This window comes from Thioclava atlantica, assembly GCF_000737065.1.
Lineage (GTDB): Bacteria > Pseudomonadota > Alphaproteobacteria > Rhodobacterales > Rhodobacteraceae > Thioclava > Thioclava atlantica.
Window position 1 is genome coordinate 1 of the sequence record NZ_AQRC01000005.1, and the last position, 112486, is coordinate 112486.

The window sequence follows — 112486 nt, forward strand, 5'->3', positions numbered from 1 at the left end:
GGAGTACAGGTGGCCGAAAAGAGCTTAGCGTAGGATTTAGCACCGTCCGGCAGCAGACCCCTTCAACTGGACCTATACGCTGGGCACCGGCCTGATGGATCCCTGGACGCTGGGCGCGACCGCGCTGATCCCCGCCGAAGGGGTCGAGCCGCGCGCCCTGCCGCTTCTGATGCGCCGCTTCGACGCGACGATCTTCGCCGCCGCGCCCGGCATCTATCGCCAGATCCTTCGCGATCACGCGAAGCTCGACCTGCCGAAGCTGCGCCACGGGCTGAGCGCGGGCGAGGCATTGCCCGAGCCCACCCGCGCGGCCTGGACCGCGGCCACGGGGACGAATGTTTACGAGGCGCTCGGCATGTCGGAATGCTCGACCTTCATCTCGGGCTGCCCCGACCACCCTGCCCCGCCCGGCACGACCGGCTATCCGCAGCCCGGCCGCCGGGTCGCGGTGCTGGGCGAGGACGGCGCGCCGGTTCCGCGCGGCACCCCCGGCACGCTTGCGGTGCATGCGAGCGATCCGGGGCTCTATCTCGGCTACTGGAACGCGCCCGAGGAAAGCGCCGCGCGGCGGCAGGGCGAATGGTTCGTGACAGGCGACACGGTGGCGATGGCGGAAGACGGCGCGATCACCTATCTCGGGCGCGGCCATGACATGCTCAATGCTGGCGGCTTCCGGATCTCGCCGATCGAGATCGAGGAGGCGATGCATGGCTGCCCCGGCGCGGGCGAGGTCGCCGCGGTCGAGATCGCGGTCAAGGCCGATGCGACCGTGATCGGGCTCGCCTATACCGGCGGGGCCAGCCCCGAGACGCTGAAAGCCCATGCGCAGGACGTGCTCGCGCGCTACAAGCAGCCGCGGGCCTATCGCCATGTCGCGGCCCTTCCGCGTAACCGAAACGGAAAGATCCTGCGCGCCAGCCTGCGGGCGCAGTGGCAAGAGGAGATCGCCCATGATCACGCTTGATATCTTCGCCGATCCGGTCTGCCCCTGGTGTTTCATCGGCAAGGCGCGGCTCGACCGGGCCTTCGCCGAACGCCCCGGACATCCGTTCGTGCGCGCCTGGCAGCCATTCGAGCTCAACCCCACGCTGCCGCCCGAAGGGATGCCGCGCGCCGAATACCTGCAGGCCAAATTCGGTCAGGACGGCGCGGCACAGATGCATGTGCAGCTGCTCGAGATCGCCGAGGCCGAGGGCTATGATTTCCATCCCGAACGCGTCACCCATCAGCCCAATACGCGCGACGCGCACCGCCTGCTGCACTGGGCCGGGATCGAGGGCGTTCAGGAAGCGGTGATGGCGGCGCTGCTCGATGCGCATTGGCGCGAGGGGCTCGATATCGGCGATCACGCAGTCCTGGGCGAGATTGCCGGGGCGAAGGGGATGGAGCGCGGGGTCGTCGAACGGCTGCTCGCCTCCGATGCCGATCGCGACACGATCGCCGCCAAGGAGGAACATGCGCGCGAGCGCGGGATCACCGCGGTGCCGAGCGCCATCGTCGCGGGCCGTCATCTGGTGACCGGGGCGCAGCCCACCGAGCTCTGGCTCAAGGTGATCGACGAGCTCTCGGGCGCGCCACCCGCAGCGACCCGGCACTGAGTTCCTTCCTCCGCGCCCGCGCACAGGACGCTGCGCGCGCCGCGCACTGGCCAATGCCGCCCAGATGCCTATTGTGGACGGCATTCCCTTCATGACGAAAGTCCGGTCCGACATGGCCTACAGCCCCGATGCGCCCCGCGCGCGCAGCCCCCTTTCCCTGCCCGAGCTGACGGTGATGCTCGCCTCGCTCGTCGCGACGGTCGCCTTCTCGATCGACGCGATGCTGCCCGCGCTGCCGCAGATCGCGGCTGAGCTGAGCCCCGACGCGGTCAACCGCGCGCAGCTCGTGCTGAGCGCCTTCGTGCTCGGGATGGGGATCGGCACCTTCGTCGCGGGCCCGATCTCGGATGCGATCGGGCGCAAACGCACGATCAATGGCGGGATCGCGATCTATCTCGTCGCGGCCTTCACCGCCGCCCATGCGCAAAGCCTCGAGGCGCTGCTCGCGGCGCGCGTGCTTCAGGGGATCGGCGCGGCAGGTCCGCGGATCACCGTGATGGCGCTGGTGCGCGACCTCTTCAAGGGGCGCGAAATGGCGAAGGTCACCTCCTTCATCATGATGATCTTCATCCTCGTCCCCGCCGTCGCCCCCTCGATCGGATCGCTGGTGATCGCGGCGGCCGGGTGGCGCGGCGTGTTCTGGGCCTTCATGGCCTTCGGCCTGATCGGGGTGAGCTGGCTCAACCTGCGCCAACCCGAAACGCTCCCCCCCGAACACCGCCGCCCGCTGAGCCTTTCCAAGCTCGGCGAAGCCGCGCGCGAGGTGCTCGCCCATTCCGACGTGCGCCTCTACATCGTCACCCTGACGCTGGGCTTCGGGCAGATGTTCGCACTGCTCTCCACCGCGCCGCAGCTCTATGCCGCGCATGGCGTGCGCGAGACCTTCCCGCTCTGGTTCGCGATCGGCGCGCTGATGGCCGGCACGGGCGCGGTCTTCAATGCGCGTTTCGTGATGCATCTCGGGATGCGGCGGATCGTGAAAGGGTCCTATCTCATGCAGATCGGCGTCTCGAGCGTGATGATGGGGCTCGTTCTGGCGGGCTTCACCGATGGCAGCGCCGGCTTTCCGTTCATCTTCCTCTATACGGTGAGCGTGTTCTGGATGGCGGGCGTCACCTTCGGCAATCTCAACGCGCTCGCCCTCGAACGGATGGGGCATATCGCGGGAATGGCGGCCTCGCTGGTGACCGCGATCTCCACGGTCGGCGCGGTTGCGATCGCGGTCCCGGTGGGCCTCGCCTTCAACGGCACGGCCCTGCCGATGGTCAGCGCGACGCTGATCTGTTCGAGCCTCGCCTGGTGGCTGATCCGCAAGACGCAGGAATGAGGGAAAGGGGCGCTGCCCCTCTTCGCTGACGCGAATTCACCCCGGGATATTTGGATCAAGAGGAAGCGGACAGTCTCTTCCAAATGCCCGGAAATATCCCGGGGGAGGCTGCCGGCAGGCAGCCGGGGGCAGAGCCCCTTCAGGCTTTCTTCTTTTCCATCGCGACGACCTTTTCGGCGAGATCGCGCGCGATCGCGAAGGCGCCGCGGATCTTGTCCTTGTCGTTCTTCCAGTCGCGGCGGATGACGAGCTTGTTGTCCTTCACCCTGGCCAGATCGCGCTGCGCGGTGAGGAATTCCACGAGCCCCGCGGGATTGGGAAACTTGTCGTTGTGGAACTGCACCGTCGCGCCTTTCGGGCCCGCATCGAGACGTCCGATCATCGCGCGCTTGCACATCGCCTTGATCCGCACCACCAGAAGAAGCGTGTTCACCTCTCTGGGCAGCTCCCCGAACCGGTCGATGAGTTCCGCCGCGAAGCCCTCGAGCTCGACCTTGGTGGTCAGAGAGGAGAGCCGGCGATAGAGCCCGAGCCGCACGTCGAGATCGGGGACGTAGCTCTCGGGGATCATCACCGGCACGCCGAGGTTGATCTGCGGCGACCAGTCGCCATCCGCGGTCTCGGTCAGCTCGCCCGATTTCAGCTTCGAGATCGTCTCTTCGAGCATGGACTGGTAGAGCTCGTAGCCCACCTCGCGGATATGGCCCGACTGTTCCTCGCCCAGCAGATTGCCCGCGCCGCGCAGGTCGAGATCCTGGCTCGCGAGGTTGAAGCCCGCGCCCAGGCTGTCGAGCGAGCCCAGCAGGCGCAGGCGTTTCTGTGCCTGGGGCGTGAGCGGCATGCGCGGCTTCGTCGTCAGGTAGCAATAGGCGCGGGTCTTGGCGCGCCCGACCCGGCCGCGGATCTGGTAGAGCTGCGACAGGCCGAACATGTCGGCGCGGTGCACCACCATCGTGTTGGCGGTGGGGATGTCGAGCCCGCTCTCGACGATGGTCGTCGCGAGCAGCACGTCGTATTTGCCGTCATAGAAGGCGTTCATCCGCTCATCGAGCTCGCCCGCCGCCATCTGGCCGTGAGCTACGAGATATTTCACCTCCGGGACATGCGTCTTCAAGAACTCTTCGATCTCCGGCAGATCGGAAATCCGCGGCACGACATAGAAGCTCTGCCCGCCGCGGTAATGTTCGCGCAGCAACGCCTCGCGGATCGTCACCGTGTCGAACTCGCTGACATAGGTGCGGATCGCGAGCCGGTCGACGGGGGGCGTGCCGATCACCGAGAGGTCGCGCACCCCGGTCAGCGAAAGCTGCAGCGTGCGCGGGATCGGGGTCGCGGTCAGGGTGAGGACGTGGATCTCGGAACGCATGTCCTTCAGGCGTTCCTTGTGCTGCACGCCGAAATGCTGCTCCTCGTCGATCACCAGCAGGCCGAGATTGGCGAATTTCACCGTCTTGGCGAGGACCGCATGGGTGCCCACGACGATATCCACCGTGCCCTCGGCGAGACCCTGCCGGGTCTGCGCCGCCTGCTTGGCCGAGACGAAGCGCGACAGCGGACGTACGGTGATCGCGGTGCCGCGGAAACGCTCGGAAAAGGTCTGGAAGTGCTGGCGCGCAAGCAGCGTCGTGGGCGCGATCACCGCGACCTGCATCCCCGATTGGGCGGCGATGAAGGCTGCGCGCATCGCCACCTCGGTCTTGCCGAAGCCGACATCGCCGACCACGAGGCGGTCCATCGGCGTGCCCGATTTCAGATCCGCGGCGACATCCTCGATCGCGGCCATCTGGTCGTCGGTCTCGGTATAGGGGAAGCGCGCGGCGAAGGCTTCCCATTCGTGATGCGGCGCCTCGAGGATCGGGCCGGCGCGCAGGTAGCGTTCGGCCGCGATCCGCATCAGCTTGTCGGCGATCTGGCGGATGCGCTCCTTGAGCTTGGCCTTCTTCGCCTGCCAGGCGCCGCCGCCGAGCTTGTCGAGAAGGCCTTCCTCATGGCCGTAGCGGCTGAGCAGCTCGATATTCTCGACCGGCAGGTAAAGCCGGTCGCCGCCCGCATATTCGAGCAGCACGCAATCATGCGGCGCGCCGAGCGCCTCGACCGTCTCGAGCCCCTTGTAGCGCCCGACGCCGTGATCGACATGCACGACGAGATCGCCCGGCGAGAGCGTCGTGTGCTCGGTCAGGAAGTTCTCGGCCTTGCGCTTGCGCCGCGGCTTCGAGACGAGGCGCTCGCCCAGCACATCCTGCTCGGAGATCACGGTGAGCTGTTTGCCGTCGCGCGGGGCCTCGAACCCCTCGTCGAGCGGCCAGACCGTGAGATTGAGGCCGGCATCGATCTCGCGCGCATCCCCGATCAGCTTGGCGCCGATCAGCCCCTCATCCTCCATCAGTCCTTTCAGGCGTTCGCGTGCGCCCTCGGACCAGCTCGCGATCACCACCGGACCGTCGCTGAGACGTGCCTGAACTTGATCCTTCAAGGCGCTGAAAAGGCTGACCGTTTCGACCTTGCGCTCGGGCGCGAAATTGCGACCGATCCGCCCGCCCGCATTGAGGATGCCCGGTCCGGGCGGCGCGGCGTTGACCTGAAGGCTGAGCACGCGCAGGGGTGCGAGCGTCGTCTTCCAGCCCTCCGGGTCGAGATAGAGCAGTCCCGGCGGCGCGGGTTTGTAGACCGAATCCAGCCGGTCGCGCCGCGTCATCGCCTCGCGCCGGGTGTCGTATTGATCCTCGATCCCTTCCCAGCGGCTTCCCTGCTGCGGACCGATCTGATCGTCGAGCATCACGCTCGCCTCGGGAAGATAGTCGAAGATCGTCTCGAGCCGGTCGTGGAAGAAGCCCAGCCAATGCTCCATCCCCGCCTGCTTGCGCCCCGCCGACACCGCCTCGTAAAGCGGGTCTTCCGCACCGCCCGAGCCGAACTCGATGCGGTAATTCTGCCGGAACCGGGTGATCGCGGCCTCGTCGAGGATCACCTCGGAGACCGGGGCCAGCTCGACGCCCGAGAGCTTCTCGGTGGTGCGCTGGCTGACCGGATCGAAGCGGCGCGCCTCGTCGAGCACGTCGCCGAAGAGATCGAGCCGCACCGGGCCGCCCTCGCCCGGCGGGAAGATGTCGATGATGCCGCCGCGGATCGCGTAATCGCCGGGCTCCGACACGGTCGAGGCCTGCGAGAAACCCATCCGGACGAGGAAATCGCGCAAGGCCCCCTCGTCGATGCGCTTGCCGACCTGCGCCGAGAAACTCGCCCCCGCGAGCACCTCGCGCGCAGGGACACGCTGCATCGCCGCCGACAGCGTCGTCAAAAGCACGAAGGGCCCGGGCATCCCCGCGGCCAGCGCCGCGAGCGTCGCCATCCGGGTGGCCGAGATATCGGCATTGGGCGAGACCCGGTCATAGGGCAGACAGTCCCAGGCCGGGAAGTCCAGCACCACCGCCTCGGGCGCGAAGAAGGCCAGCGCGCCGCGCATCGCCGCAAGGCGCCTGTCGTCGCGCGCGACGTGGATCACCGATTTGCCCTTGCCGAGTTCCTTCGCGAGCAGAGCCGCGTCAAAACCCTCCGGGGCGCCCGAGAGAATAAAATGCTCCATGAGAAAGCGACCTATCGGGCTTGCGCGCGGTGTCAAGTCCGCTCAGATCATCTGGTGGTAGCTCAGGTTCTGGAACATGCCCCAGAGCGAAGCGATCACGATGGCGAGCACGCCCACCGCCTGCACGCTGATCCGGTGGCGCGCGAGGGCCGAGATCACGACATCCGCCCCCGCGCCGGCCTCGATCGCAGCCTCGAGACGTTGCGCCAGGCGCAGGCTGATCCCGAAGACGATCATCAGCGGCGCGAGCAGAAGCGTGATCGCCTGCGCGGTCTCCGAGCCGTAGAAAAAGCCGGTGATCGCGAGGAAGGAGAGCAGGAACGGGATGCTCATCGCCATCGAGAACCCCGCATCGCGCCGGATCCGGTTGAGCCTGCGCGCGTTGAGCCGCGCCATCGCCACGAGATCCTCGGCGCTCTCGCCTCCCTTGCGGCGCGCGCGCCCCACCATGTCCCAGGGAACCCCGAGAACCCAATGCGAGGCCGAGGACCAGACGACGGCCAGCGCGATCCAGTACCACAGATTGGCGAAACTCCGCAGATCGATCAGTCGGGCGATCAATTCAATGACTTGCACGCGTCGGGCCTCTCGGAATTTCTTGGTTCAGAAGAGATAGACCAGCGCGGGGCGAAGCGAAAGTCCGTTGCGCGGCACACACTCTCCCGTGACCGACCCGCCGTGCTGCCCCGCCCGCTTGCCTGCCCGCGCGATCCGTGGCACCCCTTTGCCCAAGCCAGAGGAGCCACTGCGATGAACCCGATCCTTCCGCCCTTCCCCCAGACCCGCCTGCGCCGGATGCGCCGCAGTCAGGCCCTGCGCGATCTCGCCCAGGAACACCGGTTGAGCGTGAAGGACATGATCTGGCCGATCTTCATCACCGATGTCCCGGGCGCCGATGTGGAGGTGCCCTCGATGCCCGGCGTGTTCCGCCGCACGCTCGAGGGCGCGGTGAAGGCAGCCGAAGAGGCCGCGACGCTCGGCATCCCCGCGATCTGCCTCTTTCCCTATACCGATCCGGCGGTGAAGACCGAGGCCTGCGAAGAGGCGTGGAACCCCGACAACATCACCAACCGTGTGATCCGGGCGATCAAGGCAGCGGTGCCCGAGATCGCGATCATGACCGATATCGCGCTCGATCCCTATAACGCGAACGGCCATGACGGGCTGGTGCGCGACGGCGTGATCCTGAACGACGAGACCGTCGAATGCCTGGTGAAGATGGCGCTGGCGCAGGCCGAGGCGGGCGCGGATATCCTCGGTCCCTCGGACATGATGGACGGGCGGATCGCCGCGATGCGCGCGGCGCTCGAGGATGCGGGCCATTCGGAGGTGACGATCCTCTCCTATGCCGCGAAATACGCCTCCGGCTTCTACGGGCCGTTCCGCGATGCGGTGGGCGCATCGGGCGCGCTCAAGGGCGACAAGAAGACCTACCAGATGAATCCGGGCAATTCCGACGAGGCGATCCGGCTGGTGGCGCGCGATCTCGCCGAAGGCGCGGACATGGTGATGGTCAAGCCGGGCATGCCCTATCTCGACATCTGCCGCCGGGTGAAGGACCAATTCGGCGTGCCGACCTATGCCTACCAGGTGTCGGGCGAATACGCGATGATGATGGCGGCGGTGAACAATGGCTGGCTCGATCATGACAAGGTGATGCTGGAAAGCCTGATGAGCTTCCGGCGCGCGGGTTGCGACGGGGTCCTGACCTATTTCGCCCCCGCCGCGGCACGGCTTCTCGCACAAGGCTGAGCGGCGTCTCGCCACAAAACCGTGACGTTTCTCAAGGAGAAGTGACAGTCGGGGCCTGTTACGCTATAAGTTGTGGGGACAGGTCAGGATAAGACCATGCATGGCCCGGCCGGAACCGGGCACAATCGAGCGGAGCTATGGACAGGATGAGCATGATTTCGAGACGAAGCCTTCTGGCGATGGGCGGCGCGGGGCTGACGCTTGCGGCCTGCGGCAACGGGATCGGCAGCGCGGGAGCGAGCCGGCTCGACGCGCGCGTCGACGCGACGCGAAACTACCTTCTGACGAAATATCCCGGCACCCAGGACCTCGAGACCAAGTCGGTCGGCGTGTTGTGGATGCCCTTGATGACCGAGGCGAGCTTCGGCTTCGGCGGGGCTTTCGGGCAAGGTGCGCTGCGGATCAACAATGTCACGGTCGACTACTACGCGGCGGCGGCCGCGAGCTTCGGGCTGCAGATCGGCGCGCAGCAATATGCGCATGCGCTGTTCTTCATGACCCCCGAGGCGCTTGCCGATTTCCGGCGCTCGGACGGCTGGCAGCTCGGCGCGGATGCGCGCTATGCGCTGCCCGATCGCGGCGGTGCGATCGCGGCCTCCACCCTGACCTCGACCGCGCCGGTGATCGCGCTGGTCTTCGGCCAGGCCGGCCTGATCGCGGGCGCCTCGCTCGCCGGAACGAAATACACGCGGATCATTCCGTAATATCAATGCCTTGCGCGCCGATCTTGGCGCATGACATCAAGAAAGCCCCGCAACCTCTCGGTTGGCGGGGCTTTTTTCGCTTTTCTTCGGATCAACCGCCCAGGATCACCCGGACATAATTGCGCGTCTCGCGATAGGGCGGCACGCCGTTATGCTTGTCCACCGCCTCCGGCCCCGCATTATAGGCGGCCAGCGCCAGCCGCCAGCTTCCAAACCGGTCATACATCATCCGCAGGTAGCGCGCGCCGCCATCGAGATTCTGCGCGGGATCGGAGAAGTCCACGCCCAGCTTCGCCGCGGTCGCCGGCATGAGCTGCGCAAGCCCCCGCGCCCCTTTGTGCGAGCGCGCATTCGGGTTCCAGCCGCTCTCCTGCTGGATCAGGCGCAGGAAGAGATCTCCGGGAATGCGGTAACGATCGGCCGCGGCCTTCGCCACGCTCAGATAGCGCCCGCGATAGTTGCCCTGATAGCGCGGCACGACATCGGACCCGCTCGCGCCCGCCAGTTTCTTCGCGTCGGGCTTGAACCGCGTCGAATGTTCGTATTGCTGCGACGCGCGCGTATCGAGAACGCGAAGCTGGTTTTGAAACAGCATCGTGCGCGATTTCGACGATTTCCCGCTCAGTTTCAGACCATCGGCCTGCGCGATCCCTGCGGCGAAGAGGATAACGACCCCCGCACCGGCAACCCCCACCAGTTTACGCATGGCACCTGCACTTCACTATCCACTGTTCCGGGCGTGAGGTTACCCCAAATCGGCTTGAAAGTTAACCGAAACGGCAAACGGATCGGCGAAGCCTCGCCGATCCCTGGTCGGAATGCGGTTAAACTCCGGGCTGTTGCGGTTTTGCACCGCGCCCGATCGGCCCCTCGAAGAGTTCCTCGACGAAGACCGAGACGAGTTGCGCCCGTCCCGACACGCCCGCCTTGCGGTAGACCGCGTTGAGATGGGATTTCACCGTCGCCTCGGAAGAGCCGCGCAGCTCCGCCGTCTCGGCGATCGAGAAGCCCTTGATCGTGAAACTCGCCACATCCGCCTCCGAGGTGGTGAGCCCCCAGGAGCGGAACTGGCTCTCCATCAGCTCGGCCATCGCGCCTTGCGCGGCCGAAAGCGCCCGGTCCGACATCGCCTGACGCCGTAACATCGCCCAGAGCACCCGCGCCTCGACGACGATCGCCCCCATCAGGCCGAGATTGGCGAAAAGCTCCACATTGAGAAGAACGGAAAAATGGCCGGTGTCGCGGATATCCTCGAGCACGTCGACCAGAAAGAAAGACGCGCAGATCGCCTGGAACAGGATGAGCGCGGCGAGCGCGCCCTCCCGGGTCCAGAGCGAGACACGCTCACTCGCCATTGCCATTTGCGCGTCATCTCCTGCCGCCGGTGAATACCTTCTTTCCGGTAATCATCGCGCGGGCGAGGTTGACGCGCAACCGGCGGCTCTCGAAGACCACCGCCGCGACATGCGCCGCGACCGAGATCTCCGCCCAGTTCACCGCCGCCTCGTGAACCTCCTTCGGCCAGGCGACCCCCCAATAGGCGTCGGTCGTCATCAGCCAGCCCGACCCGGCGATCACCAGAAGCGTCGCGAGCAGGTTGTAGATCATCAGCGCCCCGAGCGGCGAATGCCCGATATGGGCGTGACGGCGGCCATTGGCCATGTCGCTCAGCTGGGTGAGCGCGCCCGAGGGCGAGGGCGGAAAGTCGGAAAACCGGGCATGTCTCGTCCCGATGACACCCCAGAGCACGCGCGCGGCGACAAGGCCCGCGACCGTGTAGCCGATATAGTGATGCAGATCGTGCTTGGGCGAGGTGAAGAGCGCATTCGCGCCGAACAGCCCGACGATCGACCAGTGGAAGATCCGCACGAACGGATCCCAGACGCGATGCGCGCCCTGCGCCTGCTCGGCTTTCGGTTCCGGGAAATCGGTATGGAGCGTGTCCTGATGTGCCATGACGGCTCTCCTTCTTGGCGGGAAGATGAGGGCCGGGATCGCCCCCGGCCCTTCTGCGCGATGCCTCGTGACGGATCAGTCGGAATCCTGGCCCTTCACCTGCTTGAGGCTCTTGTCGAAGAAGAGCTCCATGCGCTTGCCGTTCTTGAGCGCGTAGACCTCGATCAGGCCCTTGTCCATTTCCATGCGGCGCACCTCGTAGCCCTGCTTGGTGAGCTGGGTCTTGAGGGTCTTCGCCGTGCCCGCAGCGACCGCGCTTTCCGCCAGCGCGGGCAGCGCCGCGGTGGCGGCGATTGCGGTCGATACGGCGATCAGGGTCAGTTTCTTCATGGGCTCGTTCCTCATTCTCATGACGATGCCGGCGCGGGACCATCCCGGCGCCGGTGTCCCTGTTGTGGGCCCCCATCCCGCGCCGGCCATCGCATCGAGGTTGGAGAGCGGCGCGGGGCACGCGCCTGCAACCAAAGGTGCACGCGGAAATCCGCCGCGATCCCGCCACGGCAGGCAAAGAACCGCCCCTATTCTCCCGCGGATGGCTGCTCTATACCCGTTGGAACGGATTGAGAATCGCGGCCCCCTCGAGCGGGGCTGCACAGCTTTCGGAGGAACGCATGGCAGGCAGCGTCAACAAGGTCATTCTGGTGGGAAATCTCGGGCGCGACCCGGAAGTGCGGACCTTCTCCAATGGCGGCCGGGTGTGCAACCTGCGCATCGCGACGTCGGAAAACTGGCGCGACCGCACTACCGGCGAGCGCAAGGAACGCACCGAATGGCATTCGGTCGCGATCTTCTCCGAGCCGCTCGCCAAGATCGCCGAGCAATATCTGCGCAAGGGGTCGAAGGTCTATATCGAGGGCCAGCTCGAGACCCGCAAATGGCAGGACCAGTCGGGCCAGGACCGTTACTCGACCGAGATCGTGCTGCGCCCCTATCGCGGCGAACTGACCCTGCTCGACGGCCGTGACGGCGGCGGCTCGGGCGGTGGCGGCGGCTCCTATGGCGGTCCGTCCTCGGGCGGCCCCGGCGGCTATGACGAGGGCGGCGGTTATGGCGGCCCCTCCTCGGGTGGCCCCGGCGGCGGCGGCGGCGGCGGCCGGCCCGATTTCGACGACGAGATCCCGTTCTAAGACAAAGGGCCCCATTCGGGGCCCTTTTCGTTTGCCGAAAGATGGGGCGCTGCCCCCGCCCGCTTCGCGGTCCCCCCGGGGTATTTCACTCTAGGTGAAGCGGCTGTGCTTCCTCTTGACCCAAATATCCCGGGGGTGAGGCGCAGTCGCGCCGAGGGGGCAGCGCCCCTTGCCTGCTCCTATTCCAGCGCCTGCGCGCGTTTGTCGAGCATAGATTGCGTGATCAGCACGATCCCGCCCTCGGATCGCCGGAACCATTTCTCGTCCTCGTCGGGATCCTCGCCCACCACCAGCCCTTCGGGGATATGCACGCCGCGATCGATCACGCAGCGCGACAGCCGCGCATGCCGCGCGATATCGACATAGGGCAGCACCACCGCTTCCTCGAGCGTGGCATAGCTATGCGCCCGCACCCCGGTGAAGAGCAGCGAGTTGCGCACCTCTGCCCCCGAGACGATGCAATCGCCCGCGACGAGCGACGAGATCGCCGTTCCGCGTCGCCCTTCCTCGTCATGGATGAACTTGGCCGGCGGCACGATCTCGCCATAGGTCCAGATCGGCCATTCGTTGTCGTAGAGGTCGAGCTTGGGGGTGAAATCGGTGAGGTCGATATTCGCGCGCCAGAAGGCATCCACCGTGCCCACATCGCGCCAATAGGGTTCGGTCTCGAGCCCGGAGGTGACGCAGCTATCCGAGAATTTATGCGCCATCGCCTTGCCGTTCTTCACGATCTCGGGGATCAGGTCATTCCCGAAATCATGGCTCGAATCCGGGTCCTCCATATCCTCGAGCAGCAGCTCGCGCAGGAAGACCCAGTCGAAGACGTAGATCCCCATCGAGGCGAGGCTCTGATCGGGATCGCCCGGCATCGCGGGCGGATCGGCGGGCTTTTCGAGGAAATCGGTGATCTGGCCGGTCTCGTCGACCGCCATCACGCCGAAGGCGGTCGCCTCCTCGCGCGGGACGGTCAGGCAGCCGATGGTGACATCCGCCGCCGTCTCGACATGCTCGCGCAGCATCACCTCGTAATCCATCTTGTAGATGTGGTCGCCCGCCAGAATGATCACGTATTTGACGTCGTAGCTCTCGATGATGTCGATATTCTGCGCCACCGCATCGGCGGTGCCGCGATACCAGCGGCTTTCGAGCACGCGCTGCGAGGCGGGCAGGATGTCGAGATATTCGTTGCGTTCGGCGCGGAAGAAATCCCAACCGCGCTGGATATGCCGGATCAGCGAATGGGCCTTGTACTGCGTCGCGATCGCCATTTTCCGGATGCCCGAATTGAGCGCGTTCGACAGCGCGAAATCGATGATCCGGGTCTTGCCGCCGAAATAGACCGCCGGTTTCGCGCGCCGGTCGGTGAGTTCCTTGAGGCGGCTCCCGCGGCCTCCCGCCAGCACGAAGGCCATCGCCTGGGCGCTCAGGCGCGTATTGGGTTGTGGCTTCATCCTTTCCTCTCCCCTCCCTTTCGTCGCAATCAGACCGGCGTGAACATCACGACCGACAGCGGCGGCAAGTAGACCTCCGCACTGCAAGCGCACCGTGACTGCGCCTCGGCCTCTGCCCGCACCGCCCCCAGATTTCCGCGATTGCCGCCGCCGTAATGGGCGGAATCGGTGTTCAGGATCTCGACCCACTCGCCTTCATGGGGCAATCCGAGACGATAGATGCGCTCGATCGGGGTCAGATTGGCCGCGACGACGACAGGGGCCGCCCCCGGCGCGCGCCGCTCGAAGACGAAGACGGAGGCCTCGGCATCGTCGGCCTCGATCCAGGCGAACCCCTCCGGATCGCAATCGCCCCAATGCAGCGCAGGCAGATCACGGTAGAGCCCGTTGAGATCGCGCAGGAGATCGCGCAGCCCCGCATGGCGCCCGTCGCGCAGCAGATACCAGTCGAGTTCGCGCTCGTGGCTCCATTCCGACCACTGGCCGAATTCCTGCCCCATGAAGAGGAGCTTCTTGCCCGGATGCGCCCACTGGAAGGCGTAGAAGGCACGCAGGTTCGCGTATTTCTCCTCCTCACTGCCCGGCATCTTGCCCAGCATCGAGCCCTTGCCGTGCACGACCTCGTCATGGCTGATCGGCAGGATGAAATTCTCGGAATAGATGTAGGAGCTCGCGAAGGTCAGCTCGTCGTGGTGGTGCTTGCGATAGACGGGATCGCGCGCGAAATAGCGCAGCGTGTCGTTCATCCAGCCCATGTTCCACTTGTAGCCGAAACCGAGCCCCCCATCGTGGACCGGGCGTGTGACGCCGGGATAGGCGGTGCTCTCCTCGGCCACCGTCATGATCCCTTCGGCGCCACCATAGGAAGCCGCGTTCATCGCCTGCAGGAACGCGATCGCCTCAAGGTTCTCGCGACCGCCATATTTGTTGGGGATCCACTCGCCCTCGGCGCGCGAATAGTCGCGATAGAGCATCGAGGCCACCGCATCCACGCGCAGGCCATCGAGGTGATATTCCTCGAGCCAGTAGAGCGCGTTGGCGAGCAGGTAATTCGACACTTCGCGCCGCCCGTAATTGTAGATCAGCGTATTCCAGTCCTGGTGGAAGCCCTCTTTCGGATCTGCATGTTCGTAGAGCGCGGTCCCGTCAAAGCGGCGCAGGCCGTGATCGTCGGTCGGGAAATGGCCCGGCACCCAGTCGAGGATCACGCCGATCCCGCGCCGATGCGCTGCATCGACGAATTCCGCGAATTCCTCGGGTCGTCCGTGACGGATCGTCGGCGCGTAAAGCCCGATCGGCTGGTAGCCCCAGGAGCCGTCGAACGGATGCTCGGTGATCGGCAGGAGTTCGATATGGGTGAAGCCCATGTCGCAGACATAGTCGACCAGCTTCTCGGCCAGTTCGTGATAGCTCAGCGGCCGCCCGCCCTCGTCCCAGATCCGGACCCAGCTGCCCAGATGGACCTCGTAGATCGAGATCGGCGCGTGGCGTTCGTGTTTCGCGGCGCGCTCGTCGCACCAGCGCGCATCGCCGAAATGATGCAGGCCGAGATTGCGCACGACCGAGGCCTGCGCGGGCGGATGCTCGGCCCCGAACCCCACCGGGTCGGCCTTGAGCGGCAAAGGCTTTCCCGCGGCATCGAGGAGTTCGTATTTGTAGAGCGCGCCCTGATGGATGCCGGGCACGAAGATCTCCCAGACCCCGGTCGCGCCGATGCGCCGCATCTGGTGGCGCCGTCCGTCCCAGTAATTGAACTCGCCCACCACCGAGACGCGCCGCGCATTCGGGGCCCAGACCGCGAAATGGACGCCCTCGACACCCTGATGGGTGATCGCATGTGCCCCGAGCTTTTCCCAAAGCCGCTTGTGAGTGCCCTCCCCGATCAGGAATTCGTCGATCGGGCCGAGCACCGGGTCGAAGCCGTAAGGGTCATCGAAATCCCAGGTCGATTGCGCGTTCTGCGCCCGCAGACGATAGCCTTTCTCGCGCCATGGCCCCGCGAAGATCCCCGCGATCACCGGTTCGAGCTCCACCTCTTCGTCCCCGAGCGCCCAGACCCGGTCCGCCCCCGGCACCATCGCGACGATCTGCCCTTCATGCAGGCCCAGAACCGAGAACGGGTCCGGATGGGTCGCCTCGATCAGCTCTCGCGCCTGCGCAGGGTCCAGTGCCATGATGCTCCTTGCTCTAGAGGGCCGATTGCGTGTCCCAGATCTCTTTCATGTAACCCGCGATCGCCCGGTCGGAAGAAAAATACCCCATCCGCGCGGTGTTGAGCGCAGCCTTCCTCGCCCAGCTTGCGCGATCGGCGAAGGCCGCGTCCACCTCTTTCTGCGCGGCGCGGTAGGCCTCGAAATCGGAAGCCACGAGGAAATAATCGCTGTGCCAGCAATTATGGACGAGGTCGTGATAGCGTTCGGGCTCGTCGGGGGAAAACCGGCCTTCCGCCACCATCTGCAACACGTCCTGAAGCGTCTGGCTCGCCATGATCGCGTGGCGTGCATGTTCGGGGTCGCGGCGGCGCTCGATGACCTCGTCGGCGGTCATCCCGAACAGGAAGAAGTTCTCCGCTCCCACCTGCTCGCGGATCTCGACATTCGCGCCATCGAGCGTGCCGATGGTAAGCGCGCCGTTGAGCGCGAATTTCATGTTGCCGGTGCCGGAGGCTTCCTTGCCCGCGGTCGAGATCTGCTCCGACAGATCCGCTGCCGGGATCAGCCGTTCGGCCATGCTCACGTTGTAATTCGGCGGGTAGACGATCTTCAGGCGCCCGTCGACGTAAGGGTCGTTATTCACCACCTCCGCCACATCGTTGATCAGGCGGATGATCTGCTTGGCGGTGTAGTAGCCGGGCGCCGCCTTGCCGCCGAAGATCTTCACCCGCGGCTGGAAATCGGCCTGCGGGTTCTCGCGGATCTCGTGCCATTCGGCGATCGTCTGCAGGATGTTGAGTAGCTGGCGCTTGTATTCGTGGATCCGCTTGACCTGAATGTCGAAGATCGCGTCGGGATCGACGGTGATACCCTGCGTTCGCGCGATCCATTCGGCGAGATGCTCCTTGTTGCGCCGCTTCGCCGCCATGAAGGCCTCGAGAAACCCCGCATCCTCGACATGCGGCTCAAGCGCGAGCAGCCGGTCGAGATCGGCCTCCCAGCCTTCCCCGATCGTGTCGATGATGAGATGCGAGAGCGCCGGGTTCGCCATGCGCAGCCAGCGCCGCGGGGTGATCCCGTTGGTCTGGTTGATGATCCGGCCGGGATGGAGCTTGTCGAGCTCGGGAAAGAGATTTCGCTTGATCAGCTCGGTATGGAGCGCCGAGACCCCGTTGACCTTGTGCGAGGTGATGAAGGCCAGCTCGCCCATCCGCACTTCCTGATGCTTCACGATGCCGACGTAGTGCGGGCGCTTCGGGTTCATCTTCAGGTGCCAGGCGTCGATCTGCTCGATGATCTGCATGTGGCGCGGCAGCACCGTGCCGATCAGATAGGTCGCCCAGCGTTCGAGCGCCTCGGGCAGCAGCGTGTGGTTGGTGTAGCCCAGGCATTGCAGCGCGATGTCGATGGCCTGTTCGAACTCCATCCCGTGCAGATCGGTGAGGATCCGGATCAGCTCCGGCCCCGCGATCGCGGGATGGGTGTCGTTCATCTGGATCGCGACGTGATCGGGCAGATCGACGAGCGCGAGCCCGGCCGCGAGATGGCGCCGGATGATGTCCTGAAGCGCCGCGGCGGTGAGGAAATACTCCTGCTTGAGCCGCAGCTCCTTGCCCGCGAATGTGGTGTCGTCGGGGTAGAGCACGCGGCTCAGGGTCCGCGCCAGCGCCTCGGGTTCGGCCGCGGCGGCGTAGTCGCCGTGATTGAACCGCTCGAGATCGAAAAGCTCGGTGGGCTTGGCGGCCCAGAGCCGCAGCGTATTGGCCCATTTCCCTTCCCAGCCGATCACCGGCATGTCGAAGGCCTCGGCGAGGACGGTCTCGGCAGGGACCCAGTGCGGTTTGCCGTCGCGCGTCTCGACATGGCCCTTGAAGCCGATCTCGTAGGCCGCTTCGGGGCGCTCGAACTCCCAGGGGTGGCTCTGCTTGAGCCAGTCCTCTGGCGTCTCGACCTGCCGCCCGCCCTCGAAGCGCTGCTTGAAAAGCCCGTGCTCGTAGCGGATGCCGTAGCCGTAGCCCGGACAGCCCAGGGTCGCCATGCTCTCCATGTAGCACGCCGCGAGCCGGCCCAGCCCGCCATTGCCGAGCGCGGCGTCGGGTTCGTTCTCGACGACCTTCTCCCAGTCGAGCCCCAGCCCCTCGATCGCTTCGCGGCATATCGCCCGGATCCCAAGATTGATCGCTGCATCCTCGAGCATCCGTCCGATCAGGAATTCCATCGACAGGTAATAGACCCGCTTGCGTCCCTCTTCCCAGGTGCGGCGCGTCGCGGCGAACCAGGGCGCCACGACACGGTCACGGATCGCGAGGCTGAGCGCCATGCGCCAGTCATAGACCGAGGCATGCTCCGGATCCTTGCCCATCGAATAGGTGATATGGTGCAGGATCTCGTCGCGCAGGCTCTCGGCGGTGGGGCGTTGGGTGTCTTTCACGCGGAAGGTCTCCGGACTCGCCTCATAACGATTGATTGATGGGGCGCGCCCCGGGCAAGGTCAAGCGAAGGGCGAAAAAGCGCCGCTCCCCCGTTGCTGATTGCGCTAACAAACCTATGCTTGCCGCGAGAACAGGCAATATGAAAATTCGTGAGGACTTCGCAATGAGCAAGGATTGGTGGCGCGGAGCGGTGATCTACCAGATCTACCCGCGCAGCTTTCAGGACGACTCGGGCGACGGGATCGGCGATCTCGAGGGGATCACCCGGCGGCTCGATCATGTCGCCTCGCTGGGGGTGGATGCGATCTGGCTGAGCCCGATCTTCACTTCGCCGATGGCGGATATGGGCTACGACGTCTCGGATTACCGCGACATCGACCCGCAATTCGGCACGCTCGCGGATTTCGACGCTCTCGTCGCGAAGGCCCATTCGCTGGGGCTGAAGGTGATCATCGACCAGGTGATCTCGCATAGTTCCGACCAGCACCCGTGGTTCAAGGAGGCGAAGAAAGGCGGCGCGAAGAAGGACTGGTATGTCTGGGCCGACCCGAAACCCGACGGCTCGCCCCCCAATAACTGGCAAGCCGTCTTCGGCGGTTCGGCCTGGGAGTGGGCGCCCGAGCGCGGCCAGTATTACCTGCACAATTTCCTGATCGAGCAGCCCGACCTGAACCTGCACAATCCGGAGGTGCAGGACGAATTGCTCGACGTGCTCCGGTTCTGGCTCGATCGCGGCGTGGACGGGTTCCGGCTCGACACGGTGAACTACTATTTCCACGACCGCGCGTTGCGCGACAATCCGGCGATGACGCCCGATCCCGACCGCTGGCCGCCGATCTCGACCTATGACATGCAAGATCACGAGTTCGACAAGAACCGCCCCGAGAACCTCGACTTCCTGAAACGGATGCGGGGGCTGCTCGACCGGTACGAGGACCGCACGCTGATCGGCGAAGTGGGCGAGGCGCCGCATCGCGCGCTCGGGATCATGGCCGCCTATACCGCGGGGCAGGACCGGCTCCACATGGCCTACAGCTTCGACATGCTCGGGCCGAAATTCACGCCCGCGCATTTCCGCTCGCGCATCGAGGGCTTCTTCGAAGGCGCGCCCGACGGCTGGCCCTCCTGGTCCTTCTCGAACCACGACGTGCAGCGCCATGTCACCCGCTGGGCGAAATACGGCGCGCCCGACGCGATCGCGAAACTGGTGATCTCGATGCTGGCCTCGTTCCAGGGCACGATCGGGATCTATCAGGGCGAGGAACTCGGCCAGACCGAGACCGGACTCGAATATCACGAACTCACCGACCCGCCCGGTCTGCGCTTCTGGCCCGAGAACAAGGGGCGCGACGGCTGCCGCACGCCGATGGTCTGGGATGACGGCGCCAATGCCGGCTTCTCGAGCGTCAAACCCTGGCTGCCGGTGAAGCCCGAGCAGGCGGCCCGTGCGGTCGCCCTGCAGGAGCCGGACGAGACCTCCGTCCTCGCCCATTACCGCCGCGTCCTGGCCTTCCGCAAGGACACCCCGCTCCTGCGCAGCGGCCGTTCGGAATTCCTCGATCTGCCCGAGCCGATCCTCGGCTTCGACCGGATCGAGGGCGAGACCCGCCTCACCTGCCTGTTCAATCTCGGCCCCGCCCCGGTGACGATCGACGCGCCCGGGGGCACGCTGACCGGCCCCTGCCTCGCCGCATCGCTCGACGACGGCAGGCTCACGCTTGGTCCCAACGGCGCGGCCTGGCTCGAACGCTGAGAAAGGTGGGGGCTCTGCCCCCGCCCGCTTCGCGGTCTCCCCCGGGGTATTTCACTCCAGGTGAAGCGGATGTGCTTCCTCTTGATCCAAATATCCCGGGGATGAATGGCGAAGCCAGAGGGGGCAGCGCCCCCTTCAGGCCGATCTCACAGGTTGCGAAAGCGGCTGCGCTGCGCGCCCGTCCACTCGACATCGAAGCGCCAGCCCTCTTCGGTCTGGTGCTCGGCGCGCACCACGTTCTGCTCGTGGAGCCAGGCGCGCTTGCGGCCCTCGGCGAAGGGCAGCGCGATCTCTTCGTGGAAGCGCTCTTCCGCGAGTTTCTCGTCGACGGCCGCGAGAAGCGCCGCGACCCCTTCGCCGGTGAGCGCCGAGATCGCCTGCAGATCGGGCTCGCGCGCCTCTTGCACCGAGAGCGCGCGGCGCGGCTCGGGCGGGACCAGGTCCATCTTGTTCCAGACCTCGATCAGCGGCACGTCCTTCGCGACCCCGAGCTTGCCGAGGATGTCGTTCACATCCTGCGCCTGCTCCTCGGTCTCGGGATGCGAGATGTCGCGCACATGCAAGATCAGATCGGCCTCGAGCACCTCTTCGAGGGTCGCGCGGAAGGCCGCGACGAGCTGGGTGGGCAGGTCGGAGATGAACCCCACCGTATCGGACAGGATCACCTTGCGGCCCGAGGGCAGCTCCAGCCCCCGCATCGTCGGATCGAGCGTCGCGAACAGCATGTCCTTGGCCAGGACCTCGGCCCCGGTCACCCGGTTGAAGAGCGTCGATTTGCCCGCATTGGTATAGCCCACCAGCGCCACGATCGGGAACGGCACCTTGCGGCGCGCGGCGCGGTGCAGCTCGCGCGTCTTCACCACCTTGGCGAGCTGGCGGCGCAGGCGCACGATCTGCTCGTCGATGGCGCGGCGGTCGGCTTCGATCTGGGTCTCGCCGGGCCCGCCCACGAAACCGAGCCCGCCGCGCTGGCGTTCGAGGTGGGTCCAGGCGCGCACGAGCCGGGTCCGCTGATAGCTCAGCGCCGCCAGTTCGACCTGCAGCACGCCTTCGCGGGTGCGGGCGCGATCGGCGAAGATCTCGAGGATCAGCCCGGTCCGGTCGAGGAGTTTCACCCCCCATGCCTTCTCGAGATTGCGCTGCTGCACGGGCGTCACCGGCCCGTCCACCAGAACCAGATCGACCTCGGCCGCCTCGAGCCGGTCCTTGATTTCCGCGAGCTTGCCCGAGCCGAAGAGATGACCGGGCTCGGGTTTCCTGAGCTTCGCGATCTCGGACCCCACGACCTGCAGATGCGGCAAGGCCCCGGCGAGCGAGACCGCCTCGGCCAGCGCAAATTCGGGCAAGTGCCTCTGGCCCTCGCGCGACGGGATGTCGGGATGGATCACATAGGCCCGCGTTTCGGGCGTTTCAGTGGATGTCGTTTCGCTCAAGGCGGGGACGCTCAGTCGTCGCCTTCATAGAGCGAAATCGGCTGCCCCGGCATGATCGTCGAGATCGCGTGCTTGTAGACCAGCTGCGACTGGCCGTCGCGGCGGAGCAACACACAGAAGTTGTCGAACCAGGTGATCACGCCTTGCAGCTTCACCCCGTTGATCAGGAAAATCGTGACGGGAACCTTTGTCTTGCGCACATGATTGAGAAATGCGTCCTGCAGGTTCTGTTTATCGCCAGCCATTATATTCTTGCCCTTAACTTTATGTCCTTCGGGCAGCCCCGTTGATCTGCCCCTTGTGTCAAGTATGCAGCGCAGCGCGGGAGATTCCAGCCCAAAAAACAGTTTGTTACGCCACGGGCCGGTTTTTGCTCACCCAGGGGCAGGTTCAGGACCGCCAGAATTCGGGGTTGAAGAGCGCGATGATGGCCAAGGTCTCGAGCCGGCCAAGCACCATCGCGAAGGCGAAGATCGCCTTGATCGGCTCGCTCAGATGGGCCCAGCTGAGCGGAACGTCGGCCGCGATTCCCGCCAGCGGCCCGGTATTGGAGAGCGCCGCGATGGTCAGGATGGTCGCCGGCTCGAAGCTCAGCCCGAACAGCGACACCGCCATCATCACCCCGGCGATCGAGATCGCGAAGAGCATGAAGAATATCCAGCTGATATAGGCCCCCTCGCGGCGCAGCCGGCGCGCCATCGACCCGCCCCCCGCGATCGAACTGGGATAGATCAGCTTGTCGAGTTCGCGCTCGCCGTGACGCAGCAGCGCATAGACCCGCAAGAGCCGCACGCCGCCTGCCGTCGTCGCGACGCCCCCGCCGATGATCGCGAGCCCCGCGAGGATCAGCCCCGGCGTGCCCAGCCCCGACCAGTCGCGCGCATCGTGCCAGGCGGTCGATTCGAAGCCGGTCGTGGTGAGGAAGGACAGCGAGGTGAAGAGCGAGCCCCAGATCGATTTCACGATCGCGTCGAGATGGGCGGGCATGCGCACCTCGAGCGCCGCGATCCAGTGGCGCAGGAACAGGAAGACCGGAACGATGACCACCAGCGCCGCGGCCAGCCGCAATTCGGGATCGTTGCCGATCCGGTCGGAGGCACGCAGCTCGCCGCCGCCCGGCCAGAGCCTGCGCGAGAGCGCGGGCAGGAAGAAAACGAAGATCAGCACCTCGCCCGCAAGCCCCGAGCGCGCGCCGATCATCCCGCCCACCGGCGAGATGCCGGAGGTCGAGAGCGTCGACATCGCGTGGATCAGTGCGGTCAGTGGGCGGTCGCCCGCCATCAGGAGCGCCACCCACAAGAGCAGCGTGAGCCCGGCATAGATCGGCGCGATCGTCACCGCGTAATGGGCGATGCGCTCGGAGGTCTCGGCCCCGCCATCGGCGGCGGGGGCGGCCGAGCTCGGCGCGCCCGAGGGGCCGCCCGAGAAGAACACCTCGAAGCCGCCCAGGCGCATCGGCGCGAGTACCGCGATCGCCATCACCAGGATGAAGAACCCGCCCAGCCAGGCCACCAGCCCGCGCCACAGATGCAGCGAGCCGATCAGCCGCCCCGGGTCGTAGAGCGTGCCCCCCGTCGTGGTGAAGGAGGAGACCATCTCCCACCAGCTGTTGAAGAAACTCGTATCGGGCACCGCGATATCGAAGGGCACCGCGAACATCACCGGCAGCAGCGTGAAGGCCGCGAGCATCGTCAACAGGCTCGCGCGCCCTGCCCGCCGCGCGCGCGGGTTCGCGGCATTGGCCAGCGCGATCAGCGCGGTGCCGAAGAGAAACAGCGTGCCGGAATAGAAGAACGCCCGCGCCACATGGTGATGATGCGTCACGAGCGCATGGATCGCCGGCACATACATCGCGAGCGACGAGGCGCCCATCAGCAGGATTGGCAGCGGCAGGGCCTTGATGACGCGTTCCATCGCTCCCGCGCCTCAGAAGAAGTCGATCGAGACCTGCAGGAGCCGCTCGACCTCCGGCACATCGCTGGTGAGGGCGAAGAGCACGACGATATCGCCCTCCTCGATCCGGGTATTGCCGGTGGGCTTGACGATCTGGTCGCCCTTGCGGATCGCCCCGATCAGCACGCCCTCGGGGAACTCGACCTCGCGCACCGCCTTGCCCGACATCGGCGAGGTGCCCATCACCTGCGCCTCGATCACCTCGGCCTCGGCATCGCCGATCGAATAGATCGCGCGCACCCGCCCGTGCCGGATATGGCGCAGGATCGAGGACACCGTGGTCGCGCGCGGATTGATATAGGCGTCGATATCGAGCGCGCTCAGGAGCGGCGCGAGCGTCGGGTCGTTGATCAGGCAGATCGCCATCCGGCAGCCCGCCTGCTTGGCGCGCACCGAGACGAGGATGTTGGTCTTGTCGTCGTCGGTGACGGCCAGAACCGCATCGGCGCCCTCGATATTGGCCTCCGCGAGCAGCTCGGCGCTCATTCCGTCGCCATTGAGCACGATCGTGCGGTCGAGCGCATCGGCCGCGCGTTCGGCCTGCGAGCGGTTGCGCTCGATGATCTTGGCGCGGATCCGGTCGGTGCGGGCCTCGAGCGCGCGCGCCACCCCGAGCCCGACATTGCCGCCGCCGATGATGACGATGCGCTCCTGCTTGCGGGTGGATTTGCCGAAGATGTCGAGAGTGCGATCCACGTCGCCGGTGACCGCGAAGACATAGATCTGGTCGCCCGCGAAAAGCTGATCGCCCGGCTCGGGGGCGAAAAGCCGCCCCTCGCGCCGGATCCCCACCACCAGCGCGCGCAGGGTCGAGAAAAGATCGGTGAGCTGGCGCAGCGGCGTCTCGAGCACCGGGCATTCCGCGTCGAGTTCGATCCCGAGAAGCTGCAGCTTGCCGTCGAGAAAGCTCTCCGTGTCGAAGGTCGAGGGGGCGGCAAGCCGCTGCAGCGCGGCTTCCGCGACCTCGCGTTCGGGGCTGATCACCACGTCGATCGGCAGGTGATCGCGGCGATAGAGATCGGAATATTCCGGCAGCAGGTAGCTCTGCGCCCGGATCCGCGCGATCTTGCGGGTGATCCCGAAGACCGACATGGCGACCTGGCAGGTCACCATGTTCACCTCGTCCGAATGGGTTGCCGCGATCATCAGGTCGCAATCGCGCGCGCCCGCCTGCTCGAGCACGTCGGGATGCGAGGCGAATCCCACCACGCCCTGAACGTCGAGCGTATCGGCGGCGCGCCGCACCAGATCGGGGTTCGAATCGACCACCGTCACATCGTTGCGCTCGCCCGCGAGATGCCGCGCGATCTGCCACCCGACCTGACCGCCGCCGCAGATGATGACCTTCATGGCAAAAACTCCGCGCCCTGTCTTGGCCCCTATCTAGGCCGCCTTTCCGGGAGGGGTCAAATGGGAAGCGTGCGCACCCGGCCGGCCCGTGTCTTTTGCGTCATGCGCAAGGCGCCCCCGGCAGCGATATCTGGGATTGAATGGAAATACCGCTTCCTCCTGACGAAAATATCCCGGGGGTGAATGGCGAAGCCAGAGGGGGCAGCGCCCCCTGCCCCCGGGGTCAGCGGAACAGGACCAGCGCGCCGGGCGACCAGGCGACGCGGGTGCGGGTGCCGACATCGAGAACGGGGCGGCCGAAGACGTTGCGCATCGAGATCCGCACCGGGCGCTCCATCCCGTCGAGCCGCACGTCGTAATAGGTCATGTCGCCGTAATAGACGACCTCGTCGATCACGCCCTGTGCCTCGCGGTCGCCCGCCTGCTGGCCTTCGTAGAGAAGGGTGAGCGTTTCGGGACGGAACCCCACCGCGGCCTGGTCGCCCGCGGGGGCGAGCGAGACCTGGGACCGGGCGACCTCGAGCGCGCCGAGCCCGGCCACCTCGGCGGTGATCGTGTCGCCCCGCTCGCCGGTCACCGTCGCGGGCAGGAAGTTCATCACGCCGATGAAATCGGCCACGCGGCGCGAATTGGGGCGGCGGTAGAGCGTCTCGGGATCGGCGAGCTGGGCGATCTCGCCCTCGAACATCACCGCGATCCGGTCCGACATCACCAGCGCCTCTTCCTGGTCATGGGTGACGAGGACGAAGGTGATTCCCACCTCGCGCTGCAGCTTGATCAGTTCGACCTGCATCTGCTCGCGGATCTTGCGATCGAGCGCGGAGAGCGGCTCGTCGAGGAGCAGCACCTTGGGCTTGAGGATGAGCGCGCGGGCAAGCGCGACGCGCTGGCGCTGACCGCCCGAGAGCGCATGGGCGGCGCGCGCGCCATAGCCCTTGAGCCCGACCATCTCGAGCGCTTCCTCGACGAGCTTGGCCTTCTCGCCTTTCGAGCGGGTGTCGCGGCGCAGCCCGAAGCCCACGTTCTGCGCGACGCTCAGATGCGGGAAGATCGCGTAGGACTGGAAGACCATGTTGGTCGGGCGCTTGTTCGCGGGCACGCCCGCCATGTCGCGCCCGTCGATCAGCACCGCGCCCGAGGAGATGTCCTCGAAGCCCGCGATGGTGCGCAACAGCGTGGTCTTGCCGCAGCCCGACGGTCCGAGCAGCGAGAAGAACTCGCCCGGGCGGATCTCGGCCGTGATACCGCGCAGCGCATGGTAATCGCCGTAATATTTGTGCACTTCGCGGAAGGCGATCATCGGCTGGGTCGTCACAGGAAACCTCCGGTATCCTTGGCGCCGGTCCGCTTCAAACCGCGGCGGCGGAAGAATTCGGCCACGCTCAGGAGCACGATCGAGGCCGCGACGAGGCAGGTACCGAGCGCCATGATGACCGGGATCGAGCTGGGAAAGCGCAGCTGCGAAAAGATGTAGGTGGGCAGCGTGGGCTGGTTGCCCGCGAGGAAGAAGGCCACGATGAACTCGTCGAGCGAGATCGTGAAGGAGATCAGGAAGGCCGAGATGATGCCGGGCATCACCAGCGGCAGCACGATCAGCCGGAAGGTCCCGATCCGGGTCTCGCCAAGATCGACCGCGGCCTCCTCGAGCGATTGGTCGAGCGTCGCGAAGGCGGTCTGCAGCACCGCAATCGCATAGGGAAGCGAGATGATGACATGGCCGAGGATCACCGTGCCGATCGAGAGGTTCACGCGCAGCACCTCGAGCATGACCAGCAGGAGCGACATCCCCATCAGGATATCGGGCAGCACCATCGGCAGCATGATCAGCCCCATGATCGAGCCCTTCGCCCGGAACCTGTAGCGGGTCGAGGCGCGCGCTGCGAAGACGGCGAGGATGGTGGCGCCGGCCGAGGAGGTCAGCGCGATGATCAGCGAGTTCGAGAGCGCATGGCGCAGCGTGTCGTTCTCGGCCATCTTCGCGAACCAGCCGGTGGTGAAACCCTTGAGCGGGAAGGCGATGATCGTGCCGTCATTGAAGGCAAAGAGCGGCAGCAGCAGGATCGGCGCATACAGGAACAGCAGATAGGCCAGCGCATAGATCTTGAGTGGCGGGAATTTCATGCGCGCCTCACTTTCCGGCCTTGAGGAAGCGGCGGTTGAGCCAGAGGAAGAGCAGCGCGAGCGCGCCGACGACGAGGAGCGAACTGACCGCGATGGCCGAACCGAGCGGTCGGTTGTCGAGCGGCAGCATCTGCGCCTGGATCAGGTTCGCCACCATCGGGATCTTGCCGCCGCCGATCAGCTCGGGCGTGACATAGTCGCCCACCGTCGGGATGAAGACGATCAGGGTCGCGGCGACCACCCCGGGCATCGCGAGCGGCAGCGTCACGCGCAGGAAGGTGCGCCAGCGGCTCTCGCCGAGGTCCTGACCCGCTTCCAGCAGCGAGCGGTCGATCTTCTCGAGGCTGACGAAGATCGGCAGGATCGCGAAAGGCGCATAGGCATGGGCGAGCGTGAGTGTGATCGCCCCGACCGAATTGAGCATCTGCAGCGGATCGGCGATCAGCCCGTTCGGGCCGATGATGCCCAGACTCTCGAGAGCCGAATTGACCACGCCGTTATAGCCGAGGATCACCTTCCACAGGAACACGCGGATCAGATAGGAGGTCCAGAACGGGATCGTGATCAGCAAGATCCAGCGCGCTTTCTTCGAGGGCTCCAGCCCGAAGCTCAGGAAATAGGCGATCGGGAAGGCCAGCGCGACGGTGGCGAGCGTCACCAGCCCCGCCACGAAGAGCGAACGGACCAGAATCACCCGGAAGATCGGATCGGACCAGGTCGCGATGTAATTCTGCACGGTGAATTCGTGAATCACCGTCAGGTAGCCGTCCTTGAAGAAGGAATAGGCCAGGATCGTCGCGAGCGGCGCGGCCAGCAAAAGCACGGCATAGATCGCGGGCGGAGCGATCAGCGCATATCCCTGCGCGGCCTCGCTGCGCGTCCAGCTCTCACCTTTTGCCGCCATGCGGATCTCCCTCAAAGCGCCTCTTGGCGGGCGCCGTCGCGCCACGAAAGCACATGCCCGCAGTCGAGAAAAGAGGGGACGCGATGTTGCGCGCGCGGGTTTCGGGCAAATGCCGCGAATTTGTGCAGTCAGACCGGGAGGTCGTCGGGCATCCGCTCGAGAAGGCGCTTGAGACGCTCGATCGCCTGCCGGAAGCGCTCTTCGGGCACGCCGCCCGCAAGCGCGATGCGCACCGCGTTCGGGGCCTGCCCGTCTTGCAGCGCGTATTCATCGCTCGCGCGCAGGAGCACCCCTTCGGCCTCGGCCATGCCCTTGAAGGTGGAGCCGCGCCAGCCCAGCGGCAGGGTGAGCCAGACGAAGCTCAGCCCCGGCTGCCAGCCAAGCTTCTGATCGCCGAGGCTTTGCAGCAGCATCTGCAACCTCCGCCCCATCACCGCCTGCGCGCGATGTTTGAGATCGAGCGCCTCGCCGCTCTCGAAGAGCCGGAACATGATATCGGTGACCGGCCGAGAGACGCCGAAATAGCTGTGCTGCGCGGTCAGCCGGCCAGCCTCGCCCATGCCCTCGGGCGCGACCACGATCCCGAACCGCATCCCCGCCGAGATCGATTTCGACAGCGAGGTGATATGCCAGCAGCGTTCCGGGGCGAGCGCGCGCAGGCTCGGCAGGCCCGAGACCGGCGCGGTGTAGCAGTCATCCTCGATGATCTGCAGATCGTGCCGACGCGCCACCGCGACGATCGCCTCGCGCCGCGCACGCGACATCCGGCCCGCGGTGGGGTTCTGGGCATCGGGCGTGATGCACACGACCTGCCCGCCATGACGCCGGCAGGCCGCCTCGAGCGCCTCGGGCACCATCCCCTCCTCGTCGATCGTCACGCCGCGGATCTCGGCCCGGTTGAGCCGCGCGGCATGGCGAAAGCCCGGATAGGCCAGTTCCTCGGCATAGACCACGGGGCGCTCGCCGCGCAGGCAGCATTGCAGCACCACGTTGATGCCGTTCTGCCCGCCATGGGTGAGCACGAGATCATCCGCGGTGATCCCGTCGAAATCGGTATATTCCGAGAACCAGACCAGCGCGGCCTTGCGGCAATATTCGTCACGCTTGAGCCCCGGATATTCGAGGTAATGCATGTCGATATCCTTCGCGGCCTCGGCCATCGCCCGCGCCAGCGCCGCAGTCTGCCCGATATCGGGAAGTTGCGGCGAACGCAGATCGACCACCCCGTCATCAAGCTCTGGATCGCGCATCGGCAAGGGGTAAAGCGTCTCGGTCGGCCCCATCCGCCGCGTTTGTGTCGATACAAAGGTGCCCCGCCCCACCTGCGCCTCGAGAAGCCCCTCCTGGGTGGCGATTTGGTAGCCCCGCGCGACCGTGCCGGGCGTCACCCCCAATTTCCACGCCAAGTCCCTGACAGTGGGGAGTTTTGTGCCCGGAACAAGGTCCCCGCGACGGATGCCTTCGCGCAGCGCGCGCACCAGTGCGAGATATTTCGGGCCGCTTTGCGGGGCGAGGTCCGGGGTCCAGCTTGTGTCAGTCACAATATTTCTCTGGTTGGGTGATTGTGGGCATTGTATCCCTTGCCTACCAGAGATCGCACATTTGTATCAATACAGAAAGGCACAGCCATGTTCACCCTGTCGCGGACCCGCCCCGCCACCGCCCGTCTCGCCGCGCCCGGCTTGATCGCGCGCGTCGCGCGCGTCCTCGCGACCCGCCGGTCGCGTGCCGCGCTGGCGAAGCTGGACCCAAGGCTGCTCGACGATATCGGAATTTCCGAGGCGATGGCCCGGAGCGAAATGCGCCGCTTCCTGTGACGCGGGCGATCCGCACATTCCCCTGAGCGGATCGTCACTTCGGCCGGGCCTCGCGCCCGGTCTTTTTTGTCGCGGCTCGGCGTTTCGAAGTCCCGACATTGTTACGGGGCCAGCAACTTGATTGCCAGCCCCGCACCCGCCCCGTGAGCTCCCGGGGCGCGCCCCCCTCGTGTCAGCCGCGCAGCAGAACCACCGCTTCGTGCTTCTTCAGCGTCTTGCGTGCGGCGTGATAGCCCGCGCGGCCGGTCGCGGTCCCGAGCTCCGGGAAGAGCTCCAAGATCTCCTGACGCTGCGCATTGCCCATGCCGCCGAGACTCTGATCGCCGGGCTGGAAGCTCTCGGTCCAGGCGCCGTTCGCGAGCACGACCTCATGGCGGTCGAACATGAAATGCAGGTAGCTCGTGCCCAGCGTCTCGGCCCTGCGCACCCCGGCAGCGCCGACGAGATGCTTGGCCGCGACGAGCACCTCGTGCTCCTCGAAATAGAGCGCAGTCTTGTCGTTCGTGACCAGCATCCGGTGGTTGGGCGAGACCAGCATGTCGCGCTCGGGCAGCCCGTTGCCGAGGCTCCCTGCCCGGATCAGCACCGGCTTGAGATGCGGTGCCGCCTCGAGCTCGTCGCGCGTCATGTCGGCCCGGCCCGCCCAGCGGATCTCCTGGATGCCGTTGTCGCGGGTGAGGACCTTGTCGCCCTCGCGCAGATCCTCGACCGCCACCTCGCCGCGCGGCGTCGCGATCCGCGTGCCGGGCGTGAAACAGGGAATGACCTGCTCCATGTTCGAGAATTCGAGCGAACCGGTGACATGGCCCTCGCCGTCGAGGAAATTCACCGTGCCCGCATAGGTCGAGACCCCGGTCACCGGATCGTAATCGGTGACCGTCGAATTGACCTGGAGCGGACCCGCGCCGCGCAGATCGAGCGTGTCGAAATCATCGCCGCCCTCGCCACCATCGAGCGTGTCGCCCATGCCGTTCTCGGGCGCATCCACGAGGAAGAGGTCGCGGTCATCGCCGCCGAAGACGCTGTCGCTCCCCTCCCCGCCCATCAGCGTGTCGGCCCCGGCCCCGCCGTCGATCCGGTCGGCGCCGTCTTCGCCGAAGATCACGTCATTGCCCGCGCCGCCCATGACGATATCCGCGCCCGTGCCCGCATGGATGAGATCGTTGCCGTCGTTGCCTTCGAGCGAGTCGTTGCCCGCGCCGCCCTCGATCGTATCCGCGGCATTGCCGCCCAGGATCGTGTCATTGCCGGCCCCGCCATCGAGCGTGTCCTCGCGCGGGCCGCCGAGCAGCAGATCGTCGCCCGCGTCGCCATAGAGCGCGTCGCTGTCCTGGCCGGCATCGAGCGTATCGTTGCCGTCGCCCCCGTGCAGCGTGTCGTTGCCATTGCCGCCCGAGAGCGAGTCGTCGCCCGCACCGCCGAAGAGCGAGTCGTTGCCATCGCCCCCATGCAGCGTGTCATTGCCTTCCTGGCCGTAGAGAACGTCGTCGCCCGCGCCGCCCTGCAGGTCGTCATTGCCCGGCTCGCCGGTGCCGTCCTCGACCGGAACGGTCTCGCAATGCATGTCGGTGATCGAGATCTTCTGATCGGTCGAGCCGCCGTTGGAATATCCGATCGTCAGCTGCGCGGTCGGGTCGACGATCTCGACGAGGACCGAGCCCACGGCGTCATCCTCGCCCAGCGACCCGGTATCCTGATCGCCTCCGGTGATCGTGTAGGTGCCGTCGCCATTGTCGACCACCGTCTGGTGGCCCGAAGGCGTGAGCTTGATCGCGACCGGATTGCCCTCGGCATCGACGGCCGAGAGCGTCACGACATCGACGTGATCGTCGCAGCTGTCGGAACGGTCGAGATCGTTGATCCGGAACGAGAGGTTCTGCACCTCGCCGGTATAGTCCGGATTGTCCGAGGAGAAGTTCAGCGTGGTGGTCGAGGTCGGATCGATCCCGCCCTCGCCGCCGCAGCCGTAAAGCTCGAGCGCGGAATGGCTGTCATAGCTCTCACCCGGCGCGACATATTGCGTCGAGCTGACGAATTTCGCCGACGCCCCGTGATCTTGCGCATTGAAGTCGAAGCTGACCTTGGTGTCGCCCATGTCGACGGTCTGATCGCCCACCCGGCCGCAATCCTGGCTGAAATTGCCCCAATCCACGGTCTGCGACACCGGATCGGAGGCCGGTCCGCTGCCGGTATCGCCATCACCGTAGATCGTGTCTGCCCCGGCGCCGCCGATCAGCGTATCCGAGCCGCCATTGCCATAGATCAGGTCGTCGCCGTTTCCGCCCTCGACAGAGTCATTGCCCGCGCCCGCCATCACCGTGTCGTTGCCGTCCCCGGCCAGGATGATGTCGTCATTGCCGACCTGCCCCGGCAGGATGGCATCGTGGTGATCGACCATGTCGCCCTGCGGGTCGCCCGTGTAATGGACGTCGATCAGGTCGTCGCCCGAGGTGCCCTGCACGATGCCGTCGCCTTGCGGCTCCTCGACCGTGACATGCACCGTCGCGGTATCGTAGCCGCCATGACCGTCGGAGATCTTGTAGGTGAAGCTGTCGGAGCCCGAATATCCCGGATCGGGCGTGTAGGTCACCGTGCCGTCGGAATTGACCGTCACCGAGCCATGCGCGGGATCGGAGGCGTGGATCACCGACAGCGTGTCGTATTTGTCGTAATCCGTATCGTTCGCCAGCACATTGATGACGAGCGACGAATTGTAGGTCGCGGTTGCGGTATCGTCCTTGGCATCCGGGTTGTGATTGCAGCGGTAGTAAAACGACATCCCCAAATCTCCCTGGTACCGGAAGGGCAATCCCGTGCCACTTCGGCAAAAACCCACGACGACGGCCTGATCTCACCGCCCCTGACGCGCGAGACGGCCCATGCCGGCAAGCGCGGTATCGAAAACGGACGGAGAGGACGGCGCACATGGAAGGCCGGCAAAGCGGCAGCGAGCTCGTAAGGGCCCGCTGTGCAATATCAAGCGGATGGGCCAAGGCCCGTCACGCAATCCGGCAGCTTCCGGTGAGGCGTCTTGCCCAACCTTTTCGCTGGCCACCCCCATGGCCAGGATGCCCCCACCAGGGCATGCCTCAATCTGCCCACGCCCCCGGCGGAAAGGAAGCGTTTTCTGCCATCTTCTCGCCCCATTCCGTCCAATTGCCCGAGAAACGAGCAGCAATAAGCTCCGCCGGGAAGTGGCTGAAATCGCGCACTGTTTCGAATTTACACGCGCAAGTTCAGGGCGCATCCCCCCCGCATCAATCCCAGGTTGCGCAATACCCGCAAAAACCGCACCAGATTTCCAGAATGCAACCAATTCGTGAAATGTCTGTTCGCGTTTTCGCAACAATGAACACCGACGGCCGTTTCCCCTGTCGAACCAATTCGACGCCCAATTTTCGCCCTATTGCCGCCATGATTGTTCGGAGCCCCTCACCAAAGATCCGGCATTTCCGGTTTTGTTCAGCGGGAAAAGACACCACCGAGTCGAATCATTTCCACCCGACGGATCGCCACCACGAAGGACGCGGGTCCCGCTCACTTGCGGCGAAGAATTTCGATCGAAGGGAAAGCTGGTGCCCGAGGTCGGACTCGAACCGACACGCCTTGCGGCGGCGGATTTTGAATCCGCTGCGTCTACCATTCCGCCACTCGGGCCCAGTGAGCGACCTCTAGCGCGAGCCTGCACCGCTGGCAAGCGCCCTCAGAGGTTGCGGATCGAAAACGTATCGCATTGTTTTAGATCGCCGCTCAGATAGCCGCGCTCGAACCAGCGCTGGCGCTGCTCGGAGCTGCCATGGGTGAAGCTGTCGGGCATCGGAACCCGCCCGGCACTGCGCTGGAGCGTGTCATCGCCGATCCGTGCCGCGGCAGTCATCGCCTCAGTGATATCGCCCGGCTCGATCGCCCCGATCTGATCCTCGGCATGGCGCGCCCAGATCCCCGAGAAGCAATCGGCCTGCAACTCGACCCGCACCGAGAGCGCGTTCGACTGCGCCTGCGAGCTTTGCGCGCGGATCTCGTTCACCTTGCCCAGGATCCCGAGCTCGTCCTGCACGTGATGGGCCACCTCATGGGCCACGACATAGGCGGCGGCGAAATCGCCCTTCGCGCCAAGCTGCTGAGAAAGCGTGTCGAAGAAATGCGTGTCGAGATAGACGCGCCGGTCGCCCGGGCAGTAGAACGGCCCCGTCGCCCCGCTCGCATTGCCGCAGCTCGACCGCGTGACGCCACTATAGAGGACCAGCGTGACCGGCCGGTAGGCCTCGCCGAGCTGGGTGCGGAAGATGCCGTCCCAGACCTCCTCGGTATCGGCGAGCGTCACCGAGACGAAATCCCCCATTGCCTTCTCGCGCGCGCTCAGCTCCTGCGATTGGGAGACCACGGGTCCGGAGCCGGTCGACCCGTCGAGCAGCGGCGTGAGATCGACGCCCAGGAAATAGCCCACGACGACGACGGCGAGAATGCCGAGACCGCCTCCCCCGAGGCGGACCGCGCCGCCGCCCCTGCGGGCACCGCGCCGGTCCTCGATATTGCGGCTGCCACGCCGTCCGCGCCATTGCATCGTCACGCTCTCCGTTGGACTGCCGCCAGAATAGCCACCTCACGGCGCGGTGAACAGAGGCCGCGAACAGCGCTTGCACGCTTGACCTCGGCGCATCGGAGGGGCACGAAGCTTGCGAGCAGAAAAACGAGGCCCCCTGCATGATCCGCCGTATCTACGACTGGACGATGACCCGCGCGAGCCATCCGAACGCGATGTGGATCCTCGGGCTCTTGGCCTTCATCGAGGCCTCCGTCTTCCCGATCCCGCCCGATGTGCTGATGATCCCGATGATCCTCGCCCGCCCCTGGGCAGCCTGGCGCATCGCGCTGGTGGCGACCGCAGGCTCGGTTGCCGGGGGCTGCCTGGGTTATCTGATCGGCTACGGGTTCATGGATCTGATCGGTCAGCCGATCCTGGAATTCTACGGCAAGGCGCAGGCCTTCGACCAGCTCGCCGCGCGGTTCAACGAGATGGGCGGCTGGGCGGTGCTGGTCGCGGGCGTCACCCCCTTCCCCTACAAGGTGATCACGATCTTCTCGGGCGCCACCCATCTCAACCCGGCGCTGTTTCTCGGCGTCTCGATCGTGGCGCGTTCGCTGCGCTTCTTCGTGCTGGCGGGGCTGCTGTGGAAATTCGGCGCCCCGATCAAGACCTTCATCGAGCGCTGGCTCGGCCTTCTCTCCATCCTGTTCGTCGTTCTGCTGATCGGCGGCTTCTACCTGCTGAAGTATCTCTGATGACCCAAACGCATGACCGCTTCTCGTTCCGCATGCTTGTCGGCTACGCCGCCGCCGGCTCGGCCTTCGTTCTCGCCGCGGCACTCGGCTTCCAGGCGATGGGCTATGCGCCCTGCCATCTGTGCCTGCTGCAGCGCTGGCCGCATCTCGCCGCCGCCCTGATCGGGCTCGCGACCCTCGCCTTCCGCCTGCCGGGCTGGAGCGCGCTTCTCGGGATGATCGCCGCGCTCACCACCGCGGGCCTCGGGATCTACCATTCGGGGGTCGAGCGGAAGATCTTCGCCGGCCCCGCCGATTGCACCTCGAGCGCGGTGGATGCGACGATGTCCGCGGCCGACCTGCTCAAGCAGATCAACGAGGCGCCGCTGGTGCGCTGCGACGAGATCCCGTGGGAGATGTTCGGCCTCACCATGGCGAACCTCAACGCGCTGGCCTCGCTCGCGCTCGCGGGCCTGTGGCTCTGGGCTTATCTCAAATCGCGCGAAACCGCCTGAGGCACCCGCGCGCCGCCTCCGGCGGGGGTATTTCGGTCCAGGTGAAGAGACATCCGCGCGTCCTTTGCCCCGGCGCATTCGCCCCTGCGGCGGGATCTGACGCGACGCTCGGGCCCTTCGGCGATTGCGCCCGCCGCTTGCGGGCTCTATAACCGTCGACAACAATATCTAGAGCATTGAGGCGCGCGTGACCGACACTCCTGAAACGCCGGAAACCGAAGAAGAAGGCCCGGGGAAACCCGCCTATCTTGGCCCGACCGTCTCCATCGCCGAGGAGATGAAGACCGCCTATCTCGATTACGCGATGAGCGTGATCGTGAGCCGCGCGATCCCCGATCTGCGCGACGGTCTCAAGCCGGTGCACCGGCGCATCCTCTTCGCGATGCACGAGACCGGCAACACGCATGACAAGCCCTATCGCAAATCGGCGCGCCCGGTCGGCGACGTGATGGGTCAGTATCACCCGCATGGCGACGCGGCGATCTACGACGCCTTGGTGCGGATGGCGCAGCCCTTCTCGATGTCGCTGCCGCTTCTCGACGGCCAGGGCAATTTCGGTTCGATGGACGGCGACAATGCCGCGGCGATGCGCTACACCGAGGTGCGCATGCAGAAGGCCGCGCAGTCGCTTCTCGCCGATATCGAGAAGGACACGGTCGATTTCCAGGACAACTATGACGGCAAGCAGAAGGAGCCGACGGTTCTTCCGGCGCGCTTCCCCAACATGCTCGTCAACGGCGCCGGCGGCATCGCGGTCGGCATGGCCACCAACATCCCGCCCCACAATCTGGGCGAGGTCTGCGACGCCACGCTCGCGCTGATCGACAATCCCGACATGTCGGACGAGGCGCTGATGGAGATCGTGCCCGCGCCCGATTTCCCGACCGGCGCCCAGATCATGGGCCGGGGCGGCGCGCGCAAGGCCTATCTCGAGGGCCGCGGCTCGGTCATCATCCGCGCCAAGACCCGGGTCGAGGAGATCCGCAAGGACCGCTACGCGATCATCCTCGACGAGATCCCCTATCAGGTGAACAAGGCCGCGATGATCGAGAAGATCGCCGATCTCGTGCGCGAAAAGAAGCTCGAGGGCATCTCGAACATTGCCGACGAATCCGACCGCGTCGGCGTGCGCGTGGTGATCGAGCTCAAGCGCGACGCGACGCCGGACGTGGTGCTCAACCAGCTTTACCGGTTCACGCCGATGCAGACCTCCTTCGGCTGCAACATGCTCGCGCTGAACGGGGGCAAGCCCGAGCAGCTGACCCTGCGCCAGTTCCTGAGCTACTTCATCACCTTCCGCGAGGAAGTCGTGGCGCGGCGCACGGCCTTCGATCTGCGCAAGGCGCGCGAGCGCAGCCATATCCTGTGCGGTCTCGCGGTGGCGGTGTCGAATGTGGACGAGGTCGTCGCGACGATCCGCTCCTCGGCCGATGCGGCCGAGGCGCGCGAGCGGCTGATGACCCGGCGCTGGCCCGCCCATGACATCGTCGAATATCTCAAGCTGATCGACGACCCGCTGCACCCGGTCAACGACGACGGCACCTACAATCTCTCGGAGGCGCAGGCCCGCGCGATCCTCGATCTGCGGCTGCAGCGCCTGACCCAGATCGGCGTGAAGGAAGTCACCGACGAGCTGGCGCAGCTGGCCGAGAAGATCCGTGAATATCTGGCCATCCTCGCCTCGCGCGAACGGATCATGGCGATCATCGCGGAGGAGCTTCGCGAAGTGAAGGAGCAGTTCGCCGTGCCGCGCCGGACCGAGATCGTCGACTGGGCCGGCGATATGGACGACGAGGACCTGATCGAGCGCGAGGACATGGTCGTGACGATCACCCAGGGCGGCTATATCAAGCGCACGCCGCTGGCCGATTTCCGCGCCCAGAAGCGCGGTGGCAAGGGGCTCTCGGGCGGCGCGCTCAAGGATGACGACACGGTCACCACGCTGTTCGTCGCCAACACCCATACCCAGCTTCTGTTCTTCACCACCGACGGGATGGTCTACAGCCTCAAGTGCTGGCGCCTGCCGCTCGGCTCGCGCCAGTCCAAGGGCAAGGCGATCGTGAATATCCTGCCGATCCCGACGGGCATCTCGATCGCGGCGATCATGCCGGTCGACGCACCCGAGGAGGAATGGGAGAACACGCAGGTCTTCTTCGCGACCTCGGATGGATCGGTGCGCCGCAACGCGCTGTCCGATTTCACCAATATCAAGCGCAACGGCAAGATCGCGATGAAGCTGCCCGAGGATGTGAGCCTCGTGAATGTGCGGCCCTGCACCGAGGATGACGACGTGATGCTGGTGACCGCGAATGGCCGCGCGATCCGCTTCCCCGTCCCCGAGGTGCGGATCTTCAAGGGCCGCGATTCCACCGGCGTGCGCGGGATCCGGCTGGCTGCGGACGATATCGTCGTCTCGATGTCGGTGATCCGCCATTTCGAGGCGAGCGCCGAGGAACGCGTCGCCTATCTCAAGCAGCGCCGCCTGATGGCGGGCGTGACCGAGGACGAGGTGGACGAGGACGAGGAGCAGGTCGCCGAGGGGCAGCTGAGCCCCGAGCGCTATGCCGAGATGTCGGCGGCCGAGGACCTGATCCTGACGATCACCGCGAAAGGCTCGGGCAAGATCTCGTCGAGCCACGACTACCCGGTGCGCGGACGCGGCGGCCAGGGCGTCACCGCGATCGACAAGGCGATGCGCGGCGGGCCGCTCGTGGCCTCCTTCCCGGTCGAGATGAGCGACCAGATCATGCTCGCCACCTCGACGGGTCAGTCGATCCGCTGCCCGGTGGAGGATATCTCCTTCCGCTCGCGCTCGGCCGGCGGCGTGCGGGTGTTCAACACCTCCAAGGGCGAAGAGGTCGTCTCGGTCGCGCGGATCGCCGATCAGGGCGACGAGGACGGCAATGGCGAGGCCGAAGAGGCCCCGGCGTCCGAGGGCGGCACCGAATAAGCCCGATGGCGCGACGCGCAGCACAAGGCAGGCAGGAAGGGACGCACGCGTCCCTTCCTGTCGTTTCACCGGGTTTCCAATTCGCAGGACAGGGGCTAAATGAGCGCCATGACAGAAGAACTCCATATCGTCGGCGGTGGCATGGCGGGCTCGGAAGCGGCCTGGCAGGCCGCCAATGCCGGGATCCGCGTGGTGCTGCACGAGATGCGGCCCAAGGTCGAAACCTTCGCCCACCAGACCGGCAATTTCGCCGAGATGGTCTGCTCGAACTCGTTCCGCTCGGACGATCACGAACGCAATGCGGTCGGCCAGCTTCACTGGGAAATGGGCGCGGCGAACGGGTTGATCATGGAAACGGCCCGCAAGCACCGGCTGCCGGCGGGCGGTGCGCTCGCCGTGGACCGGGAGGCGTTTTCGCAGGCCGTGACCGACACCCTGCGCAGCCATGAAAACATTTCCTTTGTCGAAGAAGAAGTTACAGATCTTCCTTCATCCGGAAACTGGATCTTCGCGACCGGCCCGCTGACCTCGGAGGGGCTGGGCCGCGCGATCCTCGAGGCGACCGGCGAGGACCGTCTGGCCTTCTTCGACGCGATCGCCCCCATCGTCTATGCCGAGACGATCGACATGGACCTTGCCTGGCGGCAGTCGCGCTACGACAAGGGCGAGACCGAAGAGGAACGCACCGCCTATATCAACTGCCCGATGACGCGCGACGAATACGAGGCCTTCATCGACGCGCTTCTGGCCGCCGACAAGACCGAGTTCCACGAGGGGGAAACCGCAGGCTATTTCGACGGCTGCCTGCCGATCGAGGTGATGGCCGAACGCGGTCGCGAAACCCTGCGCCACGGGCCGATGAAGCCGGTGGGCCTGACCAATGCGCATAAGCCCGAAGAGAAAGCCTATGCCGTGGTGCAGCTGCGCCGCGACAATGCGCTCGGCACACTCTACAATATCGTCGGCTTTCAGACCAAGATGAAGTACGGCGCGCAAGCGGATGTTTTCCGGATGATTCCGGGGCTGAAACAGGCAAAATTCGCGCGCCTGGGCGGGATCCACCGCAACACCTTCATCAATTCGCCGACGCTGCTCGATGCGCAGATGCGGTTGAAATCGCATCCGAACCTGCGGTTCGCCGGGCAGATCACCGGGGTCGAGGGCTATGTGGAAAGCGCCGCGATGGGGCTTTTGGCGGGGCGCATGGCCGCGGCGGAGCTGCAAGGGCGCGAATTGCCGCCTCCGGGCCCAGATACCGCGATGGGCGCGCTGATCACCCACATCACCGGCGGCGCCGAGGCCAAGACCTTCCAGCCGATGAACGTGAATTTCGGGCTGTTCCCGCCGATCGACGCCAAGGGTGGACGTCGCGGGCGCAAGGACCGCTACAAGGCATATACCGATCGCGCAAAAGACTCGTTCACCCAATGGCTTGAGGGGCAGTCCTGAGGTGATCACCCGGTTCGCGCCATCGCCCACCGGCCCGCTCCATCTGGGCCATGCCTATAGCGCGATCCTCGCCCATGACATGGCCCGCAAGGCCGGCGGGCAATTCCTGCTCAGGATCGAGGATATCGACCAGAGCCGCGCCAGGACGCATTGGGAAGAGCAGATTTACGACGACCTGCGCTGGCTCGGACTGACTTGGGACGGGCCGGCTCTACGACAATCCGAGCGGTTGAACATCTACCGGCAAGCTCTTGAAACGCTTTGGGAAGGGGGTTTTCTTTTCCCCTGTTCCTGCACGAGACGCGATATCGAGGCGGCCGCATCCGCCCCCCAGGAAGGGGCGCATTACGGACCGGACGGGTTGATCTATCCGGGTACCTGCCGCGAGGCAGGCGCGCGCGCTCCGGGCCAGCCCCTGCCCGACGCGGTCCTGCGCCTGAACATGGATCGCGCCGCAAGGGATTGTGAATTCGAGGAAATCTGCGATCTCCATCTTGGGCATCACGCGCTCGCCCGTACCGCATTGATCGACACGGTCGGTGATGTGGTGCTGGCGCGGCGCGAGATGGGCACCTCCTACCATCTTTCCGTGGTCGTCGATGACGCCGCCCAAGGCGTCACCCATGTCACCCGCGGGGCGGATCTGTTCGAGGCGACCCAGATTCATGTCCTGCTTCAGAAATTACTTGAGCTTCCGACCCCAACATATTGTCATCACGATTTAATTCGTGACAGCGACGGCAAACGTCTCGCCAAGCGCGAGGACGCACGGGCGATCTCGAAATACCGCGCGGAAGGTGCCACGCCGGGCGACATCCGCCGCATGGTCGGGCTTCCTCCTTCCTCTTGAGATAAATATCCTCCCCGAAGGGCCGCTCTCAGCCCTCCATCGGCTTGAGGATCTCGACCTCCTCGCCCTGGCGCAGAGCGGTGTAGAAGCACGAACGCCGGTTGGTGTGGCAGGCGGGGCCCTCCTGATCCACCAGCAGAAGCAGGCAATCGCGGTCGCAATCGATCCGCATCTCGCGCAGGGTCTGCACATGCCCAGACGTCTCGCCCTTCGCCCAGAAGGATTGCCGCGAGCGCGACCAATAGGTGACGCGCCCGGTCTCGAGCGTGCGCGCGATGCTCTGGGCATTCATCCAGGCCATCATCAGCACGTCGCCCGAAAGCGCATCCTGCGCGATCGCGGGGATCAGGCCGTTCGCGTCATAGTTCAGGCTTTGGGGATCGAATGGCATCGGCTCTTTCCTTCCTTGGGATCCCATCCTATCTAGGCCGGACGAGCCACGGGGAAAAGACATGAGCGACGCCGATCTCATCAAGCTCTACTCGCAGCGCATCCTGGCGCTGGCGGCCGACATGCCCGCGACCGACCCGCTGCCCGCCCCCGACGCGGTGGCCCGCAAGCGTGCGCCGCTCTGCGGATCGACCGTCGAGGTGGCGATCACCTGCAAGGACGGGCGGATCACCGGCTACAGCCAGAAGGTCCATGCCTGTGCGCTCGGGCAGGCCTCGGCCGCGATCTTCGGCGCGCAGGTGATCGGACTCAGCCGCGACGAGGTGCAGCGCCTGCGCGATCAACTGGCCGAGATGCTCAAGGGCGGCCCAGCACCGCAAGCCCCCTTCGGCGAGTACGAAGTGCTGAGCGCGGCGCGGGACTATCCGAACCGGCACGGCTCGATCCTGCTTGCCCCCGAAGCCACGCTCGAAGCGCTCGAGAACTGCTGATCCCCCTTGCCGCGCCGGATTGAAAAAGGGCCGCCACTCATCAGAGCGGCGGCCGAGGAAGCGCTTCCGGACAGGCAGACCTGGGGAACAGGCAGGCCGCGATTTGGGACAGGTGCGGCAGCGGAAAGCGCGAGGCAGTGAAAAAGCGGGTGCGGGATCAGAACATCCCGGGCAGCCAGAGCGCCATCAGGAAACTGGAACACAGTGCGACGCCACCGATCGCGTCCGCCAGAAGCGTGCGTTGATTGCGTGCGAGAAACTCTTTGATGTCCTGGGCCATCTGATGCCTCCTTCTACCCTGTTGCTATTTTGTTCTCACGATTCCCGCGTCAAGTAAAGAACTTTTTAGGAACATCGGGGAACGGGAAGGGAGAACGTTCAGCTGACGCCGATCAAACGGATCGCGCGATCCTGTTCCATCAGCCACAACAGAACCCGCGCCGCCTGCCCGCGCGGGCCGGTCAGGTCGGGGTCATCGGCAAGCAGTTTGCGGGCATCCGACTGCGCCACGGCCATCAACCCCGCCTGCCGTTCGAGATCGGCGATGCGAAAGCGCGGCAGCCCCGATTGCGCGGTCCCGATCACGTCGCCCGCCCCGCGCATCGCGAGATCTTCCTCGGCGATCCGGAACCCGTCTTCGCTCTCGCGCAGGATCGCGAGGCGCCGCTCGGCGGTTTCGCTCAGGGGTTGCTGGTAGATCATCAGGCAGGTGGAGGACGCCGCGCCGCGCCCGACCCGGCCGCGCAGCTGGTGCAGCTGCGCGAGCCCGAAGCTCTCGGCGCGCTCGATCACCATGATCGAGGCATTGGGCACGTTCACGCCCACTTCGATCACCGTGGTCGCGACCAGCACGCGGGTCTCGCCGCGCACGAAAGCGGCCATCGCCGCATCCTTCTCGGCGGGCGGCATCTGGCCGTGGACAAGCCCCACGACGCTGTCGCCCAGACTCGCGCGCAGGGCTTCGAACCGGTCGGTGGCCGAGCTCAGATCGACGCGCTCGCTCTCCTCGACCAGCGGACAGACCCAATAGGCCTGCCGCCCTTCGGCCACGGCCTTGCGCAGATGCTCGACCACCTCGCCCATCCGCTCCATCGCGACGAGCGCGGTCTTGACCGGCGTGCGCCCGGGCGGCTTCTCGTCGAGAAGGCTCACATCCATGTCGCCATATTGCGCGAGCGCCAGCGAACGCGGGATCGGCGTCGCGGTCATCACGAGGATGTCCACCGCCGCACCCTTCGCGCCCAATTCCATCCGCTGCGAGACGCCGAAGCGGTGCTGCTCGTCGATCACGGCCAACCGCAGATCCTGAAATTCCACATCTTTCTGAAAAACCGCATGGGTGCCGACGAGAATGCCGATCGCGCCCGTGGCTAGGTCGGCGAGTTTCGTCGCCCGATCCGCCCCCTTGTCGCGGCCGGTCAGGATCTCGAGCCGCACGCCCGCCGCGGCGGCGAGCGGCGCGAGCCCTTCGAGATGCTGGCGCGCCAGGATCTCGGTCGGCGCCATCATCACGCCCTGCCCGCCCGCCTCGACCGCGGTCAGAAGCGCCATGAAGGCCACGAGCGTCTTGCCCGCCCCCACATCGCCCTGCAGCAGCCGGTTCATCCGGCGGTCGGTGCCCATATCCTCGGCGATCTCCGCGATCGCGCGGGTCTGCGCGCCGGTCGGGCGGTAGGGAAGGCTCGCAAGCACCTGTTGCGACAGCGCCCCCGTTCCCCGCGTCACGCGCCCCTTCTTGCGCCGCGCCTGCCGACGGGCCAGCGCGAGGGTCATCTGATGGGCGAAAAGCTCGTCATAGGCCAGTCGGGCGCGGGCGGGCGCGGTCGCGGCGATATCCGCGAGCCCCTCGGGATGGTGCGCCTTGCGCACCGCCTCGGCCCAATCGGGCCAGCCTTCGCGGCGCTTGAGCTCCGGGTCGATCCATTCGGCCAGATCCGGCAATCGCGCGAGCGCACCTTCGGCCGCCTTCGCCATCAGCTTCTGCGTCAGCCCGGCGGTCAGCGGATAGACCGGCTCGAAGCGCGGCAGGCTGTCGATCTCCTCGGGCGGCACGATGTAATCGGGATGCACGATCTGCGCCATGCCGTCCCAGATCTCGAGCTTGCCCGAAATGAGGCGCCGCGCGCCATTGGGCAGCTGCCGCGCCAGCCAGTCGCCGCGCGCATGGAAGAAGACCAGCGTCAGATCGGTCTGCGCGTCATGGCACAGGACACGATCAGGCGCGCCGCGTTTGCGCGCGGGGCTATGGGCGCCGATCGTCACCTCGACGGTGACGGTCGTGCCCGAAGGCACGCCCTGCACGGTCACGACGGGGCGGCGGTCGATCACCGAATGGGGCAGCGTGAAGAGCATGTCGCGCGGGCGCGTGATCGCGAGCCCCTCGAAGGTCTTCGCCGTCTTCGGCCCGATGCCCCCGAGGCTGTCGAGCGCGGCGAAGAGGCCGAAAAGCTCCTGCGGCCGCGTGCTCATGCGCCCCCCGCGAGCGCGAGCCATTCATCCTCGTCGATGACGCGGATGTTCAGCTCGGCTGCCTTCTTCGCCTTCGAGCCCGCGCCGGGTCCGGCCACGACCAGATCGGTCTTGGCGCTGACCGAACCCGAGACCTTCGCGCCAAGCGCCTCGGCCCGCGCCTTCGCCTCGGCCCGAGTCATCTTCTCGAGCGTGCCGGTGAAGACGACGGTCAGGCCCGAGACCGGGCTGTCGGATTTCGGCTGCTCGGCGGGTTCGGCCGTGAGATGCGCGGTCAGCCGGTCGATCGAGGCGCGCTCGGCCTCCTGATGGAAGGTGGTGATGACCGAGGTGGCGAGCGTCTCGCCGACGCCGTCGATCGAGAGCAGCTCCTCCCAGTCCGGCCCCTGCCCGATCTCGGCCCGCGTCATCGCCGCTTCGAAGTTTTCCCATGTGGCGTAATGGGTCGCGAGAAGTCCGGCGCTCGTATCACCGACATGGCGGATGCCGAGCGCGAAGATCAGGCGCTGCAGCGGTATGGTGCGCTTCTCGGCGATCGCGTCGAAGAGGTTGCGCGCGGATTTCTCGCCCCAGCCCTCGCGGTTCTTGAGCTGTTGCATGCCCTGGCCGTAGCGCGCCTCGAGGGTGAAGATATCGGCAGGCTCGCGGATCCAGCCATCCTCGTAGAAGGACTCGACCTGTTTCGCGCCCATCCCCTCGATGTCGAAGGCCGCGCGCGAGACGAAATGCTTGAGCTTCTCGACCGCCTGGGCCGGGCAGACCAGCCCGCCGGTGCAGCGGCGCACCGCGTCGCCCTCCTCGCGGATCGCATCCGAGCCGCAGCGCGGGCAGTGCGTCGGGAACTCATAGGGTTGCGCATCCTCGGGGCGGCGTGCCAGGTCCACATCGGCGACTTTCGGGATCACGTCGCCGGCGCGATAGACCTGCACCCAGTCCCCCACGCGGATATCCTTGCCGCCGCGGATCTCCTCGCCCCGCGAGTCGCGTCCGGCGATGTAATCCTCGTTATGCAGCGTCGCGTTCGAGACCACGACGCCGCCCACCGTGACCGGCGTCAGCCGCGCGACCGGCGAGAGCGCGCCGGTGCGGCCGACCTGAATGTCGATCGCCTCGAGCCGGGTCCAGGCCAGCTCGGCGGGGAATTTATGCGCGATCGCCCAACGCGGCGTGGTCGAGCGAAAGCCGAGCCGGCGCTGCAGCGCGAGGTCGTTCACCTTGTAGACGACACCGTCGATATCGTAGCCGAGCGTCGCGCGCTGCGCTTCGATCTCGCGGTAATGGGCGATCATGTCGGAGAGCCCGTCGCAGGTCGTCGTGAGCGGATTGGTCTGGAAGCCGAGCATGTTGAGCCGTGCGATCGCCTCCATCTGCGTCGCGCCGAGCGGGTCGGAATGCGCGCCCCAGGCATAGGCGAAGAATTTCAGCGGACGCGCCGCGGTCACCTTCGGATCGAGCTGGCGCAGCGAACCGGCGGCGGCATTGCGCGGGTTGGCGAAACGTTTGTCGCCATTTTCCTCGGTCCGGGCATTGAGCGCGGCGAAATCGGCATGGCTCATATAGACCTCGCCGCGGACCTCGAGCAGATCCGGCGCCTCCGCGAGCCGGTGCGGGATATCGCCGATCGTGCGCGCGTTCTCGGTCACGTTCTCGCCCACCGTGCCGTCGCCGCGGGTCGCGGCATGGATCAGCTCGCCCTTCTCGTAGCGCAGCGAGAGCGAGAGCCCGTCGATCTTGGGTTCGGCCGTATAGGCCAGAGGCGCATCCGTGCCGAGGCCAAGGAAGCTTCGCACGCTCTCGTCGAATTCGGCGACATCCTCGTCGGAGAACGCGTTCGCGAGGCTCATCATCCGGATCGCGTGGCGGATCTTGCCGAAGCCTTCGGCGAGCGCGCCGCCCACCGCCTCGCTGGGCGAGGTTTCGGCCTTCAGCGCGGGGAATTTCGCCTCGATCGCGGCAAGGCGCTGCTTGAGCGCATCATATTCGGCATCCGAAATCTCGGGGGCGTCATGGGTGTGATAGGCGGCATTGGCCGCCTCGATCCGCGCGATCAGCCCGGGCATCTCGGCGCGGGCCTGCGCTTCTGTGAGTTTGTCGATATCGCTGGTCAACGTCTCTGGCATAAAAAAGGCCCCCTCGTGCTGACCTTTGGTTTAGGCAAGCGCCGAGGGGGCGTAAAGAGCGGTGACGGAGATCACCGGCCAGAGGGAAATCAGGCGCCCATGGCGACGCGGCGTTGCATCTCGGACGGATCGGGATCGCGCAGCACATAGCCGCGGCCCCAGACCGTCTCGATATAGTTTTCGCCTTCGGTCGCATCGGCGAGTTTCTTGCGCAACTTGCAGATGAAGACGTCGATGATCTTGAGTTCGGGCTCGTCCATGCCGCCATAGAGATGGTTGAGGAACATCTCCTTGGTCAGGGTCGTGCCCTTGCGCAGGCTCAGAAGCTCGAGCATCTGGTATTCCTTGCCGGTCAGATGCACCGACTTGCCCTCGACATCGACCGTCTTCGCGTCGAGATTGACCGAAATCTTGCCGGTCCGGATGATCGACTGCGCGTGGCCCTTGGAGCGGCGGATGATCGCGTGGATGCGCGCCACGAGTTCCTCGCGGTGGAAGGGCTTCGTCATGTAATCGTCGGCGCCGAAACCGAACCCCTTGATCTTGTTCTCGGTGTCATCGGCCCCGGTGAGGATCAGGATCGGCGTTTCGACCTTCGCGAGGCGAAGCTGGCGCAGCACCTCGTGCCCGTTCATGTCCGGCAGGTTCAGGTCGAGCAGGATCAGATCGTAATCGTAAAGCTTCGCGAGATCGATCCCCTCCTCCCCCAGATCGGTGCAATAGACATTCAGGTTGGCGTGGGTCAGCATTAATTCGATGCTGCGCGACGTGGTGGGGTCGTCTTCTACCAATAAAATACGCATTCGGAGGTCTCCGCGTTTATCCCTCGTTATGAACGACACTTACATCAATTGGTTAATACCCTCTTACATTCGCACGGTTTCCCTGTTTTGCAACCTAAAGTTGTCGATACTTCTGGATGGCGGTGACCTTGAGCCCCTGCAGGCCGTGTTTCGAGATGCCGTCGATCCAGAGATCAAGTTCCTCCTCGGACAGGTCGTAGCGTTCGAGCACTTCCTCGCGCGCGATCAACCCGTGGGCGACCGCCTTGACCACCACCGCCTTGCGGCTGGCGACCCATCGGCGCGTCTCGACCGGGGGCAGGTCGGCGCGCGTCAGGGTGGACCCGTCCGGCAGCGTCACCGCCCGCGGGCCATTCACCTTCTTGAGATACATGGGTTCACCCCTTCCTCGTCTTCACGCAGGCGAGAGTGCGTGCAGCGCGCTTAACAGCGGGTGAAACGCGGGGTTGTGAGTAGCTCGCATTTTCCTATATTCCTGCGGATCTCTTGAAAGGACCGTCCCATGCCCAAGGATCTGCCGCTCAATTCGCTCGGCTTCCCGAAGCCGCCCTCCGAGACCCGTGTCGTCGTCGCCATGTCCGGTGGTGTCGACAGCTCGGTCGTGGCCGCACAGCTGGCCGAGGAAGGTTATGACGTGGTGGGGGTGACCCTGCAGCTCTACGATCACGGCGCGGCACTGGCCAAGAAGGGTGCGTGCTGCGCGGGCCAGGACATCCACGACGCGCGCCGCGTGGCCGAGGAGATGGGCTTTCCCCATTACGTGCTCGACTACGAGAACACCTTCCGCGAGGCGGTGATCGACGAGTTCGCCGACGCCTATCTGGGCGGCGCGACGCCGGTGCCCTGCATCCGCTGCAACGAGCGGGTGAAGTTCAAGGACCTCCTCGAGACCGCGAAGGATCTCGATGCCGATTGCATGGCGACGGGGCATTACATCCAGCGCAAGATGGGCGCGCAGGGGCCCGAGCTGCATTGCGCGGCCGATGCGAACCGCGACCAGAGCTATTTCCTGTTCTCGACCACGCCCGAGCAGCTGAGCTATTTGCGCTTCCCGCTTGGGCATCTGGCCTCGAAGGCCGAGACCCGCGCGCTCGCGGCGAAATACGGGCTGCCGGTGGCCGACAAGCCCGACAGTCAGGACATCTGCTTCGTGCCGAACGGCAATTACGCGAGCGTCATCGAGAAGCTGCGCCCCGGCGCGGCCGATCCCGGCGAGATCGTGGACATGGAGGGCAACGTGCTGGGCGAGCATCGCGGCGTGATCCATTACACGATCGGCCAGCGGCGCGGGCTTGGCATCGGCGGGCTCGAGGACCCGCTCTATGTGGTGAAGCTCGATCCCGAGAAACGCCAGGTCGTCGTCGGCCCCAAGGAGGCGCTCTCGACCCGGACGATCCCGGTGCGCGAGATCAACTGGCTCGGCGACGAGCCCTTCACCTCGCGTTCCGAATGGCACCTGAGCGTCAAGGTCCGCTCGACCCGCCCGCCGCGCGAGGCGATCATCCGTCCGCTCTCGGAAACCGAGGCCGAGGTGGAACTGGTCGTGCCAGAGGAAGGCGTCAGCCCCGGTCAGGCCTGCGTCTTCTACGCGCCCGAGGACAGCCGCATCTTCGGCGGTGGCTGGATCTACAAGAAATGATCTCGGCGCGGCCGACCCTCGGGGCTGGCCGCGTCACGCTGCGTTCCCGGGGATGCTCAGACCGGCACGTCGCTCAAGCTGACCTCGTGCTTGCCGGTCCGAGTCCTCACTTTCCCGCGGCGGCCTTCGCAATGGCCTCGCCCTCCTCTGTCGCACTGCGCACCGCGCGTTCCGCGATCCCCGTCACCGAGGTCGCCAGTTTCGAGCTTTCGGTGGCATAATCGCTCATCATGCGTTGCCAGAACTCACCCCAGAGGTTCATCGCCTGCATCGGATCGGCGGTATCCGCGAGCTCTCCGATCATCTCGCGATCACGCTCGAAACGGGTCTTGAGGAAATCGAGCACCTCGATGTTCTGCGCGATCAGGGCCTCCATCATGCGCAGCTGCGGGGCCATCATCGAACTGACATCCCCGACATTGGGGACCGGCATGCAACCCGCCATCCGCGTGCCGGGTGGGTTTTTCTTCGTCGCCATTACAGCCTCCATTCGAATTTCTTGAAGCTATCATCATTTCGTCGTTCGCCGCGTTGACATGGAGCAATAATGCCACCGAACCCGCAAGACGCAGCACGGGCGGGGCGATTTGGGCGAAAAATCGCCCGGAGCGTTTAATTTCCGTGCAGATGACGCAGATTGAAAGGCGATGAGCGACCCGATCCTGATCCCGCGCCCCGAAGGGCTCTACTGCCCGCAAGGCGATTTCTTCATCGACCCGAGCCGACCCGTCGCGCGCGCGCTGATCACGCATGGGCATGCCGATCACGCCCGCGCGGGCCACGGCGCGGTACTCGCGACCCGGCAGACGCTCGAGATCATGGCGATCCGCTATGGCGCGGATTTCGCGGGGCAGCGGCAGGCCTATGAGGCGCCCCTGCGGCTGGGCGAGGTGACGGTGAGTTTCCACCCCGCGGGCCATGTGCTCGGCTCGGCGCAGATCGCGGTGGAGGCGGGCGGACAGCGCATCGTCGCCTCAGGCGATTACGCGCGGGTCTCGAACCCGTCCTGCGCGCCCTTCGAGCCGGTCCCCTGCGACATCTTCATCTCCGAAGCCACCTTCGCGCTGCCGGTCTTCCGCCATCCCGACCCGGCGCAGGAGATGGAGAAGCTCCTGGCCTCGATGCGCGCCGCCCCCGAGCGCCCGCATCTGATCGGCGCCTATGCGCTGGGCAAGGCGCAACGGGTGATCATGCTGGCGCGCGAGGCGGGCTATGACGCGCCGATCTACATTCACGGCGCGCTGCAGAGACTTTGCGACTACCACATCGAGCAAGGCGTGCCCCTGGGCGAGCTGCGTCCTGCGACGATGGACAAGGCCGAGGCGGGGGGCTTGCGCGAGGCGCTGGTCATCGCGCCGCCCTCGGCTTTCGCCAGTCCCTGGGTGCAGCGCTTCGCCGATCCAGTGATCGGTTTCGCCTCGGGATGGATGCAGATCCGCGCCCGCGCGCGCCAGAGGGGCGTGGAATTGCCGCTGGTGATCTCGGACCATGTCGACTGGGAAGATCTCACCCGCACCGTCACCGAGATCGACCCGGCCGAACTCTGGATCACCCATGGCCGCGAAGAGGCGCTGATGCGATGGGCGGAGCTCGAAGGCCGCCGCGCCCGCCCGCTGCATCTCGTGGGCTATGAGGAGGAGCCGGAATGAGGGATTTCGCCCGCCTTCTCGAACGGCTCGCCTTCACGCCGGGGCGCAATGCCAAGCTCGATGCGCTGGCCGATTACCTGCGCCACGCCCCCGACCCCGAGCGCGGCTATGCGCTGGCGGCGCTGACCGGAGAGCTGGACCTGGGCCGCGCGCAACCCGCCGTCCTGCGCGCGATGGTCGGCGAGCGGGTCGATCCAGAGCTTTTCGCGCTCTCCTATGACTATGTCGGCGATCTGGCCGAGACGATCGCGCTGATCTGGCCGGGCGACGGAGAGCCGGGCGCGCTCGATCTGCCCCATGTCGTCGAGACCCTGCAGGACACGCCCAAGATCCGCACCGGCCCGGTGATCGCGGACTGGCTGGACCGGCTCGCACCGTCGGAACGCTATGCGCTCCTGAAGCTGGCGACGGGCGGGTTGCGGGTCGGCGTCTCGGCGCGGCTCGCGCGGATGGCGCTGGCGCGGCTCGGCGGCCCGTCGCTCGAGGAGATCGAGGAGATCTGGCACGGGCTCGCGCCGCCCTATCGCGCGCTTTTCGACTGGATCGAGGGCGGCGAGAAACCCGAACGCGCGGGGCTCGCGCCGTTTCGTCCCGTGATGCTCTCGACGCCGATCGACCGGGAGGGACTCGACGCGCTCGATCCCGCCGAATTCGCCGCCGAATGGAAATGGGACGGCATCCGGGTGCAGGCCGTGGCCGAGGGCGGCGAGCGGCGGCTCTATTCGCGCACCGGCGAGGATATCTCGGGGGCCTTTCCCGATATCGTCGCGCATATGGGGTTCGAGGGCGCGCTCGATGGCGAATTGCTCGTGCGGCGCGGCGACCAGGTGGCGCCCTTCGGCGATCTGCAGAAACGGCTGGGCCGGAAATCGCCGGGCAAGGCGCTGCTGGCCTCGCACCCGGCGGCGCTGCGGCTCTATGATGTCCTGCTCTGGGAGGACGAGGATCTGCGCGCCCTGCCCTTCGATACCCGCCGCGAGCGGCTCGAAGCGGCAGTGGCGGATCTGAACCCCGAGCGCTTCGACGTCTCGGAAGTCCTGCCCTTCGGCGCCTGGGACGATCTGGCCGCCCTGCGCGCGGCGCCGCCGCAGGTGGTGATCGAGGGGGTGATGCTCAAGCGCCGCGACACACCCTATATGGCGGGACGACCGAAGGGGCCGTGGTTCAAATGGAAGCGCGATCCGCGCCTGATCGACGCGGTGGTGCTCTATGCGCAGCGCGGCCACGGCAAGCGCTCGGGATTCTATTCCGATTTCACCTTCGGAGTGTGGGAGGACGAAGCGCTGGTGCCCGTGGGCAAGGCCTATTCCGGCTTCACCGACGAGGAACTGCGCCGCCTCGACCGGTTCGTGCGCAATCACACGGTCGACCGCTTCGGCCCGGTGCGCGCGCTCTCGCCCGCTCTGGTGGTCGAGGTGGCCTTCGAAGGCCTCAACCGCTCGACCCGGCACAAATCGGGGGTGGCGATGCGGTTTCCGCGGATCTCGCGGATCCGCTGGGACAAGCCCGCGGCGGAGGCCGACCGGATCGAGACCCTGCGCGAGATGCTGGACGGGGGCGAGGACTGAAAGGAGTGCGCGCCCTCAGCGCTCGAGTACATACGCCCCCGGAGCCTCGGCACACGCGCGGTATTTCCGTCCCTTGCCCATCGGCGGAGGTGCGATCTTCTCGCCCTCGCCGCGTTTCTCCAGCCATTTTGCCCAGCGGAGCCACCACGAGCCGGACCTGACCGGATTGGCCGCCGCCCAGTCCTCCGGGCCCGGATGGGTCATGCCGGGGCGATGCTCCATCAGCCGGTACTTTGCGCGCGGCTCATCGGGCGGCGAGACTATCCCGGTATTGTGCCCGCCCGAGACCAGCGCGAAGGTCACCTCGCCCGGCAGCGCCCAGGTGAGCTTGTAGACCGAATGCCACGGCGCAATGTGATCCGCCTCGGTCGCGACCGCGAAGACGGGCACCGAGATATCCTGCAGGAAGACCGGTGCCCCGCCCGCCTCCATCCGCCCCTCGGCGAGGTCGTTTTCAAGAAACATCCGGCGCAGATATTCGGAATGCATCCGATAGGGCATCCGCGTCGCGTCATGGCTCCACGACGCCATCGCGCCATCGGTCTCGCGCTCGCCCATCAGATAGGCGCGGACCATATGCGACCAGACGAGGTCCTTCGATTTCAGCATCGAGAAGGTGCCCGCCATCGCCGTCTTGTCGAGATAGCCCTCCTCCCACATCATGTCCTCGATCAGCGCAAGCTGATCCTCGTTGGTGAACAGGCTCAGCTCCCCGGCTTCGGTGAAATCGACCTGGGCGGCCAGCATCGTGATCGAGGCGAGGCGGTCATCGCCATCGCGCGCCATCGCGGCCGCCGCCACCGCCAGAAGCGTGCCGCCGAGGCAATAGCCGAGCCCGTGGATCTTCTGCGCGCCGGTGATCGCGCTCACCGCGTCGAGCGCCTCCATCACGCCGAGCTTGCGGTAATCGTCGAAACCGAGGCAGCGGTGGTCCTCGCCCGGGTTCTTCCACGAGATCGCGAAGACGGTGAATCCCTGCCCGACCAGCCAGCCGATCAGCGAGTTCGTCCGCTCGAGATCGAGGATGTAATATTTCATGATCCAGGCGGGCACGATCAGCAACGGCACAGGATGCACCCGATCGGTCGCGGGCGCATATTGGATCAGCTCGATCAGGTCGTTGCGAAACACCACCTTGCCCGGGGTCAGCGCCACGTCCCGTCCGGGGATCAGCGTCGGCTCGGGCTCCTCGCCTCCCTGCAGCAGCTTCGCCATATCTTCGGCGAAATAGCTCCAGCCGCGGATCAGGTTGGCCCCGTGTTCCTCCGTCGTTCGCGCCATCACCTGAGGATTGGTCGCGAGGAAGTTGCTCGGCGAGACCATGTCGAGCCATTGCCGCGCGAAGAATTCCATCATCTGTTCGTGCCGGTCCTCGACGCCGCGCACGCCGGTAGTGGCGTTGTGCCACCATTGCTGCGCGTGCAGGAAGCTCTGCGCATAGAACGCATAGGGAAAGCGCTCCCATTCGGGCGCCTTGAAGCGGCGATCCTGCGGCAACGGGTCGAGCGGGCGCGCGCCCGGATCGTCCTCGGCATGGGGCGTCATCGCGCGCATCAGATGCGTCGCTTTGCGCGCGGCCTTCCAGGCGAGCTCGGCCTGCTTGCCGGGGCTGAGCGCCAGATGCGCCGCCCAGTCGGCCCAGGCGAGCCCGAGCGCAACCGGCGAGAGCCCACCCTCGGCGCGTCCAAGGACGGCATGCGAGATCCGGTCGAGCCGCTCGAACGCGGCCACCGCGGCATCGCGTGCCTCATCCGCGTCCGGCGCCCCGGGCGCAGCTCCGGAACAGTCCCGACTTGCGATATGTCCGTCCGCCATCGTTTCTCCCCTCGATGCCCCGAGAACCCCGGATTGCTGCCGCTCTCGCGCGGTCCCTATGCTCGCATATCCGTGCGAAACTCCGATGAAACCGGCGCAGCCGCCCCATATCTGCATATCTTACGGCAAAAGCGCCCCTCTTCACATCGCCGCGAGAGAGAAGAAAGTTCGGAACCGATGCCTTCATGCAGCAGTTCGACCCTCAGACATGGCGCAGACGGAAAAGGAAACCTTGCGATGATCAGGCCCGGATCCTCGAAACCGCCTTCCCACCGCGCGACCCGGCTCTCTCTCACGGGGCGCGCGCGCGGGGCTTCGGGCGGCAAGGGACCTCTCTGACCCATCCCGACGCGGCCATGCGTCTGTGCAGATACGGTTGGTCGGGTGTTCTCTCTCCCTTCCCCTCACCCCGGCCCGACCTGCCGTTTCCGCCTGCTTCCGGACCTTTTTCGGTTCTGTCTCTCGGTCCGGAAGCTGGGTTTCACTCCCAACTCCCCGCCCCCTTTCAAGGGGCGGGGTTTTGTCTGTCGCGCCCCCGGCCCCGCACCCGCGAGAACGACGACACCACGGGGATGACAGGCGGCGTTTTCGTTCTAGCTATCCCCGGTCATGCTGAACCGGATCCGTGAGAATATCCTGCCCCTGACGGTGGCGCTCGCCTTCCTGATGGAACTGATCGACGCCACCGTGCTCGCGACGGCGATCCCGGTCGTCGCGCGCGATCTTGGTGTGCCGGTGCTGTCGCTGAAGATGGCGATGGCGACCTATCTGATCTCGCTCGCGGCGCTCGTGCCGATCTCGGGCTGGATCGCCGACCGGTTCGGGGCACGGCGGATCTTCGTGCTCGCGATGGCGATCTTTCTCGTGGCTTCGCTGCTCTGCGCGGTGCAGACGACCCTCACGGGGCTGGTGCTCGCCCGCGCGCTCCAGGGCGTGGGGGCCGCGATGATGTCGCCGGTGGGGCGGCTGATCGTGCTGCGCAATACCGAGAAATCCGAGATGACGCGCGCCATGGTCTATGTGATCATGCCGGCGCTGATAGGCCCCGCGATCGGCCCCTTCGTCGGCGCCACGGTCACCACCTTCTTCGGCTGGCGCGCGATCTTCCTGATGAACCTGCCCTTCGGCGCGCTGGCGATCTGGCTGACCTTCCGCAACATGCCGAAAGAGGGGCCGACCGAGGCCAAGCCCTTCGACCTGCCGGGGTTCCTGCTCTCGGCGCTCGGGCTCGCCGCGGCCATGACCGGCTTCTCGGCGCTTGGCGAGCATATCCTGCCCTGGCAGCTCGCCGCGGCGCTGAGCCTCGGCGGCCTCGGACTTCTCGCGGCCTATTGGGTCCATGCGGGCAAGCGCCGCGACCCGCTGCTCGACCCGCGCCTGTTTCGCCATCGGACCTTCGACGTCAGCGTCACGGGTGGGCTGATCTTCCGGCTCTCGAACGGGGCGATCTCGCTCTTGCTGCCGCTCTTCTTCCAGCTCGGGCTCGGGGCCACGGTGATGCTCTCGGGCGCGCTTACCGGGCTCAACGCAGTAGGGGCGGTCGCGATGCGCGGCCTGGCGCCGCGGATGCTCGACCGGTTCGGCTTCAAATGGGTGATGGTGAGCGCGGCGCTGCTGCGCGGGATCACGATCTTCGGCTTCGCCACGGTCACCAGCCTCACCGACTGGCAGCTCGTGCCGCTCCTGCTGATCGGTGGCGCGGCGCAATCGGTGGTCTTCACCGCCGTCAACTCGATCGCCTTCGCCGATCTCGAGGGGCACGAGATGAGCGCGGGCACGGCCTTCACGGCGATGAGCCGGCAGGTCTCGCTCGCGCTCGGGATCGCGCTGGCGGGTGTGGTGCTCGAACTGACGGCCGGGGCCGCCGCGACGACCGCCGGGACCGAGATGATGCCGGTCGGCGCGTTCCTGGCCAGCTTCCTCATCGCCGGGCTCACCGGCCCGCTCTCGGCGCTCTATTTCCTGCGCCTGCGTCCCGGAGATGCCGACGCGTTGCGGCGCAAGCGCCGTCCCGTCGAGGGGATCGGCAGCTCGCGCGAGCCCTACCGCCCGCCGCAGCCCGCCCCTTCGCAACCCACCTGTCCCGGGGCCATACGGCCTGCGAGGCGGGACGCCGCGGAATAGGGACGAAATCGGGGGATGCAGGCGCGTGCGGGCCGGTGTAGCGTGGCGCCATGCTCAAGCTCGACCCTCGCGATATCGAAATCCTGCGCGTGCTGGCCCGCGAAGGCCGGATCACGAAAGCGGCGCTGGCAGAGAAGATCAACCTCTCGCCCACCCCCGCCTGGGAACGGCTGAAGAAACTGGAAAAGGCCGGGCTGATCTCGGGTTACCGTGCGGAGTTCAACCTGCGCAAACTCGGGCCGCATGTGACGCTTTTCGTCGCGGCCGAGCTTTCCGATCACACCGCGGCCAGTTTCCAGACCTTCGAGCGCTCGCTCGATCAGCATCCCGAGGTGGTGGGCTGCTGGGCGCTCGGCGGCGGGTTCGATTACCTGATGCAGATCGTCACCCGCGACATCGACGCCTATCAGCGGCTCATCGACTCGATGCTCGATGCGCGGATCGGGATCGCGCGCTATTTCACCTATATCGTGACGAAAGAGGTGAAATCGGCAGCCATGCCGCCCTTCGAGATGCTGGCAGGCCATTTGGACTAGAGCCCCCCGGAATTTCAGCCCGGATCGCGGCGGGCGGCAGGCCATTTGGACCGAACCTTTGCGCGCGCGGTGCGAGGATGGCGGTATCAAGGAGGTCCGTCCCATGCTCGATACCGCACTCTCCGCCCGCCCCGACATCTCCGACAAGCGCCTGCTGCGCTGCTTTTCCTATGTGAACGGCCGCTGGATCGCCGGCGACGACCGCGCGATCATTCCCGTCACCAACCCCGCCAATGGCGAGCGTCTGGGCGACGTCACCGCGCTCGGCCGGGCCCAGTCGCGCGCCGCGATCGACGCCGCGCAGACCGCCTTCGCGCAGTGGTCGATGACCTTGCCGCAAGAGCGCTCGACCCTGCTGCGCCGCTGGTTCGATCTGGTGATGGACGCCCGCGACGATCTGGCGCGGATCATGGTGCTCGAACAGGGCAAGCCGCTGTCGGAGGCGCGCGGAGAGATCGACTATGCCGCGAGCTTCATCGAATATTACGCCGAGGAGGCCAAGCGTCCCAATATCGAGGGCGTCACCTCGCACCTGCCCGATGCCGAGGTCGAGCTGTGGCTCGAACCTGTCGGCGTGGTGGGGCTGATCACGCCCTGGAACTTCCCCTCGGCGATGCTGACGCGCAAGGCGGCGGCCGCCCTCGCCGCGGGCTGTACGGTGCTCGCGCATCCCTCCCATGAGACGCCCTTCTCGGCGCTCGCGCTGGCGGAGCTGGCCGAACGCGCAGGGCTGCCGCCGGGCGTCTTCAACGTGCTCACCGGTCACGCGCCGGAAATCGTCGAGCCGTGGACCGAAGATCCCCGGGTGCGCGCGCTCTCCTTCACCGGCTCGACCGAGGTGGGCCGCCTGCTCTATCGCCAGTCCGCCCGGACCGTGAAGCGGCTCGTTCTCGAACTGGGCGGCCACGCCCCCGTCATCGTGTTTCGCGGCGCCGACCTCGACCGCGCGGTGGCCGAGACGATCAAGGCGAAATTCGCAACCTCCGGTCAGGATTGTCTCGGCGCGAACCGCATCTATGTCGAGCGGCCCGTCTACGAGGAGTTCTGCCGCCGTTTCATCGAGGCGACGCAGGCGCTCGGTGTCGGTGCGGGGCTCGAGGATCCCGATATCGGTCCGCTGATGAATGAAGGCGCCGTGGCCAAGCAGGAAGAGCATGTGGCCGATGCGCTGGCAAAGGGCGCAAGGCTCGCCTGCGGCGGCAAGCGACTCGATCGCGGACCGCTCTTCTTCGCGCCGACCGTGCTGACCGATGTCCCCGACGACGCCAAGATCATGCGCGAGGAAACCTTCGGCCCCGTCGCGCCGATCACCGTCTTCGACACCGAAGAGGAGGTCTTCGCCCGCGCCAATGCGACCGAATACGGGCTCGTCGCCTATGTGCACAGCCAGAACCCCAAGCGCATCTACCGCGCCACCCGCGCGCTGCAATTCGGCATGGTCGCGGTCAACCGCACCAAGGTCACCGGCGCGCCGATCCCCTTCGGCGGTATGAAGCAATCGGGGCTCGGCCGCGAGGGCTCGCGCCGCGGAATGGAAGAATTCATGGAAATCAAGTATGTCTGCCGCGACTGGGCATGACAGGGAAAGGAGACCAGATGCTGACCAATGACCAACTCGACAAGTGGGATCGCGAGAGCTTTTTCCACCCCTCGACCCATCTTGCCCAGCACGCGCGCGGCGAGAGCCCGAACCGGATCGTGACCGGCGGTCAGGGCGTGTTCATCGAGGACCGGGATGGCAACAAGCTGCTCGACGCCTTCGCGGGGCTCTATTGCGTGAATGTGGGCTATGGCCGCACCGAGATCGCGGATGCCATCGCCGAGCAGGCGAAGGAACTGGCCTATTACCACGCCTATGTCGGCCACGGCACCGAGGCCTCGATCACGCTCGCCCATATGGTGCTTGAACGCGCGCCCGATCACATGTCGAAGGTCTATTTCGGCCTGTCGGGCTCGGATGCGAACGAGACCAACATCAAGCTGGTCTGGTATTACAACAACATCCTGAACCGGCCCGAGAAGAAGAAGATCATCTCGCGCTGGCGCGGCTATCACGGCTCGGGGCTGATGACCGGCTCGCTGACGGGGCTGGAACTGTTCCACAAGAAATTCGACCTGCCGCTGAGCCAGGTGATCCATACCGAGGCCCCCTATTACTTCCGTCGCCCCGATGCGGCGATGTCGGAAGAGGCCTTCACCGCCTATTGCGCGAGCGAGCTGGAGCAGCTGATCGAACGCGAGGGCCCCGACACCATCGCCGCCTTCATCGGTGAGCCGGTTCTGGGCACCGGCGGCATCGTGCCCCCGCCGAAAGGCTATTGGGAGGCGATCCAGAGGGTTCTGGCCAAATACGACATCCTGCTGATCGCCGATGAGGTCGTCACCGGTTTCGGGCGTCTCGGGAGTATGTTCGGCTCGGATCACTACGGCATGAAGCCTGACCTGATCACCATCGCGAAGGGCCTGACCTCGGCCTATGCGCCGCTTTCGGGCACGATCGTGAGCGACAAGATGTGGAAGGTGCTCGAGCAAGGCACGGACGAGAACGGCCCGATCGGCCATGGCTGGACCTATTCGGCCCACCCGATCGGCGCGGCGGCCGGTGTCGCGAACCTCGAACTGATCGACAAGCTGGGACTGGTCGCGAATGCCGGGATGGTCGGGAAATATCTCAACGACCAGATGCGCGCCGCGATCGGCGAACACGCCAATGTCGGCGATATCCGTGGCGAGGGGATGCTCTGCGCGGTGGAATTCGTGAAGGATCGCGACGCCCGGACCTTCTTCGAGGCCTCCGAGAAAGTCGGCGCGAAGCTCGCGCGCGCGCTGGTCGAGCGCGGCGTGATCGGGCGCGCGATGCCGCAGGGCGACATCCTGGGCTTCGCCCCGCCGCTCTGCCTGACCAAGGACGAGGCCGACCGGATCGTCGCGGTCACCGCCGATGCGGTGAAGGCCACGCTCGGGTGATAGCGGTCAGGGCCCGTCCGCAGCGGCGGGCCCTGTCTCACCCGTTCTTTTCGAGAAATCCTAGAACCGACCGGGCCGCGCGTTCCCCCGGAGACGCCCCGCCTTCGCCGAGCCGGCGCATCGTCTCCTCCATCGCCGCGATCTGTTCCGCGCGTACCGAGGGCGTCTCGAGGATTTCCAGCATCTTTCCGGAAATCTCGCGCGGCTTGCAGTCGGGGCCGAGGAATTCGGGCACCGCGCGGGTCTCGGAGACGAGGTTCACCAGCGTCACCGTGTCGATCCGCAGCATCCGCCAGATCAGGTGCCAGGTGAGGAAACTGGCGTCATAGGCGATCACCATGGGCACCCGGTTCGCGGCGAGTTCTAGGCTCACCGTGCCCGACGCCGCCAGCGCGATATCGGCGGCCGCGAAGGCTGCGCGCTTGTCCTCGGCGCTCTCCACGACGATCGGGGGCACCGGCCAGCGCGCGGTCATCTCGCGCACCATGCCTGCCACCCCGCGCACCGTGGGCAGCACCACCCGCAGACCCGGTTCGCGGTCGCGCAGCTGCATCAGCGCCTCGTCGAAGCGCGGCCCGAGCCGTTTCACCTCGCCCCGGCGCGAGCCCGGCAGGCAGAGCGCGAGCGGTTGCTCGGCGTCGATCATGTGGATCTCGCGGAAGGCCGCAGCCTCGGCCGCACCCGCACGCGGCTCGGCCACGACCGGATGGCCCACGAAATCACAGCTCATACCCGCCGCTTCCATGTAGGGCGGCTCGAAGGGCAAGAGCGCGAGCACATGATCGACGACCTGCGCCATCTTCTGCGCGCGCCCCGGACGCCATGCCCAGACCGAGGGCGCGACGTAATGGATCACCTTGAGATCGGGGCGCTTCTGCTTCGCGAGTCGCGCGACCCGCAGGCAGAAATCCGGACTGTCGATGGTGATGAGCGCATCGGGGGCCATCGCCACCACGGCCTCGGCGGTCTCGGCGATGCGGCGTTTCAGGTGGCGGTATTTCGGCAGGACCTCCATGATCCCCATGACCGAGAGCTCTTCCATCGGAAAGCGGCTCTGCAGGCCTTTCGTCTCCATCTCGGGCCCGCCGATGCCCTGCCACTCGATCCCCGGCGCCAATGTCTCGAGCCCCGCCATCAGGGCGCCGCCGAGCTTGTCGCCCGAGGCTTCGCCCGCGATGACGAAGACCCTCATGGCACCCTCGCCCAGAGAAAGAGCCCCGCTGACTCGGCGGCCGCGATCACGGCCGCACGGTCAAGGAGCATCACACCGCCCGCCTCGAAGGCGATCCCGGCAAGCCCGGCGGCGGCGGCATTCTCGACGGTCGTCACGCCGATCGCGGGCAGATCGACACGGCGATCCTGACCGGGTTTCGGCGCCTTGTAGAAGACCCCTTTCAACCCGTTAAGATCGCGGCGCAAACCCTTGTGGTGGCGCACGAAATCGAGCATCGCATCGGTTCCCGGAACGGTCTCGACAGCAAGGCAGAGCCCGCGCGCAACCACCGCGCCCTGCCCGATATCCGACGCGCCAAGGGCCGCGACGATCTCGGCGCCGCGCTCGGCATCGGCCTGCTCGACCACACCGGGCGCACCGCAAAGCACGCCCTCGTCGGGCACCAGATCGGGGGCGATCTCATGCGCGCCCACGACCTCGAATTCCCATTCCTCGAAGACCTCGATCACCGCGCGCAGCGTCGCATCATCGCCCGCCTGCATCGCCATCGCGAGCCGGGGAACGAGTTGGGCCGAGCGCGGGTCGAACTGTTCGGGGTCGATGGCCGGGCGCTGCATCGCGCCTGCGAAAACCACCCGGCGGATGCCGCGATCGGTCAGCTCGTCGAGAAACGGCACCAGCCGCTCGATCCGGAAGCGCAGATGCTCGCCCGTCAGATCGCAGGGCGCGCCGATCATCTCGCAGACGAGAAGCCCCGGGGCCGCCTCGGCCACGATCGCGGGAAGACGGCCGGAGCCGGCGATCAGCGCGGTATCCGTCGCTCCGCTCATTTGCCCGGCGTCAGGAAGCTGCGGTCCGAGGGACCGAGGATGAAATCGAGCACCTCGCGGACGAGGTCGGATTCGACGCCCGCCTCGGAGAGCTGGCGCGCGCTGTCGCGGAAGCTGCCCTGCCCGAGGACGCCGAGCGCGTCGCGCAGCGCCGCGATCTCGTCGCGCGACGTGCCGCGGCGTTTCAGCCCCACGAGATTGAGCCCTTCGAGCTGTGCCCGCGGGCCTGCGACCAGCGCATGCGGGATCACGTCGGCAGTGACCATCGAAAGCGCCCCGATGATCGCGCCGCGCCCGAGCCGGACGAACTGGTGCACGCCCGAGAGCCCGCCCACGATCACGTCATCCTCGATCACGCAATGGCCCGCCACGGCGACCGAATTCACCAGGATCACGCGGTCGCCGATCCGGCAGTCATGCGCGACATGACACGAGGACATGAACAGCCCGTCATCGCCGACCTCGGTGATCCCGCCACCGCCCTCGGTGCCGGAATTCATCGTGACATATTCGCGGATCCGGTTGCGCTTGCCGATCACCAGCCGGGTCTTCTCGCCGCGGAATTTCAGGTCCTGCGGGATCTGGCCGAGCGAGGCGAAGGGAAAGACGCGCGTCTCTTCGCCGATCTCGGTCGCGCCCTGCACCACGACATGGCTTTGCAGCTCCACGGCGCGGCCCAGAACCACCTCGGATCCGATCACGCAGAACGGCCCGACGCGGCAATCGGGACCGATCACCGCCCCGTCTTCGATCACCGTCGAAGGGTGAACCTGCGCGCTCGGATGGATGCTCATCGCGCTCAGCCCTTGATATCCATCATCGCCATGAACTCGGCCTCGCAGGCCAGTTCGCCATCGACCTCGGCACGGCCCTTGAACTTCCAGACCTTTCCGCCGCCCCGCAGCACCGTCACATGCATCTCCAGCACGTCTCCCGGGACCACCTTGCGCCGGAACTTGCACTTGTCGATCGCCATGAAATAGGTGCCGAGCTCCTTGTCGATCGTGTTGGTCGTGATGCCGACGACGACCGCCGAGGTCTGCGCCATCGCCTCGACGATGGTCACGCCGGGCATGATCGGCTCGTCCGGGAAATGGCCCTGGAAATGCGGTTCGTTGCAGGTGACGTTCTTGATGCCGACCGCGCCCTTCATCGGGACGATATCGCGCACCTTGTCGATCAGCAGGAACGGGTAGCGATGCGGGATGATCCGCTTGATGAGCGAGAGATCGGCTTCGGTATAGGGGGCGGGTTCGGTCATCGGATGTCCTCGTCTTCAGGCGGCGACAGGCGCGGCCCGCTTCTCTTTTGGTTATGTTGCTAGCAATGGATCGGGCGCTTGGCAAGGAGCGCGGCGGCGCGCAAGTTCAGTTGGCGGAGCCGCTCTCATCGGGCATCGGAAGGCCGAGCGGCAGGGCGGGTTGCGGCGGCGCGCCGCCCTTGAGGACCGGATCGGCGCCGGTTTCGGCTTTCTTGTTGGCGCTGTCATCGACATAGACCCTGCCCTGATCGGGCGCCGTGTCGGCGGAGGGCCCGTCTGGCTGCGCGGCCGTGCCAGGATCGGTCGTCGGCGCCGGAACTTCTGCGGGCACCCGTCCCGCTCCGTCGCCGATCTCCTTGTCCACGCGCTTGCCGAGTTCCTCGGTGACGTCGGCTTCGGCGAGACCGCGGATAATGACCCGCGAATCCAGCACAACGGTCGCCCCGCGCGTCTGCAGCACCTCGTCGAGAAGCGGCATCACGGTGCGCACGAAGGTCTGGCGCTCGTCGTTCAGTTGGCGCTGGATCGCGTCGGCCTTCGCCTTCTGCGCGGTGCGGATCTCGGTCGCGCGCTTGTCGAAGGCAGTCGCCGCCGCCTGGAAATCGGCCGGAGCCATCTTCGAGCGGCGTTCGGTCAGGTCGCGCTCCTCCGCCTCGAGTTGCCCGGCAATACGGTTGTTCTCGGTGCGCAGAGCCGCCGAGGCATTCTCGATCTCGTCATTGACGCGCTTGCCCCAGAGCGAGTTCTCGTAGAGCCGTTCCCAATCCAGCGTGAGGACGGGGCTACGCTCGGCACTCTGGGGCGCGGCGGCGGTCTGTGCCCCCGCCGCGAGCCCCGAGACCGCCAGCGCGACCCCGGTCAGAGCCGCCGCTATTCCCCGGACGATCGGGCGCATCTCAGAACTGGGTCGAGAGCGTCAGATCGAAGTTCTGGGTCCGGTCATAGTCTTCCTTCTTGATCGCGCGCGAGAAGTTCAGGCGCAGCGGACCGATGCCGGAATCCCAGAAGATCGAGACGCCGACCGCGGAGCGGATATGCATCGAGTCATCGACCGTCGCGGAAGTGCCGGAGGTGTTGTCGAGCCCCCAGACCGAGCCGACATCCCAGAACAGGCCGCCGGTGATGCCGTATTCCTCGGGCAGACCGATCGGGAATTGCGCCTCGACCTTGCCGGCCCAGTAGTAATTGCCGCCGAGCGCGTCATTGTTGGGTGCCGAGCCGTCGCGCGGCCCGATGCCGTAGCTCTCGAAGCCCCGGATCTGGTTGCCGTTGTAGCGCTGCAGGATCGTCGTGCCGCCCGTCGCATGCACCGCGCCGCCCTCGAGCGAGGCCCGCAGCGTGACCTCTTCGTTGAAGACCTTGCGCTCGCCCTGGATCTTCGCCGAGGTCGTGCCGCCGGTGACGTCGCCGCCCAGACCCCAGAAATCCTGCGACAGGCTGAATTTCCAGTTGAAGCGCGGGTCGATCTGCTCGAGCGAGGTGTCGTAGCTGTAGGTGTAGCCGACGCCGGAATAGCGCTGCGTGCCTTTGGTCGCTTCCTCGTCCTTCAGGATCTGCGAGGAATCCGCCGACACGTTGCTGAGCGTGTCCTCGCCGACCTTGTAGCGCACCTGCAGGCGGCCACGCTCGGAGACGGGGAATTCGAAGGCGGGCGAGAGGTTGATCCGCCGCGTGTCGAAATTCTGGTTCGTCGCCGAGCTCGAGGTGAAATAGCCCGCGCCGAAGCTGAAGCTGACGTCACGCCCGAGGAACCGCGGCTCGACGAAGCGGAAGCTCGAATTGTTGTTGTCCTTGGTCGTCCCGAGCGAAAGGCCCAGATACTGACCGCGGCCGAGGAAGTTCTTCTCGTCGAGCGAGGCGTTGAAGCCCACGCCATCGGTCTTGGAATAGGACGCACCGAAGCCCAGCGAGCCGGTTGGCTGCTCCTCGACATTGACGTCGACGACCACCTGGTCGGGGCCCGAGCCCTGCTTGGTGTTCACATCGACCGTCTTGAAGAAGCCGAGCGCACGCACGCGATCGGTGGCGTTCTTGACCTCGCGCGGGTTGTAGGGGTCGCCTTCGACCGTCTTGAATTCACGCCGGATCACCCGGTCGAGCGTCGCGGTATTGCCCTCGATGTCGATGCGCTGCACGAAGACGCGCGGTCCGCGCACCAGCGCAAAATCGACATTGACCGCCTGCGTGCGCTGGTCCTGCGTCACGCGCGGCTCGACGCGCAGGAACTGCACGCCCTGCTTGATGCCGAGCTGTTCCATCCGGGTCACGGCAAGCTCGATCGCCTGGGGCGAATAGGTCTGGCCGGGACGGATCCGGGCGAGCTTTTCGTATTCGGAGGTATCGAGACCGTCGATCTCAGAGGTGGTGGAGACGTTGTTGAAGTGGAATTTCTGCCCTTCGACAACGTTGAAGGTCATGTAGAAGGCGTCGCGCTGGCGGGTCATCTGCGAGGAGACGCCGCGCACATCGACATCCATGTAGCCGCGCGAGCGATAGAAATCGATCAGCTTCTGCCGGTCCACCGAAACCCGGTTCGGGTTGAACGTGTCGTTCTTCACGAAGGTGCGGAAGATCCCCGCCTGTTTCGTCGCGAGCACCTGGCGCAGGCGCCGGTCCGAGAAGGAGCGGTTGCCGGTGAAGGTGATGCGCTCGACCGAGGTGACCTTGCCTTCCTTGATCTCGAAGGCGACGTCGACGCGGTTGCCCGAGCGACGGATCACCTTGGGCGTCACGCGCGCCGCCATCCGGCCGTCATCGGCATAGGCCTGCACCAGACGCTGCGCGTCGGCCTCGACCTCGGCGGGGTTGAACACGCGGTTCGAGCGGGTCTGGATCACCTTCGAGAGAACCGCGTCCTTGACGATCCGGTTGCCCTCGAAATTGATGACGTTGACGGTGGGATATTCCTGCACCGTGATCTGGAGCGTGTTGCCGCGCGGGGTGAGCGACACGCTCTCGAACAGGCCCGAACCGGTCAGGCGCTGATAGGCCGCGTTGAGATCGGCAGCGGTCACCGGAGTGTTGCGGGCGATTCTGGCATAGGACAGGATCGTCGCCGGTTCGATCCGCTCATTGCCGACGATCTCGACGCGCGAGAAGCTGTATTGCTGGGCCTGAGCGATCACCGGAACGGCGACACATGTCATGGCCACCGCTGGAAACACCACGCTGGCACGCAGGGCCTTTCGCGTCGCGCAGATCCTCAGAACCGAATGCAAGCCGTTCGCCATTGCCCTCTCCCGCCGGAAGTTATCATTCCCTTGCTAGCTGAGTACCGAAGCGGGCTAGCCTTGTCAAAGCCGCGATGCCTCAGTTGCCGCACGATCAGGCGAAGGGCGATATCAAAACTGGAAGGCGTGCCCGGAAGGCATCAGGTAGGGTGTCAAATCCGGTGAAACTGAACCGGTTCGGGCGCGAAAATCTCGATCAGCTGGATCCCGATCAGGCCGGCCCCCATGAGTGCCACCAGGACGGCCGCGACGAAAAGCAGACGATCACCGACGATCTCGACGAAAGGTCGAAGCTCTTCGTAGCGCTGGACGATGATCGTGGTCATGGGCCTCTCCTTGCCGCACCAAGCCACGCGGCGAAGCGACCCTACCCCCGCAACGTGACGGGAATTGGCGGCAAATGTGGCAAGAACGTGGCGCGCCTGCCGCGCAGGATGCGTCCTCAGCAGGTGATGTCGTTCCAGAGCCCGAACAGCATCAGCGTGAGCACCAGAGCCAGCCCCACCGACATGAACATGTTCATCAATCGATCCGAGGGCGGCTTGCCCGCCACCGCCTCGTAGAGATGGAACATCAGATGCCCGCCATCGAGCACCGGGATCGGGAAGAGGTTGAGAAACCCGACCGCCGTCGAGAGCACCGCAATGAACCAGATGAACTCCAGCGGGCCGGATTTCGCCGCCGCCCCCGAGGTTTCCGCGATGCGCAGCGCCCCGGAGAGATTGCAGCTCGAGATCTTCTGCGCGATCATCGCCTTGATGCCCGACAGCGACTGGGTGATGATCGTCCAGGTCTGGGTCACGCCGCCGGTGACGGCGTCGATCACGCCGACCGGTTTGGTGGTCGGCTCGAACATGAAGCTTCCCGTCGCCCCGAGCAGGTAACGCGTCTCGAACTGTCCCCCGCCAAGCGGAATATCGGTGCGCCGCGGTGCGAGCGAGACCGTGAATTCCTCGGGCGACGCGCCCTTCGCTTCGGGCCGCCAGATATCCAGCGAGATCGGGGCGCCTTCGCTCTTCTTCACCGCCTGCTGAAGATCGAGGAACCGCCAGGCCGGCTGACCCTCGATCGCGGTCACGACGTCACCGGCCTGGAGCCCGGCGTCATAGGCGGCCGATCCCGGCTGCACCCCGGAAAAGCGCGCCGGGAAAAGCTGAGGCCCCGCGACGGTCATCTCGCGATCGCCACGCTTGACGGTATAGCTGAGTTCGGGGGCGGAGGGCAGTTTCTCGAGAATGCTCCCCAGGGCCTGGTAATCGGGCGTGGGCATCCCGTCCACGGCTTCGATCACGTCGCCCTTCTGCAGCCCGCCCGGCCCCTGCGGCAGAGCGACGACCGTGTCGATCTGGGGGGTGTTGGTCGCCTGCCCGGTCCAGATCGAGAGACCGGCGATCACGAAGATCGACAGGATGAAGTTGAAGACCGGCCCCGCGGCCACGGTCGCGGCGCGCGCCCAGAGCGGTGCGCCATGCATCGTGTGGCGGCGCTCCTCGGGCGAGAGCTGCGCCATCTCCTCCTCATCCGCGCCCGCCGAGGCCGCGTTCGCGTCGCCGAGGAACTTCACATAGCCCCCGAGCGGAATGGCGGCGATCTGCCAGCGCGTGCCGTGCCGGTCTACGCGGCTGATCAGTTTCGGACCGAACCCGAGCGAGAAGACCTCTGCCTTGATCCCCGAAATCCGCCCGATGATGTAATGCCCATATTCATGGACCGCGACGATGATCGACAGCGCCACCACGAAGGCGATGGCCGAATAGAGAAGATTGCCGAATTGGGGCAGCAGGTCCAAGACTCAGATCCTTCCTTGCTCGCAAATCGCCGAGGCACGCGCGCGCGCCTCGGCATCGCAGTCCAGAACCATATCGAGATTGTGGGCGTCTTTTCCAAGACCGTCGCGGGCAGACATCTCGCTCAGCACCGCCTCGACGAGCCGTGCCATGTCGAGAAAACCGATGCGTTTCTCGAGGAACAGATCGAGCGCGCGCTCCTTGGCCGCATTGAACACCGCCCCCGCGAGCCCGCCGATCTCCATCACCTCGCGCGCAAGCCGCAAGGCGGGAAAGCGCTCGGGATCGGGGGCGCGGAAGTCGAGCGATCCGATCGCGGCGAGATCGAGCTTGGCGACGGGCAGCGGCATCCGTTCGGGCCAGTTGAGCGCATAGCCGATCGCGTGACGCATATCGGGCACGCCCATATGCGCCATCAGCCCGCCATCGTGGAAGCCCACCAGAGAATGAACGATGGATTGCGGATGCACGAGCACCTCGATCGCCTCGGGTGCGAAACCGAAAAACTCTTTTGCTTCTATGACTTCGAGCGCCTTGTTGAACATCGACGCGCTGTCGATGGTGATCCGCTGGCCCATGTTCCAGTTGGGGTGGTTCGAGGCTTCCTCCACCGTCGCGCGGGCGAGCCGCTCGAGCGGCCAGTCGCGAAACGCGCCACCCGAGGCGGTGATGATCACCCGCTCGACGGCCGAGATTTCCTCGCCCACCAGGCCTTGGAAGATCGCCGAATGCTCGCTGTCCACGGGCAGGATCGTGGCGCCATGCGCCCGCGCCTCGGCCATCAGGAGCGGACCGGCCGTGACAAGGGATTCCTTGTTCGCGAGCGCCAGCACCGACCCTTGCGAGAGCGCGGCAAAACCCGGTGCGAGCCCCGCCGCGCCGACGATCGCCGACATCACCCAATCCGCGGGCCGGTGCGCGGCCTCGATGAGCGCATGGGGGCCGGCCGCCGCCTCGACGCCCGAACCCGCCAGCGCCGCGCGCAGAGCGGGAAGGCAGTCCTCGAACGCGGTGACCGCCAGATCGGCGCGAAGGGCGCGCGCCTGTTGCGCAAGCCGCGCCACGTTGCGCCCGCCGCTCAGCGCCACCACGTCATAGGCCGCCGGCCCACCCTGCGCCATCAGCAGGTCAAAGGTGCTTTCCCCGATCGAGCCGGTCGCTCCGAACACCGAGATCTTGCGCATCGCTCAGCCTTCCGTCAGCGGCAGGGTCATGACCTGCGAGATCAGCATCAGAAAGAGAACCGCGCCGGTCAGGGCGTCGAACCGGTCGAGCACACCGCCATGGCCGGGGATCAGCGAGGAGCTGTCCTTCACCCCGGTCGAGCGCTTGAGCGCGCTCTCGGCGATGTCGCCGAGCTGCCCCGCGAAGGCCAGAAGCGGCGAGAGCCAGATCATCGACAGCCCCCCGCCCATCTGCGCGAAGATGAAGCCCACCAAAGCGGCGCCGACCCAGCCCGCGACCGTCCCGGACCATGTCTTCTTCGGGCTCACCCGCGGCCAGAATTTCGGCCCGCCCAGCGTGCGCCCGACGAAATAGCCAGAAATGTCCGAAATGACGACCACCGCGACGATCCAGGTGATCGCGCCGAGCCCCGCACCTTCGCGCAGTGCGACGAGCCCGTAGCCCGTCAGCATGATCGCGATCGAATAGGCCGCCGCGACCGTGCGGCGACCGGGCGCCACGATCGCCGCGACGATCGGCACGACCAGCAGGTAGAGCAGGCCGAGCGGTTCGTGGATGACGAAGACGAAGGCGAGGATCACCGCCGCGACGAGCCCGAGACCGACGGCCTTTCCGGGGCGCGTCGGCGCCAGCATCATCAGCAATTCCCAGACCATCAGCCCGGTGACGAGAACCGAGAGCGCGGCGAAGACCGCCCCGCCCCACCAGATCGCCGCCACGCCGACCGCGATCATCGCAAGCCCCGAGGCCAGTCGCGGGACGAGATCGCCCCATTTGCCCGAGCGGGAGGCCCCGCTCACGAGGCAACCCCGCCGAAGCGCCGTTCGCGCGCGCCGAAGCGCGCGAGGATATCGGCCAGTTCCCCGGGCGTGAAATCGGGCCAGAGCGTCGGGGTGAATTCGTATTCGGAATAGGCCGCCTGCCAGGACAGGAAATTCGAGATCCTCGTCTCGCCGCTGGTGCGGATCACCAGATCGGGATCGGGCATGCCGCGCGTGTCGAGCCGGGCCGAGATCGCGGCCTCGTCCACCTCCTCCTCGGAGATCCGGCCCGCCGCGAGATCGCGCGCAAGCTCGAGCGCGGCACGGCGCAGCTCGTCGCGACCGCCATAGTTGATCGCGACGGCCAGCGTCAGCCGGGTATTGCCCTTCGTGCGCGCCTCGATCGCATCCATCGTCTCGCGCAGGAGCGGATCGAGCCGGGTGCGGTCGCCGATGAACCGCAGCTCGACGCCCTGGCGCGCCAACTCGTCCGCCTCGCGCCGGATCATCAGCCGGAACATTTTCATCAGGCCCAGCACCTCGGCGGTGGAGCGCTTCCAGTTCTCGGTCGAGAAGGCGTAGATCGTCAGGTAGCGGATGCCGAGATCGGGCGCGGCCTGCACGATCTTCCGGATCTGCTCCGCGCCCTTGCGATGCCCGGCCAGCCGCGGCCAGCCCCGCTGGGTGGCCCAGCGGCCATTGCCGTCCATGATGATCGCGACATGGCGCGCGCCGGTATCCTCCTCACGGGCCACGGGAGCCGTTTCGGCGGTATCGGTCTTTGAAAGCGCCATGTCGGGGAAAATCCTTTTGGGGGAAAATGCGATCACGCAGGTCCGCTCAGACCTGCATGATCTCCGCCTGCTTGGATTCGAGCGCCTTGTCCACCAGGGCGATATGCTTGTCGGTGAGTTCCTGCACGCTGCTTTCCCAGAACTTCACGTCGTCTTCCGACATGCCGTTGCCCTTGGCCTTCTTGATCTGGTCCATGCCGTCGCGGCGCACGTTGCGGATCGCGACGCGGGCGTGCTCGGCGTATTGGGCGGCGACCTTGGTGAGCTCCTTGCGGCGCTCTTCGTTGAGTTCGGGGATCGGCAGCATGATGATCGTGCCGTTGGTCTGCGGGTTGATACCCAGACCGCTTTCGCGGATCGCCTTCTCGACCTTGCCGACCATGCCCTTGTCCCAGACATTGATCGTGACCATGCGCGGCTCGGGCACGTTGACCGTGCCGACCTGGTTGATCGGGGTCATCTGGCCATAGGCGTCCACCATCACCGGCTCGACCATCGTGGCCGAAGCCCGGCCGGTGCGCAGCGAGGCGAATTCATGCTTGAGAGCGGTCATCGCGCCATCCATGCGGCGCTCAAGGTCGTCGGTGTCGATCTCGATATCGTCGGACATTGTTCTTGTTTCCGTCTTGGTTGCAGCCTCGGTCCCGAGCATTAGCGCAGAGCCGCGGCGAAAACTAGCTTTTGTGACGCGAAGGGGCGCCGGATCAGCCCTGAACGAGCGTATAGGTGCCCTCACCCGCGAGAATCCCGCGGAAGCCGCCCGGCTCGTCGAGCGAGAAGACGATGATCGGCTTGTTGTTGTCGCGCGCCAGCGCGATCGCCGAGGCATCCATCACCCCGAGGTTCTTTTGCAGCACCTCGTCATAGCTCACCGTGTCGTAGCGCTTCGCGTCATCGAACTTGACGGGATCCTTGTCATAGACCCCGTCGACCTTGGTGCCCTTGAAGATCGCCTCGCAGGCCATCTCGTTGGCGCGCAGGGTCGCGGCGGTATCGGTGGTGAAATAGGGGTTGCCGGTGCCGGCGGCGAAGATGCAGACGCGCTTCTTCTCGAGATGGCGCACTGCGCGGCGGCGGATATAGGGCTCGGCCACCTCGTCCATCCGGATCGCCGAGATCACCCGCGTGAACACGCCCATGCCCTCGAGCGCGGACTGCATCGCGAGCGCGTTCATCACCGTCGCCAGCATGCCCATGTAATCGGCGGTGGTGCGCTCCATCCCCTGCGCCGAGCCCGCAAGCCCGCGGAAGATGTTGCCGCCGCCGATCACCATGCAGATCTCGACCCCGAGATCGCGGACCGATTTCACTTCCTGTGCGATGCGTTCGACCGTCGGCGGATGCAGGCCGTAGCCCTGGTCTCCCATCAGCGCCTCGCCGGAGATCTTCAGCAGCACGCGTTTGTATTTGGCCGCCGGATGCGATTCCGCGCTCATAAGATCCTCCTGAGGGCTGTTGTCATTTCGGCGCAAAATGTCGCAAATGGAAGGCAGGTTCAACCTCTCCCGACGCATGCCCGCCCCGAAACGAGACCAGCGCTCCACGCCTTCGATGCTTCCCCCCCTGCCCGACATTCCCGCACAACGCCCGGTTCTGATCGCAGGGCCCACCGCGAGCGGCAAATCCGCGCTCGCGCTCGAGATCGCGCAGCGCGATGGCGGGGTGGTGGTCAATGCCGATGCGCTGCAGGTCTGGTCGTGCTGGCGGGTGCTCAGCGCCCGGCCCTCCACGGAGGAGGAATCCCGGGCGCCGCATCTGCTCTACGGTCACCGCGACCCGGGCGAGGACTATTCGGTCGGCCACTGGCTGCGGGAGGTCGCACCGATTCTCGCGGACCATCGCGCCGGCGGCCCGCGCCCGATCATCGTGGGCGGAACCGGGCTCTATTTCACCGCGCTCACCGAAGGGCTCGCCGAGATCCCCGACACGCCGCCCGAGATCCGCGCCGAGGCCGATGCGCGGCGCGCCCGCGAAGGCCATGAGAGCATGCTCGCGGAGCTCGATCCCGAAACCCGCGCGAAGATCGACCCGCACAACCCGATGCGGGTGCAGCGCGCCTGGGAGGTGATGCGCGCAACCGGCGAGGGGCTCGCGGCCTGGCAGGCGCGCACCCCCGCCCCGCTGATGCCGCTCGCAACATGCGCGCCGCTCCTGCTCTGCCCCGATCGCGACTGGCTGGCCGAGCGGATCGACCGCCGCTTCGATCTGATGCTGGCCGAAGGCGCGCTCGACGAGGTGCGCGCGGTGCTGCCGATCTGGGACCCGGCCGCGCTCTGGTCGCGCGCGATCGGGGCCCCCGAACTCGTCGCCCATCTGCGTGGAGAGATCGGCCTCGAGGAGGCCCGGATCCGCGCGCAAGCGGCTTCCCGCCAATATGCCAAGCGACAGCGCACATGGTTTCGTAGCCGCATGAAAGCCTGGCACAAGATCGCGTATGCGTGACCGCGGCGACACGGCCGCCCGCCCATCCTGTGGAAAACCCCTTTGTGGGCGAAGGGGTTGCAGGCTATCCTCCGCCGCGAACCGAACCGGGATCTTGCCATCGTGAAGCTCTTTTCGACGCCCCCGCTGTCGCAGGTCGCACAGCCCGCCGCCCAATCGCAGCCGCGCCCGAAAGCGGCCGCGCCGAAGGCCGGTCCGGGCGCGGGCGGCGCTCCGGGCGGGCCGCGCGTGGTTCCTGTCGGCCGTCTCGCACAGGGCGGCCGCTGGCGGGTCGAGGCGATGCGCGCGCTCAGCGAGCCGTGCCTTTTGTGGTTTTCCCGCGGCCAGGGCCGGATCACCCTGGGCGGTGTGACCCGCGGCTACGGGCCCAATAACGTGATCTTCATCCCCGCGGGCGTCATGCATGGTTTCGAGGTCGGCCCCCAGACCCACGGCCAGGCGCTTTTCCTCGGCCGCGACAGCGATCTGGTGCTGCCCCATGCCGCCCATCACCTTCGCATCCGCGATGCGGTGGCACAGGGCGAAATCAACGTCCTCTTCGAGGCGATCCAGCGCGAGATCGAGGGCGGACGCCCCGCCTCGGACCGCGCGTTGCGCAACCAGCTCGGCCTTCTGAGCGTCTGGCTCGAGCGGCAGATCGAGGCCCATGCCGGCGAGGCGATCCCGACCAATGCGGCGCGGCGCCTGGTGTCGCGCTATTCCGCCCTGGTCGAGCGCGACTTCCGCTCGGGCGCCGGGGTCGGCGAGCTGGCGCGCGAGCTGGGCGTGACGCCCACCCATCTGACCCGCGCCTGCCGCGAGGCCTGCGGCAAGAGCGCGCTGGAGCTGTTGCAGGAACGCCGCCTCTACGAGGCGCGCCGGATGCTGCGCGACACGCCGGTTCCGGTGAAGGAGATCGCGAAGGAGCTCGGCTATACGAGCCCGGCCTATTTCACCCGGGTCTTTCACGCCCGCACCGGCTCCACCCCGCGCGCCTTCCGCCGCAGCGGCTGAGCACGGAACCTCGCTCAGGGCCGCTCGCAGATCTCCGAGCGCGTCAGGAACCGCATCGGCCGGCCATTGTCGAGGCTGAACTGCCCGCCGCCCAGGCCGGGGATCGCGTCGATGATCAGGTCGGTATGTTTCCAGACCGCGTATTGCGGCCCCGAGATATAGACCGGCATCCCGGCGATCTCGCCCAGTTGCACGTCGCTCTCGCCGATCCGGAACTCGCCTTGCGGATAGCACATCGGCGCGGAGCCGTCGCAGCACCCGCCCGACTGGTGGAATAGGACCGGCCCGTGATCGGCGACGATCTCCTTGAGCAGCGCAAGCGCCGCCGGGGTGGCACGCACCTCTCCCATGCCCGCTCCTTCCTCTTGATCGAAATATCCTCGGGGGGTGTGGGGGGCCGACAGCCCCCCACGCGTCGTCTCGCCAAGCGCGGCCTCAGAAGAATCCGAGCTTGTTCGGATTGTAGCTCACCAGCATGTTCTTGGTCTGCTGGTAGTGATCGAGCATCATCTTGTGGGTCTCGCGCCCGATGCCGGACTGCTTGTAGCCCCCGAAGGCGGCATGCGCGGGATAAGCGTGGTAATTGTTCACCCAGACCCGCCCCGCCTGGATCTTGCGCCCGAAGCGGTAGCAGGTATTGGCATCGCGCGACCACACGCCCGCGCCGAGCCCGTAAAGCGTGTCATTGGCGATCTCGAGCGCCTCGTTCTGGTCCTTGAAGGTGGTGACCGAGACGACGGGGCCGAAGATCTCCTCCTGGAAGACCCGCATCTTGTTATGGCCCTTCAGGATCGTCGGCTGGATGTAATAGCCGCTCGACAGATCGCCGCCCAGATCGGCGGCCGCCCCGCCGGTGAGCACCTCCGCGCCTTCCTTGCGGCCGATATCGAGATAGGAGAGGATCTTCTCCTGCTGCTCGGAAGAGGCCTGCGCGCCGATCATCGTGTCGTCCTTGCGCGGGTCGCCCTGGATGATCGCCTGGGTGCGCTTGATCGCGCGCTCCATGAACTGCTCGTAGATATCCTCCTGGATCAGCGCGCGGCTGGGACAGGTGCAGACCTCGCCCTGGTTGAGCGCGAACAGCACGAAGCCCTCGATCGCCTTGTCGAAGAAGGCGTCATCCTCGCGGCAGACATCCGAGAAGAAGATGTTGGGCGACTTGCCGCCCAGTTCCAGCGTCACCGGGATCAGGTTCTCGGTCGCGTATTGCATGATCAGGCGACCGGTCGTGGTCTCGCCGGTGAAGGCGATCTTGGCGATGCGCGGGCTCTGCGCGAGCGGCTTGCCCGCCTCGAGGCCGAAGCCGTTCACCACATTGAGCACGCCATCGGGCAGCAGATCGGCGATCAGCTCGGCGAAGACCATGATCGTCGCCGGGGTCTGCTCGGCGGGCTTGAGCACGACGCAATTGCCCGCCGCCAGCGCCGGGGCGAGTTTCCACGCCGCCATCAGCAGCGGGAAGTTCCACGGGATGATCTGCCCCACGACGCCGAGCGGTTCATGGAAGTGATAGGCGACGGTGTCGGCGTCGATCTCGGACATCGTGCCTTCCTGACCGCGCAGCACGCCCGCGAAATAGCGGAAATGATCGATCGCGAGCGGAATGTCGGCGGCACGGGTCTCGCGGATCGGCTTGCCGTTGTCCCAGGTCTCGCACACCGCGAGCAGCTCGGCATTCTGCTCCATCCGGTCGGCGATCTTGAGCAGGATATTGGCGCGTTCGGTGGGCGACATCTCGTGGCCCCATTTCGCCTTCGCGGCATGGGCGGCGTCGAGCGCGTCCTCGATGTCGGATGCGTCCGAGCGGGCGCATTCGCAGATCTTCGCGCCGGTCAGCGGCGTGATGTTGTCGAAATACTTGCCCGCATTCGGCGCCTTGAACGTGCCGCCGATGAAGTTGCCGTAGCGCTCGCGGAAGGGCGAGGTCATGACGCCCTTGAATTCGGTTGCCATATCGTTGGCCATTGTCTTCCTCCCAGAGTTTCGCGCCACCCCAATGGGGCGCGTCACGTCTTCGAGGATGGCGACGAGGCCCGAATGCGCCTAGCCGCCGCACGGCGCTGTGAAGCTCGACCTGTCTCGGCCCCGAGACAGGTGCAGGTGCAGAATCCGTTTCCTTGCATGGATCCAGGGCCCCCACCCGGCTTCGCGCCCCCTCCGCTGCGCGGCCCCCAAGGGATCTTCCAAGAGACGAAGAAAAGGGTCTTCCTCTTGATCCAAATATCCCGGGGGTAAATTTCCGTAAGGAAAGAGGGGGCAGCGCCCCCTCATCTCCCGTGAATTGTCGCCGTCCGGCGACAGTGAGAGCCGCACTCCCTTCCGTCCAGTGCACCTCAACCGGCGGGCAGGATCACGCTGAAGCAGCTGCCCTTGCCCTGCTCGCTCTGGATCCGGAACCGGCCGCGATGCCGGGCGACGATATGCTTGACGATGGCGAGCCCGAGGCCGGTGCCGCCCTTCTCGCGCGAGCGATGGGTATCGACGCGGTAGAAGCGTTCGGTCAGCCGCGGCAGGTGCTGCGGGTCGATCCCTTCCCCCTTGTCGATCACGTCGATCTTGTAAGCCGCGCCGCGCAGCACCGGCTCATGCGCGATCGCGCCGATCCTGATGCGCACCTCGCCGCCCTGCCCGCCATATTTCACCGCGTTCTCGACGAGGTTCGAAAAGACCTGCGTGAGCTGGTCGGGATCGCCCCGAACGGTGAGCGCGCCCTCCTCGCCCTCGCGGATCAGCGCGACGCCGGAATCCTCGGCGACCTGGCCGAGATTCTGCACCACGCTGCGCAGCACCAGAGAGAGATCGACCTGCGTGGTCGGGCGCACGCGTTCCTCGCTCTCCACCCGGCTGAGCGAGAGCAGGTCGCCCACGAGCCGGTTCATCCGCGCGGCCTCGCGCTCCATGATCGACAGGAAGCGGTCGCGCGCGGCCGGGTCGTCGCGCGCCGAGGAGCGCAGCGTCTCGATGAAGCCCATCAGCGCGGTGAGCGGCGTGCGCAATTCGTGGCTGACATTGGCGACGAAGTCGCGCCGCATCGCCTCGGCCTCTTCCAGCGCGCCGACATCCTCGAAGCTCGCGAGCGCCGAGGGGCGTTGCAGCGGGCCTTCGGGCGCGGGCGGGAGCGGCACCAGCGTGACCATCTGGATCGTCTCTCCCTGCCCCGGCGTCGAGAAGCGCAGCCGCACCGGCTCGGGCCGCGCACCCCGCAGCGCCGCGCCCACCGCCACCCCGAAGCCCGGCTGGCGCAGCACGGTGACATAGGGTTTGCCGATGATCTGCTCGCCAAGCATGCGCCGCGCTCCGGCATTCGCGAGCGCGACACGCTCGTCGATCCCGATCAGCAGGACCGCGTGGGGCAGCGCATCGAGAACCGCGCGCAAGGAAGAATCAGCCATACCTCTCCACCTCTGTTTCGGACCGAGCTTTCGGGAATAGCAACGGGAGTGTAAAGCTGTTGCGACAATGCGTCTTTTCCCTGTGACCGGTCGCCCCGGCCGCGCCTTTCGCAGATTGCGAGCGAAACTGGTTGTCGCCTGTGTTGGAGGGCGCTAAACCTAAGCGTGTATTCGACAATTTCGCTCGCGGGTCGAATGAGACGAGGGTCCGCGGTTTCTCCGGCAGTCGAGAGGTTTTCCGCCGATGTCGCGTCCGCCAAAGTCCACGCAGGCCCTGCGGGCGCTGCTGATCCACCGCCATAAGGGCGCGGATAGCCGCAACCTCCTGCTGGTGGATCCGGCGCAGGATCTTCCCGCCGCGCTGACCGGGGGCGGCGACCTCTCGCTGACGGTGACGCGGTTCGAGGCGCTCAACCGGAGCTTTCTCGCGCAGGCCGCGCCAGAGCTGGTTCTCTCGCCGCTTTTCACCGAACGGTTCGATATTCTCGATCTGGCGCGGGTTCTCGTCGATGCGAAATATTGCGGCGCACTGCGCGCCTTCAGTACGCCCTTGCCGAATTTCGGTGCGATCCGCAAAGAGGTGCGCAGCGAATTCCCGAGGCTGGATTTCGATATTCTCGAAATCCCCTGCGGTTCGGATCGCGCGAATTAGCTGAGCGGCCGCAAGCCTTTGGAAAATCTTGCCGCATTCGCGCGGTAATGCGCGGCCGAGGCCAGAAGCGCCTCTCGCGCCGCGGTGTCGAGCTCGCGCACCACTTTCCCCGGCGCGCCCATCACGAGGCTGCCATCGGGGATCTCCTTGCCCTCGGTGATCAGCGCTCCGGCGCCGATCAGGCAGCCGCGGCCGATCTTCGCGCCGTTGAGCACGGTCGCCCCCATCCCGATCAGGCTTCCCTCGCCGATCGAGCAGCCATGCAGCATCGCCTTGTGGCCGATCGTGCAATTCGCCCCGATGACGAGCGGGAAGCCCATATCGGTGTGGCAGACCACGTTCTCCTGCACGTTGGACCCCGCGCCGACGCGGATCTCCTCGTTGTCGCCGCGCAGCGTGCAGCCGAACCAGACCGAGGCCGCATCTTCGAGCACCACCTTGCCGATCAGGTTGGCGTCGGGTGCGACCCAGGCGTTCGCGGCGATCTCGGGGGCGCTCCCGTCAAGTTCGTAGATCATCGGCGTTCAAACTCCCTGTTCAACCCTCGCACGAAATCGTTCAGCCAGACCTGACGGTCGCGCCGCTGGCGCTCGGCGCTCAGGATCGTGCGCAGCTTCTCCTCCGCCCGGTCGAGATCGTCATTGACCAGAACATAGTCATATTCGGACCAGTGGCTGATCTCGGAAAGCGATTTTTCCATCCGGCCGCGGATCACCTCGTCGCTGTCCTGGGCGCGACCGCGCAGCCGGCTTTCCAGCTCGGTGATCGAGGGCGGCAGGATGAAGATCGAGATCACGTCCTTGCCGAGCGCGGAATTGCGGATCTGCTGCCCACCCTGCCAGTCCACGTCGAAAAGCGTGTCGCGCCCCTGCGCCATCGCCGCCTCGACCGGGCCCTTGGGCGTGCCGTAGAGATTGCCGAAGACCTCGGCATGTTCGAGCATCTCTCCCGCCATCACCATGTCCTGAAACTCGGCGCGCGACTTGAAGAAATACTCCACCCCGTCGGTCTCGCCCGGCCGCGGGGCGCGGGTGGTCGCGGAGACCGAGAAGCGCAAGGTCGGGTCCCAGTCCATCAGCCGCCGCGCGAGGGTCGATTTGCCCGCGCCCGATGGCGAGGACAGGATGATCAGAAGGCCGCGGCGGGTGCTGTCGGGCATGGGGCTCACTCCACGTTCTGGATCTGCTCGCGCATCTGATCGATCACATGCTTGAGCGCAAGGCCGATCTGGGTCAGCGCCGCGTCATTCGATTTCGAACATAGCGTGTTGGCCTCGCGCACGAATTCCTGCGCCAGAAACTCGAACTTCCGTCCGACCGCGCCGGGTTCGACCAGCAGGGTCCGCGCGGCCGAGACGTGGACGCGCAGACGGTCGATTTCCTCGGTGACGTCATTTCTCATCGCGATGACCGCCAGCTCCTGCAACAGCCGCGCCTCGTCGATTTCCGCCGCGCCCTCCATCACCCGCGCCAGCGCCTCGCGCACGGTTCGGGCGGTTTCGGGACGGCGGGCTTCCGCGGCGCTCTCGGCCTCGGCCACCAGCGCCGCGATGCGGTCGATCTGGGCGGCGATGACCGCCCCGAGACCCTGCCCCTCGACCCGACGCATCTCGCAAAACGCCTCGAGGAGCGCCGTGAAATCGGCCAGAAGCGCCTCACGCAGCGGCGCCGGATCCTCGACGGGCGGCGCGCCATGCTCGATCACCCCGCGCATCGTCACCAGATCGCTTGCCGTTACCGGCGCAAGGTCCAGTCCGCGCTTGCGCGCCGCCTCCTGCGCCGTCTCGATCGCAGTGATCGCCGCATCGAGCAGATGCGGGTCGAGATGCAGCGTCTCGGCCTCCGCGCTGCGGGTGAGCCGCAACGAGACCGAGACATTGCCGCGCGCCACGCGCCCCGCCACCGCCTTGCGCAGCGCGGGTTCCAGCCCCTCGATCTCGGGAAGTCGCAGCCGCAGGTCGAACCCCTTGCCATTGACCGCGCGGATATCCCAGCTCCAGTCATGCCCCAGCCCGCTGCCCCGCCGTGCGGCGAAGCCGGTCATCGAAACGGTTTCATGCGGCGGGCGTATGTCATCCATCGTTTTAACCATTTAGGACTTTCTTTTCCAAACGAGCGGAGAAATGGCGTATTAAGAGTTCAGTAACGATTTCGCTTCGACGGTCAACCGCAAGGGGCCGAAGTGCCAGAACGGACTGAAGCGGGACATCTGGGGGCCCGGGTGGCCATCGCCACCCGCATTGGGCAGATGGATCATGACACGCGATTACGGTGACATGCGGGTTCGGCTCGGTGCGGGCACGGGACGGCGCAAGGTCAATGAAATACAAGGCTATTGGGACGGGTTGCGGCGTGGCCGGCTGATGCCGGCGCGTGCCGAGGTCGATCCGCGCGGCCTCGAACGGGCGCTCGAATTCGCCTTCATCCTCGAACGCGTCGCCCCGTCGGTCGCGCGGTTCCGGCTCGCCGGGATGCATCTCGGTGATCTGATGGGGATGGAGGTGCGCGGCATGCCGCTTTCCGTCTTCTTCGCGCCCGACGCACGGGAGCGGCTCGGCACATTGACCGAGGCCGCCTTCGCGACGCCCGCGCGGGTCGAGGCGACGTTGCGCGCCGAGGTCGCGCTCGGCAAGCCCGAGATGGAGGCGCATCTTCTCCTGCTGCCGCTGAGTTCGGAATTCGGAACGGTGGACCGTGCGCTCGGCTGCCTCGTGGCCGAGGGCGTGATCGGGCGCGCGCCCCGCCGCTTTTCCTTCCTCGAAACCCGGATCACGCCGCTCACCGCTGAACCGGTCCGGATGCGCCCTGCCCTGTCCGGCCTGAGCGAGCCTCCCGCGCCCTATCACGTCACGCGGCGCCTGCCCGCGGATGTCCAACTCGCCGACATGACGCCCGAGGAGCGCCGCGCGATGTTCCGCATCGTGCGAAGCGAGAGCTGAGAGATCATGAAAAAGGCCCGGGGGCTTGCGCCACCGGGCCTTTTTTCTCTTCCAATCGACCTTACTGCGAGGCGGCTTTCGCGAGGGCGCGCCGGTCGCGCAGCTCCTCGGCCACGAGGAAGGCCAGCTCGAGCGCTTGCGAGGCGTTCAGGCGCGGATCGCAGGCGGTGTGGTAACGCGAGGACAGATCCTCGTCGGTCACCGCGCGCACGCCGCCGGTACATTCGGTCACGTCCTTGCCGGTCATCTCGAAATGGACGCCGCCCGGGATCGTCCCTTCCGCCTTGTGGACGGAGAAGAACTCGCGCACCTCGCGCAGCACGGAATCGAAGGGCCGGGTCTTGAAACCGCTCGCCGACTTGATCGTGTTGCCATGCATCGGATCGCAGGACCAAAGCACGTTCGCGCCCTCCGATTGCACGGTGCGGATCAGGCGCGGCAGATGATCGCCGACCTTGCCCGCGCCGAAGCGCGCGATCAGCGTCAGGCGGCCCGGTTCGTTTTCCGGGTTCAGCTTCTCCATCAGCACCTTGAGGTCGTCCTCGGTGGTGGTGGGGCCGCATTTCAGCCCGATCGGGTTCTGCACGCCGCGGCAGAACTCGACATGCGCGCCGTCGGGCTGGCGGGTGCGGTCGCCGATCCAGAGCATGTGCCCGGTGCCCGCGATCGGCATCCCGGTCGTGGAATCGATCCGGCACAGCGCCTCTTCATATTCCAGAAGCAGCGCCTCGTGGCTGGTGTAGAAATCGACCGAACCCAGCTCATGCGCGGTCTCGGCGGTCACGCCGGCGGCGCGCATGAACTCCATCGCCTCCGAGATCTGGTCCGCGACCTGGCGGTATTTCTCGGCCTCGTCCGCATCGGTGAAGCCCGCGATCCAGCTCTGGACGCGGTGCATGTCGGCGAAACCGCCCGTCGAGAAGGCGCGCAGCAGGTTCAGCGAGGCCGCAGCCTGGGTATAGGCCTGCAGCATCCGGTTCGGATCGGGGATGCGCGCCTCGGGGGTGAAGTCGAAGCCGTTGATGATATCGCCCCGGTAGGAGGGCAGCTCGGTCCCGCTGATCGTCTCGGTGGGCGCCGAGCGCGGCTTGGCGAACTGGCCCGCCATCCGGCCGACCTTGATCACCGGCACTTTCGCGCCCCAGGTGAGCACGACCGCCATCTGCAGCATGACCTTGAACGTGTCGCGGATATTGTCGGCCGAGAATTCCCCGAACGCCTCGGCGCAGTCCCCGCCCTGGAGCAGGAAGGCCTCGCCCGCGGCCGCCTTGGCGAGATCCGCCTTGAGGCGACGCGCCTCGCCCGCGAAGACCAGCGGCGGCATCCGCGCCAGCTGCGCCTCGACCGCGTTCAGCGCTGCCTGATCGGGATAGTCGGGCATCTGAACCCGCGGTTTCGCGCGCCAGTCCGATTTGCTCCAACCCTTGCCCATCTGATCCTCCAAAGCATGGTACCTGTGTCAAAGCGGGCTTATAGCCGCGCCCGGCCCAGAGAACAAACCCGAATTTAACGCTAACAGCGCGCAATGCGCCCGGCCCGCGCCTCTTGCGGGCGCTGTCATTTTCCTGTTTCCGTGATTTGACAGATGCCATCCGAGAGAGACGCGATGACCGACCGCAAACCGCCCCGCCCCGCCCCGTCGCAGGGCATGGTGCGTCTGGCAAGCGAGAGCCGGCAGCGCAAGGTCGTCTTTCTCCTGCTCGATCGCTTCACGATGATCGCCTTCGCCAGCGCGATCGAGCCGCTGCGTCTGGCCAACCAGGTCTCGGGTCGCGAACTCTACAGCTGGCAACTGGCCTCGGAGGACGCAAAAGACGTCGCCTGCTCGAACGGGACGGTGTTTCGCACCGATATCGGGCTCGACGAACTCGGGCGCGACACGATGGTTCTGGTCTGCGGCGGGATCGACGTGGCCGAGGCGATCGACAAGCCGATCCTGAACTGGCTGCGGCGCGAGGCGCGACGCGGCGCGGTGATCGGCGGGCTCTGCACCGGCTCCTATGCGCTTGCCAAGGCGGGGCTTCTCGACGGGCGCCGCGCGACGATCCATTGGGAGAACACGGATTCCTTCTCCGAGGATTTCCCGGAGGTCGAGTTGACCAAGGGCGTCTTCGTGATCGACGGGAACCGGGTGACGACCGCCGGCGGCACCGCCTCGATCGACCTGATGCTGCGGCTGATCGCGCGCGATCACGGGGAGGAACTGGCCAATACCGTCGCCGATCAGCTCATCCATTCCTCGATCCGCTCCGATCGCGACACGCAAAGGCTCTCGATCCCGACCCGGATCGGGGTGCGCCATCCGAAACTCGCGCAGGTGATCGGCCGGATGGAGGCCAATATCGAGGAGCCGATCAGCCCCGCCCAGCTCGCCACCGAAGTCGGCATGTCCGCGCGCCAGCTCGAACGGTTGTTCCGCCGCTATCTCAATCGCAGCCCGAAGCGCTATTACATGGAATTGCGGCTGCAAAAGGCGCGCAACCTTCTGATGCAGACCGAGATGAGCGTGATCAACGTGGCGATGGCCTGCGGCTTCGCGAGCCCCTCGCATTTCTCGAAATGCTACCGCGCGCATTACCAGACCACCCCCTATCGCGAACGCGGCACGAGCGGATCGGGTGAGCGCGAGGCGCCCGACGCAACCCTCGCGGGTGATGCCTTCGGGAAAGATGACTGAAAATTGCGCGACCTCTTGCGAATCTTTTCACGAATTCGCACGAAGGCCCGAATTGCCGTAACGTCGATTTCGCGCGTTCTTGACCTTCGGGCCAGTTTTTCGCGTGATCTGCACGCCAGCGGTTCTTCCATTTTGCGAAACCGCGCACTAACCTCGCGCCAGAACGCGAGTTCCAACACGGGAGTGAATTAATGAAAAAACTTCTTCTGGCCTCGGCCGCGATCGCATTCGGCGCGACCGGTGCTTTCGCCGCTGATGTGAAGATGGGGGTCCTGCTGGGCTTCACCGGACCGCTTGAATCGCTGGCCCCGCCGATGGCTCAGGGCGCCGAGATGGCGATGAAGGAAGTCTCGGATTCCGGCAAGCTGCTCGGTGGCGACACCGTGACGCCGGTGCGCGGGGACTCGACCTGCATCGACGCCGCCGCCGCGACTGCCGCCGCCGAAACGCTGGTCACCTCGGACAAGGTGGCGGGCATCATGGGCGCGATGTGCTCGGGCGCGACCACGGCCGTTCTGCAGAATGTCGCGATGTCGAACGGCATCGTGATGATCTCGCCCTCGGCAACCTCGCCGGCGCTGTCGACCATGGCCGATGACGGCCTGTTCTTCCGCACCGCGCCTTCGGATGCGCGTCAGGGCGAAATCATGGCCGACGAGATCCTCGAGAAGGGCATCAAGTCGGTCGCCTTGACCTATACCAACAACGACTACGGCAAGGGTCTCGCGGACAGCTTCCAGAAGGCCTACGAAGCCAAGGGCGGCAAGATCACGATCTCGGCCGCGCATGAGGACGGCAAGGGCGACTACTCCGCCGAAGTGGCCTCGCTGGCCTCGGCGGGCGGTGATGCGCTCGTGATCGCCGGCTATATCGACCAGGGCGGCTCGGGCATCCTGCGCGGCGCGCTCGACACCGGCGCCTTCGAGACCTTCGTCTTCCCCGACGGCATGATCAGCCAGACGCTGGAAGACAATTTCGGCTCGGAAGTGAACGGCTCGTTCGGCCAGGTGCCCTCCTCGGAAGGCGAAGGCCACGACAAGTTCCTCGCGATGGCCAAGACCGCCGGCTTCGACGGCACCTCGGTCTATGCGGGCGAAGCCTATGACGCCGCGGCGCTGATGCTGCTCGCGATGCAGGCTGCGAACTCGACCGATCCGAAGGTCTACAAGGACAAGATCATGGATATCGCCAACGGCGACGGCGAGAAGATCTACGCGGGTGAGCTCGCCAAGGGTCTCGAGCTGATCAAGGAAGGCAAGCCGATCAACTACGAAGGCGCCACCGCCGTGCACCTGATCGGCAATGGCGAAGCCTCGGGCACGTTCCGCGAGATCGTGTTCAAGGACGGCAAGATGGAAACGGTGAAATACCGCTAATCCGACCGCAGATCTGAAACAGCCCGGAGAGATCCGGGCTGTTTTCAATTATAACAAAGGCTTGCAGCGTGAAGCTCACGCAATGCTTGAAACCAGGGGAACCCATGATCCGGGTCGAAAACCTAGTAAAATCCTTCGGCGGGTTTCGCGCCGTCGATGATGCATCGCTGGAGATCGCGACCGGTTCCATCACCGGTCTGATCGGTCCCAACGGCGCGGGAAAATCCACTCTCTTCAACGTGATCGCCGGCGTTCATGAACCGACCGCGGGCCGGGTCACGATGGATGGCGAGGACATCACCGGGCTCAAACCGCACGAGCTGTTCCACAAGGGGCTGCTGCGCACCTTCCAGATCGCGCATGAATTCCCTTCGCTCACCGTGCGCGAGAACCTGATGATGGTTCCCTCGAGCCAGGCCGGCGAGACGCTCTGGAACACCTGGTTCGGGCGCCGCCATATTCGCGAAGAGGAAGAGGCGCTTCTGAAGAAAGCCGACGAGGTGCTTGATTTCCTGACGATTTCGCATCTGCGCGACGAGAAGGCCGGCAACCTCTCGGGCGGCCAGAAGAAGCTCCTGGAGCTTGGCCGCACGATGATGGTCGAGGCGAAGATCGTCTTCCTCGACGAGGTCGGCGCAGGGGTGAACCGCACGCTTCTCAACACGATCGGCGACGCCATCGTCCGGCTCAACAAGGAGCGCGGCTACACCTTCTGCGTGATCGAGCATGACATGGATTTCATCGGCCGCCTTTGCGACCCGGTCATCGTGATGGCCGAGGGCAAGGTTCTGGCGCAGGGCTCGGCCGATCACATCATGGAAAACGAGGCGGTGATCGAGGCCTATCTCGGCACCGGCCTGAAGAACAAGGTCACCGCCGAGGAGGCGCGCGAGACCGCTGCCCACGAGGATCACGGCGCACAGCCGGGCCTTGGCGACGAAGCCGGCAAGGGAGGCGACGCATGAGCTATCTGAACGCGTCCGAGATGACCGGCGGCTATGGCAAGGCCGATATTCTCCATTCCTGCACCCTGACCGTCGAGAGAGGCCAGATCGCGGTGATCGTCGGCCCCAACGGCGCGGGCAAATCGACCGCGATGAAGGCGGTGTTCGGGATGCTGCCGCTGCGCGCGGGCCGGGTGACGCTCGATGGCGAGGACATCACCACGCTGTCGCCGCAGGATCGGGTGAAGAAGGGCATGGGCTTCGTGCCGCAGGTCAACAACGTCTTCCCCACCATGTCGGTCGAGGAAAACCTCGAGATGGGCGCCTTCATCCGCGACGACGATTTCCGCACCACGATGGAGCAGGTCTTCGATCTCTTCCCGATCCTGAAGGAAAAGCGTCGTCAGAATGCGGGCGAGCTTTCGGGCGGGCAGCGTCAGCAGGTGGCCGTGGGCCGCGCGCTTATGACCAAGCCGAAACTCCTGATGCTCGACGAGCCGACCGCGGGCGTCTCGCCCATCGTGATGGACGAGCTCTTCGACCGGATCATCGAGGTTGCCCGCACCGGCATCTCGATCCTGATGGTCGAACAGAACGCCCGCCAAGCTCTTGAGATCGCGGACAAAGGCTATGTCCTCGTGCAAGGCGCCAACAAATACACCGACACCGGACAGGCGCTCTTGGCCGACCCGGAAGTCCGCCGCACCTTCCTGGGGGGCTGAGCATGGAACTCGTCAACGCGCTCGTCGCGATCACCAATTACGTCATCATCCCCGCTACCGCCTATGGCGCGCAGCTCGCGCTCGGGGCGCTCGGGGTCACGCTGATCTACTCGATCCTGCGCTTTTCCAACTTCGCCCATGGCGACACGATGGCCTTCGGCACCGGGGTCGTGATCCTCGTCACCTGGGGCTTCCAGTCGCTGGGGATCAGCTTCGGTCCGCTGCCCACCGCGCTCCTCGCCCTGCCCTTCGGCATCCTCGCCACCGCGGCGCTGATGCTGGGCACCGACAAGGTCGTCTATCAATATTACCGCAAGGTCCGCGCGGCCCCGGTGGTGATGGTGATGGTCTCGGTCGGCGTCATGTTCGTGATGAACGCGCTCACCCGTTTCCTGATCGGCGTCGACCAGATCAATTTCGACGATGGCGCGCGCTTCGTCATCAACGCCCGGCAATGGCGCGAGATGACGGGGCTGGCCGAGCCGCTCACGCTGCGTTCGACCCAGGTCATCACCGTCGTCACCGCGATCATCACCGTGGCGATCCTGTTCTGGTTCCTCAACCGCACGCGCACCGGCAAGTCGATGCGCGCCTTTTCGGATAACGAGGATCTGGCGCTCCTGTCGGGGATCGATCCGAACAAGGTGGTCGCCGTGACCTGGATCATCACCGGGGCGCTCGCGACCATCGCAGGTACCCTTTACGGGCTCGACAAGAGCTTCAAGGCCTTCACCTACTTCCAGCTGCTGCTGCCGATCTTCGCCTCGGCCATCGTCGGCGGTATCGGCAACCCGGTGGGCGCGATCGCGGGCGGTTTCGTGATCTCCTTCTCCGAGGTCGGCCTCACCTATGCCTGGAAGAAGGTCGCGACCTATCTGATCCCGAACTGGGAGCCGGACGGGCTCGTCCAGCTTCTCTCCACCGATTACAAATATGCGGTCAGCTTCACGATCCTGATCCTCGTGCTGATCTTCAAGCCGACCGGCCTCTTCAAGGGGAAAATCGTATGAGCACTGCACGTCAACCGGGCGAGGCGAGCCGTCTGCGCGCGCCGCTTTTCTTCGCCATCATGACCGCGCTGATCGTGATCGAGGGGCTGACCTCGGGCTGGAACTCGGCGCTCGGCATCGTCAACATGGGCCTTCTGAGCGCGATCATGGCGCTCGGGGTGAACATGCAATGGGGCTATGCGGGCCTGTTCAACGCGGGCGCGATGGGCTTTCTCGCGCTTGGCGGGATCGCGCCCGTCCTGATCTCGATGCCGCCCACTCCGGGCGCCTTCGCCGCCGGGGGCTTCGCCATCATGGCCGCCTTCGCCGTCGCGATCATCGCGGTGCTCGCCGCGATCTGGCTCTATCGCAACCTCGCCGGGCGGGCGCGCGCGCTCGCGGTGGCGGGTGTGCTGATCGCGGGGTTCTTCCTCTATCGCGCGATCTTCGACCCGGCGGTGAGCGCGATCGAGGCGATCAACCCCTCGGCCGCGGGCAATCTGGGCGGGCTCGGCCTTCCGACGCTGGTGAGCTGGCCCGTGGGCGCCCTGCTCGCGGCCGGTGCGGCCTGGCTCGTGGGCAAGACCGCACTCGGGCTGCGTTCGGATTATCTCGCGATCGCGACGCTCGGGATCGCGGAAATTCTCGTCGCGGTACTCAAGAACGAGCAATGGCTCGACCGCGGCGTGCTCAACGTCAACGGCATCCCCCGGCCCTGGCCCGTGCCCTACGAGATCGACCTGCAAAACAGCGCCGAGTTCGTCGCCAAGGCGCAGGCCTGGGGGATCGACCCGCAGACCGCCTCGACGCTGACGGTGAAATTCGCCTTCCTCGCGCTCTTCGTGGTGGTGATCCTCGCGCTGATCTGGCTCACCGAAATGGCGCTCAAAAGCCCCTGGGGCCGGATGATGCGCGCGATCCGCGACAACGAGATCTCCGCCGCCGCGATGGGCAAGAACGTCACCCGCCGCCACTTGCAGATCTTCGTTCTGGGCTCTGCGGTGATCGGTCTCGCGGGCGCGATGATGATCTCGCTCGACGGGCAGATGACGCCGACCTCCTACAACCCGCTGCGCTACACCTTCCTGATCCTCGTGATGGTGATCGTGGGCGGCTCGGGCAACAACTGGGGCTCGATCCTCGGCGGCGTGCTGATCTGGTATGTCTGGGTCAAGGCGGGCGATTGGGGCCCCGATATCATGTCGGTTCTCGCAAGCCCCATCCCCGATGGCGCCTTCCACGATCACATGATCCGCTCGGCACCGCATATGCGGATGCTGGTGATGGGGGTGATCCTGCTCGCGGTGCTGCGCTTCAGCCCGCGTGGGCTGCTGCCCGAGAAATGAGAAAGGGGGGCCTTCGCCCCCCTGATCCCCGGTTTTTCCGATATCGAAGAGAAGACGCGCTCCGGTCCGGGGCGCGTTTTTCTTTACTCGTCGCCCTCCACATGGGCCACGCGCGCGCCGGCCTTGTTCGTGGTCACCACGCCGAGCGATTTGAGCTTGCGGTGCAGCGCCGAGCGCTCCATCCCGACGAAATTCGCCGTGCGCGAGATATTGCCCCCGAAGCGGTTGATCTGTGTCAGCAGATATTCCCGTTCGAAAAGCTCGCGCGCCTCGCGCAGCGGCAGCGTCGCGAGCGCCCCGCCGAGGACGATGCGCCCTTCGTCGGCAGGCGCTTCCTGACCGGGCAATTCGCGTGCCTCGATCGTGCCGGTGCCTTCGCCGAGAATGAGGACGCGTTCGATCACGTTGCGCAGCTGGCGGATATTGCCGGGCCAGTCCATCGTCTGCATCAGCGCCGCGGCCTCTTCCGAGATGTCGCGCAGCGGAAGGCCCTGGGTCTCGTTGAAACCGCGCAGGAAATGGGCCGCGAGCAGCGGCACGTCCTCGCGGCGCTCCGACAGCGGCGGGACCTCGATCGGGACGACGTTGAGCCGGTCGAACAGCTCCTGGCGGAAGGCGCCGGAACGGATCATCGCGATCAGGTCGCGCGTGGTCGATGAGATCACCCGCAGATCGACGCGCACCTTGTCAGCCCCGCCCACGCGCAGGAATTGCTGCTCGGTGAGCACGCGCAGGATCTTCGATTGCGTGCCGAGCGGCATCTCGGCGACCTCGTCGAAATAGATCACCCCGCCATGGGCCTGTTCGAGCAACCCCTTCTCGACGCCGCGCTCGGGCGTCTCGCGGCCGAACAGGACCTCTTCCATCCGGTCGGGCTCGATCGAGGCGGAGTTCACGGTGACGAAGGGGCCCGCCGCGCGGGTCGAGAACTGATGGATATAGCGCGCGGCCATCTCCTTGCCCGACCCCGGCTCGCCCGACAGCATCACCCGGCCGTTGGATTTCGTCACCTTGTCGAGCTGGTCCTTCAGCCGACGGAAGGCCGCCGAGTCGCCGATCATGTCGCCCGAGGACATGTCGCGGCGCCTGAGCGTCGAGTTCTCGCGCCGCAGCCTTGCGGTCTCCATCGCGCGGGAGATCACCACCATCAACTGGTCGATATTGAAGGGCTTCTCGATGAAGTCATAGGCGCCCTGCTTGATCGCTGCGACCGCGATCTCGATATTGCCGTGGCCCGAGATGATGATCACCGGCACGTCGGGATTGTCGCGCTTGACCGTCTTGAGGATGTCGATCCCGTCCATCTTGCTGTCCTTCAGCCAGATATCGAGGATCATCAGCGCCGGTTCCTGGGCGTTGATCTCGTCCATGCATTCGTTGGAATTCGCCGCGAGCCGGGTCTGGAAGCCCTCGTCGCGCAGGATATCCGCGATCAGCTCTCGAATGTCTTTCTCGTCATCGACGATCAGAATATCGCTCATGTCGTCTCCCCGGGGGTTTCTCCCCTCTCCTTGATGGCCCGCAGCGCGGCACGCGCGCGCGGCAGTCTGATTTCGGCGAGCGCCCCGCGATGGGCCCCCTCCGCGAAAGCGGGCGCGTCGGTCAGACTGAGCGTCCCGCCATGTTCCTCGATGATCTTCTTGACGATGGGAAGCCCCAGCCCGGTGCCTTTCTCGCGCGTCGTAACGTAAGGCTCGAACAGGCGCGAGCGGTCCGGCGGCAGGCCGATCCCGTTATCGGCGATCCGGATCGTCACCTGATCGGGGGCGACCTCCATGCTCAGGCGCACCTCCGGCTGATATCCCTCTTCCGCAACTTTTTCGACATAGGATTCAATCGCTTCTCCGGCGTTCTTGATGAGGTTCGTCACCGCCTGCGAGATCATCGTCGCATCGAGTTCGACGATCACCGGCGCATTGGGCACATCCGCGACAAGCCGCGCCCCGTTGAGCGCGTCCTGCTGGAGGGTCGCGGCGTCGCGCACGAGTGCTGCGAGATCGTGATCGGCGCGGTCGGGCTCGGGCATGCGGGCGAAGCGCGAGAATTCGTCGACGATGCGCCGCAGGTCGTTGGTCTGGCGCACGATCACGCCGGTCAGCTGGGTGAGCGCCTCGGCATCCTCGCCCTCGAGGGCCCGGCCGAACTTGCGCTTGATCCGCTCGGCCGAAAGCTGGATCGGCGTGAGCGGGTTCTTGATCTCATGCGCGATGCGGCGCGCGACATCGCCCCAGGCCGCCATCCGCTGCGCCGAGACCAGTTCGGTCACGTCCTCGAAGGCGACCACATAGCCCTCGGGCGCACCCAGATCGTTGCGCCGTACCGCCATGCGCACCAGAAGGCTTTCGAGACGCCCGCCCCGCGAGAGACGGATTTCCTCCTGAACCACTTCGTGAAGTCCGTCCTGCAAGCGGCGGTAAAGTCCCGAGAATTCCGGAACGACGCTCGCGACGGGCTGCGCGTGGTCGTGTGCCTGATCGAGTTTGAGAAGCTGCATCGCAGCGCGGTTCATGAAGTCGATCCGGCCGTCCGCGTCGAGCCCGACCACGCCCGACGTCACCGAGGAGAGAACGGAGTCGAACAGCCGTCGGCGCTCTTCGGTCTCGCGGTGGTTCTCGACCAGCGCCATGCGCTGGCCCTTGAGCTGGCTGGTCATCCGGTTGAAGGCGGCGCCGAGCGTCGCGATCTCGTCATCGCCCTCCGCCTCGATCACCCTCGCGTCGAGATCGCCCGCGCCGACCCGTTCGGCGGCCGCCGCGAGCCGCCCGATCGGGCGCGAGAGGCGTTCGGCAAACCACAGCCCCATCCACACCGCTGCGAGGATCAGGATCAGCGCGAAGCCGAAATAGACCAGGCCGAACTCGAAGATCACCCGCCCGCGCGCGGTCTCGAGTTGCTGATACAGCGTCACCGTCTCGCGCGTCTTGTCGAGGAGCGACAGGATCTGCCCGTCGACCTTGCGCGAGATATAGACATAGCGGTCCACGAAGGAATCGAGCCGCATCAGCGCGCGCAGCTCCGAATTCGGCCAGTCCTCGATCAGCACCGTCTCGCCCTTCTGGGCCTCGACGATGTCCTTGGGCGAGGGCTCCTCGTAATCGAAGAGGTAGGATCTCTCGCCCCGCGCGACGATCTTGCCCGTCCCGTCGATCACATAGGCCTCTTTCACCCCGCGCTGGATGCCGGCCTGCCCGGTCACGAGCAATTGGCGCAGCTCGCCCTCGGACATGAAGGTCGAGGCCTGTCGGCGCAGGTTGAGATAGCCCGCGAGCGCGCGCACGTCCTGCACAAGATCGCGCTTGTGTTCGCTCTGATAGGCCTCGGCCGCCTGCAGCGAGGTGCCCACCACCGAGCGCACGCGATCCGAGAACCAGCCCTCGAGGCCAATATTCACCGTGAGCCCCGCGAAGATCGCGACGAGGATCGTGGGAACCAGCGCGATCCCTGCGAAGACCCCGGTGAGGCGCAAGGTGAGGCGCGAGCCCGCGGATCGCGCGCGGCGCGCCGCGACCATCTGCACGAGGCGCATCAGGATCAGCCCGGCAAGCAGCAGGAAATAGACGAAATCGCCCAGCAGGATCAGGCGCAGCGAGGCGCTGTCGGCACCCTGTCCGAGCGGGCCGAGAATGACGAATGTGCCGATCGCAAGCGCGGGCCCCAGCAGGACCAGCCCGAGCGTGAAGAGGTTGCGCACCCGCTTCTGGCGCCTGAACCGCGCGAGCCTGTCCCAGCCTGATCTATATGCCGTGCCGCCCTGCACCGATGCCCCCTGTCAGAGGACCCGGCGGCGATTCCGTCTGGGCGGAAAAGCCACAGGGTCCTGTTGCGGGTTTACATCAGTTTGCGACGACGTGTCACCTGAATATCCAGATCCGTGATCTTTTTTCGCAACGTATTGCGGTTGATGCCGAGCAGATCGGCACATCTGGCCTGATTGCCGCCCGTCGCGTCGAGCGCGATTTCGATCAGCGGCGCCTCCATCTCCTTGAGGATGCGGTCATAAAGACCCGGCGGGGGCAGCGATCCGCCATGCAGATCGAAATACCGCCGCAGATGGCGCGCGATCGAGGCCGAGAGCTTCTCGCCCTCGCCCCCCTGGCGCAGCGGCTCGATCGCGGGCTGGTTGCCGAGCACGAATTCCACTTCCGCGCGGGTGATCTCTTCCTCGGGCGAGGTCACCACCAGACGCCGGATCGTGTTCTCGAGCTGGCGGACATTGCCCGGCCAGGAATAGGCCCGCACCAGCTGCATCGCCTCGGGCGTGAAACGGCGCAGTCCCAGCCCGTCGCGCTCGGCGCGGGCAAGGAAATGCTCGGCCAGTAGCGGGATATCCTCGACCCGTTCGCGCAAGGACGGCACGTTCAGCGTCACGCCGCCGAGCCGGTAGAACAGGTCCTGCCGGAAGCTGCCCGATTCCATCAGCCCCGCGAGGTCGATCTGCGTCGTGGCCATGATCCGCGGCGCGGGATCGGGCAGCGCGTCGAGCATCCGCACGATCCGCGCCTGCGTCTCCTCGTCGTAATCGCCGACCTCGTCGAAGACCAGCGAGCCGCCCTTGGCTTTCGACAAAAGGGCCGCCGGCCCGTCCGCGCCCTGCAGATCGCCCGCCTGCGCAACCACGAACGGAAGCGTGCGGCGGTCGGAGAAATCATGGATCGCCTTGGCGATGAGCGATTTCCCGGTGCCGCTCTCGCCGGCGATCAGGACCGGGAGATCCGCGTTCATCACCCGCGCGACGAGACGGTAGAGCTCCTGCATCGCCGCGGTGCGTCCCACCAAAGGCAGATCGCCGCCCTCCGGCGCCGGCTCGCCCGACTTCGCCGCGACCGGCGCGCGCCGCTTCTGCTCGAGCGCCTTCTGGGCGCGCTTCATCAGGTCGGGCAGATCGAAGGGCTTGGGCAGGTAGTCATAGGCATCCGCCTCGGCCGCCTGGATCGCGGTCATGATCGTGTTCTGCGCCGAGATCACGATCACCGGCAGGCCGGGGCGTTCCTCGGCAATCCGCGGCAGGGCTTCGAGCCCGTTCCCGTCGGGCATCATCACATCCGAGATCACCAGGTCGCCCTTGCCCTCCTCGACCCACCGCATCAGCGTCACGAGCGAGGCGGTGGCATGAACCTTGCACCCCGCCCGCGTCAGCGCCTGGGTGAGAACGGTGCGGATCGTGCGATCGTCATCGGCGACAAGAACGGTGCCGTCCATGGCTCAACTCTCCTTCGGGGCAACTGGCAGGGAAATACGGAAACGGGTGCGACCGGGGACCGAGTCGAGCGTGATCCAGCCATCATGATCGGAAATGATCTTGGAGACGAGCGCGAGACCGAGCCCGGTGCCGTTCTCGCGCCCCGACACGAAGGGCTCGAAGATCTCGTTCGCGATCTCGCCGGGGATGCCGGGACCGTCGTCGATGATCTCGACCTGAAGCGGCAGGGATTGGCCCGACCCGTCGGGGCGGCGCAGGCGCAGGCTGTGTTCGTAGAAGGTGCGGATCTTGATTTTTCCTGCCCCGTCCGCGGCTTCCGCGGCGTTCTTGAGAAGGTTCAGGAAGACCTGGGTGAGCTGATCGGCATCGCCGAGCGTTGCGGGCAGCGAGGGGTCGTAATCCTCCTCGATCAGCATATGCGCACCGAACCCCACCATCGCGGATTTGCGCGCGCGGTCGAGCACGTCATGAATGTTCACCGGCTTCTTCTCCGGCGGGCGGACATTCCCGAACTGCTCGACCTGTTCGAGAAGCTTCACCACGCGGCGGGTCTCGTCGACGATCAGATCCGTCAATTCAAGGTCTTCGCCCGTGAGGTTCATGCTCAGGAGCTGCGCCGCGCCCGCGATTCCGGCGAGCGGGTTCTTGATCTCATGGGCCAGCATCTCGGCCATGCCGATCGCCGAGCGCGCGGCGGATTTCACCAGGCTCGCCCGCCCCAGCCGGTCCGCCAGTTCGCGCGGTTCGATCAGGAGCAGGATCCGGTGCGGGTCCTCGCCCACCGGCGCGGCCTGCAGGTTGCACTGCACCGGGGCCTTCTCGCCCGTCGTGACCTCGACATCGTTGACGAAAAGCGAGGACCGGTTTTCGCGCACGCGCCGGAAGATCTCCTCGAGCGGGGCGGAAATCGCGAGCCGTTCGCCGATCGGCTGGTGCCGGAGCGATTTGGCCGAGAGGTTGAGGAAGGCTTCGGCGGCCGGGTTCACCTCGTCGACGCGGTCCTCGCCATCGATCAGCAGCGCGGGCGTGGGCAGCGAGTTCCAGATGATGCCGGGGGCGGGCAGGTTCATGCAGCCATCCTTTCGCCGAAGGCGCGCGCGATCAAAGCGAGCGTCGCCTCGGGCGTCTCGCTCACCAGCATCTCCGCCCGCAACGGCGCGCGCGCCTCATCGGCGTACCAACCCAGATGCTTGCGCGCGAGCCGCAGCCCCAGATTCCGACCGTAGAAACTCAAGATCGCCTCGTAATGCTCGGAAACGAAATCGCAAAGCGCGTCACCGCGCGGGAGGATCGGCGCCGGGGCGTCATAGAGTTCCTGCGCGATCCGGGCGAGCCGCCAGGGCGCGCCTTGCGCCCCGCGCCCGACCATCACGCCGGCCGCCCCCGAGCGCGCAAGCGCCTCGCGCGCGCTGGACGGGTCCACGATATCGCCATTCGCGATCACCGGGATCTTCACTGCGGCGCGGGTCTCGGCGATCGCGTCCCAATCCGCGCAGCCCTTGTAGAACTGCATCCGGGTGCGCCCGTGCACGACGATCATCCGGATCCCGGCCGCTTCGGCGCGGCGCGCGATCTCGGGCGCGTTGCGGCTGTCATCATCCCAGCCGAGCCGCATCTTCAGCGTTACCGGCAGATCGACCGCACCCACGGTCGCCTCGATCAGACGCAGCGCGTGATCGGGATCGCGCATCAGCGCCGAGCCCGAGGCACCGCCCGTCACCTTCTTCGCAGGGCAGCCCATATTGATGTCGATGATCCGCGCGCCCATGTCGGCCACCATCTTCGCGGCTTCCGCCATCGCCTGCGCCTCGCGCCCCGCGAGTTGCACGGATGTCGGCAGATCGAGCCCCATCTCGACACGGGCCTTCGCCCGCACCGAGGGTTTCGCGGTCAGCATCTCGCCGCTCGCGACCATTTCGGACACGACAAGCCCCGCCCCGAACCGCGCGACCATCCGCCGGAAGGGCAGATCGGTAATTCCGGCCATCGGCGCCAGAAAAACCGGCGGCGAAAGGGCGATATCGTCGAGTGTCAAAACCTGCGGCACGGTCATTCCTGAAGCTCTTTGCATCATGGCTACGCTTTTGACCGAAGAATCACAATTACGTCCAGTGCCTGAGGGCGGGAAAAATCAGCATTTGCCTATTTTTTCATCGCCGCCCCGTGTGACCGGCGCGTTCCGGAGCGGATCACGCGGCGCCGGAGGTGATTGCGTGCGCCTGCCCCATGGCCTAAGCCTGAGGCGCAAACGGAGCGAGCATGAGTACAGCCGTCATCATCGTGGCCGCCGGGCGCGGCACCCGCGCGGGAGGCGCGGAGCCCAAGCAATGGCAGCCCCTCGCCGGCCGTCCGGTGCTGGCCCATACGATCGACGCCTTCGCCGGCATCGGGAGGGTCGTGCTCGTGCTGCATCCCGAGGATATGGCGCGCGGCGCGGCGCTTTTCGGCGGCCAGGTCACGCTTTGTGCCGGGGGAGAGGACCGGTCCGCCTCGGTGCGCAACGCGCTCGAATTGCTGGCGGGCTCGGGCGTCACCAGGGTTCTGATCCACGATGGCGCGCGTCCGCTCGTGAGCCGCGCGGTGATCGACGGTGTGCTGAGGGCGCTCGAGACCGGCCCCGCCGCCGCGCCCGCCTTGCCCGTCTCGGATGCGCTCTGGACCGGTGCCGATGGCGCGGTCAGCGGCATGCGCGACCGCGCCGGCTTGTGGCGCGCCCAGACCCCGCAGGGCTTCGATTTCGAGGCGATCCTCGCAGCGCATCGTGCCCATCCGGACGGGGCGGCCGATGATGTCGAAGTTGCGCGCGCCGCGGGCCTGTCAGTCGCGATCACGCAAGGCACCGAGGACAATCTCAAGATCACCTACCCGGAGGATTTTCTCCGGGCCGAACGACTGTTGAGGACGACGATGGATATCCGAGTTGGGCATGGCTATGACGTGCACGCTTTCGAGCCGGGCGATCATGTGATCCTGTGCGGGGTGAAGGTGCCGCATTCGGCGCGGCTCAAGGGCCATTCGGACGCGGATGTGGGCATGCATGCGCTGACCGATGCGATCTATGGTGCGCTGGCCGAGGGCGATATCGGCCGCCATTTCCCGCCCTCCGACCCGCAATGGAAGGGCGCGGCCTCCGAGATCTTCCTCGATCATGCGGTGAAACTCGCCGAGGCGCGCGGTTTCCGGATCTCGAATTGCGATGTCACCCTGATCTGCGAGCGGCCGAAGATCGGCCCGCATGCGCTTGAAATGGCGCAGGAACTCGCGCGGATCATGGGGCTCGATCCGGCGCGGATCTCAGTCAAGGCCACCACCTCCGAGCGGCTCGGTTTCACCGGGCGCGAGGAAGGGATCGCCGCCATCGCCACCGCCACACTGATCGCGGAGTAAGCCATGCTGAAACTCATCAACACTGTCTTCTATGTCGGGCTTCTGCGCCCCGCGCCGGGCACCTGGGGCTCGCTCGTCGCGGTGCTGATCGGCTGGGCGATCGAGCACTACCTCGGGTTCCTGGCGCTCCTCGTCGCGACGATCGCGGCGAGCGCGCTCGGGTTCTGGTCGGTCGGCGAGGCGCTGCGCGACCGCCCCGGCGAGGATCCGTCCGAGATCGTGATCGACGAGGTCGCGGGCCAGTGGCTCGCCCTGCTCTTCCCCGCCTTCGGCTTCTGGTCGCGCGGATTGTCCATGGGGGTCGACCTGCACATGGTCTGGCCCGGCCCGGTCGCCGCCTTCTTCCTGTTCCGCCTGTTCGACATCTGGAAGCCGTGGCTGGTGGGCCGCGCGGATCGCCGCCATGACGCGAAGGGCGTGATGCTCGACGATCTCTGGGCGGGGCTGTTTGCGGGCATCGTCTCGATCCTGCTGGCCGGGCTCTATCACGGCATCGTCCTGGGGCTGATGAAATGAGCCTGGCCGCCGAGGTGCTCGACGCCTGCAAGGCGCGCGGGCTGATGCTCGCGACCGCTGAGAGCTGCACCGGCGGCATGGTGGCGGCGGCGCTGACCGATATTCCCGGCTCCTCGGCAGTGGTGGAGCGCGGCTTCGTCACCTACACCAACCGCGCGAAGGAAGAGATGCTGGGGGTGCGCGCGCTCACGCTCGAAGAGCATGGCGCGGTCTCCGAGGAGGTGGCACGCGAGATGGCCGAAGGGGCGCTCAGCCGTTCCGCGGCCGACCTGAGCATCGCGATCACCGGCATCGCGGGGCCCGGCGGCTCCGAGTTCAAGCCCGAGGGCCGCGTCTGTTTCGCCCGCGCGATGACCGGGCGCGAGACCCGGGTCGAGACCGTCGAATTCGGCGCCCTGGGGCGCGCAAATGTCCGCGCCGCGGCCCGCGATCACGCGCTTGAACTGCTGCTCGACGCCGCCCGGGCGTGATTCCAAACAGCGCAAAGAACGTGCAAAGGCGCTCCTGCGCGGCTATTTATTGTGCATTCCCCAAATTGCCGCCGTTTTAATCGCCGCCATAGGCATATGCCCCTTTCTTGAGCGCCGCCGATATGTCCCTTGCCCCTCGATAGGGAAAATCCGAGGAGGAGTTGAGGGATGAACGGGGCTGATACCGCCTGGATCATGACGGCCACGGCGCTCGTCTTGCTGATGACGCTGCCGGGGCTGGCGCTGTTCTATGGCGGGCTGGTGCGGGCACGCAACGTGCTGTCGATCTTCATGCAATGTTTCTCGATCGCGGCGCTGTTGAGCGTGCTCTGGCTGCTCTTCGGCTATTCGATCGCCTTTGGCGAGGCGAACGGGATCTGGGGCGGCCTGGGCAAGTTCGGCCTGATCGGGATCGGATCCGAGAGCCTGTCGGGCACCATCCCCGAGGTCGTGTTCTTCGCCTTCCAGATGACCTTCGCGATCATCACGCCCGCGCTGATCGTCGGCGCCTTCGTCGAGCGCATCAACTACGCCTTCGTGATGACCTTCACCGGGCTATGGATGCTGCTGATCTACGCGCCGGTCACGCATTGGATCTGGGGCGGCGGCATCATGTCCGATGGCGGGATCTGGGGCGCGGTCGGCACCAGGGATTTCGCGGGCGGGATCGTGGTGCATGAAACCGCCGGTCTGGCCGCCCTCGTGCTCGCGCTGATGATCGGCCCGCGCGAGAGGCGCACCACGCCGCCGCACAATCCCGGAATGGTCGCGATGGGCGCGGGCCTGCTCTGGGTCGGCTGGTTCGGCTTCAACGGCGGCTCCGCGCTCGCCGCAGACGGGGCGGCCGGCATGGCGATCACCGTCACCCATATCTCCGCCGCCGCCGCCTCGCTGAGCTGGGCGCTGTGGGAACGCGTCAAGTTCGGCCGCGCCTCGATGGTGGGTCTCGTGACCGGCACGATCGCGGGGCTGGCCTCGATCACCCCGGCTTCGGGCTTCGTCGGCCCGATCGAGGCGCTGATCATCGGTTTCGCCGCCGGGATCCTCTGCCAGGAAGCGGTGATCCTGATCCGCGAGAAGATCCGGATCGACGACTCGCTCGACGTCTTCGCGGTGCATGGCGTGGGCGGGATCTTCGGCACGATCATGATCGCGGTCTTCGGCCATGGCAGCTGGCTCGCGCAGCTCGGCGCGCTGGCGGTGGTGGGCGTCTTCACCGTGGCCGGCAGCTGGATCCTCGCCAAGCTCGTCGCGCTGGTCTTCCCGATCCGCGTGAGCCGCGAGGACGAGACGACCGGGCTCGATCTCGCCACTCATGGCGAGCGTGCCTATGACGTGAACTCCTGAGCGTATCCCGATGCGTTCAAACGGAAAGGCCGCCCCGAGGGGCGGCCTTTCTTTCATCGGAACCAGCGCACCGCCTCAGGGCGCAGTGGGTGCGGTCAACTGGCCGAGGCTCGTCCCCGCAAGCCCTGCAAAGCGCGCCACCACGGTCCCGTCGGCCGAGAGCAGAAGATCTCCGCCCTCGTCGGCGACGCTGAAATGCGCGCTCGCTCCGGCGGTCAGGTCCAGGCTGTCCTCGCCGATATGGAAATCATGCACCGTGGTCACGCCGGAGCCGCCGGTCACGTCGAGCTCGAGCGTGTCATGCGCGGTGCCACCGGTCGGATCGAGCGTCACGTCGTTGCCCAGCACCGTCGAGATCGTATCGGCATCCGCGCCGCCCTCGAGGCTGTTGCCCGCGCCGGTCGCGACCAGCACGTCGTGGCCCGCACCGCCCGAAAGCGTATCGCCCCCCGCGGGATCGTCCGCGACAAGCGTGTCATGGCCGGCCCCGCCAAGGAGGTGATCCGTCCCGCTCGCCCCGACATAGAGGTGGTCGTCCCCCTCGCCGCCCTCGAGCGTGTCATCGCCTGCATTGGCGTGGAGCGCGTCATTGCCCGCACCGCCCTGAAGCAGATCGTCTCCCGGCCCGCCCCAGAGCGTGTCATCGCCTGCCGCCCCCTGCAGCGTATCCGCGCCGCCGTGACCGAGCAGCACGTCATTCCCCATCCGCCCGGAGAGCAAATCCGCCTGCGGCCCGCCCGCGAGATGGAGGGAAACGCTGGCGGGATCGAGCATGTTCTCGACCGTCAGCCCCTGCCCGGCGAGCCCGTTGAAGAGCGCGACATCGGTGCCGCCATAGCTCATCATCAGATCGCCGCCCTGTTCGGTCAGGCTGACATCATGCGGGCTCACGCCCTCGGGCAGCTCGACCCGGTCGAGGCCGGGCGCGAAATCGGTGACGGTTTCGGTCTCGCCCTGGTGATCGGCATTCGGCGCGAAGGGCACGATCACATCCTCGCCCCCTCCGGTGGTGACGGTGTCATGCGCCCCGGTGACGAAGAGGTCATTGCCCGCCCCGCCATCGAGATGGTTGTCATTGCCATTGCCGAAAAGCGTGTCGTCGCCCTCGCCGCCATGCAGCTCGCCCGCGGTGCCGAAGGCGCCCATCACATCGTCGCCCTTGCCGCCCAGAAGCGTCTCGGCATCGCCATAGGCCGCGAGCGTGTCGTCGCCATTGCCGCCCGCGAGCTGGGCGTCGGCCTCGTGGGTCGAGAGATTCACCTGCCCGGGCGCGCCGGGATAGATCTGCCCGATATCCGTTCCCGCAAGCCCCGTCAGCCGCGCCACCGGCTGACCATGTGCCATCACCAGAAGGTCGTGCCCGTCATCCTGCGCGCTGATTTCACCATCCGAGACATGTTCGAATTTCAGCGTGTCGAGCCCGGGTTCGAAATGATCGACCGTCATCACCGATCCGTCCGGGATCACCAGAAGCGAATCTCCCGCCCCGTCGCCGGAGAGGCTGCTATCCGCGCCCTGCCCCAGATCGACATGGGCCATCGCGAAACTGTGGATCGAATCCGCCCCGGTGCCACCGTCGATGAACGTCTCCTGCGTCGGATCGTCCGCGACCTGAACCCCGCCGCCAGCGAGGCCGTTCGGGCCTGCCGGGCCGAAATAGATCGTGTCGTTCCCTTCGCCGCCAAGCGCGGTATTGCCGTCGGAATGGCCGAGATTGAGCCAGTCATTCCCGAGCCCGCCATCGAGCGTGTTGCCCGCGCTGTCATTGCCGAAGAGGCTGTCCTGACCCGCGCCGCCCTCGAGCAGGTCACCGCCGCCCGGGCCCACGCGCAGCACGTCATTTCCGGCCTCGCCCTGAAGCGTGTCGTGCCCCTGCCCGCCATCGAGCGTATCGTTGCCTTCGCCGCCATGCAGCTGGTCGTTGCCCGGCCCGCCATAGAGCAGATCCGCCCCGGTGCCGCCCAGCAGGACATCGTCCCCGGCATAGCCCGCGAGCGTATCGTCGCCCCCCAGACCGTCGAGCGTATTGCTGTGCCAGTCGCCGTCGAGCAGATCGCCCGTCGCGTTACCGCCGGTCAGCGTGTCATGGGTCTGCGACGGGTCCTGGCCGTCCGTGCCGTCCCCGTTGCCGTCGTGTTGGTCACTGTGATGGCTGTTCCCGACCATGCCGATCGCGAATGCCGCGGGCAACAAGCCCAGCAAAAGCATCATTCCGAACATCTGAAATCCCCAATCGGCCCGGCAGCCGGGCCCACCCGCGATAAGTTGACACGCAGGTAAGATCCGGGGTCAACGCGGTCGTCGGGGAATTCGAACGGCGCGTCCCTCACGATCCGGTGATCGTTTCAGAATGAGAAGAAAACGCGGCCTATCTTTGCGAATTGGTTAGGTTTTCGGGCCGTAGAGTTCCTCGGCGCGTTTCTCGAAAGCCCGCACGATCCGTTGCATCGCCTCGTTGAAGACGACCCCGATCACGCCCTGGAGGATCGCGTTCTTGAACTCGAAATCGACATGGAAATCGACGTCGCATCCGCCCTCGGGCCGGTCGGTCATGCGCCAGTGGCTGTGCATGTATTTGAACGGCCCGTCGAGATATTCGGTCTCGATGTGATGGTCGTCGGGATGCAGCACCACGCGCGAGCCGAACTTCTCGCGAAACACCTTGAACGAGATCACCAGGTCCGCAAGCATCACCTCGCCGCCATCGGGCTGCGGCGTGCGCGAGCGGATCCGCGCCGCCGAGTTCCAGGGCAGGAATTCCGGGTAGCGGGCGACATCGGCCACCAGATCGTAGATCTGCTGCGCGCTGTAGGGCATCACCCGGTTCTCGTGATGTTGAGGCATGGCTCCCCCGTTTTCTTGAGCGCCTTGATGCGATAAAGCTAAGGCCGAGCGCAACCCCCGCAACCCGTCCGAGGTCAGACATCATGACGCAGCGCCCCTATGTGATCGACCAGATGATCTCGGCCAAGCAGATCGCGGCGCGGGTCGAACAGCTCGCAGGCGAGATCACCCGCACCTTCGGCGCGACCGACCAGCTCGTCGTGGTGGGGCTGTTGCGCGGGTCGTTCGTCTTCATCGCCGATCTGGTGCGCGAGATCGACCTGCCCGTCGAGGTCGATTTCCTCGAGGCCTCCTCCTATGGCGACAGCACGGAAAGCTCTCGCGAGGTGCGCATCCTCAAGGATTTGCGCGCGGGCATCCAGGGGCGCGACGTGCTGGTGGTCGAGGATATCGTCGATACCGGCTTCACGCTGCGCCATGTGATGGGCCTGCTCGGCGCGCGTAAGCCGCGCCGGCTCGAAAGCTGCGCGCTGCTCGACAAGCCGTCGCGGCGCGAGGTCGATATCCGCGCGAGCTGGACCGGTTTCGAGATCCCCGACGAATTCGTCGTGGGCTACGGGATCGACTACGCGCAGCGCAACCGCAACCTGCCCTATATCGGCAAGGTGCGCTTTCTCGAGGCGGGCCAGTGAACCTCACCTGGCTGATGCGGATGGCGAAATGGGCGCGCCGGCCGCCCTCGATGCTGCATGTGAAGATCGCCGCTGTCGCGATCGCCGCCGTAATCGCGATCGTGGTGGCGGAGAAGCTGGGGCTCTGGCCGGACTGGGCGCGGGTCAATCCGCGCGGCCTGCGCCACTGGCGGCCCTGAGCGGGCCGCCATCTTGACGGGGCTTATTGCGCCGCCTTCTGCTCGCCGTTGAGAAGCGGACGAAGCTCCGAGGCGATCACCCGCTCGGTCAGCGGCCCGGCGAAGCGGAAGAGAACCTTGCCCTTGCCGTCCACGACGAAAGTCTCGGGCACGCCGTAGACGCCCCAATTGAGCGCCATCTGGCCTTTCGGGTCGGCCCCCAGTTCGGCGAAGGGATTGCCCAGCTCCAACAGGAAGTCCTGCGCCTTGCCCGGCTTGTCCTTGTAGTTCACCCCGTAGATCGCCACGCCTTCCTCGGACAGCGCCTTGAGATTGGGGTGCTCGACCCGGCAGGGCGCGCACCACGAGGCCCAGAAATTCACCAGCTTGATCCCGCCCGAGCGCAGATCGGCATCGGTGAAGGGCTCGGACTCGCCCAGCGGATCGAGCTGGACAGGCGGGGCCTCCTTCCCGGCAAAGGCGGTGGGCAGCTGGGTCGGATCCTCGCGGCTCATGCCCCAGATGAAGAGCCCCGCGAGCGCCGCGAAAATGAGCGGCGGGAGAAGCATCAAAGGTTTAACCATTCTTCCGGCCCTCCCGGCGCGCCTCGGCCTCGTCCAGCATCCGCTTCACCTTCGCGCTGCGCCACAGGCTCGTGAGCACCACCGCGACCAGCAGCACGATCGTCACCCCCCAGGAGATGTTGACCGTATAGGCATAGGATTTCGTCGAAGGGTCGGGCAGCGCCACCCCGGTCGAACTCGTCGTCGTCTGGTTCATGCCATGCGCTCACGTTGCTCGAGCGCGTTCAGCCGGCGCGCCCGGATCTCGGTACGGGTGCGCAACAGCACCAATGCGATGAAGAAGAGGATGAACCCGGCCAGACACAGCAGAAGCGGGAACCAGTAGACATCCGCGATATGCTGCTGCTCGTCCATCGAGAGCGTCGAGCCCTGATGCAGGCCCTGGTTCCAGAAATAGGCCGCGTAACGCGAGAGCACCGCGAAGACCGCCCCCACGAGGCACAACACGCCGGTCAGATCCGCCGCGGTGTCGGGGTTCTCCACCGCCGACCACAGCGCCATATAGCCCAGGTAGAACAGGAACAGGATCAGGAAGGAGGTCAGCCGCGGGTCCCAGGCCCACCAGGTCCCCCACATCGGCTGGCCCCAGACCGCGCCGGTGATCAGAGCGATCAGCGTCATCACCGCACCGATGGGCGCCGCCGCCTTCGCCGCGAGCGCCGAGACATGGTGGCGCCGGACCAGCCAGATCAGCGAGGTCACCAGCATCATCACCCAGATGTTGATCGCCATCATCGCGGCGGGCACATGGACATAGATCACCTTGACCGAGCCGCCGAAATTCTCCGCCGCGGGGACGAAGAAATACCCCCAGACCAGCCCGATCCCGAGCGTGATCGCGGCCAGCGCCACGCTCCAGGGAAGGATCCTGTCGGTGGTCTTCATGAATTTTACGGGGTTCGCGTATTCCCAGATCGACATCGTTCTCCCGCTCGTCTCCTGCCCTGATCGGCCTTGTCTATCACAGTCCCGCGCGCGCGCCCTAGCGCAGATTGACGCGGATCGCGGCGGCTGACGCAAAGGGAACCAGCGCGACGGTCGCGGCGGTGATCCCGGCCAGCATCAGAAGCGGTGTCTGTGTCGCCATCCCCCCGGCGCCGCGGCGCACGAGCTCCGCACCGAAGATGAGGGTCGGAACGTAGAATGGCAAGACCAGCAGCGACAGAAGAAGTCCGCCGCGCTTGAGCCCGACGGTGAGCGCCGCGCCGAACGTGCCCAGAACCGAGAGCGCCGGCGTACCGAGCAAGAGCGCCACCACCAGCCAGAACTGCGCATCGGGCGCGAGATTGAGCAGGATGCCGAAGACCGGAGCGGCGACGACCAGGGGCAGCCCCGTCGTGATCCAATGCGCGAGCGCCTTGATCGAGACCACCCCCTCGAGCGGGATCGGCGCGGTGACCAGCAGATCGAGCGAGCCATCCTCGTAATCGAGCGCGAAGATCCGGTCGAGCGAGAGCAGGCAGGCGAGAAGCGCCCCGATCCACAAGATCCCCGGCGCGATCCGCGCGAGGATCTCCTGCTGCGGCCCGACCCCGAAGGGCACCAGCGTGACCACGATCAGGAAGAAGGCGAGCCCGAGGCCGAAACCGCCCCCGGCCCGCACCGCCAGCCGCAGGTCACGAAGCAGAAGCGCGATCATGCCGAACCTCCCCGGCCCCGGGCGCGCAGGGGGGCGCCGCCCCCCTCGCGGCTGCGCCGCTCACCCCCCGGGATATTTCTCTCAAGAGGAAGACAGCGGCGGGCTTCCTCTTGATCCAAATATCCCCGCCGGAGGCATCCGACCGCGCCGCTCATGTTGCCGCCGATCATAGGAATGCCTCGTCGAACGCGCCCTTCAGACCGCCCTCCTCGGGGGGCTTCGCCTTGAAGGGTGTGAGATCGAGAACGCGCGCCTCCTCGAGCCCGAGATCGATATGGGTGGCGATGAGCGCGGTTCCCCCACCCGCGAGATGGGTTCGCACGGCGTCGGCGAAGAGCGCGACCGAGGCCGTATCGAGCGATACGGTCGGCTCGTCGAGCACCCAGACCGGCCGGCCGGTCACCAGGAGCCGCGCCAGGCCGAGCCGGCGCTTCTGTCCCGCCGAGAGGCTCATCGCCGCGCGATCGGCGAGGCCGCGCAGGTTCATCCGCTCGAGCGCGGGCTCGATCTCGTGGGTGGCGTAGACGGAGGCCCAGAATGTCAGGTTCTCGCGCACGCTGAGCGTGGATTTCAGCCCGTCGGAATGGGCGGCATAGGCCATGCTCTCGGGCGGGATCGAGATCGAGCCCGCCAGCGCCGGCTGCAGCCCCGCGAGAGTGCGCAGAAGCGTCGTCTTGCCGACGCCGTTCGGGCCGCGGATCACGAGAGCATGGCCCGCCTCGACGGCGAAATCGAGCCCTTCGAGCACGGGCAGACCGCCGCGCGAGACCGCCAGACCCTCGACCGAGAGCATCGTCATGCGCGCGCCTCGCCCGCCTCGGGCATGGCGAGGAGCGCGCAGCCGACGCGGCGGCCTTCCGACAAAAGGACGTTATAGGTGCGGGCGGCGGAGGGCGTCGCCATCCCCTCGCACATGATCCCCTTCGCTTCGAGCGCGGAGACGAAGGGCTTGGGAAGATGGGCGATCTCGGCGCCGGTGCCGATGAAGAGAAGGTCGATCTGTCCCGCGAGCGCCTCGAGCGTGGCCAGATCCTCGAACCCGCCCCATGCGCCCACCGCATCGGCCATCACCCAGAGATGGCCGCGCCGGACCTCTCCCGCGACGCGGAAAAAGCCCGGCCCGTAGCCGTCGATGGGCAGCGCGTTGCCGAAATCGGCCTCAGTCAGCAGCGACATCACCATTGTCGAAGAACTTCTCGGAAGGGTCCTTCGTCTCCTTGTTGCGGTCGAGCCCGATGAACAGGACGATGTTCTTCGCGACATAGACCGAGGAATAGGTGCCCACGATCACGCCCCAGGTCATCGCGAAGACGAAATTGCGGATCACGTCGCCGCCCAGCACCAGAAGCGAGATCAGCGCCAGCAGCGTGGTCCCGGAGGTCATCACCGTACGCGAGAGCGTCTCGTTGACCGAGAGGTTCATCACCTCGCGCAGCGGCATCTTCTTGTATTTCACGAGGTTCTCGCGAAGACGGTCGAACACGACGACGGTGTCGTTGATCGAATAGCCGAGGATCGTCAGCAGCGCCGCGATGATCGACAGGTCGAAGCGGAACTGGAACAGCGAGAAGATCCCGATCGTCACCGTCACGTCATGCACGAGTGCCGCAACCGCGCCCACCGAGAACTGCCATTCGAAGCGCAGCCAGACATAGACGAGGATCGCGAAGACCGCGGCGAGAACCGACCAGACCGCGGTCCAGATCAGCTCGCCCGACACTTTCGGACCGATCGACTCGGTCGAGGTGATCTTCACGTCCTTGTTCACGGTCTTGAGCGCATCGAGCACCTGGCCCTGGGTCTCGGGCGAGATCGCCTCCTGCCCGTCCTGCGCCTGGATCCGGATCGTCGCAACATGTTGGTCGGCGCGGAAATTCGGATCGAAGACCTGGGTGATCGCGACATCGCCCAGGTTGAGCGGCGCGATCGCCTGCCGGTAGGCGCCGACATCGACGGGAATATCGCTCTCGGTGCGGATCGTGGTGCCGCCGCGGAAGTCGATGCCGAGGTTGAGCCCCATCGTGAGGACGAGGATGATCGAGGCGATCACCATCACCACCGAGACGCCGAACGTCACGACCTGGTGCTTGAAGAAATCGAAGTTGGTCTTCTCGGGGACCAGTTTCAGACGGAATGCCATATCTGCTGCTCCCTTACAGAACGAGTTCCTTGGGCCGGCGGCGCGCGAACCACAGGCTCACGAACAGCCGCGTCACCCAGATCGCGGTGAAGACCGAGGTGATGATCCCGATCAGGAAAGTGACGGCGAAGCCGCGCACCGGGCCCGCGCCCAGCACGAAGAGGATCACCGCGGTGAGGAAGGTCGTCACGTTCGCATCGACGATCGCCGACATCGCGCGCTCATAGCCGAGCTCGATCGCGCGGGCCGGCTTCTTGGCGATGCGCAATTCCTCGCGGATGCGTTCGAAGACGAGCACGTTGGCATCGACCGCCGTCCCCATCGTCAGCACGATCCCGGCGATGCCCGGCAGGGTCAGCGTCGAGCCGATCACCGACATGATCGCGAAGATCAGCGCGATGTTGAGGCCGAGCGCGACCGAGGCGAAGACCCCGAAGAGCCCGTAGGAGGCGATCATGAACACCACGACGAGCGCCGCGCCGACCCCGGCGGCAAGCTTGCCGGCCTTGATCGAATCCGCGCCGAGCTCGGGCCCGATCGTGCGCTCCTCGAGGAAAGTCATCGAGGCGGGCAGCGCTCCGGCGCGCAGGAGCAGCGCCAGGTCGGTCGCTTCCTTGACGGTGAAGCGGCCGGTGATGATGCCCGAGCCGCCCGGAATGTGGCTCTGGATCGTCGGCGCGGAAATCACCTTGTTGTCGAGCACGATGGCAAAGGGTTTGCCGATATTGTTCTGGGTATAGTCGCCGAAGGCGCGCGCGGCCGAGGCGTTGAAGCGGAAAGCCACCGCCGGATAGCCGTTCTGATCGGTATCGGGACGCGCATCGGTCAGGTCCTCGCCGGTCACGACCGGCACCGGATCGAGGATGTAGTAGAGACCCTTCTGATCGCCCGAGGGCACGATCTCCTCATTCGCACCCGTCGCCTGGTTCGGGTTCGAGGTGGTGCCGATCACCGAGTTGAAGGTGAGTTTCGCGGTGGTGCCGATGAGCTGCTTGATCTCCTGCGCCGAGCTCGCGCCCGGGACCTGGATCAGGATCCGGTCCGAACCCTCGCGCACGATCGTCGGCTCGCGGGTGCCCGCGGCATCGATCCGGCGGCGCACGATCTCGAGCGATTGCTGCATCGTGCGGTCGTCGGTCGCGCCCTTCTCCGCATCGGAGAGCTGGATCACGAGGTCATTGCCCTCGGTGGTGATCTTGAGCGTCTTCTGCCCGACACCGGTGAGCGAACTCACCGGCGCGTTGAGGGTCTCGGCGATCTGCACCGCCTTCTGGATCTGGTCGGCATTGCCGATCTGGATCTTCAGCACGCCCGGATCGGCCCGCAGCCGGCGGATCGAGCCCAGCGTCGCGCGCTCGTCAGCCAGCGCCTTGCGGAATTCCGGCCAGAGCGCGTCGACGCGCGACTTGTAGACCTCGTCGACATTGACCTGCGCCAGCAGCTGCGCGCCGCCACGCAGATCGAGCCCGAGATTGACGATATCGGAGGGCAGCCAGTCCGGCCAACCGGCCTTCGCCGCCTGCTGCTCGGGGGTGAGGGACCCGGTTCTGGTTTCGGCGGCGACCGCATCATTATGCGTCGCGACCCGATTGTAGAACAGGTTGGGCACGGCATAGACCAGACCGGCGGCAATAATGACCGCGATCAGCACGCGCTTCCACAGCGATATCTGCAACATCGGCGAGAGGCCTTCCTGGCGTTTACTGGTTGGTCGCGGCGGGTTCGGTCTTCGAGATGACCTGAACGATCGTCGATTTCACCACGCGCACCTTCACGCCCGGCGCGATCTCGACCTCGACCTCGCCATCCTCGCGCAGATGCGAGACCTTGCCGATGATGCCGCCCTGGGTGAGCACCTGGTCGCCCCGGCGCACGGCCTCGACCATCGCCTTGTGTTCCTTGGCCTTTTTCTGCTGCGGCCGGATCAGGAGGAAATACATGATCACGAAGATCAGGATCAGCGGGAGAAACTGGCCGAAGGCGGCGGCGGGGTTGGAGGCGCCACCGGCGGCCTGGGCGAAAGCGGGGGTCACGAACATCGCAATGGTCCTTTATCTGGGCCTTGGGGGCATCAACGCCCCGGTTTGTCGGCGGGCACCCTATCCGTGGCCTCCGGTCTTGGCAAGGCGAAGGCGCCGCCGCCCCGCGCCTTCTCACGCCCCGGTGAAGCGCCCGTTGCGCACCGTGGCGCCCTCCGCCCTTCCAAATGCCCGAAATATCCCGGGGGAGGCCGCCAAGGCGGCCGGGGGCAGCGCCCCCCTTCTTGTCACCCGAGCGGCAGCGCGCGCTCGGCCAGACGGGCGAGGAACGAGGCGCCCACGGGCGCGGCCTCGTCGTTGAAATCGTAGCGCGGATGATGGAGCCCGGCCCCGTCGCCGGTTCCCATGAAGAGATAGGCGCCCGGACGGGTCTCGAGCATGTAGGAGAAGTCCTCCGCCCCCATCTCGCGCGGCGCATCGCGCGAGACGCGCCCCTCGCCCGCGATCTCCTCGGCGACGCTCGCGGCGAATTCGGCCTCGTCGGGATCGTTGACCGTGGGCGGATAGCCCCGCTCATAGGTGATCTCGACCTCGACCCCGTAGCCCGCGGCGAGCCCCTCGACGATCGCGCGCAGCCGCGCCTCGGCGAGATCGCGGATGCGCGGCTCGAAGGCGCGAATCGTGGCGCAGAACCAGCCGGATTCGGGGATGATGTTCGATGCCGAGCCGGCATGGATCTGGGTGACCGAGATCACCAGCTCGTCCCCCGCCCCGACATTGCGTGACACCACGCTCTGCAGCGCGCTGACCATGCCCGCGATTGCGACGATCGGATCGATGCATTCCTGCGGCGTCGCCCCGTGCCCACCCTTGCCGCGCACCTTGATCCAGGCCGTGTCGACCGAGGCCATGTAAGGGCCGGGCGTGGTGAAGAAATGCCCGAAAGGCAGCCCCGGCGCGTTGTGGATCGCGAAGACGCGGCCGATACCGAACCGCTCCATCACGCCCTCGCGCACCATCACCTCGCCGCCGCCGCCCTCTTCCTCGGCGGGCTGGAAGATCAGCGCGACGGTGCCCGCGAAATTGCGCGTCTCGGCCAGATAGGCGGCCGCGCCCAGAAGCATCGTCGTGTGCCCGTCATGGCCGCAGGCATGCATCTTGCCCTCGGCGCGCGAGGCATGCTCGGCGCCGGTCTCCTCGGTGATCGGCAGCGCATCCATATCCGCGCGCAACCCCACGACCGGCCCGTCGCCGCGGCCCCGGATCAGCGCGACGATCCCCGATTGCGCGATCCCTTCATGGATCTCGTCCACGCCGATCTCGCGCAGCCGCTCGGCCACGAAACCGGAGGTCTGGTGCAGGTCGAACTCGAGCTCGGGATGCCGGTGCAGCCAGCGCCGCCACTCGGTCATCTGCGGGCCGAGATCTGCAATTCTGTTGATCACGGGCATGGTGGACTTCCCTCGCGCGGATGGTTACGCCGAAAGGCACTCGCATGGCAGGAGGCAGGAGGCAAGGTGCAATGGCCAAACCCGATGACGCGCTGATCTTCGACGCGGGCGGCGACGCGCCGCATCAGTTCGAGCGGCTGATCGCGATCATGGCCTGCCTGCGCGATCCCGAGACCGGCTGCCCCTGGGATCTGGAACAGGATTTCGCCTCCATCGCTCCCTACACGATCGAGGAGGCCCACGAGGTCGCCGATGCGATCGCGCGCGAAGCCTGGTCGGAATTGCCGGGCGAGCTGGGCGATCTCGCGCTGCAGGTCGTCTATCACGCGCAGATGGCCTCGGAGGACGGGCGCTTCGATATCGGCGACGTGCTGCGTGCGATCAACGCCAAGATGGTCGCCCGCCACCCGCATGTCTTCGGATCGGAAAGCCGCGAGAAATCGGCCGCGCAGCAGACCGAGGACTGGGAGCGGATCAAGGCCGCCGAACGCGCCGCGGCGGGCAAGGCCGAGCGGGTGGGCGTGCTCGACGGCGTGGCCCTGGGCCTGCCCGCGCTGACCCGCGCGATCAAGCTGCAGAACCGCGCCGCACGGGTCGGGTTCGACTGGCCCTCGACCGACGAGGTGCTCGAGAAGATCGTCGAGGAGGCCCGCGAACTCGAAGAGGCCCGCGACGATCTCGGACCGGTGGAACTGGCCGAGGAATATGGCGATCTGCTGTTCGTGATGGTCAATCTCGGGCGGCATCTGGGGCTCGACCCCGAAGCCGCCTTGCGCGCCGCGAACCTGAAATTCACCCGCCGCTTCGAACATATCGAAGCGGGCCTCGCCGCGCGCGGCAAGAGCCCGAAGGAGAGCGATCTGGCGGAGATGGACGCGCTGTGGAACGAGGCCAAGGCGCAGGGCGTGAAATGAGGCCGGGGGCGCTGCCCCAACCCTCGCCGGATAGCGAGAAATTACGGTCGCAGAGGGGGCGCTGCCCCCCGCGGCTTCGCCGCTCCCCCCGGGGTATTTCAGTCTAGATGAAGCGGCTCAGAGGAAGGCCTTGCGCAGCATGTTCAGGGCCACCAGCATCAGGAAGACCGCGAAGACGCGCTTGAGCTTCTTCGCGTCGAGACGGTGGGCGAGCGTCGCGCCCCAGGGGGCCGTGATCGTGGTCATCGCGATCACGATCAGGAAGGCGGGAATGTTGACGGCGCCGATCGAATAGGGCGGCGCGTCGGCCACCGGGGTCAGCAGGAAACCGATCGCCGAGGGCAGCGCGATCGTCACGCCGAAACCGGCCGAGGTCGCGACCGCGCGGTGGATCGGGATCCCGTGCAGCGTCTGCATCGGCGTGCCGATCGAGCCGCCTCCGATCCCCAGAAGCACCGAGAGAAACCCCATCAGCGGGCCGAACCAGGCCCGGAAGATCCCGCCCGGCAGGTGATCGGAGATCCGCCAGCTCGCCTTGCCGAACATCATGTAGAGCGCGATCGCCAGCACCATCACCGCGAAGATGATCTGCAGCGTCTGCGAGCGCAGCTGATGCACGACGAGAACGCCGATCACCGCGCCCACGGCGATCGGGACGACCCATTGCTTGAGGATGACCCAGTCGACCGCACCGCGGCGGTTATGAGCCAGCACCGACCGG

Annotated in this window: 103 protein-coding genes, 1 tRNA gene and 1 pseudogene (1 of these 105 cut by a window edge); 39 read left to right on the forward strand and 66 right to left on the reverse strand. The window is 66.2% G+C overall.

What is annotated here, in order from left to right:
- Positions 1–70: 70 nt before the first annotated feature.
- The 4 genes and pseudogenes from DW2_RS20335 to DW2_RS07590 all read left to right on the forward strand — a co-directional run.
- Positions 71–529, forward strand: a pseudogene (locus tag DW2_RS20335) (AMP-binding protein); the annotation flags it as partial.
- A 123-nt stretch (positions 530–652) separates the two neighbouring features.
- Positions 653–964, forward strand: coding sequence for an AMP-binding enzyme (locus tag DW2_RS20340; protein WP_337588237.1), 312 nt, complete (start codon positions 653–655; stop codon positions 962–964).
- A complete protein-coding gene (locus DW2_RS07585; RefSeq protein ID WP_038145167.1) occupies positions 951–1598 on the forward strand; it encodes a DsbA family oxidoreductase in 648 nt (215 codons plus the stop codon). The genes DW2_RS20340 and DW2_RS07585 overlap by 14 nt, the downstream gene beginning before the upstream one ends.
- Before the next feature lie 64 nt (positions 1599–1662).
- On the forward strand, positions 1663–2925 hold the full coding sequence (locus DW2_RS07590; protein ID WP_238321286.1) for a multidrug effflux MFS transporter: 1263 nt from the start codon (positions 1663–1665) through the stop codon (positions 2923–2925).
- Positions 2926–3064: 139 nt separating this feature from the next.
- Here DW2_RS07590 and mfd read toward each other — a convergent pair whose 3' ends face one another.
- Both mfd and DW2_RS07600 read right to left on the reverse strand, forming a co-directional pair.
- Positions 3065–6508, reverse strand: coding sequence for a transcription-repair coupling factor (gene mfd / locus DW2_RS07595; RefSeq protein WP_038145168.1), 3444 nt, complete (start codon positions 6506–6508; stop codon positions 3065–3067).
- A 42-nt stretch (positions 6509–6550) separates the two neighbouring features.
- The gene (locus tag DW2_RS07600; RefSeq protein ID WP_038145170.1) at positions 6551–7084 is read right to left on the reverse strand and encodes a hypothetical protein; all 534 of its coding nucleotides are present in this window, start codon (positions 7082–7084) and stop codon (positions 6551–6553) included.
- A gap of 174 nt (positions 7085–7258) precedes the next feature.
- On the opposite strand from DW2_RS07600, the gene hemB reads away from it, so the two are divergent.
- Together hemB and DW2_RS07610 are read left to right on the forward strand one after the other, a co-directional pair.
- Positions 7259–8260 (forward strand): porphobilinogen synthase, encoded by a 1002-nt coding sequence (hemB, locus tag DW2_RS07605; RefSeq protein ID WP_038145171.1) that lies wholly within the window; start codon positions 7259–7261, stop codon positions 8258–8260.
- A gap of 146 nt (positions 8261–8406) precedes the next feature.
- The gene (locus DW2_RS07610) at positions 8407–8964 is read left to right on the forward strand and encodes a lipid-binding SYLF domain-containing protein (RefSeq protein ID WP_038145413.1); all 558 of its coding nucleotides are present in this window, start codon (positions 8407–8409) and stop codon (positions 8962–8964) included.
- A gap of 91 nt (positions 8965–9055) precedes the next feature.
- Here the strand turns inward: DW2_RS07610 and DW2_RS07615 are convergent, their stop codons facing one another.
- The 4 genes from DW2_RS07615 to DW2_RS07630 all read right to left on the reverse strand — a co-directional run bounded on the left by DW2_RS07615 (position 9056) and on the right by DW2_RS07630 (position 11250).
- Entirely contained in the window at positions 9056–9670 is a 615-nt protein-coding gene (locus DW2_RS07615; RefSeq protein WP_038145172.1) for a lytic transglycosylase domain-containing protein, read from the reverse strand.
- Positions 9671–9788: 118 nt separating this feature from the next.
- Positions 9789–10325: a helix-turn-helix transcriptional regulator gene (locus tag DW2_RS07620; protein ID WP_238321287.1), complete on the reverse strand. Its 537-nt coding sequence runs from the start codon at positions 10323–10325 to the stop codon at positions 9789–9791.
- Between the two features lie 7 nt (positions 10326–10332).
- Entirely contained in the window at positions 10333–10920 is a 588-nt protein-coding gene (locus DW2_RS07625) for a cytochrome b/b6 domain-containing protein (protein ID WP_081874901.1), read from the reverse strand.
- A gap of 75 nt (positions 10921–10995) precedes the next feature.
- Positions 10996–11250: a PepSY domain-containing protein gene (locus DW2_RS07630; protein WP_038145176.1), complete on the reverse strand. Its 255-nt coding sequence runs from the start codon at positions 11248–11250 to the stop codon at positions 10996–10998.
- Positions 11251–11531: 281 nt separating this feature from the next.
- On the opposite strand from DW2_RS07630, the gene ssb reads away from it, so the two are divergent.
- Positions 11532–12047 carry a single-stranded DNA-binding protein gene (ssb, locus tag DW2_RS07635; RefSeq protein WP_038145178.1) on the forward strand — a complete coding sequence of 172 codons (516 nt, stop codon included), beginning with the start codon at positions 11532–11534 and terminating at the stop codon, positions 12045–12047.
- A gap of 179 nt (positions 12048–12226) precedes the next feature.
- Here the strand turns inward: ssb and glgC are convergent, their stop codons facing one another.
- The 3 genes from glgC to DW2_RS07650 are packed head-to-tail and all read right to left on the reverse strand — an operon-like array spanning position 12227 to position 18082.
- On the reverse strand, positions 12227–13498 hold the full coding sequence (gene glgC / locus DW2_RS07640) for a glucose-1-phosphate adenylyltransferase (RefSeq protein ID WP_038145179.1): 1272 nt from the start codon (positions 13496–13498) through the stop codon (positions 12227–12229).
- Between the two features lie 29 nt (positions 13499–13527).
- Positions 13528–15672 (reverse strand): 1,4-alpha-glucan branching protein GlgB, encoded by a 2145-nt coding sequence (glgB, locus tag DW2_RS07645; RefSeq protein WP_038145180.1) that lies wholly within the window; start codon positions 15670–15672, stop codon positions 13528–13530.
- A gap of 13 nt (positions 15673–15685) precedes the next feature.
- On the reverse strand, positions 15686–18082 hold the full coding sequence (locus DW2_RS07650; protein ID WP_038145182.1) for a glycogen/starch/alpha-glucan phosphorylase: 2397 nt from the start codon (positions 18080–18082) through the stop codon (positions 15686–15688).
- 164 nt (positions 18083–18246) lie between these two features.
- Here DW2_RS07650 and DW2_RS07655 point away from each other — a divergent pair, with 164 nt between their 5' ends.
- A complete protein-coding gene (locus tag DW2_RS07655; protein WP_038145185.1) occupies positions 18247–19836 on the forward strand; it encodes an alpha-amylase family glycosyl hydrolase in 1590 nt (529 codons plus the stop codon).
- Between the two features lie 146 nt (positions 19837–19982).
- On the opposite strand, the gene hflX is transcribed toward DW2_RS07655, so the two are convergent.
- From hflX to DW2_RS07695, 8 genes are all read right to left on the reverse strand, one after another.
- A complete protein-coding gene (gene hflX, locus DW2_RS07660; RefSeq protein ID WP_063137147.1) occupies positions 19983–21269 on the reverse strand; it encodes a GTPase HflX in 1287 nt (428 codons plus the stop codon).
- Positions 21270–21280: 11 nt separating this feature from the next.
- Positions 21281–21514, reverse strand: a complete 234-nt coding sequence (gene hfq / locus DW2_RS07665) for an RNA chaperone Hfq (protein ID WP_038060695.1) — start codon at positions 21512–21514, stop codon at positions 21281–21283.
- 145 nt (positions 21515–21659) lie between these two features.
- Complete coding sequence (locus DW2_RS07670) at positions 21660–23183, reverse strand: TrkH family potassium uptake protein (RefSeq protein WP_038145189.1); 1524 nt, start codon at positions 23181–23183, stop codon at positions 21660–21662.
- Between the two features lie 12 nt (positions 23184–23195).
- Positions 23196–24605, reverse strand: coding sequence for a Trk system potassium transporter TrkA (gene trkA / locus DW2_RS07675; protein ID WP_337588238.1), 1410 nt, complete (start codon positions 24603–24605; stop codon positions 23196–23198).
- A 190-nt stretch (positions 24606–24795) separates the two neighbouring features.
- Positions 24796–25872 (reverse strand): ABC transporter ATP-binding protein, encoded by a 1077-nt coding sequence (locus DW2_RS07680; RefSeq protein ID WP_038145417.1) that lies wholly within the window; start codon positions 25870–25872, stop codon positions 24796–24798.
- Positions 25873–25883: 11 nt separating this feature from the next.
- Positions 25884–26693 carry an ABC transporter permease gene (locus DW2_RS07685; protein WP_038145192.1) on the reverse strand — a complete coding sequence of 270 codons (810 nt, stop codon included), beginning with the start codon at positions 26691–26693 and terminating at the stop codon, positions 25884–25886.
- A 7-nt stretch (positions 26694–26700) separates the two neighbouring features.
- Positions 26701–27597: an ABC transporter permease gene (locus DW2_RS07690; RefSeq protein ID WP_038145193.1), complete on the reverse strand. Its 897-nt coding sequence runs from the start codon at positions 27595–27597 to the stop codon at positions 26701–26703.
- Between the two features lie 128 nt (positions 27598–27725).
- Positions 27726–29138 (reverse strand): aminotransferase-like domain-containing protein, encoded by a 1413-nt coding sequence (locus DW2_RS07695; protein WP_038145196.1) that lies wholly within the window; start codon positions 29136–29138, stop codon positions 27726–27728.
- 87 nt (positions 29139–29225) lie between these two features.
- Between DW2_RS07695 and DW2_RS07700 the strand changes: the two genes are divergently transcribed.
- The gene (locus DW2_RS07700; RefSeq protein ID WP_038145198.1) at positions 29226–29414 is read left to right on the forward strand and encodes a YjiS-like domain-containing protein; all 189 of its coding nucleotides are present in this window, start codon (positions 29226–29228) and stop codon (positions 29412–29414) included.
- A 172-nt stretch (positions 29415–29586) separates the two neighbouring features.
- On the opposite strand, the gene DW2_RS07705 is transcribed toward DW2_RS07700, so the two are convergent.
- From DW2_RS07705 to ypfJ, 3 genes are all read right to left on the reverse strand, one after another.
- A complete protein-coding gene (locus tag DW2_RS07705; protein ID WP_051855641.1) occupies positions 29587–32193 on the reverse strand; it encodes a Hint domain-containing protein in 2607 nt (868 codons plus the stop codon).
- A gap of 794 nt (positions 32194–32987) precedes the next feature.
- Positions 32988–33071 (reverse strand) — tRNA-Leu (locus DW2_RS07710).
- Between the two features lie 46 nt (positions 33072–33117).
- Complete coding sequence (gene ypfJ, locus DW2_RS07715; protein WP_038145200.1) at positions 33118–33978, reverse strand: KPN_02809 family neutral zinc metallopeptidase; 861 nt, start codon at positions 33976–33978, stop codon at positions 33118–33120.
- 140 nt (positions 33979–34118) lie between these two features.
- Here ypfJ and DW2_RS07720 point away from each other — a divergent pair, with 140 nt between their 5' ends.
- The 5 genes from DW2_RS07720 to gluQRS all read left to right on the forward strand — a co-directional run bounded on the left by DW2_RS07720 (position 34119) and on the right by gluQRS (position 40440).
- A complete protein-coding gene (locus tag DW2_RS07720) occupies positions 34119–34697 on the forward strand; it encodes a YqaA family protein (protein ID WP_038145203.1) in 579 nt (192 codons plus the stop codon).
- Positions 34697–35191: a disulfide bond formation protein B gene (locus DW2_RS07725; RefSeq protein WP_051855643.1), complete on the forward strand. Its 495-nt coding sequence runs from the start codon at positions 34697–34699 to the stop codon at positions 35189–35191. Before DW2_RS07720 ends, DW2_RS07725 begins: the two co-directional genes overlap by 1 nt.
- 187 nt (positions 35192–35378) lie before the next feature.
- Positions 35379–38141 carry a DNA gyrase subunit A gene (gene gyrA, locus DW2_RS07730; protein ID WP_038145205.1) on the forward strand — a complete coding sequence of 921 codons (2763 nt, stop codon included), beginning with the start codon at positions 35379–35381 and terminating at the stop codon, positions 38139–38141.
- A 108-nt stretch (positions 38142–38249) separates the two neighbouring features.
- Complete coding sequence (gene trmFO / locus DW2_RS07735) at positions 38250–39590, forward strand: methylenetetrahydrofolate--tRNA-(uracil(54)-C(5))-methyltransferase (FADH(2)-oxidizing) TrmFO (RefSeq protein WP_038145422.1); 1341 nt, start codon at positions 38250–38252, stop codon at positions 39588–39590.
- 1 nt (position 39591) lies between these two features.
- A complete protein-coding gene (gluQRS, locus tag DW2_RS07740; protein ID WP_038145206.1) occupies positions 39592–40440 on the forward strand; it encodes a tRNA glutamyl-Q(34) synthetase GluQRS in 849 nt (282 codons plus the stop codon).
- A 28-nt stretch (positions 40441–40468) separates the two neighbouring features.
- Here the strand turns inward: gluQRS and hisI are convergent, their stop codons facing one another.
- Positions 40469–40831 (reverse strand): phosphoribosyl-AMP cyclohydrolase, encoded by a 363-nt coding sequence (hisI, locus tag DW2_RS07745; protein ID WP_038145207.1) that lies wholly within the window; start codon positions 40829–40831, stop codon positions 40469–40471.
- A 61-nt stretch (positions 40832–40892) separates the two neighbouring features.
- Here hisI and DW2_RS07750 point away from each other — a divergent pair, with 61 nt between their 5' ends.
- The gene (locus DW2_RS07750; protein ID WP_038145209.1) at positions 40893–41321 is read left to right on the forward strand and encodes an iron-sulfur cluster assembly scaffold protein; all 429 of its coding nucleotides are present in this window, start codon (positions 40893–40895) and stop codon (positions 41319–41321) included.
- Between the two features lie 157 nt (positions 41322–41478).
- Here the strand turns inward: DW2_RS07750 and DW2_RS20290 are convergent, their stop codons facing one another.
- The 5 genes from DW2_RS20290 to sciP form a co-directional block, all read right to left on the reverse strand.
- Positions 41479–41601: a hypothetical protein gene (locus tag DW2_RS20290; RefSeq protein WP_272944421.1), complete on the reverse strand. Its 123-nt coding sequence runs from the start codon at positions 41599–41601 to the stop codon at positions 41479–41481.
- A gap of 98 nt (positions 41602–41699) precedes the next feature.
- Complete coding sequence (gene recG / locus DW2_RS07755; protein ID WP_038145424.1) at positions 41700–43790, reverse strand: ATP-dependent DNA helicase RecG; 2091 nt, start codon at positions 43788–43790, stop codon at positions 41700–41702.
- Positions 43787–45910 (reverse strand): NAD-dependent DNA ligase LigA, encoded by a 2124-nt coding sequence (gene ligA / locus DW2_RS07760; protein WP_038145210.1) that lies wholly within the window; start codon positions 45908–45910, stop codon positions 43787–43789. Before ligA ends, recG begins: the two co-directional genes overlap by 4 nt.
- 89 nt (positions 45911–45999) lie before the next feature.
- Positions 46000–46713, reverse strand: coding sequence for a response regulator transcription factor CtrA (gene ctrA, locus DW2_RS07765; RefSeq protein WP_038145212.1), 714 nt, complete (start codon positions 46711–46713; stop codon positions 46000–46002).
- 94 nt (positions 46714–46807) lie between these two features.
- The gene (gene sciP, locus DW2_RS07770) at positions 46808–47086 is read right to left on the reverse strand and encodes a CtrA inhibitor SciP (RefSeq protein WP_038145213.1); all 279 of its coding nucleotides are present in this window, start codon (positions 47084–47086) and stop codon (positions 46808–46810) included.
- Positions 47087–47215: 129 nt separating this feature from the next.
- Here sciP and mnmA point away from each other — a divergent pair, with 129 nt between their 5' ends.
- Positions 47216–48352 carry a tRNA 2-thiouridine(34) synthase MnmA gene (gene mnmA, locus DW2_RS07775; RefSeq protein WP_038145214.1) on the forward strand — a complete coding sequence of 379 codons (1137 nt, stop codon included), beginning with the start codon at positions 47216–47218 and terminating at the stop codon, positions 48350–48352.
- A 106-nt stretch (positions 48353–48458) separates the two neighbouring features.
- Here mnmA and DW2_RS07780 read toward each other — a convergent pair whose 3' ends face one another.
- Positions 48459–48830, reverse strand: a complete 372-nt coding sequence (locus tag DW2_RS07780; protein WP_038145215.1) for a phasin family protein — start codon at positions 48828–48830, stop codon at positions 48459–48461.
- 169 nt (positions 48831–48999) lie between these two features.
- On the opposite strand from DW2_RS07780, the gene DW2_RS07785 reads away from it, so the two are divergent.
- Entirely contained in the window at positions 49000–50001 is a 1002-nt protein-coding gene (locus tag DW2_RS07785) for a ligase-associated DNA damage response exonuclease (RefSeq protein WP_038145216.1), read from the forward strand.
- The gene (locus tag DW2_RS07790) at positions 49998–51569 is read left to right on the forward strand and encodes a cisplatin damage response ATP-dependent DNA ligase (protein WP_038145217.1); all 1572 of its coding nucleotides are present in this window, start codon (positions 49998–50000) and stop codon (positions 51567–51569) included. The genes DW2_RS07785 and DW2_RS07790 overlap by 4 nt, the downstream gene beginning before the upstream one ends.
- Before the next feature lie 15 nt (positions 51570–51584).
- Here DW2_RS07790 and DW2_RS07795 read toward each other — a convergent pair whose 3' ends face one another.
- Positions 51585–53384: a PHA/PHB synthase family protein gene (locus DW2_RS07795; RefSeq protein ID WP_081874905.1), complete on the reverse strand. Its 1800-nt coding sequence runs from the start codon at positions 53382–53384 to the stop codon at positions 51585–51587.
- Between the two features lie 609 nt (positions 53385–53993).
- Between DW2_RS07795 and DW2_RS07800 the strand changes: the two genes are divergently transcribed.
- From DW2_RS07800 to DW2_RS07815, 4 genes are all read left to right on the forward strand, one after another.
- Positions 53994–55508, forward strand: a complete 1515-nt coding sequence (locus DW2_RS07800) for an MFS transporter (RefSeq protein WP_051855646.1) — start codon at positions 53994–53996, stop codon at positions 55506–55508.
- Between the two features lie 50 nt (positions 55509–55558).
- Positions 55559–56044, forward strand: a complete 486-nt coding sequence (locus DW2_RS07805) for an Lrp/AsnC family transcriptional regulator (RefSeq protein ID WP_038145219.1) — start codon at positions 55559–55561, stop codon at positions 56042–56044.
- A gap of 103 nt (positions 56045–56147) precedes the next feature.
- On the forward strand, positions 56148–57623 hold the full coding sequence (locus DW2_RS07810; RefSeq protein ID WP_038145221.1) for an NAD-dependent succinate-semialdehyde dehydrogenase: 1476 nt from the start codon (positions 56148–56150) through the stop codon (positions 57621–57623).
- 17 nt (positions 57624–57640) lie between these two features.
- Complete coding sequence (locus DW2_RS07815; RefSeq protein WP_038145223.1) at positions 57641–59011, forward strand: aspartate aminotransferase family protein; 1371 nt, start codon at positions 57641–57643, stop codon at positions 59009–59011.
- 37 nt (positions 59012–59048) lie between these two features.
- On the opposite strand, the gene lpxB is transcribed toward DW2_RS07815, so the two are convergent.
- The 13 genes from lpxB to pyrH all read right to left on the reverse strand — a co-directional run bounded on the left by lpxB (position 59049) and on the right by pyrH (position 71469).
- Positions 59049–60203, reverse strand: coding sequence for a lipid-A-disaccharide synthase (gene lpxB / locus DW2_RS07820; RefSeq protein ID WP_038145225.1), 1155 nt, complete (start codon positions 60201–60203; stop codon positions 59049–59051).
- Positions 60200–61015: an LpxI family protein gene (locus DW2_RS07825; protein WP_038145227.1), complete on the reverse strand. Its 816-nt coding sequence runs from the start codon at positions 61013–61015 to the stop codon at positions 60200–60202. Before DW2_RS07825 ends, lpxB begins: the two co-directional genes overlap by 4 nt.
- The gene (lpxA, locus tag DW2_RS07830; RefSeq protein WP_038145229.1) at positions 61012–61809 is read right to left on the reverse strand and encodes an acyl-ACP--UDP-N-acetylglucosamine O-acyltransferase; all 798 of its coding nucleotides are present in this window, start codon (positions 61807–61809) and stop codon (positions 61012–61014) included. Before lpxA ends, DW2_RS07825 begins: the two co-directional genes overlap by 4 nt.
- A 5-nt stretch (positions 61810–61814) precedes the next feature.
- On the reverse strand, positions 61815–62276 hold the full coding sequence (gene fabZ / locus DW2_RS07835; protein WP_038145231.1) for a 3-hydroxyacyl-ACP dehydratase FabZ: 462 nt from the start codon (positions 62274–62276) through the stop codon (positions 61815–61817).
- Positions 62277–62382: 106 nt separating this feature from the next.
- Positions 62383–63171, reverse strand: coding sequence for an OmpH/Skp family outer membrane protein (locus DW2_RS19040; RefSeq protein ID WP_051855648.1), 789 nt, complete (start codon positions 63169–63171; stop codon positions 62383–62385).
- A gap of 1 nt (position 63172) precedes the next feature.
- Positions 63173–65506: an outer membrane protein assembly factor BamA gene (gene bamA / locus DW2_RS07845; protein WP_238321288.1), complete on the reverse strand. Its 2334-nt coding sequence runs from the start codon at positions 65504–65506 to the stop codon at positions 63173–63175.
- Positions 65507–65658: 152 nt separating this feature from the next.
- Positions 65659–65832, reverse strand: a complete 174-nt coding sequence (locus tag DW2_RS19695) for a hypothetical protein (protein ID WP_156102917.1) — start codon at positions 65830–65832, stop codon at positions 65659–65661.
- Between the two features lie 116 nt (positions 65833–65948).
- The gene (gene rseP / locus DW2_RS07850) at positions 65949–67295 is read right to left on the reverse strand and encodes an RIP metalloprotease RseP (RefSeq protein ID WP_038145234.1); all 1347 of its coding nucleotides are present in this window, start codon (positions 67293–67295) and stop codon (positions 65949–65951) included.
- A gap of 3 nt (positions 67296–67298) precedes the next feature.
- Complete coding sequence (gene dxr, locus DW2_RS07855) at positions 67299–68477, reverse strand: 1-deoxy-D-xylulose-5-phosphate reductoisomerase (protein ID WP_038145235.1); 1179 nt, start codon at positions 68475–68477, stop codon at positions 67299–67301.
- 3 nt (positions 68478–68480) lie between these two features.
- On the reverse strand, positions 68481–69278 hold the full coding sequence (locus tag DW2_RS07860) for a phosphatidate cytidylyltransferase (protein ID WP_038145236.1): 798 nt from the start codon (positions 69276–69278) through the stop codon (positions 68481–68483).
- A complete protein-coding gene (gene uppS, locus DW2_RS07865) occupies positions 69275–70033 on the reverse strand; it encodes a polyprenyl diphosphate synthase (protein WP_081874906.1) in 759 nt (252 codons plus the stop codon). The genes DW2_RS07860 and uppS overlap by 4 nt, the downstream gene beginning before the upstream one ends.
- A gap of 46 nt (positions 70034–70079) precedes the next feature.
- A complete protein-coding gene (gene frr / locus DW2_RS07870) occupies positions 70080–70643 on the reverse strand; it encodes a ribosome recycling factor (RefSeq protein WP_038145239.1) in 564 nt (187 codons plus the stop codon).
- 94 nt (positions 70644–70737) lie between these two features.
- Entirely contained in the window at positions 70738–71469 is a 732-nt protein-coding gene (gene pyrH, locus DW2_RS07875; RefSeq protein ID WP_038145240.1) for a UMP kinase, read from the reverse strand.
- 115 nt (positions 71470–71584) lie between these two features.
- Between pyrH and miaA the strand changes: the two genes are divergently transcribed.
- Together miaA and DW2_RS07885 are read left to right on the forward strand one after the other, a co-directional pair.
- Entirely contained in the window at positions 71585–72475 is an 891-nt protein-coding gene (gene miaA, locus DW2_RS07880) for a tRNA (adenosine(37)-N6)-dimethylallyltransferase MiaA (protein WP_038145242.1), read from the forward strand.
- 102 nt (positions 72476–72577) lie between these two features.
- Positions 72578–73468, forward strand: coding sequence for an AraC family transcriptional regulator (locus DW2_RS07885; RefSeq protein WP_238321289.1), 891 nt, complete (start codon positions 72578–72580; stop codon positions 73466–73468).
- Between the two features lie 14 nt (positions 73469–73482).
- On the opposite strand, the gene DW2_RS07890 is transcribed toward DW2_RS07885, so the two are convergent.
- From DW2_RS07890 to DW2_RS07900, 3 genes are all read right to left on the reverse strand, one after another.
- Positions 73483–73818, reverse strand: a complete 336-nt coding sequence (locus DW2_RS07890) for a DUF779 domain-containing protein (protein WP_081874908.1) — start codon at positions 73816–73818, stop codon at positions 73483–73485.
- An 85-nt stretch (positions 73819–73903) separates the two neighbouring features.
- Complete coding sequence (gene adh, locus DW2_RS07895) at positions 73904–75433, reverse strand: aldehyde dehydrogenase (RefSeq protein WP_051855650.1); 1530 nt, start codon at positions 75431–75433, stop codon at positions 73904–73906.
- A 368-nt stretch (positions 75434–75801) separates the two neighbouring features.
- On the reverse strand, positions 75802–76860 hold the full coding sequence (locus tag DW2_RS07900; RefSeq protein ID WP_038145245.1) for an ATP-binding protein: 1059 nt from the start codon (positions 76858–76860) through the stop codon (positions 75802–75804).
- 244 nt (positions 76861–77104) lie between these two features.
- Between DW2_RS07900 and DW2_RS07905 the strand changes: the two genes are divergently transcribed.
- Complete coding sequence (locus tag DW2_RS07905; RefSeq protein WP_038145246.1) at positions 77105–77512, forward strand: hypothetical protein; 408 nt, start codon at positions 77105–77107, stop codon at positions 77510–77512.
- Here the strand turns inward: DW2_RS07905 and DW2_RS07910 are convergent.
- Genes DW2_RS07910 through DW2_RS07920 form a run of 3 tightly spaced genes read right to left on the reverse strand, consistent with a single transcriptional unit; the run spans position 77509 to position 79603 of the window.
- A complete protein-coding gene (locus DW2_RS07910) occupies positions 77509–78030 on the reverse strand; it encodes a gamma carbonic anhydrase family protein (protein WP_038145247.1) in 522 nt (173 codons plus the stop codon). The genes DW2_RS07905 and DW2_RS07910 overlap by 4 nt on opposite strands.
- Positions 78027–78671 carry a guanylate kinase gene (gmk, locus tag DW2_RS07915; protein WP_038145250.1) on the reverse strand — a complete coding sequence of 215 codons (645 nt, stop codon included), beginning with the start codon at positions 78669–78671 and terminating at the stop codon, positions 78027–78029. The genes DW2_RS07910 and gmk overlap by 4 nt, the downstream gene beginning before the upstream one ends.
- A gap of 5 nt (positions 78672–78676) precedes the next feature.
- A complete protein-coding gene (locus DW2_RS07920) occupies positions 78677–79603 on the reverse strand; it encodes a YicC/YloC family endoribonuclease (protein ID WP_238321290.1) in 927 nt (308 codons plus the stop codon).
- Between the two features lie 163 nt (positions 79604–79766).
- Here DW2_RS07920 and DW2_RS07925 point away from each other — a divergent pair, with 163 nt between their 5' ends.
- Positions 79767–80450 carry a PAS domain-containing protein gene (locus DW2_RS07925; protein ID WP_051855655.1) on the forward strand — a complete coding sequence of 228 codons (684 nt, stop codon included), beginning with the start codon at positions 79767–79769 and terminating at the stop codon, positions 80448–80450.
- A gap of 61 nt (positions 80451–80511) precedes the next feature.
- Here DW2_RS07925 and DW2_RS07930 read toward each other — a convergent pair whose 3' ends face one another.
- Complete coding sequence (locus tag DW2_RS07930) at positions 80512–81882, reverse strand: class II 3-deoxy-7-phosphoheptulonate synthase (protein ID WP_038145251.1); 1371 nt, start codon at positions 81880–81882, stop codon at positions 80512–80514.
- A gap of 216 nt (positions 81883–82098) precedes the next feature.
- Here DW2_RS07930 and DW2_RS07935 point away from each other — a divergent pair, with 216 nt between their 5' ends.
- The 6 genes from DW2_RS07935 (at position 82099) to DW2_RS07960 (ending at position 88504) form a co-directional block, all read left to right on the forward strand.
- Positions 82099–83127, forward strand: coding sequence for a GlxA family transcriptional regulator (locus DW2_RS07935; protein ID WP_051855700.1), 1029 nt, complete (start codon positions 82099–82101; stop codon positions 83125–83127).
- Positions 83128–83318: 191 nt separating this feature from the next.
- Entirely contained in the window at positions 83319–84503 is a 1185-nt protein-coding gene (locus DW2_RS07940) for an ABC transporter substrate-binding protein (RefSeq protein WP_038145252.1), read from the forward strand.
- Positions 84504–84607: 104 nt separating this feature from the next.
- A complete protein-coding gene (locus DW2_RS07945) occupies positions 84608–85468 on the forward strand; it encodes an ABC transporter ATP-binding protein (RefSeq protein WP_038145253.1) in 861 nt (286 codons plus the stop codon).
- A complete protein-coding gene (locus DW2_RS07950) occupies positions 85465–86169 on the forward strand; it encodes an ABC transporter ATP-binding protein (protein ID WP_038145255.1) in 705 nt (234 codons plus the stop codon). The genes DW2_RS07945 and DW2_RS07950 overlap by 4 nt, the downstream gene beginning before the upstream one ends.
- A 2-nt stretch (positions 86170–86171) precedes the next feature.
- Positions 86172–87179 carry a branched-chain amino acid ABC transporter permease gene (locus DW2_RS07955; RefSeq protein ID WP_038145257.1) on the forward strand — a complete coding sequence of 336 codons (1008 nt, stop codon included), beginning with the start codon at positions 86172–86174 and terminating at the stop codon, positions 87177–87179.
- Positions 87176–88504, forward strand: coding sequence for a branched-chain amino acid ABC transporter permease (locus DW2_RS07960; RefSeq protein WP_038145258.1), 1329 nt, complete (start codon positions 87176–87178; stop codon positions 88502–88504). The genes DW2_RS07955 and DW2_RS07960 overlap by 4 nt, the downstream gene beginning before the upstream one ends.
- A gap of 83 nt (positions 88505–88587) precedes the next feature.
- Here the strand turns inward: DW2_RS07960 and ntrX are convergent, their stop codons facing one another.
- The 5 genes from ntrX to dusB form a co-directional block, all read right to left on the reverse strand.
- A complete protein-coding gene (ntrX, locus tag DW2_RS07965) occupies positions 88588–89985 on the reverse strand; it encodes a nitrogen assimilation response regulator NtrX (RefSeq protein WP_038145259.1) in 1398 nt (465 codons plus the stop codon).
- Entirely contained in the window at positions 89982–92195 is a 2214-nt protein-coding gene (locus DW2_RS07970) for a sensor histidine kinase NtrY-like (protein WP_238321291.1), read from the reverse strand. Before DW2_RS07970 ends, ntrX begins: the two co-directional genes overlap by 4 nt.
- Positions 92196–92332: 137 nt before the next feature.
- Positions 92333–93703 carry a sigma-54-dependent Fis family transcriptional regulator gene (locus tag DW2_RS07975; RefSeq protein ID WP_038145264.1) on the reverse strand — a complete coding sequence of 457 codons (1371 nt, stop codon included), beginning with the start codon at positions 93701–93703 and terminating at the stop codon, positions 92333–92335.
- Between the two features lie 3 nt (positions 93704–93706).
- Complete coding sequence (locus DW2_RS07980; RefSeq protein ID WP_038145265.1) at positions 93707–94774, reverse strand: two-component system sensor histidine kinase NtrB; 1068 nt, start codon at positions 94772–94774, stop codon at positions 93707–93709.
- The gene (dusB, locus tag DW2_RS07985) at positions 94771–95757 is read right to left on the reverse strand and encodes a tRNA dihydrouridine synthase DusB (protein ID WP_038145266.1); all 987 of its coding nucleotides are present in this window, start codon (positions 95755–95757) and stop codon (positions 94771–94773) included. The genes DW2_RS07980 and dusB overlap by 4 nt, the downstream gene beginning before the upstream one ends.
- 206 nt (positions 95758–95963) lie before the next feature.
- Between dusB and DW2_RS07990 the strand changes: the two genes are divergently transcribed.
- From DW2_RS07990 to DW2_RS08005, 4 genes are all read left to right on the forward strand, one after another.
- Positions 95964–97091: a bifunctional 2-C-methyl-D-erythritol 4-phosphate cytidylyltransferase/2-C-methyl-D-erythritol 2,4-cyclodiphosphate synthase gene (locus tag DW2_RS07990; RefSeq protein ID WP_038145268.1), complete on the forward strand. Its 1128-nt coding sequence runs from the start codon at positions 95964–95966 to the stop codon at positions 97089–97091.
- A gap of 3 nt (positions 97092–97094) precedes the next feature.
- Positions 97095–97607: a phosphatidylglycerophosphatase A family protein gene (locus DW2_RS07995; RefSeq protein ID WP_156102918.1), complete on the forward strand. Its 513-nt coding sequence runs from the start codon at positions 97095–97097 to the stop codon at positions 97605–97607.
- Positions 97604–98077 carry a CinA family protein gene (locus DW2_RS08000; RefSeq protein ID WP_038145269.1) on the forward strand — a complete coding sequence of 158 codons (474 nt, stop codon included), beginning with the start codon at positions 97604–97606 and terminating at the stop codon, positions 98075–98077. Before DW2_RS07995 ends, DW2_RS08000 begins: the two co-directional genes overlap by 4 nt.
- Before the next feature lie 168 nt (positions 98078–98245).
- Positions 98246–99424, forward strand: coding sequence for an ammonium transporter (locus tag DW2_RS08005; protein WP_038145270.1), 1179 nt, complete (start codon positions 98246–98248; stop codon positions 99422–99424).
- A gap of 75 nt (positions 99425–99499) precedes the next feature.
- Here the strand turns inward: DW2_RS08005 and DW2_RS08010 are convergent, their stop codons facing one another.
- Both DW2_RS08010 and DW2_RS08015 read right to left on the reverse strand, forming a co-directional pair.
- Complete coding sequence (locus DW2_RS08010; RefSeq protein ID WP_038145272.1) at positions 99500–101644, reverse strand: calcium-binding protein; 2145 nt, start codon at positions 101642–101644, stop codon at positions 99500–99502.
- A gap of 165 nt (positions 101645–101809) precedes the next feature.
- Positions 101810–102268 carry a type II toxin-antitoxin system RatA family toxin gene (locus DW2_RS08015; protein ID WP_038145273.1) on the reverse strand — a complete coding sequence of 153 codons (459 nt, stop codon included), beginning with the start codon at positions 102266–102268 and terminating at the stop codon, positions 101810–101812.
- Between the two features lie 83 nt (positions 102269–102351).
- Between DW2_RS08015 and hpt the strand changes: the two genes are divergently transcribed.
- Both hpt and DW2_RS08025 read left to right on the forward strand, forming a co-directional pair.
- Complete coding sequence (gene hpt / locus DW2_RS08020; RefSeq protein ID WP_038145274.1) at positions 102352–102900, forward strand: hypoxanthine phosphoribosyltransferase; 549 nt, start codon at positions 102352–102354, stop codon at positions 102898–102900.
- Positions 102897–103079, forward strand: coding sequence for a hypothetical protein (locus tag DW2_RS08025; protein WP_038145275.1), 183 nt, complete (start codon positions 102897–102899; stop codon positions 103077–103079). The genes hpt and DW2_RS08025 overlap by 4 nt, the downstream gene beginning before the upstream one ends.
- A gap of 23 nt (positions 103080–103102) precedes the next feature.
- On the opposite strand, the gene DW2_RS08030 is transcribed toward DW2_RS08025, so the two are convergent.
- The 10 genes from DW2_RS08030 to DW2_RS08075 form a co-directional block, all read right to left on the reverse strand.
- Entirely contained in the window at positions 103103–103642 is a 540-nt protein-coding gene (locus DW2_RS08030; RefSeq protein ID WP_156102919.1) for a DsbE family thiol:disulfide interchange protein, read from the reverse strand.
- Positions 103635–103838 (reverse strand): heme exporter protein CcmD, encoded by a 204-nt coding sequence (ccmD, locus tag DW2_RS08035; RefSeq protein WP_038145277.1) that lies wholly within the window; start codon positions 103836–103838, stop codon positions 103635–103637. The genes DW2_RS08030 and ccmD overlap by 8 nt, the downstream gene beginning before the upstream one ends.
- The gene (locus tag DW2_RS08040; RefSeq protein ID WP_038145279.1) at positions 103835–104563 is read right to left on the reverse strand and encodes a heme ABC transporter permease; all 729 of its coding nucleotides are present in this window, start codon (positions 104561–104563) and stop codon (positions 103835–103837) included. Before DW2_RS08040 ends, ccmD begins: the two co-directional genes overlap by 4 nt.
- A 61-nt stretch (positions 104564–104624) precedes the next feature.
- Positions 104625–105281, reverse strand: a complete 657-nt coding sequence (ccmB, locus tag DW2_RS08045) for a heme exporter protein CcmB (protein ID WP_038145280.1) — start codon at positions 105279–105281, stop codon at positions 104625–104627.
- A gap of 166 nt (positions 105282–105447) precedes the next feature.
- Positions 105448–106080, reverse strand: a complete 633-nt coding sequence (ccmA, locus tag DW2_RS08050; protein WP_038145281.1) for a heme ABC exporter ATP-binding protein CcmA — start codon at positions 106078–106080, stop codon at positions 105448–105450.
- The gene (locus tag DW2_RS08055; RefSeq protein ID WP_038145448.1) at positions 106077–106457 is read right to left on the reverse strand and encodes an Mth938-like domain-containing protein; all 381 of its coding nucleotides are present in this window, start codon (positions 106455–106457) and stop codon (positions 106077–106079) included. Before DW2_RS08055 ends, ccmA begins: the two co-directional genes overlap by 4 nt.
- Positions 106441–107421, reverse strand: coding sequence for a protein translocase subunit SecF (gene secF, locus DW2_RS08060; protein ID WP_038145282.1), 981 nt, complete (start codon positions 107419–107421; stop codon positions 106441–106443). Before secF ends, DW2_RS08055 begins: the two co-directional genes overlap by 17 nt.
- A gap of 13 nt (positions 107422–107434) precedes the next feature.
- Positions 107435–109099, reverse strand: a complete 1665-nt coding sequence (gene secD, locus DW2_RS08065; protein ID WP_038145283.1) for a protein translocase subunit SecD — start codon at positions 109097–109099, stop codon at positions 107435–107437.
- 22 nt (positions 109100–109121) lie between these two features.
- Complete coding sequence (yajC, locus tag DW2_RS08070) at positions 109122–109460, reverse strand: preprotein translocase subunit YajC (protein WP_038145285.1); 339 nt, start codon at positions 109458–109460, stop codon at positions 109122–109124.
- Between the two features lie 227 nt (positions 109461–109687).
- Positions 109688–110851 (reverse strand): M20 aminoacylase family protein, encoded by a 1164-nt coding sequence (locus tag DW2_RS08075; RefSeq protein WP_038145286.1) that lies wholly within the window; start codon positions 110849–110851, stop codon positions 109688–109690.
- 71 nt (positions 110852–110922) lie between these two features.
- Between DW2_RS08075 and mazG the strand changes: the two genes are divergently transcribed.
- Positions 110923–111765, forward strand: coding sequence for a nucleoside triphosphate pyrophosphohydrolase (mazG, locus tag DW2_RS08080; RefSeq protein WP_038145287.1), 843 nt, complete (start codon positions 110923–110925; stop codon positions 111763–111765).
- A 117-nt stretch (positions 111766–111882) separates the two neighbouring features.
- Here mazG and DW2_RS08085 read toward each other — a convergent pair whose 3' ends face one another.
- Positions 111883–112486 carry the 3' portion of a sulfite exporter TauE/SafE family protein gene (locus DW2_RS08085; RefSeq protein WP_038145288.1) on the reverse strand. Its footprint extends 212 nt past the window's final position, so only the last 604 of its 816 coding nucleotides appear in the window; its start codon lies off the right edge, out of view — the gene reads right to left on this strand; the stop codon is at positions 111883–111885.

What these genes read in the sequence shown, in the direction of transcription:
- DW2_RS20340 (WP_337588237.1), top strand. Translation starts at nt 653, where the DNA reads ATGCTCAATGCTGGCGGCTTCCGGATCTCGCCGATCGAGATCGAGGAG.
- DW2_RS07585 (WP_038145167.1), top strand. Translation starts at nt 951, where the DNA reads ATGATCACGCTTGATATCTTCGCCGATCCGGTCTGCCCCTGGTGTTTC.
- DW2_RS07590 (WP_238321286.1), top strand. Translation starts at nt 1,663, where the DNA reads ATGCCTATTGTGGACGGCATTCCCTTCATGACGAAAGTCCGGTCCGAC.
- mfd (WP_038145168.1), bottom strand. Translation starts at nt 6,508, where the DNA reads ATGGAGCATTTTATTCTCTCGGGCGCCCCGGAGGGTTTTGACGCGGCT.
- hemB (WP_038145171.1), top strand. Translation starts at nt 7,259, where the DNA reads ATGAACCCGATCCTTCCGCCCTTCCCCCAGACCCGCCTGCGCCGGATG.
- DW2_RS07610 (WP_038145413.1), top strand. Translation starts at nt 8,407, where the DNA reads ATGAGCATGATTTCGAGACGAAGCCTTCTGGCGATGGGCGGCGCGGGG.
- DW2_RS07615 (WP_038145172.1), bottom strand. Translation starts at nt 9,670, where the DNA reads ATGCGTAAACTGGTGGGGGTTGCCGGTGCGGGGGTCGTTATCCTCTTC.
- DW2_RS07620 (WP_238321287.1), bottom strand. Translation starts at nt 10,325, where the DNA reads ATGGCAATGGCGAGTGAGCGTGTCTCGCTCTGGACCCGGGAGGGCGCG.
- DW2_RS07625 (WP_081874901.1), bottom strand. Translation starts at nt 10,920, where the DNA reads ATGGCACATCAGGACACGCTCCATACCGATTTCCCGGAACCGAAAGCC.
- DW2_RS07630 (WP_038145176.1), bottom strand. Translation starts at nt 11,250, where the DNA reads ATGAAGAAACTGACCCTGATCGCCGTATCGACCGCAATCGCCGCCACC.
- ssb (WP_038145178.1), top strand. Translation starts at nt 11,532, where the DNA reads ATGGCAGGCAGCGTCAACAAGGTCATTCTGGTGGGAAATCTCGGGCGC.
- glgC (WP_038145179.1), bottom strand. Translation starts at nt 13,498, where the DNA reads ATGAAGCCACAACCCAATACGCGCCTGAGCGCCCAGGCGATGGCCTTC.
- glgB (WP_038145180.1), bottom strand. Translation starts at nt 15,672, where the DNA reads ATGGCACTGGACCCTGCGCAGGCGCGAGAGCTGATCGAGGCGACCCAT.
- DW2_RS07655 (WP_038145185.1), top strand. Translation starts at nt 18,247, where the DNA reads ATGAGCAAGGATTGGTGGCGCGGAGCGGTGATCTACCAGATCTACCCG.
- hfq (WP_038060695.1), bottom strand. Translation starts at nt 21,514, where the DNA reads ATGGCTGGCGATAAACAGAACCTGCAGGACGCATTTCTCAATCATGTG.
- DW2_RS07670 (WP_038145189.1), bottom strand. Translation starts at nt 23,183, where the DNA reads ATGGAACGCGTCATCAAGGCCCTGCCGCTGCCAATCCTGCTGATGGGC.
- DW2_RS07680 (WP_038145417.1), bottom strand. Translation starts at nt 25,872, where the DNA reads ATGATCGCCTTCCGCGAAGTGCACAAATATTACGGCGATTACCATGCG.
- DW2_RS07685 (WP_038145192.1), bottom strand. Translation starts at nt 26,693, where the DNA reads ATGAAATTCCCGCCACTCAAGATCTATGCGCTGGCCTATCTGCTGTTC.
- DW2_RS07690 (WP_038145193.1), bottom strand. Translation starts at nt 27,597, where the DNA reads ATGGCGGCAAAAGGTGAGAGCTGGACGCGCAGCGAGGCCGCGCAGGGA.
- DW2_RS07700 (WP_038145198.1), top strand. Translation starts at nt 29,226, where the DNA reads ATGTTCACCCTGTCGCGGACCCGCCCCGCCACCGCCCGTCTCGCCGCG.
- DW2_RS07705 (WP_051855641.1), bottom strand. Translation starts at nt 32,193, where the DNA reads ATGTCGTTTTACTACCGCTGCAATCACAACCCGGATGCCAAGGACGAT.
- ypfJ (WP_038145200.1), bottom strand. Translation starts at nt 33,978, where the DNA reads ATGCAATGGCGCGGACGGCGTGGCAGCCGCAATATCGAGGACCGGCGC.
- DW2_RS07720 (WP_038145203.1), top strand. Translation starts at nt 34,119, where the DNA reads ATGATCCGCCGTATCTACGACTGGACGATGACCCGCGCGAGCCATCCG.
- DW2_RS07725 (WP_051855643.1), top strand. Translation starts at nt 34,697, where the DNA reads ATGACCCAAACGCATGACCGCTTCTCGTTCCGCATGCTTGTCGGCTAC.
- trmFO (WP_038145422.1), top strand. Translation starts at nt 38,250, where the DNA reads ATGACAGAAGAACTCCATATCGTCGGCGGTGGCATGGCGGGCTCGGAA.
- hisI (WP_038145207.1), bottom strand. Translation starts at nt 40,831, where the DNA reads ATGCCATTCGATCCCCAAAGCCTGAACTATGACGCGAACGGCCTGATC.
- DW2_RS07750 (WP_038145209.1), top strand. Translation starts at nt 40,893, where the DNA reads ATGAGCGACGCCGATCTCATCAAGCTCTACTCGCAGCGCATCCTGGCG.
- DW2_RS20290 (WP_272944421.1), bottom strand. Translation starts at nt 41,601, where the DNA reads ATGGCCCAGGACATCAAAGAGTTTCTCGCACGCAATCAACGCACGCTT.
- recG (WP_038145424.1), bottom strand. Translation starts at nt 43,790, where the DNA reads ATGAGCACGCGGCCGCAGGAGCTTTTCGGCCTCTTCGCCGCGCTCGAC.
- ligA (WP_038145210.1), bottom strand. Translation starts at nt 45,910, where the DNA reads ATGCCAGAGACGTTGACCAGCGATATCGACAAACTCACAGAAGCGCAG.
- ctrA (WP_038145212.1), bottom strand. Translation starts at nt 46,713, where the DNA reads ATGCGTATTTTATTGGTAGAAGACGACCCCACCACGTCGCGCAGCATC.
- sciP (WP_038145213.1), bottom strand. Translation starts at nt 47,086, where the DNA reads ATGTATCTCAAGAAGGTGAATGGCCCGCGGGCGGTGACGCTGCCGGAC.
- mnmA (WP_038145214.1), top strand. Translation starts at nt 47,216, where the DNA reads ATGCCCAAGGATCTGCCGCTCAATTCGCTCGGCTTCCCGAAGCCGCCC.
- DW2_RS07780 (WP_038145215.1), bottom strand. Translation starts at nt 48,830, where the DNA reads ATGGCGACGAAGAAAAACCCACCCGGCACGCGGATGGCGGGTTGCATG.
- DW2_RS07785 (WP_038145216.1), top strand. Translation starts at nt 49,000, where the DNA reads ATGAGCGACCCGATCCTGATCCCGCGCCCCGAAGGGCTCTACTGCCCG.
- DW2_RS07790 (WP_038145217.1), top strand. Translation starts at nt 49,998, where the DNA reads ATGAGGGATTTCGCCCGCCTTCTCGAACGGCTCGCCTTCACGCCGGGG.
- DW2_RS07795 (WP_081874905.1), bottom strand. Translation starts at nt 53,384, where the DNA reads ATGGCGGACGGACATATCGCAAGTCGGGACTGTTCCGGAGCTGCGCCC.
- DW2_RS07800 (WP_051855646.1), top strand. Translation starts at nt 53,994, where the DNA reads ATGCTGAACCGGATCCGTGAGAATATCCTGCCCCTGACGGTGGCGCTC.
- DW2_RS07805 (WP_038145219.1), top strand. Translation starts at nt 55,559, where the DNA reads ATGCTCAAGCTCGACCCTCGCGATATCGAAATCCTGCGCGTGCTGGCC.
- DW2_RS07810 (WP_038145221.1), top strand. Translation starts at nt 56,148, where the DNA reads ATGCTCGATACCGCACTCTCCGCCCGCCCCGACATCTCCGACAAGCGC.
- DW2_RS07815 (WP_038145223.1), top strand. Translation starts at nt 57,641, where the DNA reads ATGCTGACCAATGACCAACTCGACAAGTGGGATCGCGAGAGCTTTTTC.
- lpxB (WP_038145225.1), bottom strand. Translation starts at nt 60,203, where the DNA reads ATGAGGGTCTTCGTCATCGCGGGCGAAGCCTCGGGCGACAAGCTCGGC.
- DW2_RS07825 (WP_038145227.1), bottom strand. Translation starts at nt 61,015, where the DNA reads ATGAGCGGAGCGACGGATACCGCGCTGATCGCCGGCTCCGGCCGTCTT.
- lpxA (WP_038145229.1), bottom strand. Translation starts at nt 61,809, where the DNA reads ATGAGCATCCATCCGAGCGCGCAGGTTCACCCTTCGACGGTGATCGAA.
- fabZ (WP_038145231.1), bottom strand. Translation starts at nt 62,276, where the DNA reads ATGACCGAACCCGCCCCCTATACCGAAGCCGATCTCTCGCTCATCAAG.
- DW2_RS19040 (WP_051855648.1), bottom strand. Translation starts at nt 63,171, where the DNA reads ATGCGCCCGATCGTCCGGGGAATAGCGGCGGCTCTGACCGGGGTCGCG.
- bamA (WP_238321288.1), bottom strand. Translation starts at nt 65,506, where the DNA reads ATGGCGAACGGCTTGCATTCGGTTCTGAGGATCTGCGCGACGCGAAAG.
- DW2_RS19695 (WP_156102917.1), bottom strand. Translation starts at nt 65,832, where the DNA reads ATGACCACGATCATCGTCCAGCGCTACGAAGAGCTTCGACCTTTCGTC.
- dxr (WP_038145235.1), bottom strand. Translation starts at nt 68,477, where the DNA reads ATGCGCAAGATCTCGGTGTTCGGAGCGACCGGCTCGATCGGGGAAAGC.
- uppS (WP_081874906.1), bottom strand. Translation starts at nt 70,033, where the DNA reads ATGGCGCTTTCAAAGACCGATACCGCCGAAACGGCTCCCGTGGCCCGT.
- frr (WP_038145239.1), bottom strand. Translation starts at nt 70,643, where the DNA reads ATGTCCGACGATATCGAGATCGACACCGACGACCTTGAGCGCCGCATG.
- pyrH (WP_038145240.1), bottom strand. Translation starts at nt 71,469, where the DNA reads ATGAGCGCGGAATCGCATCCGGCGGCCAAATACAAACGCGTGCTGCTG.
- miaA (WP_038145242.1), top strand. Translation starts at nt 71,585, where the DNA reads ATGCTTCCCCCCCTGCCCGACATTCCCGCACAACGCCCGGTTCTGATC.
- DW2_RS07890 (WP_081874908.1), bottom strand. Translation starts at nt 73,818, where the DNA reads ATGGGAGAGGTGCGTGCCACCCCGGCGGCGCTTGCGCTGCTCAAGGAG.
- adh (WP_051855650.1), bottom strand. Translation starts at nt 75,433, where the DNA reads ATGGCCAACGATATGGCAACCGAATTCAAGGGCGTCATGACCTCGCCC.
- DW2_RS07900 (WP_038145245.1), bottom strand. Translation starts at nt 76,860, where the DNA reads ATGGCTGATTCTTCCTTGCGCGCGGTTCTCGATGCGCTGCCCCACGCG.
- DW2_RS07905 (WP_038145246.1), top strand. Translation starts at nt 77,105, where the DNA reads ATGTCGCGTCCGCCAAAGTCCACGCAGGCCCTGCGGGCGCTGCTGATC.
- DW2_RS07910 (WP_038145247.1), bottom strand. Translation starts at nt 78,030, where the DNA reads ATGATCTACGAACTTGACGGGAGCGCCCCCGAGATCGCCGCGAACGCC.
- gmk (WP_038145250.1), bottom strand. Translation starts at nt 78,671, where the DNA reads ATGCCCGACAGCACCCGCCGCGGCCTTCTGATCATCCTGTCCTCGCCA.
- DW2_RS07920 (WP_238321290.1), bottom strand. Translation starts at nt 79,603, where the DNA reads ATGGTTAAAACGATGGATGACATACGCCCGCCGCATGAAACCGTTTCG.
- DW2_RS07925 (WP_051855655.1), top strand. Translation starts at nt 79,767, where the DNA reads ATGACACGCGATTACGGTGACATGCGGGTTCGGCTCGGTGCGGGCACG.
- DW2_RS07930 (WP_038145251.1), bottom strand. Translation starts at nt 81,882, where the DNA reads ATGGGCAAGGGTTGGAGCAAATCGGACTGGCGCGCGAAACCGCGGGTT.
- DW2_RS07935 (WP_051855700.1), top strand. Translation starts at nt 82,099, where the DNA reads ATGGTGCGTCTGGCAAGCGAGAGCCGGCAGCGCAAGGTCGTCTTTCTC.
- DW2_RS07940 (WP_038145252.1), top strand. Translation starts at nt 83,319, where the DNA reads ATGAAAAAACTTCTTCTGGCCTCGGCCGCGATCGCATTCGGCGCGACC.
- DW2_RS07945 (WP_038145253.1), top strand. Translation starts at nt 84,608, where the DNA reads ATGATCCGGGTCGAAAACCTAGTAAAATCCTTCGGCGGGTTTCGCGCC.
- DW2_RS07950 (WP_038145255.1), top strand. Translation starts at nt 85,465, where the DNA reads ATGAGCTATCTGAACGCGTCCGAGATGACCGGCGGCTATGGCAAGGCC.
- DW2_RS07955 (WP_038145257.1), top strand. Translation starts at nt 86,172, where the DNA reads ATGGAACTCGTCAACGCGCTCGTCGCGATCACCAATTACGTCATCATC.
- DW2_RS07960 (WP_038145258.1), top strand. Translation starts at nt 87,176, where the DNA reads ATGAGCACTGCACGTCAACCGGGCGAGGCGAGCCGTCTGCGCGCGCCG.
- ntrX (WP_038145259.1), bottom strand. Translation starts at nt 89,985, where the DNA reads ATGAGCGATATTCTGATCGTCGATGACGAGAAAGACATTCGAGAGCTG.
- DW2_RS07975 (WP_038145264.1), bottom strand. Translation starts at nt 93,703, where the DNA reads ATGGACGGCACCGTTCTTGTCGCCGATGACGATCGCACGATCCGCACC.
- DW2_RS07980 (WP_038145265.1), bottom strand. Translation starts at nt 94,774, where the DNA reads ATGAACCTGCCCGCCCCCGGCATCATCTGGAACTCGCTGCCCACGCCC.
- dusB (WP_038145266.1), bottom strand. Translation starts at nt 95,757, where the DNA reads ATGACCGTGCCGCAGGTTTTGACACTCGACGATATCGCCCTTTCGCCG.
- DW2_RS07990 (WP_038145268.1), top strand. Translation starts at nt 95,964, where the DNA reads ATGAGTACAGCCGTCATCATCGTGGCCGCCGGGCGCGGCACCCGCGCG.
- DW2_RS07995 (WP_156102918.1), top strand. Translation starts at nt 97,095, where the DNA reads ATGCTGAAACTCATCAACACTGTCTTCTATGTCGGGCTTCTGCGCCCC.
- DW2_RS08000 (WP_038145269.1), top strand. Translation starts at nt 97,604, where the DNA reads ATGAGCCTGGCCGCCGAGGTGCTCGACGCCTGCAAGGCGCGCGGGCTG.
- DW2_RS08005 (WP_038145270.1), top strand. Translation starts at nt 98,246, where the DNA reads ATGAACGGGGCTGATACCGCCTGGATCATGACGGCCACGGCGCTCGTC.
- DW2_RS08010 (WP_038145272.1), bottom strand. Translation starts at nt 101,644, where the DNA reads ATGTTCGGAATGATGCTTTTGCTGGGCTTGTTGCCCGCGGCATTCGCG.
- DW2_RS08015 (WP_038145273.1), bottom strand. Translation starts at nt 102,268, where the DNA reads ATGCCTCAACATCACGAGAACCGGGTGATGCCCTACAGCGCGCAGCAG.
- hpt (WP_038145274.1), top strand. Translation starts at nt 102,352, where the DNA reads ATGACGCAGCGCCCCTATGTGATCGACCAGATGATCTCGGCCAAGCAG.
- DW2_RS08030 (WP_156102919.1), bottom strand. Translation starts at nt 103,642, where the DNA reads ATGGTTAAACCTTTGATGCTTCTCCCGCCGCTCATTTTCGCGGCGCTC.
- ccmD (WP_038145277.1), bottom strand. Translation starts at nt 103,838, where the DNA reads ATGAACCAGACGACGACGAGTTCGACCGGGGTGGCGCTGCCCGACCCT.
- DW2_RS08040 (WP_038145279.1), bottom strand. Translation starts at nt 104,563, where the DNA reads ATGTCGATCTGGGAATACGCGAACCCCGTAAAATTCATGAAGACCACC.
- ccmB (WP_038145280.1), bottom strand. Translation starts at nt 105,281, where the DNA reads ATGATCGCGCTTCTGCTTCGTGACCTGCGGCTGGCGGTGCGGGCCGGG.
- ccmA (WP_038145281.1), bottom strand. Translation starts at nt 106,080, where the DNA reads ATGACGATGCTCTCGGTCGAGGGTCTGGCGGTCTCGCGCGGCGGTCTG.
- DW2_RS08055 (WP_038145448.1), bottom strand. Translation starts at nt 106,457, where the DNA reads ATGTCGCTGCTGACTGAGGCCGATTTCGGCAACGCGCTGCCCATCGAC.
- secF (WP_038145282.1), bottom strand. Translation starts at nt 107,421, where the DNA reads ATGGCATTCCGTCTGAAACTGGTCCCCGAGAAGACCAACTTCGATTTC.
- secD (WP_038145283.1), bottom strand. Translation starts at nt 109,099, where the DNA reads ATGTTGCAGATATCGCTGTGGAAGCGCGTGCTGATCGCGGTCATTATT.
- yajC (WP_038145285.1), bottom strand. Translation starts at nt 109,460, where the DNA reads ATGTTCGTGACCCCCGCTTTCGCCCAGGCCGCCGGTGGCGCCTCCAAC.
- DW2_RS08075 (WP_038145286.1), bottom strand. Translation starts at nt 110,851, where the DNA reads ATGCCCGTGATCAACAGAATTGCAGATCTCGGCCCGCAGATGACCGAG.
- mazG (WP_038145287.1), top strand. Translation starts at nt 110,923, where the DNA reads ATGGCCAAACCCGATGACGCGCTGATCTTCGACGCGGGCGGCGACGCG.